The 112,966-nt window shown below is 72.5% G+C and carries 99 protein-coding genes, 3 tRNA genes and 1 pseudogene (2 of these 103 running past the window's edge); 53 read left to right on the plus strand and 50 right to left on the minus strand.

The window, feature by feature from the left end:
* The 9 genes from dnaA to ACZ4VF_RS28230 form a co-directional block, all read left to right on the plus strand.
* Positions 1-1,514 carry the 3' portion of a chromosomal replication initiator protein DnaA gene (gene dnaA, locus ACZ4VF_RS28190; protein WP_467929421.1) on the plus strand. Its footprint begins 436 nt before the window's first position, so 1,514 of the gene's 1,950 nt are visible here — the last part of the coding sequence; its start codon lies beyond the left edge, outside the window; it ends in the stop codon at positions 1,512-1,514.
* A gap of 1,172 nt (positions 1,515-2,686) precedes the next feature.
* Complete coding sequence (gene dnaN / locus ACZ4VF_RS28195; RefSeq protein ID WP_467929422.1) at positions 2,687-3,817, plus strand: DNA polymerase III subunit beta; 1,131 nt, start codon at positions 2,687-2,689, stop codon at positions 3,815-3,817.
* A 256-nt stretch (positions 3,818-4,073) separates the two neighbouring features.
* On the plus strand, positions 4,074-4,949 hold the full coding sequence (gene gnd / locus ACZ4VF_RS28200) for a phosphogluconate dehydrogenase (NAD(+)-dependent, decarboxylating) (RefSeq protein WP_467929424.1): 876 nt from the start codon (positions 4,074-4,076) through the stop codon (positions 4,947-4,949).
* A 53-nt stretch (positions 4,950-5,002) separates the two neighbouring features.
* Positions 5,003-6,127: a DNA replication/repair protein RecF gene (gene recF / locus ACZ4VF_RS28205; RefSeq protein ID WP_467929425.1), complete on the plus strand. Its 1,125-nt coding sequence runs from the start codon at positions 5,003-5,005 to the stop codon at positions 6,125-6,127.
* Positions 6,124-6,657: a DciA family protein gene (locus ACZ4VF_RS28210; protein ID WP_467929426.1), complete on the plus strand. Its 534-nt coding sequence runs from the start codon at positions 6,124-6,126 to the stop codon at positions 6,655-6,657. Before recF ends, ACZ4VF_RS28210 begins: the two co-directional genes overlap by 4 nt.
* 395 nt (positions 6,658-7,052) lie before the next feature.
* A complete protein-coding gene (gyrB, locus tag ACZ4VF_RS28215; RefSeq protein ID WP_467929427.1) occupies positions 7,053-9,134 on the plus strand; it encodes a DNA topoisomerase (ATP-hydrolyzing) subunit B in 2,082 nt (693 codons plus the stop codon).
* Between the two features lie 42 nt (positions 9,135-9,176).
* The gene (gene gyrA, locus ACZ4VF_RS28220; RefSeq protein ID WP_467929429.1) at positions 9,177-11,771 is read left to right on the plus strand and encodes a DNA gyrase subunit A; all 2,595 of its coding nucleotides are present in this window, start codon (positions 9,177-9,179) and stop codon (positions 11,769-11,771) included.
* A gap of 18 nt (positions 11,772-11,789) precedes the next feature.
* Positions 11,790-12,506 (plus strand): DUF3566 domain-containing protein, encoded by a 717-nt coding sequence (locus ACZ4VF_RS28225; RefSeq protein WP_467929430.1) that lies wholly within the window; start codon positions 11,790-11,792, stop codon positions 12,504-12,506.
* Positions 12,507-12,618: 112 nt separating this feature from the next.
* Positions 12,619-12,695: transfer RNA gene (locus ACZ4VF_RS28230), tRNA-Ile, on the plus strand.
* A 155-nt stretch (positions 12,696-12,850) separates the two neighbouring features.
* On the opposite strand, the gene ACZ4VF_RS28235 is transcribed toward ACZ4VF_RS28230, so the two are convergent.
* Positions 12,851-13,207 (minus strand): helix-turn-helix transcriptional regulator, encoded by a 357-nt coding sequence (locus ACZ4VF_RS28235; RefSeq protein ID WP_467929431.1) that lies wholly within the window; start codon positions 13,205-13,207, stop codon positions 12,851-12,853.
* A 107-nt stretch (positions 13,208-13,314) separates the two neighbouring features.
* Here ACZ4VF_RS28235 and ACZ4VF_RS28240 point away from each other — a divergent pair, with 107 nt between their 5' ends.
* A complete protein-coding gene (locus tag ACZ4VF_RS28240) occupies positions 13,315-13,716 on the plus strand; it encodes an STAS domain-containing protein (RefSeq protein WP_467929432.1) in 402 nt (133 codons plus the stop codon).
* Positions 13,717-13,781: 65 nt separating this feature from the next.
* On the plus strand, positions 13,782-14,159 hold the full coding sequence (locus ACZ4VF_RS28245) for a VOC family protein (RefSeq protein ID WP_467929434.1): 378 nt from the start codon (positions 13,782-13,784) through the stop codon (positions 14,157-14,159).
* Positions 14,160-14,275: 116 nt separating this feature from the next.
* Here ACZ4VF_RS28245 and ACZ4VF_RS28250 read toward each other — a convergent pair whose 3' ends face one another.
* Entirely contained in the window at positions 14,276-18,526 is a 4,251-nt protein-coding gene (locus ACZ4VF_RS28250) for an nSTAND1 domain-containing NTPase (protein ID WP_467929435.1), read from the minus strand.
* 516 nt (positions 18,527-19,042) lie between these two features.
* Between ACZ4VF_RS28250 and ACZ4VF_RS28255 the strand changes: the two genes are divergently transcribed.
* Entirely contained in the window at positions 19,043-19,528 is a 486-nt protein-coding gene (locus tag ACZ4VF_RS28255) for a hypothetical protein (RefSeq protein WP_467929436.1), read from the plus strand.
* 104 nt (positions 19,529-19,632) lie between these two features.
* Positions 19,633-19,833, plus strand: a complete 201-nt coding sequence (locus ACZ4VF_RS28260) for a ferredoxin (RefSeq protein ID WP_467929437.1) — start codon at positions 19,633-19,635, stop codon at positions 19,831-19,833.
* A 1-nt stretch (position 19,834) separates the two neighbouring features.
* Here the strand turns inward: ACZ4VF_RS28260 and ACZ4VF_RS28265 are convergent, their stop codons facing one another.
* Positions 19,835-20,623 carry a glycosyltransferase family 2 protein gene (locus ACZ4VF_RS28265; RefSeq protein WP_467929439.1) on the minus strand — a complete coding sequence of 263 codons (789 nt, stop codon included), beginning with the start codon at positions 20,621-20,623 and terminating at the stop codon, positions 19,835-19,837.
* Positions 20,624-20,827: 204 nt separating this feature from the next.
* A complete protein-coding gene (locus ACZ4VF_RS28270; RefSeq protein WP_467929440.1) occupies positions 20,828-21,202 on the minus strand; it encodes a DUF6344 domain-containing protein in 375 nt (124 codons plus the stop codon).
* A 255-nt stretch (positions 21,203-21,457) separates the two neighbouring features.
* Here ACZ4VF_RS28270 and ACZ4VF_RS28275 point away from each other — a divergent pair, with 255 nt between their 5' ends.
* Both ACZ4VF_RS28275 and ACZ4VF_RS28280 read left to right on the plus strand, forming a co-directional pair.
* Positions 21,458-21,586 (plus strand): DLW-39 family protein, encoded by a 129-nt coding sequence (locus ACZ4VF_RS28275; RefSeq protein ID WP_003999697.1) that lies wholly within the window; start codon positions 21,458-21,460, stop codon positions 21,584-21,586.
* 321 nt (positions 21,587-21,907) lie between these two features.
* Positions 21,908-23,227: a hypothetical protein gene (locus tag ACZ4VF_RS28280; protein ID WP_467929441.1), complete on the plus strand. Its 1,320-nt coding sequence runs from the start codon at positions 21,908-21,910 to the stop codon at positions 23,225-23,227.
* Here ACZ4VF_RS28280 and ACZ4VF_RS28285 read toward each other — a convergent pair.
* Both ACZ4VF_RS28285 and ACZ4VF_RS28290 read right to left on the minus strand, forming a co-directional pair.
* The gene (locus ACZ4VF_RS28285) at positions 23,191-24,522 is read right to left on the minus strand and encodes a serine/threonine-protein kinase (protein ID WP_467929443.1); all 1,332 of its coding nucleotides are present in this window, start codon (positions 24,520-24,522) and stop codon (positions 23,191-23,193) included. The genes ACZ4VF_RS28280 and ACZ4VF_RS28285 overlap by 37 nt on opposite strands.
* Positions 24,523-24,671: 149 nt before the next feature.
* Positions 24,672-25,220 (minus strand): helix-turn-helix domain-containing protein, encoded by a 549-nt coding sequence (locus ACZ4VF_RS28290; RefSeq protein WP_467929444.1) that lies wholly within the window; start codon positions 25,218-25,220, stop codon positions 24,672-24,674.
* Between the two features lie 183 nt (positions 25,221-25,403).
* Between ACZ4VF_RS28290 and ACZ4VF_RS28295 the strand changes: the two genes are divergently transcribed.
* Positions 25,404-25,476, plus strand: a tRNA-Ala gene (locus tag ACZ4VF_RS28295).
* Between the two features lie 129 nt (positions 25,477-25,605).
* On the opposite strand, the gene ACZ4VF_RS28300 is transcribed toward ACZ4VF_RS28295, so the two are convergent.
* Entirely contained in the window at positions 25,606-26,514 is a 909-nt protein-coding gene (locus tag ACZ4VF_RS28300) for a helix-turn-helix transcriptional regulator (RefSeq protein WP_467929445.1), read from the minus strand.
* Positions 26,515-26,756: 242 nt separating this feature from the next.
* On the opposite strand from ACZ4VF_RS28300, the gene ACZ4VF_RS28305 reads away from it, so the two are divergent.
* Positions 26,757-28,205, plus strand: a complete 1,449-nt coding sequence (locus tag ACZ4VF_RS28305; RefSeq protein ID WP_467929447.1) for an MFS transporter — start codon at positions 26,757-26,759, stop codon at positions 28,203-28,205.
* Positions 28,206-28,255: 50 nt separating this feature from the next.
* Here ACZ4VF_RS28305 and pqqE read toward each other — a convergent pair whose 3' ends face one another.
* From pqqE to ACZ4VF_RS28340, 7 genes are all read right to left on the minus strand, one after another.
* The gene (gene pqqE / locus ACZ4VF_RS28310; RefSeq protein ID WP_467929448.1) at positions 28,256-29,422 is read right to left on the minus strand and encodes a pyrroloquinoline quinone biosynthesis protein PqqE; all 1,167 of its coding nucleotides are present in this window, start codon (positions 29,420-29,422) and stop codon (positions 28,256-28,258) included.
* Positions 29,419-29,709 (minus strand): pyrroloquinoline quinone biosynthesis peptide chaperone PqqD, encoded by a 291-nt coding sequence (gene pqqD / locus ACZ4VF_RS28315; RefSeq protein ID WP_467929449.1) that lies wholly within the window; start codon positions 29,707-29,709, stop codon positions 29,419-29,421. The genes pqqE and pqqD overlap by 4 nt, the downstream gene beginning before the upstream one ends.
* Positions 29,706-30,440 (minus strand): pyrroloquinoline-quinone synthase PqqC, encoded by a 735-nt coding sequence (gene pqqC, locus ACZ4VF_RS28320; RefSeq protein WP_467929450.1) that lies wholly within the window; start codon positions 30,438-30,440, stop codon positions 29,706-29,708. The genes pqqD and pqqC overlap by 4 nt, the downstream gene beginning before the upstream one ends.
* Complete coding sequence (gene pqqB, locus ACZ4VF_RS28325; RefSeq protein WP_467929452.1) at positions 30,437-31,351, minus strand: pyrroloquinoline quinone biosynthesis protein PqqB; 915 nt, start codon at positions 31,349-31,351, stop codon at positions 30,437-30,439. The genes pqqC and pqqB overlap by 4 nt, the downstream gene beginning before the upstream one ends.
* A gap of 7 nt (positions 31,352-31,358) precedes the next feature.
* On the minus strand, positions 31,359-31,496 hold the full coding sequence (gene pqqA, locus ACZ4VF_RS28330) for a pyrroloquinoline quinone precursor peptide PqqA (protein ID WP_467929453.1): 138 nt from the start codon (positions 31,494-31,496) through the stop codon (positions 31,359-31,361).
* A 70-nt stretch (positions 31,497-31,566) separates the two neighbouring features.
* Positions 31,567-32,679, minus strand: coding sequence for a PQQ-dependent sugar dehydrogenase (locus ACZ4VF_RS28335; RefSeq protein WP_467929454.1), 1,113 nt, complete (start codon positions 32,677-32,679; stop codon positions 31,567-31,569).
* Between the two features lie 178 nt (positions 32,680-32,857).
* Complete coding sequence (locus tag ACZ4VF_RS28340) at positions 32,858-34,432, minus strand: glycosyl hydrolase family 28-related protein (protein WP_467929456.1); 1,575 nt, start codon at positions 34,430-34,432, stop codon at positions 32,858-32,860.
* Between the two features lie 62 nt (positions 34,433-34,494).
* Here ACZ4VF_RS28340 and ACZ4VF_RS28345 point away from each other — a divergent pair, with 62 nt between their 5' ends.
* Complete coding sequence (locus ACZ4VF_RS28345) at positions 34,495-35,238, plus strand: CDP-alcohol phosphatidyltransferase family protein (RefSeq protein ID WP_467929457.1); 744 nt, start codon at positions 34,495-34,497, stop codon at positions 35,236-35,238.
* Positions 35,239-35,253: 15 nt separating this feature from the next.
* Here the strand turns inward: ACZ4VF_RS28345 and ACZ4VF_RS28350 are convergent.
* From ACZ4VF_RS28350 to ACZ4VF_RS28370, 5 genes and pseudogenes are all read right to left on the minus strand, one after another.
* A pseudogene (locus ACZ4VF_RS28350) lies at positions 35,254-35,640 on the minus strand (FAD synthase family protein); the annotation flags it as partial.
* Positions 35,631-37,091 (minus strand): fibronectin type III domain-containing protein, encoded by a 1,461-nt coding sequence (locus ACZ4VF_RS28355; protein ID WP_467929459.1) that lies wholly within the window; start codon positions 37,089-37,091, stop codon positions 35,631-35,633. The gene ACZ4VF_RS28355 and the pseudogene ACZ4VF_RS28350, both read right to left, overlap by 10 nt.
* Positions 37,092-37,271: 180 nt before the next feature.
* Positions 37,272-38,798 carry a lipopolysaccharide biosynthesis protein gene (locus ACZ4VF_RS28360; RefSeq protein ID WP_467929460.1) on the minus strand — a complete coding sequence of 509 codons (1,527 nt, stop codon included), beginning with the start codon at positions 38,796-38,798 and terminating at the stop codon, positions 37,272-37,274.
* A complete protein-coding gene (locus ACZ4VF_RS28365) occupies positions 38,795-40,402 on the minus strand; it encodes a hypothetical protein (protein WP_467929461.1) in 1,608 nt (535 codons plus the stop codon). The genes ACZ4VF_RS28360 and ACZ4VF_RS28365 overlap by 4 nt, the downstream gene beginning before the upstream one ends.
* Positions 40,399-41,925, minus strand: a complete 1,527-nt coding sequence (locus ACZ4VF_RS28370) for a hypothetical protein (RefSeq protein ID WP_467929463.1) — start codon at positions 41,923-41,925, stop codon at positions 40,399-40,401. The genes ACZ4VF_RS28365 and ACZ4VF_RS28370 overlap by 4 nt, the downstream gene beginning before the upstream one ends.
* A 165-nt stretch (positions 41,926-42,090) precedes the next feature.
* On the opposite strand from ACZ4VF_RS28370, the gene ACZ4VF_RS28375 reads away from it, so the two are divergent.
* Both ACZ4VF_RS28375 and ACZ4VF_RS28380 read left to right on the plus strand, forming a co-directional pair.
* Positions 42,091-43,071: an NAD-dependent epimerase/dehydratase family protein gene (locus ACZ4VF_RS28375; protein ID WP_467929464.1), complete on the plus strand. Its 981-nt coding sequence runs from the start codon at positions 42,091-42,093 to the stop codon at positions 43,069-43,071.
* A 5-nt stretch (positions 43,072-43,076) separates the two neighbouring features.
* A complete protein-coding gene (locus ACZ4VF_RS28380; protein ID WP_467929465.1) occupies positions 43,077-44,279 on the plus strand; it encodes a glycosyltransferase family 4 protein in 1,203 nt (400 codons plus the stop codon).
* A gap of 130 nt (positions 44,280-44,409) precedes the next feature.
* Here ACZ4VF_RS28380 and ACZ4VF_RS28385 read toward each other — a convergent pair whose 3' ends face one another.
* The 6 genes from ACZ4VF_RS28385 to ACZ4VF_RS28410 all read right to left on the minus strand — a co-directional run bounded on the left by ACZ4VF_RS28385 (position 44,410) and on the right by ACZ4VF_RS28410 (position 53,255).
* On the minus strand, positions 44,410-45,597 hold the full coding sequence (locus tag ACZ4VF_RS28385) for a glycosyltransferase family 4 protein (RefSeq protein WP_467929467.1): 1,188 nt from the start codon (positions 45,595-45,597) through the stop codon (positions 44,410-44,412).
* Positions 45,594-46,154, minus strand: a complete 561-nt coding sequence (locus ACZ4VF_RS28390; RefSeq protein ID WP_467929468.1) for a DapH/DapD/GlmU-related protein — start codon at positions 46,152-46,154, stop codon at positions 45,594-45,596. Before ACZ4VF_RS28390 ends, ACZ4VF_RS28385 begins: the two co-directional genes overlap by 4 nt.
* 169 nt (positions 46,155-46,323) lie before the next feature.
* Complete coding sequence (locus tag ACZ4VF_RS28395) at positions 46,324-47,685, minus strand: sugar transferase (RefSeq protein WP_467929658.1); 1,362 nt, start codon at positions 47,683-47,685, stop codon at positions 46,324-46,326.
* A gap of 261 nt (positions 47,686-47,946) precedes the next feature.
* Positions 47,947-48,966, minus strand: coding sequence for a hypothetical protein (locus ACZ4VF_RS28400; RefSeq protein ID WP_467929469.1), 1,020 nt, complete (start codon positions 48,964-48,966; stop codon positions 47,947-47,949).
* Positions 48,967-48,970: 4 nt separating this feature from the next.
* Complete coding sequence (locus ACZ4VF_RS28405) at positions 48,971-52,339, minus strand: hypothetical protein (protein WP_467929470.1); 3,369 nt, start codon at positions 52,337-52,339, stop codon at positions 48,971-48,973.
* A 217-nt stretch (positions 52,340-52,556) separates the two neighbouring features.
* The gene (locus tag ACZ4VF_RS28410; protein WP_467929472.1) at positions 52,557-53,255 is read right to left on the minus strand and encodes a DUF5324 family protein; all 699 of its coding nucleotides are present in this window, start codon (positions 53,253-53,255) and stop codon (positions 52,557-52,559) included.
* A 284-nt stretch (positions 53,256-53,539) separates the two neighbouring features.
* Here ACZ4VF_RS28410 and ACZ4VF_RS28415 point away from each other — a divergent pair, with 284 nt between their 5' ends.
* Together ACZ4VF_RS28415 and ACZ4VF_RS28420 are read left to right on the plus strand one after the other, a co-directional pair.
* Positions 53,540-54,097, plus strand: coding sequence for a peptidylprolyl isomerase (locus ACZ4VF_RS28415; RefSeq protein ID WP_467929473.1), 558 nt, complete (start codon positions 53,540-53,542; stop codon positions 54,095-54,097).
* 82 nt (positions 54,098-54,179) lie between these two features.
* On the plus strand, positions 54,180-55,070 hold the full coding sequence (locus ACZ4VF_RS28420) for a rhomboid family intramembrane serine protease (RefSeq protein ID WP_467929475.1): 891 nt from the start codon (positions 54,180-54,182) through the stop codon (positions 55,068-55,070).
* Between the two features lie 302 nt (positions 55,071-55,372).
* Here the strand turns inward: ACZ4VF_RS28420 and crgA are convergent, their stop codons facing one another.
* Positions 55,373-55,627: a cell division protein CrgA gene (gene crgA / locus ACZ4VF_RS28425; RefSeq protein ID WP_467929476.1), complete on the minus strand. Its 255-nt coding sequence runs from the start codon at positions 55,625-55,627 to the stop codon at positions 55,373-55,375.
* A gap of 152 nt (positions 55,628-55,779) precedes the next feature.
* Here crgA and ACZ4VF_RS28430 point away from each other — a divergent pair, with 152 nt between their 5' ends.
* From ACZ4VF_RS28430 to ACZ4VF_RS28455, 6 genes are all read left to right on the plus strand, one after another.
* A complete protein-coding gene (locus ACZ4VF_RS28430) occupies positions 55,780-56,568 on the plus strand; it encodes a DUF881 domain-containing protein (protein WP_467929477.1) in 789 nt (262 codons plus the stop codon).
* A gap of 21 nt (positions 56,569-56,589) precedes the next feature.
* Positions 56,590-57,255, plus strand: a complete 666-nt coding sequence (locus tag ACZ4VF_RS28435; protein WP_467929479.1) for a class E sortase — start codon at positions 56,590-56,592, stop codon at positions 57,253-57,255.
* A 62-nt stretch (positions 57,256-57,317) separates the two neighbouring features.
* Complete coding sequence (locus ACZ4VF_RS28440; RefSeq protein WP_467929480.1) at positions 57,318-57,479, plus strand: hypothetical protein; 162 nt, start codon at positions 57,318-57,320, stop codon at positions 57,477-57,479.
* A complete protein-coding gene (locus ACZ4VF_RS28445; RefSeq protein ID WP_467929481.1) occupies positions 57,476-58,114 on the plus strand; it encodes an aminodeoxychorismate/anthranilate synthase component II in 639 nt (212 codons plus the stop codon). Before ACZ4VF_RS28440 ends, ACZ4VF_RS28445 begins: the two co-directional genes overlap by 4 nt.
* A complete protein-coding gene (locus ACZ4VF_RS28450; protein ID WP_467929482.1) occupies positions 58,111-59,217 on the plus strand; it encodes a class E sortase in 1,107 nt (368 codons plus the stop codon). The genes ACZ4VF_RS28445 and ACZ4VF_RS28450 overlap by 4 nt, the downstream gene beginning before the upstream one ends.
* A 27-nt stretch (positions 59,218-59,244) precedes the next feature.
* Complete coding sequence (locus ACZ4VF_RS28455; protein ID WP_467929484.1) at positions 59,245-60,006, plus strand: class E sortase; 762 nt, start codon at positions 59,245-59,247, stop codon at positions 60,004-60,006.
* A gap of 84 nt (positions 60,007-60,090) precedes the next feature.
* Here ACZ4VF_RS28455 and pknB read toward each other — a convergent pair whose 3' ends face one another.
* The 6 genes from pknB to ACZ4VF_RS28485 all read right to left on the minus strand — a co-directional run bounded on the left by pknB (position 60,091) and on the right by ACZ4VF_RS28485 (position 68,428).
* The gene (gene pknB, locus ACZ4VF_RS28460) at positions 60,091-62,097 is read right to left on the minus strand and encodes a Stk1 family PASTA domain-containing Ser/Thr kinase (protein WP_467929486.1); all 2,007 of its coding nucleotides are present in this window, start codon (positions 62,095-62,097) and stop codon (positions 60,091-60,093) included.
* Between the two features lie 194 nt (positions 62,098-62,291).
* Positions 62,292-63,782, minus strand: a complete 1,491-nt coding sequence (locus tag ACZ4VF_RS28465) for a peptidoglycan D,D-transpeptidase FtsI family protein (protein ID WP_467929487.1) — start codon at positions 63,780-63,782, stop codon at positions 62,292-62,294.
* Positions 63,779-65,230 carry an FtsW/RodA/SpoVE family cell cycle protein gene (locus tag ACZ4VF_RS28470; RefSeq protein WP_467929488.1) on the minus strand — a complete coding sequence of 484 codons (1,452 nt, stop codon included), beginning with the start codon at positions 65,228-65,230 and terminating at the stop codon, positions 63,779-63,781. The genes ACZ4VF_RS28465 and ACZ4VF_RS28470 overlap by 4 nt, the downstream gene beginning before the upstream one ends.
* A gap of 27 nt (positions 65,231-65,257) precedes the next feature.
* Entirely contained in the window at positions 65,258-66,880 is a 1,623-nt protein-coding gene (locus tag ACZ4VF_RS28475) for a Stp1/IreP family PP2C-type Ser/Thr phosphatase (protein WP_467929659.1), read from the minus strand.
* A 140-nt stretch (positions 66,881-67,020) separates the two neighbouring features.
* Positions 67,021-67,554 (minus strand): FHA domain-containing protein FhaB/FipA, encoded by a 534-nt coding sequence (locus ACZ4VF_RS28480; RefSeq protein WP_467929490.1) that lies wholly within the window; start codon positions 67,552-67,554, stop codon positions 67,021-67,023.
* Between the two features lie 10 nt (positions 67,555-67,564).
* Positions 67,565-68,428 carry an FhaA domain-containing protein gene (locus ACZ4VF_RS28485; RefSeq protein ID WP_467929491.1) on the minus strand — a complete coding sequence of 288 codons (864 nt, stop codon included), beginning with the start codon at positions 68,426-68,428 and terminating at the stop codon, positions 67,565-67,567.
* 698 nt (positions 68,429-69,126) lie between these two features.
* On the opposite strand from ACZ4VF_RS28485, the gene ACZ4VF_RS28490 reads away from it, so the two are divergent.
* The 4 genes from ACZ4VF_RS28490 to ACZ4VF_RS28505 all read left to right on the plus strand — a co-directional run bounded on the left by ACZ4VF_RS28490 (position 69,127) and on the right by ACZ4VF_RS28505 (position 72,353).
* Positions 69,127-69,210 (plus strand) — tRNA-Leu (locus ACZ4VF_RS28490).
* Between the two features lie 325 nt (positions 69,211-69,535).
* A complete protein-coding gene (locus ACZ4VF_RS28495) occupies positions 69,536-70,960 on the plus strand; it encodes a DUF2252 domain-containing protein (RefSeq protein WP_467929660.1) in 1,425 nt (474 codons plus the stop codon).
* Between the two features lie 202 nt (positions 70,961-71,162).
* Positions 71,163-71,975, plus strand: a complete 813-nt coding sequence (locus ACZ4VF_RS28500) for a hypothetical protein (RefSeq protein ID WP_467929492.1) — start codon at positions 71,163-71,165, stop codon at positions 71,973-71,975.
* Positions 71,976-72,023: 48 nt separating this feature from the next.
* Entirely contained in the window at positions 72,024-72,353 is a 330-nt protein-coding gene (locus ACZ4VF_RS28505; protein ID WP_467929662.1) for a rhodanese-like domain-containing protein, read from the plus strand.
* Positions 72,354-72,372: 19 nt separating this feature from the next.
* Here the strand turns inward: ACZ4VF_RS28505 and ACZ4VF_RS28510 are convergent, their stop codons facing one another.
* The 6 genes from ACZ4VF_RS28510 to paaA all read right to left on the minus strand — a co-directional run bounded on the left by ACZ4VF_RS28510 (position 72,373) and on the right by paaA (position 77,408).
* On the minus strand, positions 72,373-73,515 hold the full coding sequence (locus ACZ4VF_RS28510; protein ID WP_467929493.1) for an acyl-CoA dehydrogenase family protein: 1,143 nt from the start codon (positions 73,513-73,515) through the stop codon (positions 72,373-72,375).
* A gap of 222 nt (positions 73,516-73,737) precedes the next feature.
* A complete protein-coding gene (locus ACZ4VF_RS28515) occupies positions 73,738-74,802 on the minus strand; it encodes a 2Fe-2S iron-sulfur cluster-binding protein (RefSeq protein ID WP_467929495.1) in 1,065 nt (354 codons plus the stop codon).
* On the minus strand, positions 74,802-75,335 hold the full coding sequence (paaD, locus tag ACZ4VF_RS28520) for a 1,2-phenylacetyl-CoA epoxidase subunit PaaD (RefSeq protein ID WP_467929496.1): 534 nt from the start codon (positions 75,333-75,335) through the stop codon (positions 74,802-74,804). The genes ACZ4VF_RS28515 and paaD overlap by 1 nt, the downstream gene beginning before the upstream one ends.
* A complete protein-coding gene (gene paaC, locus ACZ4VF_RS28525; RefSeq protein WP_467929663.1) occupies positions 75,329-76,030 on the minus strand; it encodes a 1,2-phenylacetyl-CoA epoxidase subunit PaaC in 702 nt (233 codons plus the stop codon). The genes paaD and paaC overlap by 7 nt, the downstream gene beginning before the upstream one ends.
* 77 nt (positions 76,031-76,107) lie before the next feature.
* Entirely contained in the window at positions 76,108-76,395 is a 288-nt protein-coding gene (paaB, locus tag ACZ4VF_RS28530) for a 1,2-phenylacetyl-CoA epoxidase subunit PaaB (protein ID WP_190016117.1), read from the minus strand.
* The gene (paaA, locus tag ACZ4VF_RS28535; protein WP_467929497.1) at positions 76,392-77,408 is read right to left on the minus strand and encodes a 1,2-phenylacetyl-CoA epoxidase subunit PaaA; all 1,017 of its coding nucleotides are present in this window, start codon (positions 77,406-77,408) and stop codon (positions 76,392-76,394) included. The genes paaB and paaA overlap by 4 nt, the downstream gene beginning before the upstream one ends.
* 415 nt (positions 77,409-77,823) lie before the next feature.
* On the opposite strand from paaA, the gene ACZ4VF_RS28540 reads away from it, so the two are divergent.
* The 3 genes from ACZ4VF_RS28540 to ACZ4VF_RS28550 are packed head-to-tail and all read left to right on the plus strand — an operon-like array spanning position 77,824 to position 80,572.
* On the plus strand, positions 77,824-78,615 hold the full coding sequence (locus ACZ4VF_RS28540) for a DUF5819 family protein (protein ID WP_467929664.1): 792 nt from the start codon (positions 77,824-77,826) through the stop codon (positions 78,613-78,615).
* Positions 78,612-79,823 carry an HTTM domain-containing protein gene (locus ACZ4VF_RS28545; RefSeq protein ID WP_467929498.1) on the plus strand — a complete coding sequence of 404 codons (1,212 nt, stop codon included), beginning with the start codon at positions 78,612-78,614 and terminating at the stop codon, positions 79,821-79,823. The genes ACZ4VF_RS28540 and ACZ4VF_RS28545 overlap by 4 nt, the downstream gene beginning before the upstream one ends.
* Positions 79,820-80,572 (plus strand): TrmH family RNA methyltransferase, encoded by a 753-nt coding sequence (locus ACZ4VF_RS28550; RefSeq protein ID WP_467929500.1) that lies wholly within the window; start codon positions 79,820-79,822, stop codon positions 80,570-80,572. The genes ACZ4VF_RS28545 and ACZ4VF_RS28550 overlap by 4 nt, the downstream gene beginning before the upstream one ends.
* 15 nt (positions 80,573-80,587) lie before the next feature.
* Here the strand turns inward: ACZ4VF_RS28550 and paaN are convergent, their stop codons facing one another.
* Entirely contained in the window at positions 80,588-82,282 is a 1,695-nt protein-coding gene (gene paaN / locus ACZ4VF_RS28555; protein WP_467929501.1) for a phenylacetic acid degradation protein PaaN, read from the minus strand.
* A 158-nt stretch (positions 82,283-82,440) separates the two neighbouring features.
* Between paaN and ACZ4VF_RS28560 the strand changes: the two genes are divergently transcribed.
* Positions 82,441-83,955, plus strand: a complete 1,515-nt coding sequence (locus ACZ4VF_RS28560; RefSeq protein WP_467929503.1) for a 3-hydroxyacyl-CoA dehydrogenase — start codon at positions 82,441-82,443, stop codon at positions 83,953-83,955.
* Positions 83,952-84,539 carry a TetR/AcrR family transcriptional regulator gene (locus tag ACZ4VF_RS28565; protein ID WP_467929504.1) on the plus strand — a complete coding sequence of 196 codons (588 nt, stop codon included), beginning with the start codon at positions 83,952-83,954 and terminating at the stop codon, positions 84,537-84,539. The genes ACZ4VF_RS28560 and ACZ4VF_RS28565 overlap by 4 nt, the downstream gene beginning before the upstream one ends.
* 2 nt (positions 84,540-84,541) lie before the next feature.
* Here the strand turns inward: ACZ4VF_RS28565 and ACZ4VF_RS28570 are convergent, their stop codons facing one another.
* Positions 84,542-85,039 carry an Lrp/AsnC family transcriptional regulator gene (locus ACZ4VF_RS28570; RefSeq protein ID WP_467929506.1) on the minus strand — a complete coding sequence of 166 codons (498 nt, stop codon included), beginning with the start codon at positions 85,037-85,039 and terminating at the stop codon, positions 84,542-84,544.
* 175 nt (positions 85,040-85,214) lie between these two features.
* Here ACZ4VF_RS28570 and pdhA (ACZ4VF_RS28575) point away from each other — a divergent pair, with 175 nt between their 5' ends.
* From pdhA (ACZ4VF_RS28575) to ACZ4VF_RS28605, 7 genes are read left to right on the plus strand one after another with little or no spacing between them, the layout of a single operon-like run.
* Positions 85,215-86,378, plus strand: a complete 1,164-nt coding sequence (pdhA, locus tag ACZ4VF_RS28575) for a pyruvate dehydrogenase (acetyl-transferring) E1 component subunit alpha (RefSeq protein WP_467929507.1) — start codon at positions 85,215-85,217, stop codon at positions 86,376-86,378.
* Positions 86,375-87,379, plus strand: coding sequence for an alpha-ketoacid dehydrogenase subunit beta (locus ACZ4VF_RS28580; RefSeq protein WP_467929508.1), 1,005 nt, complete (start codon positions 86,375-86,377; stop codon positions 87,377-87,379). The genes pdhA (ACZ4VF_RS28575) and ACZ4VF_RS28580 overlap by 4 nt, the downstream gene beginning before the upstream one ends.
* Entirely contained in the window at positions 87,379-88,785 is a 1,407-nt protein-coding gene (locus tag ACZ4VF_RS28585) for a dihydrolipoamide acetyltransferase family protein (RefSeq protein WP_467929510.1), read from the plus strand. The genes ACZ4VF_RS28580 and ACZ4VF_RS28585 overlap by 1 nt, the downstream gene beginning before the upstream one ends.
* A 46-nt stretch (positions 88,786-88,831) precedes the next feature.
* Positions 88,832-89,740: an NTP transferase domain-containing protein gene (locus ACZ4VF_RS28590; protein WP_467929512.1), complete on the plus strand. Its 909-nt coding sequence runs from the start codon at positions 88,832-88,834 to the stop codon at positions 89,738-89,740.
* Positions 89,737-91,122, plus strand: a complete 1,386-nt coding sequence (locus tag ACZ4VF_RS28595; RefSeq protein WP_467929513.1) for a molybdopterin molybdotransferase MoeA — start codon at positions 89,737-89,739, stop codon at positions 91,120-91,122. The genes ACZ4VF_RS28590 and ACZ4VF_RS28595 overlap by 4 nt, the downstream gene beginning before the upstream one ends.
* Positions 91,119-92,216, plus strand: a complete 1,098-nt coding sequence (locus tag ACZ4VF_RS28600) for a potassium channel family protein (RefSeq protein ID WP_467929514.1) — start codon at positions 91,119-91,121, stop codon at positions 92,214-92,216. The genes ACZ4VF_RS28595 and ACZ4VF_RS28600 overlap by 4 nt, the downstream gene beginning before the upstream one ends.
* Positions 92,217-92,245: 29 nt before the next feature.
* Positions 92,246-93,226 (plus strand): NAD(P)H-quinone oxidoreductase, encoded by a 981-nt coding sequence (locus tag ACZ4VF_RS28605; protein WP_467929516.1) that lies wholly within the window; start codon positions 92,246-92,248, stop codon positions 93,224-93,226.
* Positions 93,227-93,291: 65 nt separating this feature from the next.
* Here the strand turns inward: ACZ4VF_RS28605 and ACZ4VF_RS28610 are convergent, their stop codons facing one another.
* The gene (locus ACZ4VF_RS28610; RefSeq protein WP_467929517.1) at positions 93,292-94,029 is read right to left on the minus strand and encodes a hypothetical protein; all 738 of its coding nucleotides are present in this window, start codon (positions 94,027-94,029) and stop codon (positions 93,292-93,294) included.
* Positions 94,030-94,203: 174 nt separating this feature from the next.
* Between ACZ4VF_RS28610 and ACZ4VF_RS28615 the strand changes: the two genes are divergently transcribed.
* Positions 94,204-94,746, plus strand: a complete 543-nt coding sequence (locus ACZ4VF_RS28615) for a bacterial proteasome activator family protein (protein ID WP_467929518.1) — start codon at positions 94,204-94,206, stop codon at positions 94,744-94,746.
* Between the two features lie 89 nt (positions 94,747-94,835).
* On the opposite strand, the gene ACZ4VF_RS28620 is transcribed toward ACZ4VF_RS28615, so the two are convergent.
* On the minus strand, positions 94,836-96,482 hold the full coding sequence (locus ACZ4VF_RS28620) for a protein kinase domain-containing protein (RefSeq protein WP_467929520.1): 1,647 nt from the start codon (positions 96,480-96,482) through the stop codon (positions 94,836-94,838).
* A 343-nt stretch (positions 96,483-96,825) separates the two neighbouring features.
* Here ACZ4VF_RS28620 and ACZ4VF_RS28625 point away from each other — a divergent pair, with 343 nt between their 5' ends.
* Complete coding sequence (locus tag ACZ4VF_RS28625; protein ID WP_467929521.1) at positions 96,826-98,475, plus strand: protein kinase domain-containing protein; 1,650 nt, start codon at positions 96,826-96,828, stop codon at positions 98,473-98,475.
* 85 nt (positions 98,476-98,560) lie between these two features.
* Here ACZ4VF_RS28625 and ACZ4VF_RS28630 read toward each other — a convergent pair whose 3' ends face one another.
* A complete protein-coding gene (locus tag ACZ4VF_RS28630) occupies positions 98,561-99,577 on the minus strand; it encodes a phosphotransferase (RefSeq protein ID WP_467929666.1) in 1,017 nt (338 codons plus the stop codon).
* Positions 99,578-100,103: 526 nt separating this feature from the next.
* Here ACZ4VF_RS28630 and pdhA (ACZ4VF_RS28635) point away from each other — a divergent pair.
* The 3 genes from pdhA (ACZ4VF_RS28635) to ACZ4VF_RS28645 are packed head-to-tail and all read left to right on the plus strand — an operon-like array spanning position 100,104 to position 103,735.
* On the plus strand, positions 100,104-101,333 hold the full coding sequence (gene pdhA / locus ACZ4VF_RS28635) for a pyruvate dehydrogenase (acetyl-transferring) E1 component subunit alpha (protein WP_467929522.1): 1,230 nt from the start codon (positions 100,104-100,106) through the stop codon (positions 101,331-101,333).
* A gap of 1 nt (position 101,334) precedes the next feature.
* Positions 101,335-102,312 (plus strand): alpha-ketoacid dehydrogenase subunit beta, encoded by a 978-nt coding sequence (locus ACZ4VF_RS28640; RefSeq protein ID WP_467929524.1) that lies wholly within the window; start codon positions 101,335-101,337, stop codon positions 102,310-102,312.
* Between the two features lie 10 nt (positions 102,313-102,322).
* Positions 102,323-103,735 (plus strand): dihydrolipoamide acetyltransferase family protein, encoded by a 1,413-nt coding sequence (locus ACZ4VF_RS28645; protein ID WP_467929525.1) that lies wholly within the window; start codon positions 102,323-102,325, stop codon positions 103,733-103,735.
* A 90-nt stretch (positions 103,736-103,825) separates the two neighbouring features.
* Here ACZ4VF_RS28645 and ACZ4VF_RS28650 read toward each other — a convergent pair whose 3' ends face one another.
* The gene (locus tag ACZ4VF_RS28650) at positions 103,826-104,761 is read right to left on the minus strand and encodes a BRO-N domain-containing protein (RefSeq protein WP_467929526.1); all 936 of its coding nucleotides are present in this window, start codon (positions 104,759-104,761) and stop codon (positions 103,826-103,828) included.
* A 236-nt stretch (positions 104,762-104,997) separates the two neighbouring features.
* Between ACZ4VF_RS28650 and ACZ4VF_RS28655 the strand changes: the two genes are divergently transcribed.
* Positions 104,998-105,873, plus strand: coding sequence for an alpha/beta fold hydrolase (locus ACZ4VF_RS28655; protein WP_467929528.1), 876 nt, complete (start codon positions 104,998-105,000; stop codon positions 105,871-105,873).
* A 6-nt stretch (positions 105,874-105,879) separates the two neighbouring features.
* Here ACZ4VF_RS28655 and ACZ4VF_RS28660 read toward each other — a convergent pair whose 3' ends face one another.
* From ACZ4VF_RS28660 to ACZ4VF_RS28670, 3 genes are all read right to left on the minus strand, one after another.
* On the minus strand, positions 105,880-106,332 hold the full coding sequence (locus ACZ4VF_RS28660; protein WP_467929529.1) for a hypothetical protein: 453 nt from the start codon (positions 106,330-106,332) through the stop codon (positions 105,880-105,882).
* On the minus strand, positions 106,329-106,871 hold the full coding sequence (locus tag ACZ4VF_RS28665; protein ID WP_467929530.1) for an RNA polymerase sigma factor: 543 nt from the start codon (positions 106,869-106,871) through the stop codon (positions 106,329-106,331). Before ACZ4VF_RS28665 ends, ACZ4VF_RS28660 begins: the two co-directional genes overlap by 4 nt.
* 77 nt (positions 106,872-106,948) lie before the next feature.
* Positions 106,949-107,851: a D-alanyl-D-alanine carboxypeptidase family protein gene (locus tag ACZ4VF_RS28670; RefSeq protein WP_467929532.1), complete on the minus strand. Its 903-nt coding sequence runs from the start codon at positions 107,849-107,851 to the stop codon at positions 106,949-106,951.
* A 190-nt stretch (positions 107,852-108,041) separates the two neighbouring features.
* Here ACZ4VF_RS28670 and ACZ4VF_RS28675 point away from each other — a divergent pair, with 190 nt between their 5' ends.
* Both ACZ4VF_RS28675 and ACZ4VF_RS28680 read left to right on the plus strand, forming a co-directional pair.
* Positions 108,042-108,716, plus strand: coding sequence for a GntR family transcriptional regulator (locus ACZ4VF_RS28675; protein WP_467929534.1), 675 nt, complete (start codon positions 108,042-108,044; stop codon positions 108,714-108,716).
* The gene (locus ACZ4VF_RS28680) at positions 108,713-110,020 is read left to right on the plus strand and encodes an MFS transporter (protein ID WP_467929535.1); all 1,308 of its coding nucleotides are present in this window, start codon (positions 108,713-108,715) and stop codon (positions 110,018-110,020) included. Before ACZ4VF_RS28675 ends, ACZ4VF_RS28680 begins: the two co-directional genes overlap by 4 nt.
* A gap of 127 nt (positions 110,021-110,147) precedes the next feature.
* On the opposite strand, the gene ACZ4VF_RS28685 is transcribed toward ACZ4VF_RS28680, so the two are convergent.
* The gene (locus tag ACZ4VF_RS28685) at positions 110,148-110,972 is read right to left on the minus strand and encodes a maleylpyruvate isomerase family mycothiol-dependent enzyme (protein WP_467929536.1); all 825 of its coding nucleotides are present in this window, start codon (positions 110,970-110,972) and stop codon (positions 110,148-110,150) included.
* 179 nt (positions 110,973-111,151) lie between these two features.
* Here ACZ4VF_RS28685 and ACZ4VF_RS28690 point away from each other — a divergent pair, with 179 nt between their 5' ends.
* On the plus strand, positions 111,152-111,943 hold the full coding sequence (locus ACZ4VF_RS28690; protein ID WP_467929538.1) for a carbon-nitrogen family hydrolase: 792 nt from the start codon (positions 111,152-111,154) through the stop codon (positions 111,941-111,943).
* Positions 111,944-111,946: 3 nt separating this feature from the next.
* On the opposite strand, the gene ACZ4VF_RS28695 is transcribed toward ACZ4VF_RS28690, so the two are convergent.
* Together ACZ4VF_RS28695 and ACZ4VF_RS28700 are read right to left on the minus strand one after the other, a co-directional pair.
* A complete protein-coding gene (locus ACZ4VF_RS28695; RefSeq protein ID WP_467929539.1) occupies positions 111,947-112,441 on the minus strand; it encodes an LURP-one-related/scramblase family protein in 495 nt (164 codons plus the stop codon).
* A 42-nt stretch (positions 112,442-112,483) separates the two neighbouring features.
* On the minus strand, positions 112,484-112,966 hold the final stretch of the coding sequence (locus ACZ4VF_RS28700) for a GlxA family transcriptional regulator (protein ID WP_467929541.1). It continues 486 nt past the right edge of the window; only the last 483 of its 969 coding nucleotides appear in the window; the start codon falls outside the window, past its right edge — the gene reads right to left on this strand; it ends in the stop codon at positions 112,484-112,486.

Genomic DNA, 112,966 nt, shown 5'->3' on the forward strand with positions numbered 1-112,966 from the left:
CGGACCAGCTCCCCACCGTCCGCCCGGCCTACCCCTCCGAGTACCACCGCCCCGAGCCCGGCGCCTGGCCGCGCCCCGGCCAGGACGACTACGGCTGGCAGCAGCCCCGGCTCGGCTTCCCCGAGCGGGACCCGTACGCCTCGCCGTCGTCCCAGGACTCCTACGGCTCCGGCGCGGACGCCTACGGCTCGCCGTCCCAGGACTACCGCCCGAAGGGCATGGACCGGCCATCGTACGAGCAGCAGCGCGGCGACTACGACACCCCGCGCGGCGAGTACGAACCCTCCCGCCAGGACTACGACTCCGCGCGCTCCGACTACGAGCCGGCCCGGGCCGAGTACGACCAGCGTGACCCGGTCCGCCGTGAGCTGTCCGAGCCGCCGGCGCACCGGGGCGGCCCCGGCCGTCCGGACATGCCCGCGACCGGCGCCCCCGGTCCGCTGGCCGCGCAGCCGGCGCCGGCGAGCGGCCCCGGCGAGCCGACCGCGCGCCTGAACCCGAAGTACCTGTTCGACACGTTCGTCATCGGGGCCTCCAACCGCTTCGCGCACGCGGCGGCGGTCGCGGTCGCCGAGGCGCCGGCGAAGGCGTACAACCCCCTGTTCATCTACGGGGAGTCCGGGCTCGGCAAGACGCACCTGCTGCACGCGATCGGCCACTACGCGCGGAGCCTCTACCCGGGCACCCGCGTGCGGTACGTCAGCTCGGAGGAGTTCACCAACGAGTTCATCAACTCCATCCGCGACGGCAAGGGCGACAGCTTCCGCAAGCGGTACCGCGAGATGGACATCCTGCTCGTCGACGACATCCAGTTCCTCGCGGACAAGGAGTCGACGCAGGAGGAGTTCTTCCACACCTTCAACACGCTCCACAACGCCAACAAGCAGATCGTGCTCTCCAGCGACCGGCCGCCCAAGCAGCTGGTCACGCTGGAGGACCGGCTGCGCAACCGTTTCGAGTGGGGTCTGATCACCGACGTCCAGCCGCCGGAGCTGGAGACGCGGATCGCGATCCTCCGCAAGAAGGCGGTGCAGGAGCAGCTCAATGCCCCGCCGGAGGTGCTGGAGTTCATCGCCTCGCGCATCTCGCGCAACATCCGTGAGCTGGAGGGCGCGCTGATCCGGGTGACGGCGTTCGCCTCGCTCAACCGGCAGCCGGTGGACCTGGGCCTGACCGAGATCGTCCTGAAGGACCTGATCCCCGGGGGCGAGGACTCGACGCCGGAGATCACCGCGACGGCCATCATGGCGGCGACCGCGGACTACTTCGGGCTCACGGTCGAGGACCTGTGCGGCAGCTCGCGGGGCCGGCAGCTGGTCACGGCCCGGCAGATCGCCATGTACCTGTGCCGGGAGCTGACGGATCTGTCGCTGCCGAAGATCGGTGCGCAGTTCGGGGGGCGGGACCATACGACGGTCATGCACGCCGACCGGAAGATCCGGGCGCTGATGGCCGAGCGGCGCTCGATCTACAACCAGGTCACGGAGCTGACCAACCGCATCAAGAACGGCTGAGGCGACAGCCGTACGGCGACGCACCAGGCGAGGGCGCCCCGGGACACGCTCCCGGGGCGCCCTTCTGCATCCCCCGGAGGCCCGGTGGGCCGCAGCCCAGCGGCGCTACGAGCAGTCCCACGGCGGTCCCCGGGCGCTCCGGACGGCCCTACGAGAGGCCTTACGAGAGGCCTTACGAGAGAGGCCCTACGAGGCCGGAGGGACTCCGGGCGTCCCGGCGACAACCTCGCCCGGACGGCAGTCAGCGGTGCTCGTCAGCGGGACCCGCGATCACCCCCGGCGGCCCCGCCCCGGCCCCCCACGGTCACTCGCAGCGACCCCGGCAGCGCCCACAGCGGCCTCGAAGGGGCCTCCAGCGCCCCCGGGCAGGGTCCCGGGTGAAGTGGGCGGGGTTGCTCCGTCGTCATCCGGTGTTCGATTACTTGCCGGGTTACGGCCACTCTCCACAGATTCGGTGACTTTCTTCCGTCCACATCCTGGGGACTGCGGAGTTGTCCCGAACTGTGTCCACAGGGAAGCTGGCTCTGTGGCTTCTGCCCAGCTCAGCAGCCTGTGGAATCGTGGACGAACGATCTCCACAGGCTGTGGACAACGCGAAGACCGGCAACCGGGGGAAGGAGTTGTCCACCGGTGCCCCACAGGCTGGGGGCGGTTGTCCCCAGCGATCCGCCCCTTCTCCACAGCGCTGTCCACTGTTCGGCAACCCGGCACCCCCGCTCACGGCTTCGAGTGAAAGGCGTCACAGGAAGTTGCCGGGTTGGGGTGTGGGAAACCGGGGTATTCCTGGGGACACAGCTGGGGAGAACTGCCCTCAGCCTGTGGGCGCCGTGTGCAGAACTTTCCGTTCTCCACAGAAGGCCCCGGTTGTCCACTGCCTCCACCCACAGGGTCGGTGGATAAAAAACCCGCACTGAGCTGGGAAAACGCGGTTATCCACGGTATCCACAGGCCCTACTACTACTCCCGACTAGAGAAGGCTCGGGAATCGCTTTGAAGCGGGGCCTGTGCACAACTCGCTGCTTCGCGCCCGGCTGCCCCTCGGACCGACTTGACCCCGACGGGCACCTACTGTCAGTGCCGTGCGTCAGACTGGTCCCCGGTGTCCTTCCCGTCGCAGTGGGGCGTGACACCGAGTCGGAGGACTCAGTAGCAACAGCAGGAGGCGGCTTACGGTGAAGATCCGGGTGGAACGCGACGTACTCGCGGAGGCAGTGGCCTGGGCGGCACGCAGCCTCCCGGCCCGTCCGCCGGCGCCTGTCCTCGCCGGCCTGCTGCTGAAGGCGGAGGACGGCAAGCTGAGCCTGTCGAGCTTCGACTACGAGGTCTCCGCGCGCGTGAACGTCGAGGCGGAGGTCGAGGAGGAGGGCACCGTCCTCGTCTCCGGCCGGCTGCTCGCCGACATCTCCCGGGCCCTCCCCAACCGCCCGGTGGAGATTTCCACAGACGGTGTACGGGCGACCGTGGTGTGCGGCTCCTCGCGGTTCACCCTCCACACCCTGCCTGTGGAGGAGTACCCGGCGCTGCCGCAGATGCCGAACGCGACCGGCACGGTGCCCGGCGAGGTCTTCGCCGCCGCCGTCTCCCAGGTGGCCATCGCGGCCGGCCGGGACGACACGCTGCCGGTGCTCACCGGTGTGCGCATCGAGATCGAGGGCGACACGGTCACCCTGGCCTCCACCGACCGCTACCGCTTCGCGGTCCGCGAGTTCCTGTGGAAGCCGGAGAACCCGGACGCCTCCGCCGTCGCCCTGGTCCCGGCCAAGACGCTGCTGGACACCGCGAAGTCGCTGGGCGCCGGGGACACCGTCACGCTGGCGCTGTCCGGCTCCGGTGCCGGTGAGGGCCTGATCGGCTTCGAGGGCGCGGGGCGGCGTACGACGACGCGTCTGCTCGAGGGCGACCTGCCGAAGTACCGGACGCTGTTCCCGACCGAGTTCAACTCCGTCGCCGTGATCGAGACCGCGCCGTTCGTGGAGGCCGTGAAGCGTGTGGCGCTGGTGGCCGAGCGGAACACGCCGGTCCGGCTGAGCTTCGAGCAGGGCGTGCTGATCCTGGAGGCCGGGTCGAGCGACGACGCACAGGCTGTGGAAAGGGTCGACGCGCAGCTGGAGGGCGACGACATCTCGATCGCCTTCAACCCCACGTTCCTGCTGGACGGTCTGAGCGCGATCGACTCGCCGGTGGCGCAGCTGTCGTTCACCACGTCCACGAAGCCGGCGCTGCTCAGCGGGAAGCCCGCGGTGGACGCCGAGGCCGACGACGCGTACAAGTACCTGATCATGCCGGTGCGGCTCAGCGGCTGACCTTCTCGGCGGCCGGGGTTCTCCACAGCTGTGGACAGTTCCGGGTGCCCGGTGTGGGTATCCGGGGCTGTGACCGGCCGCCCGGGCCGGCGCCCGCCGACGCCTGTCGGCGCGGTGGGCCGCAGCTACGTCCTCGCAGGTCAGCGGGGCATCGCATGAGCGCGTATGCCCACAGCTGTGCAGGCATGGTCGGGTTTAGGCTCGGCTCGGCACTGCGGTGCCTGTCACGCCACACAGCGACCTAAGGACACAACTGATGGAGCTCGGTCTCGTCGGCCTCGGCAAGATGGGCGGCAACATGCGCGAGCGGATCCGCCGCGCGGGCCACACCGTCGTCGGATACGACCGCAACGCGGACCTCGCGGACGTCCACAGCCTGGAAGAGCTTGTGGGCAAGCTCAGCGGCCCGCGCGTGGTCTGGGTGATGGTCCCGGCCGGCGAGGCCACCCAGTCGACCGTCGACCGGCTCGCCGAGCTGCTGCAGCCCGGCGACGTGGTCGTGGACGGCGGCAACTCCCGCTGGACGGACGACGAGAAGCACGCCGAGCAGCTGGCCGCCAAGGGCATAGGCTTCGTGGACTGCGGCGTCTCCGGCGGCGTCTGGGGCCTGGAGAACGGGTACGCGCTGATGTACGGCGGCGACGCCGAGCACGTCGCCAAGGTGCAGCCGGTCTTCGACGCGCTGAAGCCGGAAGGCGACTTCGGTGCGGTGCACGCGGGCAAGGTCGGCGCCGGCCACTTCGCGAAGATGGTCCACAACGGCATCGAGTACGCCATGATGCAGGCCTACGCCGAGGGCTGGGAGCTGCTGGAGAAGGTCGACTCCGTCACGGACGTCCGCGAGGTGTTCCGCTCGTGGCAGGAGGGCACCGTCATCCGGTCCTGGCTGCTGGACCTGGCGGTGAACGCGCTGGACGAGGACGAGCACCTGGACGGGCTGCGCGGTTATGCACAGGACTCCGGTGAGGGACGCTGGACTGTGGAGGCCGCCATCGACAACGCGGTGCCGCTGCCGGCGATCACCGCGTCGCTGTTCGCGCGGTTCGCCTCCCGTCAGGAGGACTCGCCGCAGATGAAGATGATCGCCGCGCTGCGCAACCAGTTCGGTGGTCACGCCGTAGAGAAGAAGTAGTCCACAGGGTCGCCCCCGCGATCCACAACCCTGGGGGAGGTCGGCGCACGACCATGCACGTCACGCATCTCTCGCTGGCCGACTTCCGCTCGTACGCCCGGGCCGAGGTTCCGCTCGACCCGGGCGTCACCGCCTTCGTCGGCCCCAACGGGCAGGGCAAGACCAACCTCGTGGAGGCGGTCGGGTACCTGGCGACGCTCGGCAGCCACCGGGTCGCCTCCGACGCGCCCCTGGTGCGCATGGGCGCCGAGCGGGCGGTGATCCGGGCACAGGTCCGGCAGGGCGAGCGGCAGCAGCTGATCGAGCTGGAGCTGAACCCGGGGAAGGCCAACCGCGCCCGCGTCAACCGGTCCTCGCAGGTCAGGCCCCGGGACGTGCTGGGGATCGTACGGACCGTGCTGTTCGCGCCCGAGGACCTCGCCCTCGTCAAGGGCGACCCGGGTGAGCGGCGGCGGTTCCTGGACGAGCTGATCACCGCGCGGTCGCCGCGGATGGCGGGGGTCCGCTCCGACTACGAGCGGGTGCTCAAGCAGCGCAACACCCTGCTGAAGACCGCTGCCCTCGCGCGCCGGCACGGCGGGCGGAGGGAGGCGGATCTGTCCACGCTCGACGTGTGGGACCAGCACCTCGCGCGCGCGGGCGCGGAGCTGCTGGCGCAGCGGATGGATCTGATCGCCGCGCTGCAGCCGCTGGCCGACAAGGCGTACGAGCAGCTGGCCCCCGGCGGGGGCCCGGTGGCGCTGGAGTACAAGCCGTCGGCGCCGGGTGAGGCGCACACGCGCGAGGGGCTGTACGCGCAGCTGACGGCGGCGTTGGCGGAGGCGCGCAAGCAGGAGATCGAGCGGGGTGTCACCCTCGTCGGTCCGCACCGGGACGACCTGGTGCTCAAGCTCGGGCAGCTGCCGGCCAAGGGGTACGCCTCGCACGGCGAGTCCTGGTCCTACGCGCTCGCGCTGCGGCTGGCCTCGTACGACCTGCTGCGGGCCGAGGGCAACGAGCCGGTGCTGATCCTGGACGACGTCTTTGCCGAGCTGGACGCCCGCCGCCGCGAGCGGCTGGCGGAGCTGGTCGCGCCCGGCGAGCAGGTGCTGGTCACGGCGGCCGTGGACGACGACGTGCCGCATGTGCTGGCCGGTGCCCGGTACGCGGTGGCGGACGGGGCGGTGGAGCGCGTATGAGCGCCGAGAAGCCCGCCCCGGACAAGAAGGACCCCTCCGGTGTCGACCTCGCGCGCGTGGCGTTGCGCGCGGCGAGGGAGCAGGCACGCGCGCGGGGGGACGCGGCGCGGCAGAAGAAGCAGGCGCGCAGGGGTGGCGGGCTGCGCTCCGGCGCGCGGGCCGACGGCCGTGACCCGATGGCGCTCGGGGCGGCGATCAACCGGCTGATCACGGAGCGGGGCTGGGAGGCGCCGGCCGCGGTGGGCGGGGTGATGGGCCGCTGGCCGCAGATCGTCGGCGAGGACCTGGCCAAGCACTGTGTGCCGCAGCGCTACGACGAGGACGAGCGCGTGCTGGTCGTGCAGTGCGACTCGACGGCCTGGGCGACCCAGCTGCGGCACCTGGCGCCCGCGTTGGTCGCCCGCCTCAACGAGGATCTGGGGCACGGCACCGTTCGGATGATCAAGGTGCTCAACCCCGGCGGTCCGGCCCGCCGCTACGGCCCGCTCCGGGCTCCGGGCAGTACGGGTCCCGGCGATACGTACGGGTGACGTACCTCACGTCCTGACGTCGGCGGTGGTGCCGCCGCGGCTCTGTTCGCCTCTTCGTACGGCCCTCGTACGGGTGTCCCGGCATGCCCGGATCCGGGCGGGGAGCGCCATCTGACCCGGGAGTAGCCAAGGGTTGACGGCTCGAAGCGCTGAGTGCCGCTGTGAGCCCCTCGGAGCCCCCTTCCGCATATCGGGACCCGGCCGAGACCGGTTGAGGGCGGCACATGGGGGCTCAGGTACCGGCAAACCCCCATCGATGTCAGTGCTACCGGTAGACTGGAAGACAATCCCGCCCCAACGTGGGGACCGCCCGGGAAAAGCTGAGCAACGCTGATCAAGGCTTACCAACGCAACATGCCGCAGCCGCTCCGGCAACCTGCCGACGAGCCCGGCTCGTGCTGTGCCAGAAAGGGCGCTTCGTGGCCGATTCCGGCAACCCCAACGAGAACATCCCGTCCACCGACGCCGGCGTGAACGCCGAGGCCCCGGAGTCCGCCGTGGCCTCCGCGTCCTACGACGCCAGCGCCATCACCGTGCTCGAAGGGCTGGACGCGGTCCGCAAGCGGCCCGGCATGTACATCGGCTCCACGGGCGAGCGCGGCCTGCACCACCTGGTGTACGAGGTCGTCGACAACTCGGTCGACGAGGCGCTGGCCGGTTACGCGGACACCATCGACGTGACGATCCTCGCCGACGGCGGCGTGCGCGTCGTCGACAACGGCCGTGGCATCCCGGTGGGCATCGTGCCCTCCGAGGGCAAGCCGGCCCTCGAGGTCGTGCTGACCGTGCTGCACGCGGGCGGCAAGTTCGGCGGCGGCGGGTACGCCGTCTCCGGTGGTCTGCACGGTGTCGGTGTGTCCGTCGTGAACGCGCTGTCGACCAAGGTCGCCGTCGAGGTGAGGACCGACGGCCACCGCTGGACGCAGGACTACAAGATGGGCGTGCCGACGGCGCCCCTCGCCAAGCACGAGGCGATCGAGGAGACCGGCACGTCGGTCACCTTCTGGGCCGACCCGGAGATCTTCGAGACCACCGAGTACTCCTTCGAGACGCTGTCGAGGCGTTTCCAGGAGATGGCGTTCCTCAACAAGGGCCTGACGATCCGGCTCACCGACGAGCGGGAGTCGGCGAAGGCGGTCGCCGGCGCGGACGAGGCGGGGGCCGACGAGAAGGCCGAGGTCAAGACCGTCACGTACCACTACGAGGGCGGCATCGTCGACTTCGTGAAGTACCTCAACTCCCGCAAGGGCGAGGCGGTTCACCCGACGGTCGTCTCGCTGGAGGCGGAGGACAGGGACAAGAGCCTGTCCCTCGAGGTCGCCATGCAGTGGAACAGTGGCTACAGCGAGGGTGTGTACTCCTTCGCGAACATCATCCACACCCACGAGGGCGGTACGCACGAGGAGGGCTTCCGGGCCGCGCTGACGTCGCTGATCAACAAGTACGCGCGCGACAAGAAGCTGCTCCGTGAGAAGGACGACAACCTCACCGGTGACGACATCCGTGAGGGTCTGACGGCGATCATCTCGGTCAAGCTGAGCGAGCCGCAGTTCGAGGGCCAGACGAAGACCAAGCTGGGCAACACGGAGGCCAAGACCTTCGTGCAGAAGGCGGTCTACGAGCACCTCAACGACTGGCTGGACCGCAACCCGGTCGAGGCCGCGGACATCGTCCGCAAGGGCATCCAGGCGGCCACCGCGCGCGTGGCGGCCCGCAAGGCGCGCGACCTGACGCGGCGCAAGGGTCTGCTGGAGACGGCGTCGCTGCCGGGCAAGCTGGCCGACTGCCAGTCCAACGACCCGGCCAAGTGCGAGATCTTCATCGTCGAGGGCGACTCCGCCGGCGGCTCGGCCAAGTCCGGCCGGAACCCGCAGTACCAGGCGATCCTCCCGATCCGCGGCAAGATCCTCAACGTGGAGAAGGCGCGGATCGACAAGATCCTGCAGAACCAGGAGATCCAGGCGCTGATCTCGGCCTTCGGCACGGGTGTGCACGAGGACTTCGACATCGAGAAGCTCCGCTACCACAAGATCATCCTGATGGCGGACGCCGACGTCGACGGCCAGCACATCAGCACCCTGCTGCTGACCTTCCTGTTCCGCTTCATGCGGCCGCTGGTCGAGGCCGGGCACGTGTACCTGTCCCGTCCCCCGCTGTACAAGATCAAGTGGGGCCGGGACGACGTGGAGTACGCCTACTCGGACCGCGAGCGCGACGCGCTGATCGAGATGGGCCGGCAGCGCGGCAAGCGGGTCCGCGAGGACTCGATCCAGCGCTTCAAGGGCCTCGGCGAGATGAACGCCGAGGAGCTGCGCGTGACCACGATGGACCAGGAGCACCGCGTTCTCGGCCAGGTCACCCTGGACGACGCCGCGCAGGCCGACGACCTGTTCTCGGTCCTGATGGGCGAGGACGTCGAGGCCCGGCGCCAGTTCATCCAGCGCAACGCCAAGGACGTCCGCTTCCTCGACATCTGAGTCGGTCTCAGCTGACCGCACCAGGAAGGATCTTCACCAGCAATGGCCGACGAGAACACTCCCGTCACCCCTGAAGAGGGCGGCGAACTCGCGATGCGTGTCGAGCCCGTCGGGCTCGAGACGGAGATGCAGCGCTCGTACCTCGACTACGCGATGTCCGTCATCGTGTCCCGCGCGCTGCCCGACGTCCGGGACGGCCTCAAGCCCGTCCACCGCCGTGTGCTGTACGCGATGTACGACGGCGGCTACCGCCCCGAGCGCGGTTTCTACAAGTGCGCCCGTGTCGTCGGCGACGTCATGGGCAACTACCACCCGCACGGCGACTCCTCGATCTACGACGCGCTGGTGCGCCTCGCCCAGCCGTGGTCGATGCGGATGCCGCTGGTGGACTCCAACGGCAACTTCGGCTCCCCGGGCAACGACCCGGCGGCGGCGATGCGCTACACCGAGTGCAAGATGGCGCCGCTGTCGATGGAGATGGTCCGGGACATCGACGAGGAGACCGTCGACTTCACGGACAACTACGACGGCCGCTCCCAGGAGCCGACCGTCCTGCCGGCCCGCTTCCCGAACCTGCTGATCAACGGCTCGGCCGGTATCGCGGTCGGTATGGCGACCAACATCCCGCCGCACAACCTGCGCGAGGTCGCGGCCGGCGCCCAGTGGTACCTGGAGAACCCCGAGGTCTCCCACGAGGAGCTGCTGGACGCGCTCATGGAGCGCATCAAGGGCCCGGACTTCCCGACCGGCGCGCTGGTCGTGGGCCGCAAGGGCATCGAGGAGGCGTACCGCACCGGGCGCGGCTCCATCACGATGCGCGCGGTGGTCGAGGTCGAGGAGATCCAGGGCCGGCAGTGCCTGGTGGTGACCGAGCTGCCGTACCAGGTGAACCCGGACAACCTGGCGCAGAAGATCGCCGACCTGGTGAAGGACGGCAGGATCGGCGGGATCGCGGACGTCCGCGACGAGACGTCGTCCCGTACGGGCCAGCGCCTGGTGATCGTCCTGAAGCGGGACGCGGTCGCCAAGGTCGTGCTGAACAACCTGTACAAGCACACCGACCTGCAGACGAACTTCGGCGCCAACATGCTGGCGCTGGTCGACGGTGTGCCGCGCACGCTGTCCCTGGACGCGTTCATCCGCCACTGGGTGACGCACCAGATCGAGGTCATCGTCCGCCGGACGAAGTTCCGGCTGCGCAAGGCCGAGGAGCGGGCGCACATCCTGCGCGGTCTGCTGAAGGCCCTGGACGCCATCGACGAGGTCATCGCCCTGATCCGGCGCAGTGACACCGTCGACGTGGCGCGCACGGGCCTGATGGAGCTGCTGGAGATCGACGAGATCCAGGCCAACGCGATCCTGGAGATGCAGCTGCGGCGGCTGGCTGCCCTGGAGCGGCAGAAGATCGTCCAGGAGCACGACGAACTCCAGGCGAAGATCAACGAGTACAACGAGATCCTCGCCTCGCCGGTCCGCCAGCGCGGGATCGTCAGCGAGGAGCTGGCGGCGATCGTCGAGAAGTACGGCGACGACCGCCAGACCAAGCTGATCCCGTACGAGGGCGACATGTCCATCGAGGACCTGATCGCCGAGGAGGACATCGTCGTCACCGTCACGCGCGGCGGCTACGTCAAGCGGACGAAGACGGACGACTACCGGGCGCAGAAGCGCGGCGGCAAGGGCGTGCGCGGTACGAAGCTGAAGGAAGACGACATCGTCGACCACTTCTTCGTCTCCACCACGCACCACTGGCTGCTGTTCTTCACCAACAAGGGCCGGGTGTACCGGGCGAAGGCGTACGAGCTGCCGGAGGCCGGCCGGGACGCGCGCGGCCAGCACGTGGCGAACCTGCTCGCCTTCCAGCCGGACGAGGCGATCGCGGAGATCCTCGCCATCCGTGACTACGAGGCGGCGCCCTACCTGGTGCTGGCCACCAAGTCCGGGCTGGTCAAGAAGACGCCTCTGAAGGATTACGATTCGCCCCGCTCCGGCGGTGTCATCGCCATCAACCTGCGCGAGCGGGAGGACGGCACGGACGACGAACTGATCGGCGCCGAGCTGGTGTCGGCCGACGACGATCTCCTTCTGGTCAGCAAGAAGGCACAGTCGATCCGGTTCACCGCCTCGGACGACTCGCTCCGCCCGATGGGCCGGGCCACCTCCGGCGTCAAGGGGATGAGTTTCCGGGAGGGCGACGAGCTTCTCTCGATGAATGTGGTGCGACCCGGTACGTTCGTGTTCACTGCCACCGACGGTGGGTACGCGAAGCGGACCGCCGTCGACGAGTACCGCGTCCAGGGTCGCGGTGGCCTCGGCATCAAGGCCGCCAAGATCGTGGAGGACCGTGGTTCGCTCGTCGGCGCGCTGATTGTCGAGGAGCACGACGAGATCCTCGCGATCACCCTCTCCGGCGGTGTGATTCGTACGCGAGTCAACGAGGTCAGGGAGACGGGCCGTGACACCATGGGCGTCCAACTGATCAACCTGGGCAAGCGCGATGCCGTGGTCGGTATCGCACGTAACGCCGAGGCGGGGCGCGAGGCGGAGGAGGTCGACGGCGATGTGGCCGTGGACGAGACCGCCGAGGACGCCGCGACCACCGGTACGGACGAGGGTGAGGCACCCTCGGCCGAGTAGCACGAGGAGTGAGTCATCGTGAGCGGAGCCACGGGCGCCGGATCGGCCGGTACCTCGACGGGTACGGAAACGGACGGCGGCGGCCGTGGCTCCGCCGCGCGTGCGGGGAGCGCGAGCGACCCGCACACGACCAACCTGAAGCCGGTGAAGGCTTCCGTGGCGGAGTCCTCCGGCACGCAGGAATCCCAGCAGGAATCCCAGGGGGGAACCGTGGCGGACACCCGAGGCTCGGCGTCGCCGCTTCCCGGCGAGCGGCACGCGGAGGAGCCCGCCGGGCCCTACCACCCGCCGCAGGCCTATCCGGCGCAGGCGCCCGCCGGCGCGGTGCGCAAGCCGCGTACGGGGGTGCGGCCGACGGCCCCGCGGACCCGCAAGGCGCGGCTGCGGGTGGCCAAGGCCGACCCGTGGTCGGTGATGAAGGTCAGCTTCCTGCTGTCGATCGCGTTCGGCATCTGCACGATCGTCGCCTCGGCGGTGCTGTGGATGGTCCTGGACGCGATGGGCGTGTTCTCGACGGTCGGCGGCACGATCTCGGAGGCGACGGGCTCGAACGAGGCGAACGGCTTCGACCTCCAGGCGTTCCTGTCGCTCCCCCACGTCCTGACCTTCACGACGATCATCGCGGTCATCGACGTGGTCCTGGCCACCGCGCTGGCGACGCTCGGCGCGTTCATCTACAACCTCTCGGCGGGCTTCGTGGGCGGCGTCGAGCTGACGCTGGCCGAGGACGAGTGACCCCCGGACCAGCGGCGTTCCGACGGCCCCCCGGCAACCGATTTTGGGACTGAGCCGGTCGTGCGCTAATCTTCAGGAGTCAGCGCGCGGGACACACACCGCAGAGCGCGGCGGGGCTATAGCTCAGTTGGTTAGAGCGCATCCCTGATAAGGATGAGGCCACAGGTTCAAATCCTGTTAGCCCCACCAATACGAAGACCCCCAGTCGGTACCGGCTGGGGGTCTTCGGCGTTCACGGTCGGCATCGGCCGGGGAGCGGACCTCCCGGGTGCCCGGCGATGCGGCGGGACGGGCACGGGGCCGGTGGAGCCTCCTCGCCGAGCCCCGGCCGCGGTGAGCCCGGGTCAGGGGCGGGTCGAGGAGGTACGCGCCGTGATCGCCCCCGGTGCCTTGCCCCGGTCGGTCTCGTCCTGCACGAGCAGGGACAGCAGGGAGGCCACGGACAGGCCGGCTTCCGCGGGATGGCGCAGGACCTTGTCCGGCTCGATGCGGTAGGTGTTCGTCCGCCCGTCGCGCGTGTGGGAGAGGTAACCGTCGTCCTCGAGATCGGAAATGATGCGCTGGACCGCGCGCTCCGTGAGCCTGCAGCGGGCAGCGATGTCGCGGATCCGGGCGTTCGGGTTGTCGGCGATGGCTGCCAGTACACGTGCGTGGCTCGTGATGAACGTCCATCCCCGGTGAGGTTCGGGCACTCCAACCATGACCCGTATTTTAGGGGCCCACCATTGCCGAACACAGATACGTGACATACTTTTCCGGTAACTGTTGACGTGCTCCGCGTCGAAGCGCCACGGAAGGAGCCCCGAAGGTGTCCTGGGACGAAGCCGTCATGCCGACGCTCACAAGTGGCGCCGGCGGGAAGCAGGGGCCGGACGACGCCGGTGAGGCCGGGCCGGTGACCGCGTTGCGTCAGTACGAACGGCACGGCGCCTGGGTCGTCGCCGCCCACGGGAGCTACGACCTGCACTCGGTCCCGTCCCTGGCGGAGTCGCTGGACGCGGCCGTCAGGAACCACCCGAAGGTGATCCTGGACGCCTCCGGCGTCGACTTCGCGGACTCGTCGTTCCTCAATCTGCTGATCCTCGCCCACCACACGGGCACCCTGCGGGTGGCCGCGCCGCAGGCGCAGCTCCGGCGGCTGTTCGCGATCACCGGAACCGACTCCGTGCTGCGGATACACGAGACCGTGGACGCCGCCGCCCTCTCCTGAGCCCCCGCCGACGGCTTCCGGGGAAAAGCCGTTGTGCTTTTCCCCGGGCGCCCTACGATCGGCGGATGACCTTGGAATGGGAACAGGTAATCGTCCACTCGGCGGATCCGGTGGCTCTCGGGCAGTGGTGGGCCGAGGCCCTGGGGTGGGTCGTCGTCTACTCCTCTGACGACGAGTTCGAGATCCGTCCGGCGCCGGACCGCCTGCCCGGGCTGGACTTCGTCCGGCTCGACGAGGCCAGGAAGTCCAAGAGCCGGCTGCATCTCGACTTCCGGCCCGACGACCAGGCCGCCGAGGTGGCCCGCCTGGAGGCTCTGGGCGCCAAGCGGGTCGACATCGGCCAGGGCGAGCAGTCGTGGGTGGTCATGGCGGATCCGGAGGGCAACGAGTTCTGCGTCCTCGGCCAACGGCCCCAGGCCGAGGACGTCGGCGACAAGGCATGAGAAAAGGCCCGACCGCTGGCGACGGGGGATGCACCAGCGATCGGGCTATGGCCAAGGGTAACAAGGTTGACCGTTCCGTGGGGCCAAGTCCGGCGGGAAACAGGGATGTTGGCCGATCATCGACCGCACGGGGGGTCGTAGGAGAGGCGGGGCAGGTACTCGTGCCAGCGGCGCGGGGTCAGGACGCCCCGGGTCACCGCGCAGATGTGCCGGATCGCCGCGTCGTCGTCCAGGCTCCACAGGCGGACCGTGTCGGTGCCGCTGGAGACGCCGAGGACATGGCGGGTGGGGCTGAAGGCGAGGAAGGTGCCCGTCGTGGCGTTCGGGCTCATCGACTGGCCGATCGAGGTGGCGCCGGCGGGGTCGGTGACGTTCCACAGGCGGACCGTGTTGTCGTTGCCTCCGCTGGCCAGCGTGTCGCCCCCGGGGCTGAACGTCAGGGAGGTGACCGCCTCGGTGTGTCCGGTGAGCGGGTCGCCCAGGGCGCTCGCCGCGACGGGGTCGGTGACGTTCCACAGGCGGACCGTGTCGTCGTCGCCGCCGCTGGCCAGGGTGTGCCCGTCCGGGCTGAAGGCGAGCGCGTTGACCGGGCCGGAGTGGGCCGGGAGCGGCCGTCCGAGCGGGACGGCGCGGGCGGGCACGGTGACGTTCCACAGCCGGATGGTGCGGTCCGCGCTGCCGCTGGCCAGGGTGTGCCCGTCCGGGCCGAAGGCGAGGGCGTTGACGTAGCCGCGGTGGCCGGTGAGGGGCTTGCCGAGCGGGGTGGCGCGGTCGGGGTCGGTGACGTTCCACAGCTGGATGGTGCGGTCGTCGTAGGCCGTGGCGAGCACCTTCCCGTCCGGGCTGTACGCCAGCGTGCGGGGGCCGGCGAAGCGGGTGCGCAGGGCCAGGGAGGCGGCGCGGACCGGGTGGGACGGGTCGGTGACGTTCCACAGGTACAGCGTGCTCATGCCGTTCAGTACGGCGAGGGTGCGGCCGTCGGGGGAGAACGCCATCGAACGGTTGCCGCCGTCGGTCCGCATGAACGGCGGGCCCAGCGCCACGGGCCGGCCGGGAGCGGCCACGTCCCACAGCCGGACCCTGCCGTCGCGCGAGGCGGTGGCGAGCACCTTCCCGTCCGGGCGGAACGCACCGCTGCGCCCGATCATGTCCGAGGTCGGCAGCGACCACAGCCGCGCCTTGCCGTCACCGCTGCCGGTGGCGAGGGTACGGCCGTCCGGGCTGAAGCCGAGCGCGTACATCTCGCCGCTGCTGCCGGCCAGCGGCTCGCCGACCTGGGAGGGGGAGGCGGGGTCGCTGACGTTCCACAGGCTGGCCGTGCTGTCCGCGCTGGCGGCGGCGAGTCTGCCGCCGTCGGGGCTGAAGGCCACGGACCAGATGGGGCCGGTGTGCCCGGTCAGCGGTGAGCCGAGTGGGGACGGGTGCGCCGGGTCCCGCAGGTTCCACAGCCGGATGGTGTCGTCCGCGCTGCCGCTGGCGAGGGTGCGTCCGTCGGGGCTGAAGGCCACCGAGTGCACGAGGTCCGTGTGGCCGGTCAGGGCCGCGGGGATGCGCCGGGGGCGGCCGGGGGCGGAGGTGTCCCAGAGCAGGATCCTCTCGTCGTCACCGCCCGCCGCGAGGGTGCGCCCGTCGGGGCTGAACGCCACACAGCGCACCGCGGCGCCGTGTCCGCGCAGCGTCCCGGCGGCCTTCGGCCGGCGCGGGTCGGCCACGTTCCACAGGCGCACGGTGTGGTCCTCGCCGGCGGAGGCCAGGGTGCGGCCGTCCGGGCTGAAGGCGACCAGGTAGATCGTTCCCTTGTGGCCGGTGAGGGGCCGGCCGAGCGGAACCGGGCGCGCGGGGTCGGTGACGTCCCACAGCAGGATCGTGCCGTCGTCCCCGGCGGAGGCCAGGGTGTGTCCGTCCGGGCTGAAGACGGCACTGCTCACCCAGCTGGTGTGCGCGGTGAGCGGCCTCCCGAGCGGGGCCGGGCGGTGCGGGTCCCGGACGTCCCACAGCCGGACCGTGCGGTCGTAGCCGGCCGTGGCCAGGGTGCGGCCGTCCGGGCTGAACGAGGTGAGGTAGACGGCACCGGTGTGGCCGGACAGCGGGGTGGCCAGCGGCGCGTTCACGATCGAGATCAGGCGGCTGTACGTGCCCTCGTCCCCGGGCCGCAGCCGGTGCGCGACCAGATCGAGCTGGGCGGCCAGCGACGGATCCGTGTGCTGCACCCGGTCGGCCTCGGCGAGGACCTGCGCGAACACGGCGTCGTCGCGCTGCTTCCAGGCGATCACCGCGGAGCCGGCGGCGAGCACGGCCAGCGCCACCAGCGCCGCCACCGCGGCCCGGCTCAGCCACACCGTGCGCTTGCGCAGCCGTACCGAGGCGGCCAGGAACTCCACCGCGCTGCGGGTCAGGTAGGTGTCCCCGGCCGACCGGGCCCAGCTGCGGGCCTGTTCCAGCCGGGACCCCCGGTACAGCAGCGAGCTGTCCCGGCCGGAGTCCTCCCAGGCCCGGCCGTCCTCCTCGAGGCGCTGGCGCAGCAGGTGGTCGCCGCGGCCCTCGTCGATCCAGTGCCGCAGCCGGGGCCAGGCGTGCAGCAGGGCCTCGTGGGTGATCTCCACGGTGTCCGCGTCCAGCGTCACCAGCCGGGCCCGGACCAGGGCCTCCAGCGACTCCTCCGTCTTGCCGGGGTCGGCCGACTCCTCCGCCAGCTGACGCCGGGTGCCGCGCCGGCGGGTGGCCTGGGTGTCCTCGCCGAGCCGGACCAGCCGCAGCAGGAGCAGCCGGGCGGCGGTCCGGGCCGCCGGGTCCAGCCCGGACCAGGCCCGCTCGGCGGTCGCGGCGACCGCACCCTGGATCCCGCCGGCCGCGCGGTAGCCGGCCAGTGTCAGCCGCCCGGCCTTCCGGCGCTGCCAGGTGGCCAGCAGCGCGTGCGACAGCAGCGGGAGCACGCCCGCGTCGTGCGCGCCGCGCGGGCCGTCGGCGCTGACCTCGCGCACGATCAGCTCGGCGAGCCCCGGCTCCAGTTCAAGGCCCACCGCCTTGGCCGGCCCGGTCACCGCCTCGCGCAGTTCGGTGCTGGTCAGCGGGCCGAGCACCATGTGCCGGTGCTGGAGCGCGTCGGCCAGTTCCGGGTAGCCGAGGCACTGCTCGTAGAAGTCGGCGCGGATGCCGAGGACGACCTGCACGGGGGCGGGTCCGGGGGAGCCGGCGGGCGGGGTGCAGGCCGCGTGCAGGAGCTGGACGAAGGTACGGCGGTCCGCCTCGTCGGCGCAGAGGGTGAACGCCTCCTCGAACTGGTCCACGATGACGACCGGCCGGATGTCCGGGCCGGCGGCACGGCCCGCCCAGTCCGCGACCGCCTCGCGCACGGCGCGGGCCAGGTGGGGAGCGTCGCCGCCGGGCAGCGCCGGGTTCCGCGAGGCCGCCCGCTCGGCCCTGCGCGCCTCGGCGGCGACGGCGGCCAGCTCCGGGACCCGGCGCACCAGCTCGCCGAGCGGATCGGCACCGGGGACGAGCTGCAGGACGGGGTCGGGCGGGTCGGCGGGGGACGCGGGGCCGGGCGGGAGGCCGGCGGCGGAGTCGGCGGTCGCGCCGGCGGCCGAGTCGAGGGGCGCGGGCGCGGGAACGGTCGCTGGAACCGGCGAGTCCGGGGACTCGGGTGAGGGGGAGGCCTGGAGAGCGTCGGAGGCCTGAGGACGGTGAGAGGCCTGAGAACCGTGGGAGCCGTGGGAGGCCTGGGGGGACGGGGAGTTCCCGGGGGCCTGGGAGGAGAGGGCGCCGCCGCGGATCGCCGGGACCAGGCCGGCGTTGAGCAGGGAGGACTTTCCCGCTCCGGAGGCGCCGACCAGCATCACCAGCCCGCCCGACCGCTCGGCCGCGCGGAGCTGGGAGACGAGGGCGTTCGTGCTGCGTTCACGGCCGAAGAACCAGCGGGCGTCCTCCCGCCGGTACGGGGCCAGGCCCCGGTAGGGGCACACGCCGCCGGCGACCGGCGGGGCCTGGGCCGGTGGCCGCCGGTTCTCCTCCGAGGGCGGCGCGGGCCGGTCGGCGGCCGGCCCGGCCACCGCCAGTTCCCACAGCCGCTGCCAGTGGGCGAGGTCGTACAGGCCGGCGGAGACCGGAGCGGGCCGCAGCCGCCGCGCCTCCGGGATCAGGATCTGCAGGACGGCCGCGAGGGCGGCGAACTGGGCCGGTACGTTCCTGGCCCGGCGCCAGTCGCTGATCCGCTGTGCCGACACCCGCACGGGCCGGCCGCGCTCGTCCGTCCTCTGCAGTCGTACGACCGCCTCGGCAACGCTCTTCAGGGGAGGATTTCCGGCCTCCTTGTACAGCAGCGCGAGGCGCTCGGCGAAGGCTGTGCGTGCCCCTGAGTCGGAACTCAAGGTCCCACCCCTTACTCTCCAGCGCGTGTGGACGTCCGGACCGGAAAACTCACCTTATACGGCTGACCTGCGGTGAAGGACTGGGCGAAAGACCGGAACCTCCTCTGCGGAGGCGACAGATGGCAGGATCCGAACCCCGTAGCGGACCCGTCACCTACCGTCCGGACAGGCCACCGGCACAGCGCTCGGAGAGACAGCCCATGGCGCCGAACGTTCTCGGTCATCGTCGGTCACCTCGTGCCGCGCCCGGCGGATGAGCCGGTGCGCACCGCCGGAAGCTCCGGAAGCCGGGCCTCCGTGTTTCGGCGGCCCCCGTCCTTCGACCCGTGCCGCGCCGACATGGCGCGGGTCGATCGCCCCGCACCGCCCGGCACCGGTCCCCACGAGGGGAGGGACCGGTGCCGGGCGGGCCGGGAACCCGCCCGTGTACCCGCGACCGCTGGATATCTGACGGTCTGTCAGCTACCGTCGCCTCCCCGGTCGTTCCCGCAGGGTCGTCCCGAAGGGGTGAGTGACATGGAGAAGCAGCGTCCCCGGTGCCCGCGGCCACCCGGTGAACCGCGCTGGGTCGCGATGTTCCACGAGGCCGCCCGGGACATCTGGACAGTGGGCGCGGAGTCCCCGTACCAGGGGCCGGTGCGGTACGCCGTCGGGGACATGACCCGCACCGTGCGGGCCCGCGGGGGTGAGGTGACGGTTGCGCTCTGGGGCCCCGAGAACGGCGCCTGGCGCCTGTTCGACCCCCCGTACGCCACGGCCCCCGCCTCCGCACCGCGCCGCCCCGCACCCGGCCCCCCGGACGCCCCGGAGCCGGCCCGGCTGGCGGAGCGCATGACGGACCGCCGGCACCAGGTGCTCATGGCCGGACTGGGCAAGGCGGGCCTGTACGACCTGGGCCCCGAGGACGGCGAGGCGGTCCGCGCCCTGGCCGACCGGCTGGACGAGCCGACGGTCCGCCGGGTGGCCCACTGGCTCGCGGCGGCCGGAAGCCGTCAGGACTAGGCACCGGGGAAGGCCCTGGCCGCCGGCGGGCCGGTTCGGCGGGCGTGCGGCCGGGCAGTGACGTCCTGGAGGTCACCGCCCACGACTGCACGACTGGAGGACGCATGAAGGTCTCCGTCGACCGCTCCCTGTGCTACGGCTCCGCCGAGTGCGCGCACCGGGCTCCGGCCGTGTTCGCGTTCGAGGACGGATACGGCGTCGTCCGGCCCGGCGCGGCGGAGGCGGCCGACGACCCGCGGGTGCGGGAGGAGATGCGGGAGGCGGCCGAGAGGTGCCCCTCGCAGGCGATCGCCCTCGGCGGGTGACTCACGCGGTCCTGGTGGCGGTGGCCGCGGGCGGGTAGCTCCAGCCGAAGGCGGCGAGCGCACGGGCCCGGTCCTCGGCGACCGCCGCGCGGGCCGCGCGCTCGGCGGGATCGACGTGCGCGGCCTGCCCCGTGACCTGCCCCGCCCACTTGCGGTACAGCAGCCCGGTCCGTGCCGAGAACCAGCCGCGGCTCACCGCGTCCAGCGCCAGCAGCAGACCGGTGTCCTCGGAGGCCGGCAGCGCCATCCAGCCGCCCAGGGCGGTGAGGAGCTCCCGGCGCACGCACAGGCTCGCCGGGTGCACCGGGGCGAGGAAGTCGTTCCGCTTCCACTGTGCGAGGACGCTGCCGCGCTCGATCGGGCCCTCGTCGGGGTCCCCGGGGAAACCGGCCGTGGAGCCGTCGGGCAGCAGGTCGAGCACGCGGGACGTGGCCCAGCCGACGGTGGGCTGCGCCTCCAGCACGGCGAGGTCCCGGGCGAGCGCGCCCGGCGTGAGCTGGTCGTCGGCGTCCAGCACCTTGACGTACGTGCCCCCGGCCCGTGCCAGCGCGATGGTCCGGGCGACCCCGGGCCCGCCCGGCCGGCCCTGGCGGAAGGACACCCGGGCGTCGTCCGGGACGTGGGGCCGGACCGCGTCCGTCGTGCCGTCCTCCTGCACGACCCACTCCCACTCCCAGCCGGCGGGCAGCCGCTGCGCGCACAGGGACGCGTACGCGTCCGGCAGGAACCGGGCGGAGGGGGCGTGGACAGCGGTGACTACGGTGACGCGCCGGTTCACGGCAGCGCTCACCACCTTTCCGGGTCGTACGTCTGGTGTTCCGCGCGATGCCCCGCGAGGGTCCGCGTGTGCCGCGAGGCCGTACGAGCATGTCGTACCGGGCGCCGGAACAGCGCGAGACCCCCGGCCTGGCCCGGCCGGGGGTCTGTTCGTGTCGACTGGTGCGTACGCAAGTCGCCGTGGGTCGAGACGTTGCGGTACTGCGGTGGGGGAGGCTCAGCAGTCGAGGCGGCGCGCGGGGTCGGCGGGGTCCGAGGGGTCGGAGGCGTCCTCGTGGGCCGCGGTCTCGGACGGGGACTGGGTCTCGGCGGTCGGGCGGTGGCGGCAGCCCGGCGTCTTCCCGTGGGCCTCGGCCCGGATCCGCTGCTTCATCGTGGGGGGCAGGGCCCTGCCGTGGGACCAGGCCCAGTGGCGTGCCGCCGGGATCGTCGGGGCCGTGCGCTGCGCGGTGTCGGTGCGGGGGCTCTCGGTGCGCGGACCGGCCGCGGCGGCGGGCGCGGTGGCGGCGGTGACGAGTCCGAGCGCCGTGCACAGCGCGAGGAAGGCGGTGACGATGGCGGTCCACAGCTTCATGACCTTGTTCCGGGCCATGGCCCCTCACTTTCGGGTCGGGCGATTTGCGTACTTTCCTCATGATGTGTATGAGGGTCGCGAAGTGGTGGACCGACGCCCGTGGCGCGTCGATGTTCAGATCAACACCACTCGTATGGACGCACAGGGCCGGAGAGGTTCCGCGCCGCGCCCGGGCGGGAGTTGGGGCCCGACGCAGGTCACCGATCGATATCGGTCGGTGTGTATAGTCGGGCGCCAGAGGTCCCCTACGTCAAGGAAAGACGAGGTCGCGCGGTGAAGAAGCTGCTCCTGGTCGCACTGGCCGCCATCGGCGGGCTCCTCGTGTACCGGCAGATCCAGGCGGATCGCGCCGAGCAGGACCTGTGGACGGAGGCGACTGACTCCGTGCCCACGGGTTCGTGAGTCCCCTGTACCCGAGCTGAACCGACCCCGGCCGCCTGAGCGGTCGGGGTTTCGCGTTCTCCCGGGTTGCGGGGCCCGGGCGGCCGCGTTAGGAGGACGCGCGGGGGTGCCGGATCCCGCCGGGCGTTTCGGACAGGCGTCCGCGTTGCCCGGATGGCGGAGCGGCGCCCGGGGCAGGATGGGGCCTGCGGCACGGTGCGGCCGTCCGACGACTGGGGGTGGTGGCGCGTGCGGGCGCGAGGGGGTACGGCGACGTGGGCGGGGCGGCGGGCCGCGCGGGCCCCGGACACCACCCCCCGTGTCCCGGCCGGGCGGTACGCCGTGGCCCTCCGACGCGCCGCGGCCGCGCTGCTGGCGCTGACCGGCGCCCTCGTCCTGCCGCCCCGCGCCCCGGCGGCCGCCGCGGCGGCCGCCGACGCCGACGCGCACCCGGGGTCGTACGCCTTCGCGCCCGGCGCCCGGACCGTCGAGGGTGCGGAGCGCACCGCGGACGCCGCCCTGCTGGACCCCGGCCACGCCTACCGCAGCTCCCTGCCCCCGCGCGGCCGGCTCCTGTACCGCCTGCGGCTCCCCGCCGCGGACACCGCGTACGTCCCCGTCACCGCCGTACCGCCCGCGGACGCCTCGGTCTCCGCCACCGACGGCATCCGGGTCTCGGTCCGGGACGCCGACGGCACCTCCTGCTCCTACGCCTCCGCACGCTTCGGCGCCGGGCTCAGCCCGCGCCCGGTCACCGCGCTGGGACAGCGCGAGGCCGGCAGGGCCCTGTGCCAGGGCGCGGGCACGTACTACCTGCTGGTCGAACGCCTCGACGCCGAGGGTTCCGGTACGGCGGCCGCCTCGGGGCGGTGGGACCTGGAGATCGCGCCCGCCACCGAACCGGGCCTCACCGCGGCCGGCCCCACCACCGCGCCGCGCGGCTGGGACTCCGCCACCCCGGACCCCCTCACCGGCACCCCCCGCGACCGCTCCGGCGGCACCGGGTTCGCCACCGCCCGCGCGCTGGGGCAGGGCGTCTGGCGGACCACCCTCACTCCCGGCGAGACCCGGTTCTACAAGGTGCCGCTGGACTGGGGCCGGCGGCTGCACGCCTCCGCCGAGCTGGCCGGCGCCCCGGGCCACGGCTACGCCGGCGGGGCCCTCGACCTCTCCCTCTACAACCCCGTGCGCGGCTACGTCGAGGGCGCCTCCCTCGGCTACACCGGCGCCCCGAAGTCCGTCGCCCTGGCACCGCTGCCGCCGGTGGAGTACACCAACCGCTACGCCGTGGCCGCCGGCGTCACCTCCGTCCGCTTCGCCGGCGCGTACTACCTGGCCGTGAGCCTCGGCACCCAGCTGACCGGCGCGTTCGGGAAAGGGCCGTTCGAGGTGACCCTGCGGGTCCGGGTGGACGGCCGGGCCCAGGCGGGACCGGCGTACGCCGGCCGGCCCGTGCCGGACGGCGTCTTCACGGTCACCGAGGAGGACCGGGAGGCCGCGCTCACCGGGGACACCGGTCCCGGTGCCGGTCACCGGGTGATGCTGCTGGTCGCCGTCGGCGGGCTCGGCACGGGCACCGCCCTGCTCCTGCTCCTCGGCGGGTGGACGGTGGCGGCCCGCCGGGCTCACACCCGGGCCAGCGCCCAGAAGCCCACCGCGTAGCAGACCAGCGCCAGCAGCAGGATCGGGATCGCGGCCCTGGCCGGGGGTCCCGGCCGACGGGCCGCGCGCCGGGCCCGGCGGCCGCGGGCGCGTGCTGCGGGCGGGGGCGTGGCCGTGGGCGGCGGGGGTGCGGAGGGCGGGGGTGCCTGGGGATCGCGGGCGGTGTACGCGGCGGTGCCGGTGTCGACGCGGGGGTCGGCAGGGGGGTACGACGCGGAGGGCGAGGGCGAGGGCGAGGGCGAGGGCGAGGGCGAGGGGTGCAGGGGCTCCGGGCGCTGCCGGAGCCGTCCGGTCTGCCGGGGAGGGGGCAGCCGGAAGCTGCCGGTGTCGGAGAGGGAGCCGGTGCCGGTCGTCTCGGCGGCCGGGGACGGCGTACCGCCGGGGACCAGCTCCAGGGCCACGCCGGAGGCCTGCCGGAGGGGACCGTCGGGGCCGAAACCGGGGGGCAGCGGGCCGAGCTGGTCGAAGATCTCGATGAGTTCGTCGTCGGGGCCGGGCTCCGGCAGCAGCTCCGCCGCGGCGGCCAGCGCCTTGCGTGCCCCGGTGGCGGTACGGAACCGGTCCACGGGGTCCGGCTGGAGCAGCGACGCGATGACCTGCCAGAGGGGTTCCGGTACACCGTGGGGCGGCCCGGGCGTCCCGTGTTCCAGGAAGTACTGCACGATCGCGTGGGCGTCGGGCTTGGCTCCCTGTAGGAGGTACAGGGCGACCAGGCCGACGGCGAACAGGTCGGCCGGGAAGTCGGGGTCGGCGCCCATGACCTGCTCGGGGGCGAGGTAACCGGGCGTGCCCACCACGAGGTTGGTCTCCGTCAGCCGGGGTTCGCCGAGCCGCATGGCGATGCCGAAGTCGGACAGCCTCAGCCGCGGCCGGCCGGTGCCGGTGGCCTCCAGGAGCAGGTTGGCGGGCTTGATGTCCCGGTGGACCACGTCCTCCGCGTGGACGGCGGCGAGCCCGGACAGCAGCTGGTCGAGCAGGGTGCACACGTACGCCGGCGGGAGGGGGCCGTAGTCGCCGACCAGGTGGACGAGGGAGCCGCCGGCGACCAGGTCCATGGTGAACAGCACCTGGTCGTCGTCGGCGGCCCAGCTGGCCGGGGCCAGGACGTGCGGGTGGTCGATGCGCAGGGCCTGCTCGCGGACGAAGCGGAGGAGGGAGTGGGCGTCGCGCTGCTGGAGGACCTTGGCGGCCACGTACCGCCGACGGCGGTGGTCCCAGGCACGCCAGACGGCGCCCACGCCTCCCCGTCCGATGGGGTCGGCCAGCTCGTACCGACCGGCGAAGACCTCACCCATGGCAGCCGCCGCTCCTCCCCTGGTCCGGTGAACCTCCCGCGCCCCCGTACCGCTCGCTACTGCCTACCCACGAGGCGAGCGCCATGCCTGCCGGCACCGAGTCCCCCGGGAGCCCCGTGTCCGCCGGGCCCCGCGTCCGGCCGGCGGGGTCAGTTCTGGTGGGACTGGTAGTGCGCCACGGCGTCGGAGGTACGGCCGGCGCCGTAGACGCGGAGGAACTCCGCCAGCTCGGGGTGGCTGGGGGTGAGGGCGTCCGCGGCCTCGATGATGTCGCCCGCGGCGGCCACCGAGCGGAGCAGCGACTGGATCTCGCGGACCACGCGCTTGACGGTGGGCACACCCGAACTGTTCGTCGTGTGCGTCGTGTTGCTGAGCACGGAGCCCCCCTGCGACTTCTTGATCTCGTCCATGCGCTCGGTCGCCTCGGCGGCGCTCACGCTTCCGTCGGCCACCTGGGACGCCAGCTCCTGCAGCAGCTGCACCCGCTGGACCACCGCGGGATTGCCGATCTTCGCGCGCTGGCCGCTCATCAGCTGCGAGAGCATCGGAGCGGACAGGCCCAGGACCGCCGCGAGCCGGGCCTGGTTCAGCCCGAGATCGTCGATGAGCTTACGGAAGAGCGCCCCCAGCGGCTCCCCGTACCAGTTCCGCTGCAGCTCCCGCGCTCTGGCGGTGGCTTCCTGCTGTGCGGCGTCCATTGCGTCTCCCCATCGCTTCCCCTGAAAAACCGCGGTTCGCTGTAGCGAACCACGTCGAGCATCTTACGGAGAGTGGTCATCCGCGGGGACCCCCAATCTTTTTGCGGGATATGGGGGGTGACCCGGTACTCTGGTCTGCGGCACTCGCCGGAGCGTGACTCCTCCGGCCGGTCGCTCCTTCCCGGGGCCTTAGCTCAGTTGGTAGAGCGCCGTCTTTGCATGGCGGATGTCAGGGGTTCGACTCCCCTAGGCTCCACAATCAAGAGCCCCCTGACCTGCGGAAACGTGGGTCGGGGGGTTCTTTGTGCGTCGTCTCTTCGTACGTCTCGTACGTCGTCCTCCCCGGCCGGCCCGGCGAGGCGGCCGGAGTCCGTGCCCGCCGGGCTCAGCGGGCCGCCGGAGCGGTGACCGAGTGCCGTACCGCCGCCGTGTCCCGCGCCGCCGGGGCCGTCGCGCTGCCCAGGAGCCGCAGTGCCGCCTCCGACGGGGAGCCGGGCTCGGCCGTGTAGGCGATCAGGCGCTGGCCCGAGGTGCCGGGGATGACGAGGTTCTCGAAGCCGAGTTCCAGCGCACCGACCAGGGGGTGACGCAGCTGCTTCACCCCGGAGGTGCAGGTGCGCACCGGGTGCCGGGCCCAGCGTCGGGCGAACTCGTCGCTCTTCATGGTGAGTTGCCCGACGAGCTCGGCGAGGGCACGGTCGTCGGGGTGGCGGCCGGCGACCAGGCGCAGGCTGGCCACGGCGAGTTGGGCCTGCTCGTCCCAGTTCGCGTACAACTGCCGGTACTGCTCGTCCAGGAACAGCATCCGGGTCAGGTTGGGACGGGTGGCGGGTGTCTCGGGGCTGTCGGGCGCCAGGTGGCCGGCGAGCAGCGCGTGACCCAGCTGGTTCCACGCGAGGACGTCGTTGCGCCGGTCCATGATGACGGCCGGTACGTGGGTCATGGCCGCCAGCAGCCGCCGGGCCGAGGCACTGGCGTGCGCCACCCGGGGCGGTGCGGGGCGGGACGAGGCGGCAGCGGGGCGCGCGAGGTCCTTCAGGTGGGCCGTCTCGTCCTCGGTGAGGCGCAGGGTGCGCGCGATCGCCTCCAGCACGCCCTCGGAGACACCGGTGGAGCGGCCCTGTTCGAGGCGGGTGTAGTGGGTGATGCTGACCCCCGCGAGCGTCGCCAGCTCTTCACGGCGCAGCCCGGTGACGCGGCGGCGGCCCGGGTAGGGGTCGATGCCGGCCTCCTCGGGGCGCAGCGCGGCGCGGCGCGACTTGAGGAAGTCTCCCAGCTCGGACGAGGCGTCCATTCATGCCTCCAGGTCGGCGGAGTGCGGCAGGCTCTGGCCACCGTCGGCCTCTCATGATGCCCGCCGGTCGCGACGGCCGAAAGCCGTGAGGGTGGTCAGGAAATGACCACCCTCGGGCCGGCTGTGCACGCAAGGGTGCTGGCTCCGAACCCGGGCGCCGACGAGCCTCTTCCCCGTAACCGCGCGTGGCGCGACGGAGCGCGGCGCGGGTCGGGAACCAACGAGGAAGAGGGATCGACGTCATGTCTGTCACCGAGACCGAGACGGCCGGTGCCGCACCCGGCACCGCCGTCGACGCGGCACCCGCCGTACTCACTCCCCGGCTCAGGCTGGTGCTGGTACTGCTGCTCGCCACGCAGTTCATGCTGGCCGTGGACTTTGCCATCCTGAACGTGGCGCTGCCGGTGATCGGCGAGGATCTGGGCTTCCCGCTGTCACGCCTGCAGTGGATCGGCACCTCGTTCGCGCTGTGCGCGGCGGGCTTCACCCTGCTCTTCGGCCGGGTCGCCGACCTGTTCGGCCGTCGCCGGCTGTTCCTCGGCGGTCTCGTGGTCCTGGGCGCGGCCTCGCTCCTGGGCGGGCTGGCGCGGAACCCGGAGATGCTGATCGTGGCCCGCGTCCTCCAGGGTCTGGCCACCGCCGCCGTGACTCCCGCCGCGCTGTCGCTGATGACCACCTCCTTCCCGGAGGGCCCGCTGCGCCAGAAGGCGCTCGGCCTCAACGGCGCGCTGATGTCCGGCGGCTTCACCACGGGCGCCGTCCTCGGCGGTGTGCTGACCGATCTGCTGTCGTGGCGGTGGTCGTTCTTCATCAACGTGCCCGTCGCGGCCGTCGTACTGCTCGTCGCCCCCACGGTCGTCAGGGAATCCCGTCCCGACGACCGTCCCCGGCTGGACCTGCCCGGTGCCGTCAGCGTCACCCTCGGCCTGCTGGCCGTCGTCTTCGGCCTCACGCAGGCGGGCGAGAAGGGCTGGGGTTCGGCGGAGGCCCTGCTGTCGCTGGCGGCGGGCGTGGTGCTGCTCGTGGTGTTCTACGCCGTCGAGCGCAAGGTGGCCGCGCCGCTGGTGCCGCTCGGCGTGCTCGGCAGGCGGTCGGTGGCCTGGGGCAACGTCGCCGGTCTGATCGCGTTCCTCACCGAGTGCTCCCTGGTCTTCCCGCTGACCCTCTACCTGCAGGACGTCCTCGGCTTCTCCGCGCTCGCCGCCGGCCTGTCCTTCGGCGTCCTCGGCCTGGGAACGGTCACCGGCGGTGTCATGGCCCCGAAGGCCATCGGGAGGATCGGCAGCAAGCGGACGCTGATCGTGGGCGGCCTCCTGCAGACCGTGTTCACCGCGGCACTGGCCGGCCTCGGCGACGACCGCTCGTGGATGTGGCTGATGCTGGTCGCCAGCTTCCTCGGCGGTGTCGGCAACATGCTGGTCATCGTCGGCTTCATGGTCACCGCCACCACGGGCCTCCCCGACCGCGAGCAGGGTCTGGCCACCGGCCTCGCCACCATGACCCAGCAGGTCGGCATCACCATGGGCACACCGGTCATGAGCGCCGTCGTCACCGCCGCCATGGCGGGCACCGGGGCCTCGGCCGTCCTGGGGGGCCTGAGGGTCGCGATCGCGGTGAACGCCGCCATCGTCCTCCTCGGGGTCGTCACCAGCGCCGTGTTCCTGCGCGGCGACCGGGCCCCGGCGCGGTGACGCGCCGGCCGCCGGGCCCCGGGGCACCGCCTCCGCCTCGCCGACCGGTGTCAGAGGGGGTCGCGGCCCCCGGCGGCGGGGGCCGGTGCCGGTACCGGTGCCGCGCCGGGGCGGCGGTAGACGTAGGGAGGCGGCTCCGGACGGTCCGCACCGGCCGGGTCGTGGACGAGGTCGCGGACGAGGTGGTGGTCGGGGGAGAGGGCGCAGGCCGGGTCGGTGCGGGTGGCGTCGCCGGTGAGGGCGAAGGCCTGGCAGCGGCAGCCGCCGAAGTCCTCCTCCCGGCGGGGGCAGCCGCTGCAGGGGCCGGTCATCCAGTCGGTGCCGCGGTAGCGGCCGAAGGCCGGGGAGTGCTCCCAGATCCAGGCGAGGGGGTGGTCGCGGACGCTGGGCGGGTCGAGGTCCGGGAGGGAGGCGGCCGCGGGGCAGGGCAGGACGGTTCCGTCCGGTGCGACGGTGAGCGAGACCGCGCCCCAGCCGCCCATGCAGGGCTTGGCCACGCCGTCGAAGTAGTCGGGGACCACCCAGACCAGGTCGATCCGGTCGCCCAGTCGCTCCCGGCGGCGCTCCACCGTCTCCCGGGCGCGGGACAGCTGGTCGGGGGTGGGCAGCAGCGCGGACCGGTTGAGCAGGCCCCAGCCGTAGAACTGGGTGTTGGCCAGCTCGACGCGGTCCGCTCCCCAGGCCAGGCCCAGGTCGATGAGGTCGTCGACGGCGTCGAGGTTGTCGCGGTGCAGTACGACGTTCAGGCCGAGCGGGAGCCCGGCCCCGCGGACGAGGGCCGCCGCCCGTTCCTTCGCGGCGAAGGACGAGGGGCGTCCGGCGATCCGGTCGCCGGCCCGCGGGTCGGCGTGCTGCACGGACAGCTGGACGCTGCGCAGCCCGGCCGCGATGAGCGCGGCCAGCCGGTCCTCGTCCAGACCGGTGCCGCTCGTGACCAACTGGCTGTAGATCCCGGCGTTCTCGGCGGCGGCCACGATCTGTTCCAGGTCGGGCCGGAGCAGCGGCTCGCCGCCGGAGAGGTGGGTGTGCACGACGCCCAGCGCACCGGCCTGACGCAGGACGTCCGTCCACTCCTCGGTGCTCAGCTCGGCGGAACGGCGGGCCAGCTCCAGGGGGTTCGAGCAGTACGGGCAGTGCAGCGGGCAGGCGTGGGTGAGTTCGGCGAGCAGGGCCCACGGGGGTGCCACGGCGGCTGCGGGGGTCACGGGAGCGCTCACGTCAGCCAGCCCTCCTGACGCAGGCTGTCCAGGAAGGCGGGGACGGTGCCGGCCACCGGCGCGCCGGGGAAGCGTGCGGACAGCTCGCCGACGATCCCGGACACGGTCCGGGTGCCGTCGCACAGACCGACGACGGCGCCGGCGCGTCCGGTGAGGACGACCACGCGTTCCGGCAGCACCAGCAGGTCCGCACCGCGCACGGGGTCGTGCCGCAGCATCAGCGCGGGGGCGAGCGCGGGGCGCCACCCGTCGGCCGGGGCCGGCGGGTCCGCGAGCCGGGGCGTCACACCGGCTCCGGCAGGCGGTGCTGACCGGTGTGCTGCTGTACGGCGTCGAGCAGCGACCACAGCACGTCGCACTTGAAGGAGAGCGCGGCCACGGCCTTCTCCTGTTCCTCGCGGGTCCGGGCCCACTCCAGGACGAGGTCCAGCGCCTCGGCGCTGTCGCGCCGGCCCTGGTCGACGCGGGCGCGGAAGTAGGCGAGTCCGTCGGGGGCGATCCAGGAGTAGTGGCGCTCGAACGCCTCGATGCGCAGGCGCATCAGATCGGGAGCGGTCAGCTCGGTGAGCGAGGCGGCGACGGCCTCCAGGGGCGAGCGCAGCCGGCAGAAGTTGACGTAGCCCTCCACGGCGAGCCGGACGCCCGGCAGCACGGTCCCGCCCGACAGCAGGGTCGCGCGGTCCAGGCCGGCCGCTTCGCCGAGCCGCAGCCAGCGCTCGATGCCGCCCTCGCCCTCGGCGCGCCCGTCGTGGTCCTCGATCCGGCGCAGCCACATGCGGCGCAGCAGGGACGAGTCCAGCTTCGCGAGGATCAGCGCGTCCTTGACCGGGATGTGGCGCTGGTAGTGGAAGCGGTTGGTGATCCAGCAGCGCACCTCCTGCGGGGTGAGGTCGCCCTGGTGCATGCGGAGGTTGAAGGGGTGGCGGTCGTGGTAGCGGTCCTGGCCCACCGCGCGCAGGCGGGCCTCGAACTCGGGGCGGCTCCAGGGCTTCGCCGGCGGGGCGGGTGTCGTGGTCACAGCTCGATCACCATTCCGTCTTCGGCCACCTCGAGACCCAGCCGGGCGAGCCGCTTGTGCTGCGGCGCCGCGGGGTCGACGAGGGGGTTCGTGTTGTTGAGGTGGGTGTAGAGGCAGCGTGCGGACAGCGTGGCGAGGATGCGGGCGGTGCCGCCCGGCCCGTCGACGGGCAGGTGCCCCATGCCGGTGGCGGTGCGGGGGGAGATGCCGGCGCTGCGGGGTTCCTCCTCGTCCCAGAAGGTGCCGTCGAGGATGACGCAGTCGGCCTCGGCCGCGGCCTGGTGCAGCGCGTCGGACCAGGCGGCCACGGCCGGGGCGTACAGGACGGACCGGCCGGTGGCCGGTTCGTACAGGCGCAGCGCGACGACCCAGGCGGGGTCCGCCGGGGCGTCGACGGCGTAGCGCGGGCGTTTGCCGGAGACGGGTACGGCGCTGATCAGTACGCCGGAGCCGGCCGGGCCGCCGGTGTCGCCGAGGAGCGGCCGGGTGCCCGGGCAGGGCAGGTCCCGCCAGGTCAGCGTGGTGTACGGGGTGAGGACCGGGCCGAGACGCAGGCGGCCTTCGACCGCCTGGCGGACGGGGGCGGTGGCGAGGATCTCCAGGCGGTCCGCCTCGCGCAGCCGCCAGATGCCCAGCGTGTGGTCGAGTTCGGCGTCGGTGAGGACGACCCCGGCGACCGGCGTCTGCCGGGGTCGGGGCCCGGGGTGCAGCACCGGGTGGTCCTCGATCTGGTCGCCGAGGTCGGGAGTGGCGTTGACGAGGTACCAGCGGCCCTCGTCGGCACGGACGGCCAGTGAGGCGTGTCGGCGGCGCCGCCCGGGGTGGGCGCGTGCCCCGGAGCACCCGGGGCACGCGCAGTTCCACTGGGGGATGCCGCCGCCGGCCGCGGTACCGAGCACCTGCAGCAGCATGACGGGGTTAGCGGACGCTGAGGGAGTAGGCGGTGACCTCCAGCGCGGTGTCGACGACCACGTATCCGGGGGTCTGCCAGGCGGTCCGCTCGGTCTCCTCGGGGGTGCGGGCGTTCTGCTCGGCCCGCTCGGCGGTCTCGGTCATGGTGCGTACCTTCCTTTCTGCAAGGGGGTGTCGCCCTCCCGGTCGGGAGGGAGCCTTCGGCCGGCCGTCCCTACCGGATGGTCACCTTGAGGAGGCGGTCCTTGGCGACGCCGCGGTCGCTCGTGCCCATCCAGAGCTGGTCGGCGCCGGGGACCTTGGCCAGTGCCCGCAGCCGGCCGTAGGCGCCCTGGTAGTAGGCGGTCGCGTGGCCGACGTCCTGGCCGGTGGCGTCGATCGGGATGCGCCACAGCCGGTGGCCGCTCAGCGTGGTGGCGTAGATGACGTTGTCGACGATCGCGACCTGGGCGGGCACGCCTCCGTCGTCCGGGTCCCAGACCATCTTCGGGTTCGTCATCCCGGCGCGGGAGCAGGAGCCCTCACAGGTCGGCCAGCCGTAGTTCCGGCCCGGTTTGACGAGGTTGAGTTCGTCCCACTTCTCGGCGCCGATCTCGGTCGACCACAGGCGGCCGGCGCGGTCCCAGGCCAGTCCCTGGGGGTTGCGGTGGCCGTAGCTGTAGACGCGGGTGCCGAAGGGGTTCCCGGGAGCCGCGGCACCGGTCTTGGTGATCCGCAGGATCTTTCCGTTGAGGGACTTCTTGTCCTGGGCCAGTTCGCGCTTCTGGGCGTCGCCGGTGGTGACGTACAGGTATCCGTCGGGCCCGAAGGCGATCTTCCCGCCGTTGTGCTGGGTGTCCCTGACGATTCCCGTCAGGACGGGGGTGTAGCCGCTCAGTTCGTCGCCGTCGAAACGCATCTTGACCACGCGGTTGTCCGTGCGCGTGGTCTCCATGAAGAACACGTCCTTGTCGGACGTCCCGTTCCAGGTCGGGGACACGGCGACACCGAGCAGTCCGCCCTTGTCCTGCGTCTCCTTGCTCCACACCGCGTTCGGCACCGTGCCGGCCTTCTTCTTGGCGCCGTCCAGGGCGATCTTCCAGACCACGGCGGTGTCGCGTTCCGTCACCAGCGCCGCCTTGTGTCCGGGGAGGAAGGAGATTCCCCAGGGCGTCGTCAGGGTGCGGTTCAGCGTGCTGATCGAGGACGGTGCGCCGCCCGCGCGGGGAACGGCGGGCGGTTCCGCGGCCGTCGAGGGCGGTCCGGCCAGGCCTACGGCCAGGACGGCGGCGACGGCGGTGAGCGCGGCGGTTCCCAGCCGGGCCCTGTGCAGCGCCGAATGCGCCAAGCGTGACATCGTGATGCCTTTCCTTCGGTGTTTCCCTGGGGGGCACCCCCTCCGCATAGCAGTGAGCTTGCGTGCCGACCGGTCCGTCACCGGTCCACCGGCGCCGAGAAGTCCCTCCCACGAGTGACCGCCGTTCCGCAGGTGGGCAGGCGGCCTGGGGCGGACGGGGTACGCCGGGTCAGGGGGCCCGCGGCGGCGGGGAGGGGCAGCCCGCACGGCCCGCGTCGGGCAGCGGGGCGTCCGGGGTGCCGGGGGTGGTCGCGGGGCCGGCCGCGGGTGTCGTCGCCGGCTGCGGGGCGGGTGCCGAGGCGGGGCTCGGCCGCGGTGTCGTCCCCGGTGCCGTCTCCGGGCCGGGAGACGGGGTGCCGGGGGCCGGAGTCGGGGTCGGGGTCGGGCTCGGGGTCGGGCTGGGGTCCGGGGACCGGCCCGGCGCGAGGCACGGCGGCGGGGTGGAGGGGGAGGAGGGGGTGGCCGGGCGGGGTGCCTCGCTCGTGCCGCCCTCGTCGACGCAGTCGACGAACTGGACGAAGGGCACCTGGCCCTCGGTGCCGGCGGCGACGGCGAAGTCCCGGGCCGGGTGGCTGCGCAGCAGGCACATGTCGTAGCGGGCGAGCACCGGCAGGCGGGCCGGGGCGGCGGCCGGACGGTACTCGTGGCGGCCCACCAGCTGGCAGGAGTCGTAGCGGACCAGCGGACCGCGCGGGCCCACGGTGTAGCGGTGCGGGCGCACGTCGGCGGAGAAGTCCCGGTAGGCGAAGGCGGTGTCGTCGCAGTCGCTGAAGTGGACCGTGCCGCTGTTCCACACGCAGTCGATGACGACGACGTCCGGGTTGCGCACCTCGAAGCGGATGTCCTGGGCGTGGAACCGCTGCACGGAGTCGTGGTGCCGGGAGACGGGGAAGCGGAAGAACGTGCTGGTGGTGCCGTACTCCGGAGTGCTCTGGGGGCGTCTGTCGGTGATGATGTACGAACCGCCCCGGCAGGCGATGGAGCCCCCGTAGGGGAACTCCAGGAAGTTCCCCCACTCGTACTCGACCTTCATGTCGGTGAACCAGTAGTTGAGGAACTGGTCCTGGTCGTTCGGGTCCTGCCGGCTCTCCCGGGTCAGCCCCGCGTACAGGAACGCCCTGCGGTACCGGCCGCCGACCCGGCACGCCTCCCACCGCATCTCCGAGTTGGTGTCCGTACCGCTCAGGGCGAGCCCGTACTCCCACTCCCCCATCCACTCGCACTCGGAGAACCGGTAGTCCTGCGCCTGCCCGGTGGAGTACGAGTCGAAGAAGGAGGCGCCGGCCGTGGCCGAGCGGAACTGCATGCGTTCGAAGGAGAGGTTGGACCACACGTCCTGGTTCCGGCAGAGGAAGGAGCCCGGGCCGGTCTCGGGGCGGAAGACGAGGCTGGTCATGCGCCGGCCCGCGCCCGAGAAGCGCAGGCCGCTCGCGGGCCGCGGCGGTGCGACGCCGTTCAGCAGCGCGTGCGGCCGGGTGATCAGGTACTCGCCGGCGGGGACCTCGATCACCACGCGGCCGACCCCGCCGGTGACACGCGCGGCGGCCTGCGAGTAGGCGACCTCGAAGGCCCCGCTGTCGTCGGTCCGTCCGTCGCCCACCGCGCCCAGGTCGGCCACGTTGACGACGGTGTCCGGCTTGTCCGCCGAGCGGCCGAGGGCGGCCGCGCCGCGGGTGGACAGGGCCGTTGCGGCCAGCACCGAGGCGCCGCCGCGCAGCAGGTGCCGACGGCTGACACGGGACATCGGTCTGCCCCACTCTGTCATAATCGCCTTCTTTCCCGTGCTTTCTCCATCAAAGGAGGCAAATGACCGGGTTCATCGAGGTCTTCAGGCACATGGCGGCGGCCCAGAAGCCGGCGAGGGGGGTGTCGGCCTACACCCTGTTCGTCAACCGTCCGGCCGGCCGCTTTTTCGCCGCTCTGGCCTACCGGGTCGGTGCGACCCCCAACCAGCTGACCGTGCTCGGCGCCCTGTTCACCTTTCCGGCCCTGGCCGCGGTGGCCTGGGTGCGGCCCGGCCCGGGGATGTCGGCCGGTGTCTGTGCGGCCCTGGCCGTCGGGTTCGCCCTGGACGCGGCGGACGGGCAGCTCGCCCGCATCCAGCGCTCGGGCAGCCTGTCCGGCGAATGGCTGGACCATGTGCTGGACTGCGTCAAGCTGGTCACGGTGCACCTGGTGGTGCTGGTGTCGTTCTACCGGTTCTTCTCGCTGCCCGACCCGGCCTTCCTGCTGGCCCCGCTGCTGTTCGAACTGGCGGCCGTGGTCATCTTCTTCGCCGGGATCCTGACCGAGCAGCTCAAGCGGCACTCGGCCACCCCGGCCCCGGCCCGGCCCGCGCCGGCGCTGCGGGCCGTGCTGCTGCTGCCGGTGGACTACGGCGTCACCTGTGTCGCCTTCCTATTCCTGGGCAGCCAGCACGTCTTCCTTTCCGTCTACTGCGCATTGCTGCTGGCCCACCTCCTGTTCATGGCCGCCTACCTGGTCAAGTGGTTTCGCGAGCTGCGCCGAGACGATCTCCGGCGCCTTCTTCCGGGAGAGCAGCTCCAGTGAGCCGCGCAGCAGGGTGCTGGAGGTGTGCAGGGTGTAGGGGAAGTAGACGACCTCCACACCGACCTGTGCGAAACGCCGTTCCAGCCCCTCCCACTTGGGCGTGCCCCGCCAGTCGTCGCCCTTGAAGATGACGTGGAAGCCGAGCCGCTTCCACGTCTCCATCTTGTCCTCCTCCGACTCCACGACGGCGAGGTCGACGCAGCGCAGGCTGCCGACGATCTCCAGGCGCTCGGTGAGGGGGACGACCGGCGGCCGGCCCTTGAGCCGCTCGACCAGGTCGTCGGAGGTGACCCCGGCGATCAGGCGGTCGCACTGCCGGCGTGCCTGGCGCAGGATGTTGAGGTGGCCGATGTGGAACAGGTCGTAGACACCCGGGGCGAACCCGATGCGGGTCATCTCCATGCGGCACCCGCCGTCCCGCCCGTCGCCCCGCCGGGTACGGCCACGCGCAGCGCGGGAGACTTCGGCGAGGTGTTCGTCCCGTCCGACACCTGGATCCGGTACTGGTGCCGGGTCCCGGGGTCCACGGAGTCGGTGTGGCTCATCCACGGGCGGTCCCAGTAGGTGGAGGACTGCTTCTGCCGCGCGATCAGCCGGCCGTCGCGGTAGAGCCGGTAGGTGAGGGTGGCGTCGTCCCGGTCCCAGGAGGCCTGCCAGCGCAGGGTGACCTGTCCGGCGCGCGCGGCGGAGAGCGAGAGGGCGGGCACCGCCGGGGCACCGGTGTCGGGACCGGAACCGAAGCGGGTGAGGCCCTGCTGGGGCCTGCCGTTGACCCGGGTGAACTCGCCGCCCACCCAGAGGACGCCTTCGGCGACCGTCAGCGCACGGGGTCCCACCTTCTCCCCCGTCCCTTCGTCGGTGTCGGGAAACCAGTGCAGGATCCTGCTGGTCCCGGGCGACTGGGCCAGCAGGTGCTGCCGGTCCTGACGCTCGGGGAAGCCGCCCGGGGTCCCACTGCAGTCGTGGGCGTGGGAGGCGCTGTAGAGGACGCCGCGGTAGGGCAGGACCGCCTGGGTGGCGCCGTGGCAGGAGTCCTTCCACACCATCCGGTCGTCGTCCAGCCGGCCCGCGATACGGCCGTCGAAGATGCCCGCGCCGTGGCCCTCGGCGCCCACGTAGAAGCGGGTGCCGTCCTGCGCGATCGACTTCACCGACGAGCGGGGCGGCAGCCAGTCGGGGAAGGTGTGCCCGGTCGCTCCGGTGGTGGCGTCCAGGGCGACCAGGGCGTGGGCCGGGCGGCCGTTGACCGACTCGAAGTCGCCGCCGGCGTAGAGCTTCCCGCGCGAGGGCACGGCCGACAGCGCGCGGACCGGCGCGTCGACGTCCGCCCGGAACGGGCGCAGCGCGCCCTCGGGGGTGAAGGCGGCGATGTGCCGCCTGGTCCGGTCGCCGACCCGGCCGAAGTCGCCGCCGAGGTAGACCGTCCGGCCGGTGGTGTCGATGGCCCGGACGGTCGCGGAGAGCGCCGGCCGGAAGTGCTTGCGCAGGGTGCAGTCGGTCGTGTCCAGGGCCACGGCACTGGCCACACCGGTGGACCCCACCCGGCTGAAGGAGCCGCCCACGTACAGCACCCGGCCGTCCGGGGAGGCCTTGAGGGCGCGGACGGTTCCCTCGCCTCCGGTGAACGACGGGGCGCACGGCAGCAGGGCGCCGGTCACCGCGTCGAACGCGGCGAAGTTGCGGCGCGGGACCTCCCGTTCACCGGGTTCCGCGCCGGACGGCCGCACCGCGTCGAAGGTGCCCCCGACGTAGACGACACCGTGCGCGGAGGCCAGCGACCAGACGATGCCGTTCGTCTGCCATGTGGTCAGCGGGTCGGCGGTGAAGGACGCCTTGGGTTCGGTGGCGGCCACGGCGGCAGGGGGATGGAGCTGTACGGCGGAGCACAGGAGGGCGACGGCGACAGCCCTGGTCGCCGCCCTCGACGGGAGCTTTCTCAGGCGCAATGGACACCCCGGATGGCAGTGGTGTGGGCGACGCGCGGGGAATGACACGGGACCCGCCGGGCCCCGGCCGTGCGTCCCTGCCTGGGTTCACGCAGCGCGACGGCGCAGAACTCCGACCAGCTCACTCACTCCCAGCGGCCTGCGATACCACCACAAAGTAGTACCAAATACACACATTCCCAAGGTCATCCCGGCGGCGAGTCCCGACGGCGTGTCACCTTCTAGGAGGCGCAGCGCGGCCGGCACCACCGAGACCGCCAGGGCGGTGCCGAGGGCGGTGGTGTAGCCGCGGTCGACGGTCGTGAAGCCGAGGCGCAGCCGGACGAGCAGGGCGGCGGAGAGGTTCTCCACGACGATGGCCGCGCCCCAAGACACGGCGGCCCCCAGGACGCCCCACCGCGGTACGGCGATCAGACCGACCGTCAGCTGCACCGCGAACGCCGCGGCGGTGACGGCGAGGTGCCAGGAGCTCCTGCCGGACATCAGCAGCACGGTCTGGGCGTTGCCGACCGCGACGTTGACCATCGAGGCCGCGCACAGCACGACCAGGGCGGGCGCTCCGTGGACGAACTCCGGGCCGAAGACCGACAGCACCGTTTCGGGGAAGGTCGCGACGAGGACGAACAGCGGCCAGGAGAAGAGCACGATCCAGCAGGTCGAGACGCGGTGCAGCTGGCGTGCCTCGGCGACCTGGTCGACGGCGAGCAGCCGGCTGATCTGGGGGGCCACGGCGAGCCGGACGGCCAGTTGCAGCAGGGTGCCGGCGGTGACGACACGGCCGATCGCGGTGTAGACGCCCGCCTCGGTGCCGGTGGCCAGCGCGGACAGCAGGAGGACACCGACCCAGACCGCGCTGATGTCGAAGAGGGACGAGATCGCGCGGGGCGCCGAGAAGCTCCAGAAGGCCCGCCAGGGAACGTCTCCGCGTACGGCCGGGTGCGTGGTGCCGCGGGCGGCGCGGCAGCGGCGCAGGGCCAGCCAGGCGGCCACCGTGCCGGCCGCCGCGGGCAGCAGCCAGGCCGCGGCCAGGGGGAGCATGCCCGGGGCGCACGCGGCCACCGGGACGGCGATCAGCACGCGCAGCACGGGCTTGCCGATCTGCTCCACGCCGACGAACCCCACGACGGTGCCGTGGCCCTGTGTGGCGCTGAGCAGGAGGAGCCCCACGGTGGCGACGGGCAGGAACAGCCCGAAGAGCCGTACCAGGGTGACCGCGTCGGCGGGCCGCAGGTGGGGCAGGAGCGTGGTGGCCACCGCGGGACTCAGCAGCAGCGTCAGCGCGGCCGCCGTACTGGCCGCGACCGCGGGGACGAGGGCCGCGCGCAGTAGACCGCCCACCGAGCGGCCGCCGTCCACGGCGAGGTCGCGGGAGACGAAGCGGACGAGCCCGGAGTCGGAGCCGAGCTTGCAGGCGTGGCTGAGGATGGTGAACAGCGCGACGCCGGTGAAGACGGAGCCCGCTCCCCGCGCTCCGAGGGCGCGCGTGATCAGCCCCACGAAGACGAAGGCGAAGACGGCGTTGGTCGCGGAGCCCGCCACCCCCCACCACCCGCCCCGCGCGGTGGCGGCGATGCTGCTCGGGGCGGCGGGGGCGGGCGCTTGCGGGGCGGTCATCCGCGGGAGACCGAGAGGCTGTCGTCCTGCGCCGGCAGCTCCACGACCGGTGCGGCGGCCTCGGTTGCGGGGCGGCGCGCGGGGCGGCGGCGCAGGACGGAGCGGAGCAGTCCGTGCCGGGGGCCGCTGTCGAGCACGGCGCCGAGGAGGGTCCCGCCGGAGCAGCCGATCAGCTCCTGCGCCCGCCCGAGGTCGTCCCGCCGGGTGGTGTCGAGTCCCGTGACCAGCAGGACGCCGTCGACGCGGTGGGCGAGGGCCAGGGCGTCGGCGTGCTCCAGCAGCGGCCGGGTGACGACGACCGTGGTGCGGGAGCCGGCGTCGGCCGGCATCCGCTGGACGGCGGAGGTCCCGGCCGACCGGCCGGGCGAGTCCGTGCCGCCGGCGCAGCAGGCGAACCGCCCGGCGCTCCCGGCGTCGACCAGTCGGCCGCCCGCGGGCAGGGGGGAGGCCTCCTCGGGACCGCCGGCGTCGTCCGGCAGCAGCGGCAGCCGCGCGGTGAGGGCGGGCGTACCGGGGTCGGCGTCCACCAGCAGCACCTCGTCGCCGCACTCCGCGAGGGCCGCCGCCAGGTTCACGGCGACCTCCTCGGTCGCGGCACCGTGCCGGGGGGACACGACGAGGACGCGGCCGGGGCCGGCGGGCAGCACGGTCCGGCGCAGCCGGCAGGCGAGGGCGCGCAGGGCCTCCGCGCGGTCACCGCCCTGGCGGCCGACCGTCAGCAGTTCTCCGGCCGCCTCCTCGTCCTCGTCGCGGCCGGGGGGCAGCAGGCCGAGCACCGGGGCGCGCAGGGCGGCCCGGGCCTCGTCGGCCGAGCGGACCCGGGTGTCGAGGACGGAGCGCAGCCAGGCCAGCAGGACGCCGAGGGCGAGCCCGCCCGCCAGGCCGAGCGCGAGCAGGGTCGGCCGGCCGGGGACCGAGGGACCGCGGGGTGCCTCGCCGCGGCGGACGACGTCGCCTCCGTCGGTGTCGCGGGACCTGATGTCGACGATGCGCTTGTGCAGGGTGTCCAGCTCGCTCTGCGCGGCCTTGGCGGTGTCGTCGTCCGCGTCCTTCTCGGCCTCCTTCTTCCTGGCCGCCTGCACCGCGTCGATCTGCTGCTGCACGCTGCGGGTGGCCCGCTGTGCGGCGGCCTCGTTGCGGGCCTTGCGGTCGGCCAGGTAGGCCTCGGCGAAGGCGTTGGCGCCGCGCGCCGCGCGCGCCGGGGTGCGGGCGGTGAACTCGAAGCGGAGCACCTGGGACTTGGCCTGGTTGGTGATCCGCAGGTCGTCCTCCAGCGCGGCCGCCCTGCCGGGGGCCTGGCCCAGGAGGCGTGCCGCGCGGACGGCGACCGCGGTGCTGGCCGCGATCTGCTGCTCGGTGCCCATGCTGACCTGGTTGTCGGCGGCCACGCTGACCGCGCCGAACGGGTCGGCGGTGGAGCGTACGAGGACTTCGCTGGTGGAGGTGTAGGTGTGGGCGCGGGCGAGCGCCAGGGCGGCCCCGCCGAGCAGCCCCAGGACGAGACCCAGGGCGATGAGGGCGCGGTGGCGCAGGAGCCGGCGGAGCTGGTCGCGGAGCTGGTCCGGCTCGTCGTACCGGTCGGGGAGGTGGATGGGGCCGGTCACGGATGGCCTCCTGTTCCGGGGATCTGTGCGGGGCGGGTGGGTGTGGCCGGCGGCGCCGACGGGACGGGCCGCGGGGCGGGGGCCGAGCGGGTGGTGATGAGCAGCGGGACGGCCAGCAGCAGCGTCAGCGGGCCGACGATCCCGAGCAGGCTGCCGCGCAGGAAGACCATCTGGTAGAAGGCGAAGGCCGGGACCAGCAGGGCAGCGAGGGTGCCGGTCCGGCCGCGCAGCCGGTGGCGTACGTCGTCCATGCGCCGCCCGGCCGCGCCGAGCAGGAGGAACACGGCGGCCACGGCGGGCGGGCCGGCCCAAAGGTAACTCTCGATCCACAGCGGTGCCGAGAGGTTGAGGAAGTCGTAGCCGGCGTAGCGGGCCAGGGCGATCCCGGTGTCGTCCGGCTTGTCCGGCCACATCGAGCGCGGGATCCAGAACAGCACGGGACCCAGCGCGTCCAGCGGTGCGAACCCCTCGTCCCGTGCGAGGTCGACACCGGTCTGCACCTGCTGGAAGGCGTCGTAGTCGCCGTTGGCGGTGAACTGCGCGGTGAGGGAGACGACGGTGAACTGCTCCCGGTCGCTGTAGCGGAAGTAGTCGCTGTAGGGGAAGACCAGCAGCACGGCCGCCATGAGGGTGGCCGCGATGGCGCGGAAGGCGCGGGGCCGGCACAGCCGGGGCACGGAGAACAGCAGGGCCATCAGGACCGTGCCGACCCAGAACCTCGGTTTGCTGACGGGGTTGTTGACGACGACGTTCAGTGCGAGGAGGAGCGGCAGCACCAGCCGGCGGACCCCGCGCAGCACCCGGTCGCCGCCGGGGACGCGCGGTACGTGCAGCAGGCCCAGCAGCGCCCAGAACGCGGGTACGGACAGGGACCAGCTGCGCAGGGCCGCCAGGAAGGCGTCGCCGGAACCGTCCGTCAGGCCCGCCTCGTGCAGCGCCTGGCGGCTGGTGAAGTAGGCGCGGAGGCCGCCGGGTTGGCCGGGGACGAGCAGGACGGCCAGGGCCAGGGCGAGTCCGCACAGCGAGAGCAGGCGCCAGGGGGCGAGGCGTCGGCCCAGCAGGCGTTCCGCCGGCCCCGGTGCGGAGGCGGCCGCGCGGGTGCGTTCCCGGCGGGCGGCGAGGGCGGCTCCCGCGGTGTGGGCGAGCAGCCCGAGTTCGACGACGGCCACGGCGGTGAGGGCGGTGCCCTGGCCGGTCCGGTAGGGCCACGGGTAGGTGTCGGTGGCGAGCTGGGCCAGGGGGGCGAGACCGAGCCAGATGTAGGCGAACATCCAGAAGCCCAGGGCGACGAGCCGCACCGTCGTCGCGGTGAGCACCCGGACGAGGGCCGATCCGGTGTGCGCCACCACCACGGTCTGCGCGACGAGCGCGACCGACGGGCGGGTGCCGCCCGTCGACAGGAGCAGCCCCGGCAGCAGGACCAGCAGCGCCAGGGCCCAGAGGGAGACCGCGACCGCGCTGCGGGCGGGTGCCTCCCCTCCCGGCGACTCCTGCACCATCGGGTATTTCATCTGAAAGCTCATCAAAGGGTTTATATCGCCCGTTATTCGCCGAGTCGGACAGGCGCGCGCGGCTCCGTCATCGGGTGACGCGGGCGGAGCGGTCGGCGTGCCATAAGCCTAAAATCAGGACAAATGTGCATTCCTAGTCGCGTCAGGTCATCAGATCTTCGGACAGAGGAGTTGCCCATGGACAAGCAGGTCGACGTCGTCGTTGCCGGGGGCGGGGGGTTCATCGGGGGCCATCTCGTGGGTTCACTGCTGGCCCAGGGGCTCACCGTCCGCTCCATCGACATCAAGCCCCGGCAGGAGTGGTACCAGGTCCACGACGCCGCGGAGAACGTGATCGCCGACCTGTCGCTGCTGGAGAACGCGCGCGCGGGCGTCCGGGGCGCGCGGCAGGTGTACATGCTCGCCGCCGACATGGGCGGCATGGGCTTCATCGAGAACAACAAGGCCGCGTGCATGATGTCCGTGCTGACCAGCACCCACATGCTGCAGGCCGCGCACGAGGCGGGTGTGGAACGGTACTTCTACTCCTCCTCCGCCTGCGTCTACGCCGCCGGGAAGCAGAGCGACCCGGACGTCACCGCGCTCCGCGAGGAGGACGCCTACCCGGCGCAGCCGGAGGACGGCTACGGCTGGGAGAAGCTCTTCTCCGAGCGCATGTGCCGCCACTACACGGAGGACTACGGCTTCACGACCCGCGTCGCCCGCTACCACAACGTGTACGGCCCGCACGGCACCTGGGACGGCGGCCGGGAGAAGGCACCCGCCGCGGTGTGCCGCAAGGTGGCCGAGGCGGTGCTCTCCGGGGACCACCGCATCGAGATCTGGGGCGACGGCCTGCAGACCCGTTCCTTCATGTACATCGACGACTGCCTGCACGGCACGCAGATGATCATGGCCGGGGACAGCGGCGTACCCGTCAACCTCGGCTCCTCGGAGCTGGTGACCATCAACCAGCTGGTCGACATCGTGGAGCGGATCGCGGGCATCCGCTGCGAGCGCAGCTACCGGCTGGACGCCCCCCAGGGAGTGCGCGGCCGCAACTCCGACAACACCCTGATCCGCGAGATCCACGGCTGGGAGCCGTCGGTCTCCCTGGCCGACGGGCTGGAGAAGACCTACGCGTGGGTCTACGACCAGGTCAAGCGCTCCCACCAGTGACGCCGATGAGAATCCTCGTCCACGACTACAGCGGCCACCCCTTCCAGGCGCAACTGAGCCGGGAGCTGGCGCGCCGCGGCCACGAGGTCGTCCACTCGACGTGCACGGCCTACGTCTCCGGCAAGGGCGACCTCGCCTCCGACGTCTCCGGCCTGCGCTTCGCCACCATCGGGGACGGCGTCCGGCTGCGCAAGGAGGCCTACGTCCGCCGGCTCGGCCAGGAGATCCGGCTGGGCCTCGAACTCGCCCGGCAGGTCCGCCGCGAGAAACCCGACGTGGCGCTGCTGTCCAACCTGCCGATCCCGGTGCTGGTGGCGGCCGCGGCCGTGCTGGGCAGGCTGCGCATCCCCTGGGTGCTGTGGCACCAGGACGTGACCGCGGTCGCGCTGAAGAGCTTCGCCGCCGGCGGTGTCGCCCGGTCGATGGGGCTGGCGGCCAAGGTCTTCGGGGCCGGCGAGAAGTGGTCCGCGCGACAGGCCGCGGCCGTCGTGGTGATCGCCGACTCGTTCGTGCGGGTCCACGAGCAGTGGGGCACCGCCGGCAAGGTCACCGTCATCCCCAACTGGGCGCCGCTGGACGAGATCGTGCCGGTGCAGCGGTCCAACGCCTGGTCGGCGGAGCACGGTCTGGACGACGTGCGGACGGTGCTGTACTCGGGCACGCTCGGGCTGAAGCACAACCCCGAGCTGCTGGTGCGGCTGGCCGAGCGGCTGCGCGACCGGGGGAGCCCGGTACGGCTCGTCGTCGTCAACGACGGTCCCGCCGTACCCGTGCTCCGGGATACCGCCGCCGCGCGGGGCGTCGAGCTGACCCTGCTCCCCTTCCAGCCCTACGAGCGGCTGTCCGAGGTCCTCGGCACGGGTGACGTCCTCGTCGTCCTGCTGGACCCGGACGCCGGGCAGTTCTCGGTGCCGTCCAAGACGCTGTCCTACCTGTGCGCCGGGCGGCCGGTGCTCGGCCTGATGCCCGCCGACAACCTCGCCGCGCGGCTGCTCCGGCAGGCCGGCTCGGCGGTCTTCCCACCCGGCGAGCAGGCCCTGGAAGACGCGGCCACCTGGATCCGGGACCTGCTGTCCGACCCGGCCCGGGCCGAGCGGCTGGGCAAGGAGAGCCGCGCCCTGGCCGAGCGCGAGTTCGCCCTGGAGTCCTGTGCCTCCCGCTTCGAGACCATCCTCCAGGACGCGGCCGGACACCGCCGCCGGCCCTGACCGGCCCCCCTTTCCCGTGGCCGGCCGCGACACGCGGTCGGCCACGGGCACGCCGGCCGGTCCGCCCGCCGGAGCAGCCGTGCGGCGGGGCACCGGGCGGTGACCGGGACCGGGGCGCGGCCTCGGCCGGTCAGCCGGCCGGGCCGGCGGCGGCGGTCTCCTGCCGGGGGCGGCCGTCGGCCGGGCGTGCGGCCCGGTCCGTGCCGGTGCCGGTCCGGTAGATCTCCTCCAGACGGTCCGTCACCGCCCCGATGGAGTACACCTCCTCGACGACCCGGCGGCCGGCATCCGCCATCCGGGCCCACAGGGCCGGGTCGGTCAGCAGGCGGTGGACCGCCGCCGCCATGGACCCGGGGGTGCCGTCGGTGACCAGGGCGGCTCCGCGGCGGGCCAGTTCGTCGGCGATGCCGCAGGTGTCGGTGCACACCACCGGCGTGCCGGCGGCCAGCGCCTCGATGACGGTCATCCCGAACGGCTCGTTCACACTGGACAGCACGTGGACGGCCGCCGACCGGTACGCCTCGCGCGCGTCGGCCGGGTCGAGCGCACCGCCGTAGCGGACCACGCCCGCGGGCCCCTCCTCGATGAGCCGGCGCACGGCGGGCAGCGAGCCGTCGTCCGGGCCGTACAGCGTGAAGCGGGCCTCGGGCATCGTCCGGTGGACCAGCGCGGCCATCTCCACGAAGGCCTCGGGCCGCTTCCGGGGATGCAGCCGGGCCAGGAACAGCACGTGCGGCCCGCGCGGCCGGCGTGGCTCCGGCTCGGGCGGCCCCGGCCGGATCCCGTTCGGCAGGATCCGCAGCGGCGGACCGTCCGGCCCCAGCACCCGCGCCACCAGCCCGCGCTCCTGCTCGGTCAGCACGCAGCAGGCGCGCGCCCGGCGCAGCAGCGGCAGGTACAGCAGGTCGAACAGCCGGACGGGGAGCGCGGTGCGCGGCTCGACCATGCCGTGGGTCTGGGCCACGCACGGCACCCGGCGCAGGGCCGCCACCGCGAGGGCGGCCAGGGAGACCAGGTCGCGGCCCGCGTGGACGTGCACGACCTCGGCGTCGCGCGTGGCCCGCCACAGGTCGCGGACGAGAAGGGGGTGCAGCAGGCCGATGAAGCCCCGTCCCGGCAGCAGCGTGCGGGCGGGGCGGGAGCGCAGCCGTACGGTGCCGACGCGGTCGGGTGCCCGGCCGCCGCCCCGCCACAGCGAGACCAGTGTGACGTCGTGGCCGCGTGCGGCCAGCTCCTCGCACTGGGCGACCGCGACGCTCGGCGGACCCCCGAAGGCACCGTCGTCACTGACGAGCGTGACCACGTGGAGCAGTCTCATGCCGTACGTCCCTTCGTGGTCAGGACCGCCCCGGGCGCGAGGTCCCGGTGGGCGACGGCCCCGGCGCCCACCACGGCGCCCCGGCCGACGGTCACCCCGCGCAGGACGACGGCACGGGCCGCGACCCAGCTGCCCGGCTCCAGCCGGACGGGTCCGTTGTCGAACTCGAAGGTGGCGGACCGGGGGCTGTGGCCGCCCGTGCATAGCAGCGCGCCCTGGGAGACACAGCAGTCGTGGCCGATCGTGACCGGTTCGAGGTTGAGGACCCAGGCGTTCTCGCCGATCCACACGTCGTCGCCGATCTCCAGCTTCCACGGCCAGTGCACCCGCACGCCGTGCCGGATCAGCACCCGCTGCCCGACGCGGGCGCCGAAGGCGCGCAGCAGCGCCGGCCGCCAGCGGTCCGGGCACCACCACTTGACGAAGACCAGGTGGAGGACGGCGAACCAGGCGGCCTGGACGAGCAGGGGGCGCCCCTTATCGTAACCGGCGCCGGTGAATCCGCGCAGGGATCTCTCCACGACGGGCCGGTGCGGGGCGGCGGCGGTCTGCGCCATGACGGTGTTCCTCCCGGTTCCTTCCCGGATCCTCCCGGCCCTTCCCGGTTCCTTCCCCAGGTCCGGGGTGTGCGGCTCGGTGGTCCTCCGCGTGATCCTTCATGCCGCGGGAGGGGAAGCCGCCGCCATCGGCGCGTGTTGGCGGCAGGCCTGCCCGGATGGAGGAACTTCAGTAGGCGCCCTGGCCGTTCAGCACCGCGCGCACGGTGCGGGCCATGACGTTGATGTCCATGGAGGGGGACCAGTTGTCGACGTAGCGCAGGTCGAGGGAGACCGTCTCGTGCCAGGACAGGTCCGACCGTCCGCTCACCTGCCACAGCCCGGTCAGGCCCGGTTTGACGTGCAGCCGGCGCAGCTCCACCGGGTTGTACCGGGCGACCTCCTCCGGCACGGGCGGCCGCGGGCCGACCAGGGACATGTGGCCGAGGAGGACGTTGAACAGCTGGGGGAGCTCGTCCAGCGAGTAGCGGCGCAGGACGCGTCCGAGGGGGGTGACGCGGGGGTCGCGGCGCATCTTGAACATGTGGCCGTCGTGCTCGTTCGCCGCCTCCAGCTCGTCCTTGAGGCGGTCCGCGTCGACCACCATCGTGCGGAACTTCCACATCGGGAACGTGGTGTTGTCCTGCCCGACGCGGGTCTGGCGGTAGAAGGCCGGGCCGGGCGAGCCGAGCCGCACCGCCAGCGCCAGCAGGAGCAGCAGCGGCGACAGCAGCACGATCAGCAGCAGCGCGCCCACGCGGTCCACGGCCGACTTCAGCAGGGCCGGCAGGCCACGGCGCAGCGGCGGCGCGATGTGCAGCAGGGTGAGCCCCGACGCCGAGGTCAGCCGGACCCGGCGGCGGGCGACCTCGATGATGCCGGGCAGCACGACGATCGGGCACCCCCGGTCGTGCACCGCCCAGGACAGCCGGCGCAGCCGTTCGCCCGCCAGGTGCGGGCCCGGCACCACGAAGACCAGGTCGGCGCGGAGTTCGTCCACCGCGCCGAGCACCGTCGTGGCGTCCTGGCCGGGCGCCTGGGGCTCCTCGCGGGGCAGCCGTACGTACACCGGGACACCGGAGAGCACCTCGTCCTCCCCGACCGGGCAGCAGCCCACGATCACGTACTCGTGGTCGGTGCGCTGGGCCAGCTGCCCGACCACCGCGTCGATCGTCGGTCCCTCCCCGACCACCACGACGTGCCGCAGGGCGCGTCCGCCGCGGCGGGCGGCCAGGAGGTGGCGGTGGACCACCTTGTGGCAGGCGGCGGTGAGCACCAGGGCGGGGATGAGCGCGGTGAAGGCCTCGGCCGGCACGCTCTGCAGCCCGCACAGCACGCGCAGCGTCGCCAGCGCGCCGACCAGCAGCAGCCAGTCGCGCAGCACGGCCCGCAGGCCCCCGCCGTCCCCCCAGGCGGACGGCGTGTACCGCTTGCCGGCGACTCTGATGAGCGGCCACAGCAGGGCGGCGGCGGCCGCCAGACGCAGCGGGTGGGGCTCGTGGACCTCCACGATCGCCGCCGCGACCGGAAGGGCCGCGCCGGCCAGGTCCACACCGACCGAGAGGGGGCCGTACCAGCGTGCCTGGGTGCCGTCCGGATGGGCGGGCCGGCGGGGCACGGAGAGCGGCGCCTGTCGGGATGCCGCGAGTCTGAAGGGCCGCATGCCTCTCCTTAGGGGGCTCCAATCGCAGACAACGGGCGCGGCCGCACCGCCCGCAGGGGCTGGTCACGCCTTCATGTGATCTTTATATCAAGTGATAGGCGGCTATGTCGGATTTACCTGCTCCCACTCCGTGCCGGGGAGGTGCCGGGATCAGCCGAAGTCCGGCTCGTAGCTGCCGTACCGCCGGCTCTCGGGGTCGAAGGTGAAGCCGAAGTAGTTCTTGTAGAAGGTGAAGTGCCGGGTGAAGGCACTGTTCACGTGCATCAGCGGACGGGCACCGGTGTCGGGCTCGGCGTAGGTGCCGAGCAGGGCGCCGAAGGTCTTCCGCCCGGAGGCGACCGCGAGGGCGTGGCTGTACGAGCCGAGGATCTCCCTGCGGACGAACTGCCTGAACTCCCCGAAGGTCACCTCGATCCTCCGGGGGTCGGGAAAGGCCCGGCCCAGACCGGCCCCCAGCACGGCCGCCGGCCCCGGGGGAAGGTCGCCGAGGACCAGGACCTGGCTGTCGGCGAGGCCGGCGGAGCGGTAGTCGGGGTGGTGCTCCACCTTGGCCAGGACCTGGTTGAAGTCATGGCCGAACGCGCATCCCCAGCTCCAGTTGACACCGTCGGGGTGGTAGGCCGCCCGGAAGGCGGCCAGTGCCGCGGGGTCCATGTTCGCCGGCTGGAAGTCCTTCGTCCGCGGATCCCTGTCGTCGGGGTCCCGTCTCCCGCTGGGTACGACCTCGGCGTACCGGCTGCCGGGCGGCTGCCACTGGCCGTCGTCGAAGCTGTCGACCAGGATCGGGCCCCCGGCGAACCCGTGCGAGAAGAAGCTCAGCTCCATCAGGGTGCCGGGGGCGCGGGCCCCGATGGTGCCTACCGCCGCGTAGACGTCCATGGCCGACATCACGTCGAAGTGGCCGTCCCCGAAGGCGTTGCCGCTGTAGAGGGCACGGGTGACCGGGCGGAAGGAGCGGACCGCGGCGACCGACTCCGTCCGGTCGCCCCCCGGATAGGTGAACGTCCGGACGACGATCTCCCCGCTGCCCACGTCCATGATCTGGAAGACCAGGTCCTCACGCGCCTTGTTGGCCGCGACCAGCCGCCGCACCCGGTTCTCGCAGTACGCCCGGAACGGCAGGCTCTTGGGCGGCTGCGGATACCCGGCCACCAGGACGAAGTGCCTCATCCCCTCAGGCCTCGACCCAGTCGCCGTCCGCGTTCTGCACCCAGCGCGGAAGCCTGTCGTCCGGACGCAGCCGCACCAGGTTCGTGGGGATGCGTACGGTCCACTGCTCGCCCTGCGGGATCTCGTCGCCGGGCCGGTCGAGCCGTTCGGCGATCTCGTCGGCGATGGGCAGGTAGAGCGGACTGGACACGGTCGGCAGGGGCCCGCCGTTCCACAACTCGCCGAAGTGCATGAAGTGGTCGACGGCACCCTCGAAACCGAGGCGGGCGGGGACCGTCACCCGGCAGTAGCCGGCCTTGAGGAACTGGTTGAACAACGGGTCGGGATCGTCATAGGCGAGCCGCTCGTCCCACTCGGACTTGCGGCCCCAGAAATACGGGTACGCCACCCACGTCATGTGCTCCCACTCGAAGGCCTGCTCGAAGAAACGGACGTAGGCCCCCTCCGCCGCGGCCTCCTCGAAGTCCATCTGCGGGACCTTGTCGCTCGTGACGTGCATCGCGTCGAAGAGGTCGAAGTGCTGCTCGGTCATGATGCTGACGCAGCTCTTGCGCAGTTCGTGGGCGATCAGCTCCTCGTTGGCCCGCGGGTTGCGTCCCTCGATCGCGACACCGGCCTCCAGGGTGAGCGCGGCGAGCTTCTCCTCGTACTCCGAGAGGCGGGCGCGGTAGGCGGTGGTCAGCTTGGCGTGGGTCTCCGCGCGCCACTTCTCCATGGCCCGGTCGGTGCGCCGGCACTTGATCTCGACGGCGACGGCCACCTGGGCGAGGCGCAGGGTGTCCACGGCGACCGGGACCGAACCCTGCTCCTCGTCCAGCATGGTGATCCACACCCAGCGGTCCCCCGGTCCGAACCGGTGGGTACGGCGGCCCACCACCACGTCCAGGGAGTACGTCCCCTCCCAGATGTTGCCGATGTAGGCCACGGACGCCTGGAGCGCCTGGTAGCCCTCGTCGATGGTCACCTGGCCGGAGTGGTTGTAGTTGGTCTTGCTGTCCCCGCCGCCCGCCTTGAAGTCGAAGGACTTGGTCACGTACCGCTCGGGCGGCGGGGAGACGTCCGTCGCCTGGTACGCCTGCACCCAGTAGTGGTAGTTGGTCACGTCGATCTGGTGCGGCATCAGGGCGAAGGCCTGCGGCTTGTCCAGCTGGACCGCTCCGGCGTGGGCCGACTGCAGGGTGTGGACGAGGAACGCGGCCGGCTCCGGGACCATGAAGTCGAACATCGTGCGCAGTCCGTAGTTGAACATCTGCGCCCGGTAGACCTTGGTCACCCACTGGTAGACGCCCGAGATGTGGCCGACGCCGGGGCTGTTGTCGAGCGTGTGGGTGTTCTTCTCGGTGACCTCCGTGGTGACCCGCAGGGAGGTGCGCTCCAGCACCCGCTCGGAGATCTTGCTCGCGCTGCGCTGGGTGACGTCCTGCGAGAACGTGGACGCCGACTTCGTCGCCTCCTCCTTGGACCGGGAGACGGAGCCCTCCGCCGACGCCGAGAACTCCACCGTCGGCCCGTACTTCCCGGAGACCGTCAGACCCGCCTTCAGCGCCGCGTCCTCCTTGATGACGGCACTGGCCTCCCGGCTCATCTCGAAGCGGTCGGTCGACTCCAGCTCGCGTTCCTCGGAGGTGATCTTCTCCCTCTCGTGGACGGTGACCTGCTCGGTCTCCTCCCGCCGGGTGTGTTCCCGCAGCTTGGTCTCGCCCTTGAGCACGTTCTCGATGTGGGCGACGTCGGCTCCCTCGTAACCGACCAGCTGCTGGCGGACCACCAGGAGGTCGGCCACACCGGACGGCTTGACGCTGCCCCGGCTGACCGGGACCCGGCCGGTCTCCAGCGGGATCTTCTCGACCGGGTCCAGGTCCCCGATGGTGATCGCGTTCCAGACGGACGGCAACGGGGTGGCGGTGGTGACCAGCGTGTCGCCGATCCGGCGCACACTGCGCCTGACGGGCTTGCCGAACAGTTTCTCCAGCTCCGCGGCCGTCCGGTCGACCTCCCCCTGGAGCAGGGCGACGACCCGGTCCAGCGGATGGGCCGTCACATCGATCCCGCGGGCCGTCAGCAGGGCCCGGGTGGGCTCCGACAGCTGCTGCGGGGCGTTCGGCCCCAGCCGGAAACCGAGGTCCTTCAGGACCGCCGGGACGAACTCCGGGCTGCCGGCGAGCAGGTCCGGTTTGGCGCCGAAGACCTGCCCGGCCAGCTGCGCGGCGCCGGCGACGACACCGGGCTGCGGGGGGTCGGGCGGGGGTTCCCCGGCCGCGGCGGGAACGGGCGGGGGAGCCGGGGACGGAGAGCGCGAGGGGGCACCGGCGCCGGCGCCTTCGCGGGTGTCGCCGTCGGTGCGTGCGGGGGCGTCGCCGTCGCCGCCCGGGCGGACGCGCTCGCCGGTGTCCGCGCCGACGCCCTCGCGGACACCGCCGCCCGTGCCCCCACCGGTTCCTCCACCGGCGCTCGCGGCCAGGGCCCGCAGGTTGGCCTCCGCGAGGCGGTCGTGGAAGCTGATCTGACGGGCCAGTTCGGCGGCCGGAGTGGCGTCGGCGGGCGGCAGCACCTGCGCCCTCCCCGCCTGCGGGCTGATGCTGAAGTGCTCCCCGCCGAGGCCGGTGAGCTCCTCGATCGCCGTGCGTAACTGCCGGTACACCGTGAGCAGTTGCCCGGCCCGCTCGCGTCGCACCCGGGCCGCCTCGTCCTCCTTCTCCCGCTGCCGGCGCTCGGCCTCGACGGTGGACAGCACGGGTTCGAGCCCCGTGGCACCGGGCAGCCGCAGAGGCAGCCGGCGGGCGCGCCTGAGGTCCTGCGCCGCCGCGGGGAAGGAGGGGCGCGCCACGAGCCGGGCGACGATCTCCAAGTGGCGCAGCAGTCGCACGAGTTGGTCCAGCGGCCGGGTGTGCTCGGCGGGCAGGAACTTGACGGCGAGCACGCTGTCCCTCAGCCGGGCCACGGCGTCCTTGTACGGCGCGCTCTGCACGACGTCCGCCGGAGCCGCGCCGAACGCCTCACGGACGGCGGCGATCACGGAGTCCCGCAAGGAGGGCGGGGGCGGGGGAGGCGTGGCGGGGCCGGGACGCGCTTCGGCATCCGCAAGGGTCCCGGCCGCGGCCCGGGACACGGCCTGGCCCGGCAGCCGGTCCAGGGCCGCCGCGAACCTCGCCGTCTCCTTGCCCAGCGGGGCCTGCTCGGGCCCGGCGATGTACAGGGGGCCGGCGACGTACTCGCCCACCACCCGCCTGATTTCGGTGCGGGGGTCCGGGGCGCCGGAGGCGGCGGACAGCGCCCGCTGGAAGTCGGTCTGCTGGGCCAGCTCGACGCTCGGTTGGTCGGGGTCCTGCGCGATCGCGGGCCGCAGCAGGGCGAGACGGAAGAGAGGTTCCACGGGGACCTCCTGTGGGGGCGACGGAGGCACGGCTCACGTCCCGGCCCCCAGCTCCTCCCACTATGGGGTCGTTCCCCGCGGACGGACCCGAAGTTCACTCGTGTGAGTGCCCCGTGGCCGGGGCGGGCGGGAAACAGGAGTGTCCGTACGCACCGCGAGCCCCCTCCGCCCCGGAAACACCGGCGGGAGGGGGCTCGTGAGCGGCGGCCGGTCCGGCCTACGGCTGGTCGTCGCGGTCGGCCTCGTCCTCCTCGGCCTGCTTCGCCTCCACCTCCGGGTCCAGTCCGGCGCCGGTGCCGTCCACCGAGGTGAGGTGGCCCCCGTCGGGGACCTCCGTCGCCGCCGGCGGCTCCACCAGCCAGTCGGGGTTGGCCTGCTTGTCCCACCACTTCCAGGCCGCGAAGGCACCGCCCGCGACGGCGGCCAGCACCGCCAGCGTCTTCACGGCGCGGCCGGTCCGGCACCGGCGGGCGTTGCGCCGGGCCAGCTTCTGGATGTCCTCGGCCGAGACCTGACCGCGCAGTGCGGCGAGGGCGGCGGCGCCGCGAGCGGCGGCCTCGTCACGCACCGGCGCGGCCGCGGCCACGGCCTGTTCGATCTTGGGACGCGAGTACTCGGCGGCCTGCCGGGCGGCCTTGCGGGTACGGGCGGCGGCCTCCTGCGCGGCCAGGTCCATCTTCGGCGGCACATGCGTGCGGGCCTGCTCCAGGCGCGGGGCGAGCCGGGCGTCGTAGTGCACGCGGGCCTGTTCGGCGGCCTGCGACACCACGGGCGCCAGCCGTACGCGTGCCTCTTGCGCGTAGTGCGCGGCACGCTCCTTGGCCGTGTCGGCGTAGGGCGCCACCACTTCCGCGGCGTGCAGCACGCTGTCCTTCGCCGAGCCGGTCGCGGCGCGCACGCTGTCGATGCGGGTCACGGGTTCCTCCTCCTCGGTGGCGTACGGTATTTCGACTTTCCACCCTTTTACGGATCATGCCTGTCCGGGGCCGGTGAGGCATGCGCGGGCGGGCATATGGGTGCCGGTCTCCTCTCCGCCTCTTCTTCCGCATGATCGAGGGCGGTAAGCGGTCTTCGGCCGACACTGCCACGAATCGCCGGGGCGCACCGCCCGCCCGGCGGAAGTCGTGGCCGCCCGGCGACGCGCGGACCGGACCGTGGAAGGATCGAGGTGTCGCGGCGGACGACGACGGAAGGCGGACCGTGGCCGAGCAGCTCTATGCCACCCTCAGGACCACCCTCGGCGACATCGAGGTGCGGCTCTTCCCGCTCCACGCGCCCGTCACGGTCAGAAACTTCGTCGAGCTGGCCCGCGGTGAACGCGAGTGGGTCCACCCGGGCACCGGGGAGCGGAGCAGAAGACCGCTCTACGACGGCACGGTCTTCCACTCCGTGATCAGCGGCTTCATGATCCAGGGCGGCGACCCGCTGGGGAACGGCCTCGGCGGTCCCGGCTACGGGTTCGAGGACGAGTGCCATCCGGACCTCGCCTTCGACACCCCGTACCTGATGGCCATGGCCAACGCCGGCCCGGGCACCAACGGCTCGCAGTTCTTCATCACGGTCACGCCGAGCACCTGGCTGAACGGCAAGCGGACCATCTTCGGCGAGGTCGAGGGCCCCGCCGGCCGCAAGGTGGTCGACGCCATCGCCAACGTGCCGACCGGCCGCAACGACCGGCCGCTCGTGGACGTCGTCATCGAGACGGTCGTCGTGGAGACGCGGGAGAGCCGGGGAACCAATCACCCCGCTCGTCCGTAAGGATGAGCGGGGCAGGACGGAGCCGTCGGGGCCGGCGCGATCCGGCCACGGGGTACAGGGACACGACGACCAAGGGGATCTGATGGACCAGGCCGCAGGGAGCGCGCACGACGCCGCCCGCAGCGTGCCCGGGTGCTACCGGCACCCGGACCGCGAGACCGGCGTGCGCTGCACCCGCTGTGACCGGCCGATCTGCCCCGAGTGCATGGTCAGCGCGTCGGTCGGCTTCCAGTGCCCGGACTGTGTGCGCGGCGGCTCCGGCACGGGCCACGCGCCCGCCGCGTCCCGGCCGCGCACGATCGCCGGCGGCACGGTCACGGCCGACCCGCGCCTGCTCACCAAGATCCTGATCGGGCTCAACCTCGCGCTGTTCGTCGCGATCAAGGCCGACAGCTCCCTGCTGGAGCACGTCTTTCTCTACGGCGCGTGGCCCCCGAAGCCGTACCAGCCGACCTCGGGCGTCGCCGGCGGCGAGTGGTACCGCTTCGTGACGTCGATGTTCGCGCACGAGGAGTACTGGCACATCGGGTTCAACATGCTGAGCCTGTGGTGGATCGGCGGCCCTCTGGAGGCGGCCCTCGGCCGCGCCCGCTACCTGGCGGTCTACCTCGTCTCCGGGCTGGCCGGCGGCGCGCTGACCTACCTGCTCACCTCCCCGACGACCCCCTCGCTCGGTGCCTCGGGCGCCATCTTCGGTCTCTTCGGCGCCACCGCCGTGCTGATGCGCCGGCTCAACTACGACATGCGGCCGGTCATCGCCCTGCTGGTGATCAACCTGATCATCACCTTCAACCCGGCCATGAGCATCTCGTGGCAGGCGCACATCGGCGGCCTGGTCGCCGGCGTCGTGACCGGGTACGGGATGGTCCACGCCCCGCGGGAGAAGCGCGCGCTGGTGCAGTACGGCACCTGTGCCGTGGTGCTCGTCCTGGCGCTGGCCCTGGTGCTGGTCAGAACCGCGCAGCTCACCTGACCGGGCGGGTCCGGCGGGCGGGGAACCCGGGCAGACCCGGGGGAACACCCTGTCACCGAACCGTTGTCCACAGCCTGTGCCGGATCTTGTGCATATGGTGCGAGCACAGCTGTGCCCCCTGTCGCTCGGATGTGTTTCCGCAGGTCGGACAGGGGGCGAACGGGTGTATGAGGAGCGGTTGACCGGTCACACCGGCGTCAACACCCGATGGGTTATCCACAGATCGTCGTTCTTTTCCCCATGTGGAAAACCGCTGTGGATAACTCAGTGGTGAGCCGTGGGCAGAGCTGGTGTCCGCCGCGCTACTTCCACTGCGTGGAGACACCGAACCCGGCGGCGATGAAGCCGAAGCCGACCACGATGTTCCAGTTGTCCAGGCTGTCGATCGGCAGCGTGCCGTCCGTCACGTAGAAGACGACGATCCAGGCCAGCCCGATCAGGAACATGGCCAGCATGACGGGCGCGACCCACGCGCGATTGGTGAGCTTGATGGCCTGCGCCTGCCTCGCCTGCGGCGGCGTGTAGTCGGCCTTCTTGCGGATACGTGACTTCGGCACGAGGGTCTCTCCTGTCGATGCGCTGCGTGGCCGCGCAGGTAACTGGGTCGGGCTCGGGGCAGCGTACAAGGGGCCAACATGACGACTCTGTGTGCTCCCCCGGGCGTCCGTTAGCGTAGTGCTTCCGCGGCGCCGAAGGAGATAAGGGTACGTTGAGCAATTCTGCCGACTCCCCCGGGACGGGATCAACGGGTCCCGGCCCCCGGCGCGGGCCGCGCCTGCGGCCCGTGCGGATACTCACCGCGGCCGTCTTCGCCCTCGCCGGGCTGATCTTCTTCACCAGCTTCGACACGGCCAAGGGCACGGACATCCGCCAGGACGGCTCGCTGCTGAAGCTGTCCGACCTGATCCAGCAGCGCAGCCGCAAGAACAAGGAGCTGGACGAGTCCAACGCCGCCCTGCGCGACGGCGTGGAGTCGCTCGCCGAGAACGACGACGGCAGCACCAGGGCCGAGGACGAGAGACTGGGTGGGCTGGAGAAGAGCGCGGGCACGCAGAGGCTGACGGGCAAGGGGATCACCGTCACGCTGAACGACGCCCCGCCGGGCGCCACCGCCAAGCTCCCCGGTTATCCGGAGCCGCAGCCCGACTACCTGGTCATCCACCAGCAGGACCTCCAGGCCGTGGTGAACGCGCTGTGGCAGGGCGGGGCCAAGGGCATCAAGGTCATGGACCAGCGGCTGATCTCCACCAGCGCGGTGCGCTGTGTCGGCAACACCCTGATCCTCCAGGGCCGCGTCTACTCACCGCCGTACAAGATCACGGCGGTCGGCGACCCGGGCCGGCTGAAGCAGGCCCTCGCGGACAGCAAGGCGATCCAGACCTACATGGTCTACGTCAACGTCTACGGCCTCGGCTGGAAAGTCACCGACGACGGGACGGTGACTCTTCCCGGCTACTCCGGCACAGTGGATCTGCACTACGCGAAGCCAGTGGGGTAGACGTCCGTCCGGGAGCCGCCGGTGCGCGTGATCGTCAGAACCGTCAGCGAGCTGTGCATCACCGTCGGCACCCTGATCGTGCTCTTCGTGGTCTACGTGCTGTTCTGGACCGGGGTGAAGGCCGACCGGGTCATGGGCGACCAGATCGAGACGCTGCGGCACCACTGGGCCCGGCGCGGCGCCCAGCCGGCCGAGCAGCGGGGACCGGCGCCGTACTCGCCCGGCGAGGCCTTCGCCGTCATGTACGTCCCGCGCCTGGGGGCCGGCTGGCACAAGCCCGTCCTGGAGGGCACCGGCACCGGCGTCCTGAAGAAGGGCCTGGGGCACTACGCGCGCACCGCCCGGCTCGGCGGGACCGGCAACTTCGCGGTCGCCGGCCACCGGCGTACCTACGGCGACCCCTTCAAGGACTTCCCGCGGCTGCGCCCGGGCGACGCCGTGGTGCTGACCGACGGGACCGCCTGGTACACGTATCGGATCGACAAAGGGCCGTACAAAACCGTGCCGACGGACGTCGGGGTGATCGATCCTGTGCCCGGGAAGTCGGGGTACGCGCGCCCCGGCCGTTATCTGACCCTGACGACGTGCGATCCGGAGTGGGGCCACAGCCACCGGCTGATCGTGTGGGCGCACCTCGACGCCACCCGGCCCGTGGACACAGGCGAACCGAGGGCGCTGCGCCGTTAATCTGGTGACGTACGGCGTGGGTCTGGTGCCGTAGGGACACGGAAGGGACGGCAAGGGACGGCATGTACGGCTGGATCTGGCGGCATCTGCCGGGGAACGCGTGGGTGAAGGCGTTCCTCTCGCTCGTACTGGTCCTGGCCGTGGTCTACGTCCTCTTCCAGTACGTCTTCCCCTGGGCCGAACCGCTGCTGCCCTTCAACGATGTGACGGTGGACAACCAGTGAGTGCGCGGATTCTCGTCGTCGACAACTACGACAGCTTCGTCTTCAACCTCGTCCAGTACCTGTACCAGCTGGGCGCCGAGTGCGAGGTGCTGCGCAACGACGAGGTGTCGACCGCGCACGCCCAGGACGGCTTCGACGGCGTGCTGCTGTCGCCCGGGCCGGGGACTCCGGAGGAGGCGGGGGTGTGCGTGGACATGGTCCGGCACTGCGCCTCGACCGGGGTGCCGGTCTTCGGGGTGTGCCTCGGCATGCAGTCGATGCAGGTGGCGTACGGCGGTGTCGTCGACCGGGCGCCCGAGCTGCTGCACGGCAAGACCTCGCTGGTCGAGCACGAGGGCAAGGGCGTCTTCGCCGGCCTGCCCTCCCCCTTCACGGCGACCCGCTACCACTCCCTGGCCGCCGAGCCGGCCACGGTCCCGGCCGAGCTGGAAGTGACCGCCCGCACCCACGACGGCATCATCATGGGGCTGCGCCACCGCGAACTCCTCGTGGAGGGCGTGCAGTTCCACCCCGAGTCGGTGCTGACCGAGCACGGGCACCGGATGCTGGCCAACTGGCTGGCGGAGTGCGGCGACCACGGTGCCGTGGCGAGATCGGCGGGGCTCGCCCCGGTGGTGGGCAGGGCCACGGCGTGACCGCGCTGCGCCCCGAGCGCGAGGACTTGTACGGCGGCGAGAGCCCGTACGAGCCCTCCGCCGGTGCGCGGCCGGCCGCGGGCCGCCGGCCGGACCCGCCGACGGCCCCGATGCCCCGGGTGACGCCCGGGCCGGCCGGGGAGGCGCCGACGGCCCCGATGCCCCGGGTGGCTCCCGTCGACGACGAGACGATGGCGCTGCGGATCCCGGCCGCGGGCGCCCCCACAGAGGCCCCTGGAGCCTCATCCGCCCCTCCGGCCACCGGAGTCACACCCGGCGGCCGTGCGGCCCGCAGAAAGGCCGCCAGGCGGCGCGGCGGGCGACGGCGCGGCGGCGGCACCCGGCGGACGGCGGCGCCTCCCGCGGCGCAGCGGGACCCGCAGCGGCCCCTGACGCGGGTGGAGGCCCGGCGGCAGGCCCGGCTCACCAGGCCCGGCCCGGCGACCCTGGTGAGCCGGGCGGTCGGCGAGCTGTTCATCACCACCGGCGTACTGATGCTGCTGTTCGTCACCTACCAGCTGTGGTGGACCAACGTCCGCGCGCACGCGCAGGCCGGCAGCGAGACGCACCAGCTCCAGGACGACTGGGCCAGGGGCAAGCGCAACCCGGGCGTCTTCGAGCCGGGGCAGGGCTTCGCCATCCTGCACATCCCGAAGCTGGACGTGGTGGCGCCCATCGCGGAGGGCGTCAGCAACAAGAGGGTCCTCGACAAGGGCATGGTCGGGCACTACGGCGAGGCCCCGCTGAAGACGGCGATGCCCGACGCGAAGAGCGGCAACTTCGGTCTCGCGGCGCACCGCAACACCCACGGTGAACCGTTCCGGTACATCAACCGGCTGACGCCCGGCGACGCGGTCGTGGTCGAGACGCAGGACACGTACTTCGTGTACAAGGTGACCTCGACGCTGCCGGTGACCCCGCCGAGCAACACCAGCGTGCTCGACCCGGTCCCGCCGGGCTCCGGCTTCACCGGGCCCGGGCGCTACATCACCCTCACCACCTGCACGCCGGAGTTCACCAGCAAGTACCGGCTGATCGTCTGGGGCAAGATGGTCCAGGAACGCCCGCGCAGCAGGGGCAAGCCGGACGCGCTCATCGAGTAGGGCTCATCGAGTAAGGGCAGAGGAACTGTGGCAGCGACCGCCGACGAGACCGAAGAGACCACGGACGGGTCCGGGCCGGCCGCGGATCCCGCTCCGCGCCGCCGGCGCCCCGGCCGCATCGCGCTGGCGGTCAGCGTCTTCGGGGAACTCCTCATCACGGCGGGCGTGCTGCTCGGCCTGTTCGTCGTCTACTCGCTGTGGTGGACGAACGTGATAGCGGACCGCAAGGCGGACCGGCAGGCCGACAAGGTCCGCGAGCACTGGGCCGAGCAGAAGGAGTCCGGTCCCGGCGCGCTCGACACCAGGGACGGCATCGGCTTCCTGCACGTGCCGGCGATGCGCAACGGCGAGGTGCTGGTCGAGAAGGGCACGGGCACGGACGTCCTCGACGACGGCGTGGCGGGCTACTACACCGACCCGGTCAAGGCCACGCTCCCCACGACCGGCAAGGACGGCAACTTCTCCGTCGCCGCCCACCGGGACGGGCACGGCGCCAAGTTCCACAACATCGACAAGATCGAGAAGGGCGACCCGATCGTCTTCGAGACCCGGGACGACTGGTACGTCTACAAGGTCTACTCGGTCCTCCCCGAGACCTCGAAGTACAACGTCAAGGTCCTCTCCCCCGTCCCCAAGGAGTCCGGCAGGAAGAAGCCGGGCCACTACATCACCCTGACGACCTGCACCCCCGTCTACACCTCCCGGTACCGGTACGTGGTGTGGGGGGAACTGGTCCGGGTGCAGAAGGTGGACGCGGCCCGGACCCTGCCGAGGGAACTGCGGGGCTGACCGCGGGGGTGTGACACACCGGACACGCGTGGGCCCCGGCCGGACAGTCCCGGCCGGGGCCCACGCGCATCCGCCCTCCGGGCGTCAGCCGCCGTTGCCGCCGAAGAGGCCGCCGCCGTTGCCGTTGCCGCCGCCGTTGTTCCCCTGGCCGATGCCCACGGTCGTCAGCGTGATCGTGGTGCCGGCCGGGTCGTCGACCTTCTCGTTCTGCTTCGGGTCCTGGGAGGCGACGAACGCAGTGTCGCTGCCGTCGCTGCCCGGGGCGAACTGGATGTTCGTGAAGCCGGCGGCGTTCAGGATCTGCCGGGCCACCGCGACCGTGCGGCCACGGACGTCCGGGACCTGCGTCTTCTGCTGCTCCTGCGCCTTGCCGACGTTGATCACCACGTTGGTGTTCTTCGCGACCGGCTGGCCCGCGGCCGGGTTGGTGCTCTGCACCTTGCCGTCCTGGGCCGGGTCGGTGACCGCGGTGTCGTTGCAGGTCGGCACCAGACCCTTGGCCTGGAGTTCGGCCTTCGCCTCGTCACAGGACTTGCCGGTGACGTCGGGCACGGCCACCTTCTCCTCGGCCTTGGCGACCGTGAGGGTGATCGTGGTGCCCTTCTCCTTGCTGATGCCGCCCGCCGGGTCCTGGGTGATGACGACATCGGGCGTCTGGGTGGACACCTGGGTCTTCTTGTCGACCTGGAAGCCCTTCTCCTTGAGCTGGTCCGCGGCCTGGTCGAACTGGATGCCGCGGACGTCCGGCACGGTGACCTTCGGCGCGCCCGTGGACACCACCAGGGTGACGGTGGTGTTCTTGTCGACCTTCTCCCCCTTGTCGGGGTTCTGGGAGCACACGTTGCCCGTGGGCTGCTTCTCGCACTCCTTCTTGGTGACCGTCACCTCGAGGTCGACGTTGGCGGCCATCTTGCGGGCCGTCTTCTCCGGCTGGCCCACGAACGACGGCACGGTCACCTTGCCGTCGCCCCCGCCGTCGCCGGGAAACGCCCACTTGCCGATCAGGATCGCGCCGACCAGGACCAGCAGGCCCGCGACGACCAGCAGGATCGTCGAGGTGTTGGACTTCTTCTGCTGCTGGCGGCGGCGGTCCGGGCGGTCGTCGTAGCCGTAACCGCCGTCGTCGGCGTTCATCGGCGGGAGCATGGCGGTCGCTCCGGCCGGGGACTCCGAGCGCAGGGCGGTGGTCTGCTGGTCGTCGGGGTAGCCGCCGTAGCCGACCGCGCCCATCGCGGCCGTGGCCGCGACCGGCTGGCCGTCCAGGCACGCCTCGATGTCGGCGCGCATCTCGTCGGCCGACTGGTAGCGGTAGTTCGGGTCCTTGACCAGCGCCTTCAGGACGATCGCGTCCATCTCCGGGGTGATCTCCGGGTCGAAGACGCTCGGCGCCTGGGGCTCCTCGCGGACGTGCTGGTAGGCCACGGCCACCGGGGAGTCGCCCACGAAGGGCGGCCGTACCGTCAGCAGCTCGTAGAGGAGACAACCGGTCGAGTACAGGTCCGAGCGGGCGTCGACCTGCTCGCCCTTGGCCTGCTCCGGGGAGAGGTACTGGGCGGTGCCGATGACGGCCGCGGTCTGGGTCATGGTCATGCCGGCGTCGCCCATGGCGCGGGCGATGCCGAAGTCCATCACCTTGACCTGGCCGTTGCGGGTCAGCATGACGTTGGCCGGCTTGATGTCCCGGTGGACGATGCCGCTGCGGTGCGCGTACTCCAGGCCCTGGAGGATGCCGATGGTCATCTCCATGGCACGCTCGGGCAGCAGCTTGCGGCCGGAGTGCAGCAGCTCACGCAGCGTGGAACCGTCGACGTACTCCATCACGATGTACGGGATGGAGACCCCGTCGATGTAGTCCTCGCCCGTGTCGTAGACCGCGACGATCGCGGGATGGTTGAGCGAGGCGGCCGACTGGGCCTCCCGGCGGAACCGGGCCTGGAAGGACGGGTCGCGCGCGAGGTCCGCACGCAGCGTCTTCACCGCCACGGTGCGGCCGAGGCGGGTGTCATGCGCGAGATAGACCTCCGCCATGCCACCGCGGCCGAGCACCTGGCCCAGCTCGTACCGGCCGCCGAGGCGACGCGGCTCTTCCATAGCTACCTACCAGCCCTCTCCGTCGGTCTCGGCAGCGCATCCCTGTGCGCGGCCGAGGCTGCCGTCCGGGCCTACCGTACCCGGCTCGCTCTGTGTGACCTGGCCAAGCCCGTAACCCGATACAGGACCGGTACCGCAACGTGCGGCGATGTGAAGGTGATGTGAGCGGCGTCACTTCCGGTGATCGGCTGCGGTCACTTCTTGGAGTTGATGACCGCCTCCATGACGTTCTTCGCGATCGGCGCGGCCAGGCCGCCGCCGGAGATGTCGTCGCGGTTGGCGCTCTCGTCCTCGACCACCACGGCCACGGCGACCGGGGAGCTGCCGTCGGGCAGCTTGGCGAAGGAGATGAACCAGGCGTACGGGTTCTCGCTGTTCTCGACGCCGTGCTGGGCGGTGCCGGTCTTGCCGCCGACCGTGACGCCGCTGATCCGCGCGTTGGTACCGGTGCCCTTCTCGACCACCGTCTTCATCATGTCCTGCAGGATCTGCGCGTTCTTCGGCGACAGCGGCCGGCTCAGCTCCTCCGGCTGGGTCGTGGCGACCGGGTCCAGGGTGGAGGACTCCAGCGAGTCGACCATGTACGGCTTCATCAGCTTGCCGTCGTTGGCGACCGCGGAGGCGACCATCGCCATCTGCAGCGGGGTGGCCGCGGTGTTGTACTGACCGATGGAGGACAGCGCGGTCTGCGACTGGTTCATGTCGTCGGAGAAGACCGAGGCGCTGGAGCGGACCGGGACGAACTGCTCGGAGTCAAAGCCGAACTTCTTCGCCTCGGCGAGCATCTTGTCGTTGCCCAGGTCGGAGCCGATCTTGCCGAAGACGGTGTTGCAGGACACCCGCAGCGCCTCCCGCATGGTGGCGTTCTCGCAGGGGATGTCGCCCTCGTTCTTCAGCTGGGTCGTGGTGCCCGGCATGGTCCACGGCAGCGGCGACTCGGTCTTCTCGTCGGCCGAGGTGTACTTGCCGTTCTCCAGCGCCGCGGCGGCCGTGACCACCTTGAAGGTGGAACCCGGCGGGTAGGTCTCGCGCAGCGCCCGGTTCAGCATCGGGTCGTTCGGGTTGTACTTCTTCTGGAGCTTCTTCCAGGCCTTGGCGTCCTCGTCGGTGTTGCCCGCGAAGGACGAGGGGTCGTACGACGGGTAGGAGGCCAGCGCCAGGATCTTGCCGGTGGAGGGCTCCAGGGCGACGACCGCGCCCTTGCCGCCGCGCTTCTTCAGACCCTCGAAGGCGGCTTTCTGCGCGTCGGCGTTGAGCGTGGTGACGACGTTGCCGCCCTGCTGCTCCTTGCCGGTGATCATGTCCAGCGTCTTGCGGAAGAACAGCCGGTCGTCGTTGCCGGTGAGGATGCCGTCCTCGATGGACTCCAGCTGGGTGGCGCCGAAGGCCTGGGAGGCGTAGCCGGTGACCGGGGCCCACATGGGGCCGTTCTTGTAGGTGCGCTTGTACTTGAGGTCGTTCAGACCGGTCTTGCTGCCGTTCTCGGCGGACCCGGTGATCGAGTCGCCGCCGGACACGATGATGTCGCCGCGCGGGGTGGAGTAGCGGGCGATGGTGACGCGGCGGTTCTTTGGGTCGTCCTTGAGGCCGTCGGCCCGGACGTACTGCAGGTAGTTGTCCCGGATCAGCAGGGCCAGCATGAGCAGGCCGCAGAAGATCGCGATCCGGCGCAGGGGCTTGTTCATGACGGGCGGACCACCTGGGTCATCTCGGCGTCGGGGTTGCCGGCGGGGGTGGGGGCCGGGCGACGGGCGGTGTCGCTGATGCGGATCAGGATGGCGATCAACGCCCAGTTGGCCAGCACGGAGGAACCACCGGAGGCCAGGAACGGCATGGTCATACCGGTCAGCGGGATGAGGCCCATGACACCGCCGGCCACCACGAAGACCTGGAGGGCGAAGGCGCCGGAGAGGCCGACGGCGAGCAGCTTGCCGAAGGGGTCGCGGGCGGCGAGGGCGGTGCGCACGCCGCGCTCCACGATCAGGCCGTAGATCAGCAGGATCGCCATGACGCCGGCCAGGCCCAGCTCCTCACCGAACGTGGCGAGGATGAAGTCGGAGTTGGCCGCGAACTTGATCAGGTCGGAGTGACCCTGGCCCCAGCCGCTGCCGAGGGTACCGCCGGAGCCGAATGCCCACAGGGACTGCTGCAGCTGGTCGGAGTGGAGGATGCCGTCGTGCGTGATCTGGCGACTCAGCTCGTACTCGCGCATCGGGTTGAGCCAGGCATTCACACGCGTCTGAATGTGCGGCTCGAAGCTCGCCACGCCGACAGCGCCGGCCGCGGACATCAGCAGACCGAAGACGATCCAGCTGGTCCGCTCGGTGGCGACGTACAGCATGATCACGAACATGCCGAAGAACAGCAGCGAGGTGCCGAGGTCGGTCTCGAAGACGAGGATGAGGATCGAGATCGCCCAGACGACCAGGATCGGGCCGAGGTCACGGCCACGCGGCAGGTAGAGGCCCATGAAGCGGCGGCTGGCGAGGGCCAGGGCGTCGCGCTTCACCATCAGGTAGCCGGCGAAGAAGATCGCGAGAACGATCTTGGCGAACTCGCCGGGCTGGAGGGACCCCAGGCCGGGAATCCTGATCCAGATCTTCGCGCCGTAGATGTTGGCCCCGAGGCCCGGCACCAGCGGCAGGATCAGCAGGACCAATGCGGCGAACATCGAGATGTAGGTGTAGCGCTGCAGGACCCGGTGGTCCTTCAGGAAGATCAGCACCACGGTGAACAAAGCGATGGCGAGCGCGATGTACAGCAGTTGGCGAGGAGCGGCCGGTGAGAAGCCCCTCAACGACTGCAGCAGCTTGGACTGGTCCAGCCGCCAGATGCACACCAGGCCCAGCCCGTTGAGCAGGGTGGCCAGCGGCAGCAGCAGCGGGTCCGCGTACGGCGCGAACTTGCGTACGGCGAGGTGGGCGACGCCGGCCAGCAGGCCGAGGCCGAGGCCGTAGCTCAGCAGGCCCGCGGGGACCTGGTCGTCGATGGCCAGGCCCACGTTGGCATAGGCGAACACCGGGATGACCACGGCGAAGACCAGCAGGGCCAGCTCGGTGTTGCGGCGGCTCGGCGCGCCGATGGCGCCGATCGTGGACGTGTGATGCGTCGGCGAGTTCGTTGTACTGCTCATCGTGTGACAGGGCCTCTCACGGCTTGCCTACTGCTTACCGCACAGCGAGACGACCTTCTGCTCGTCCTCCGAGAGAGTGGGGCCGGGGCTGGGGGTCGCGGACGGGGTCGTGGACGGAGACTTCGAAGGGGACGCCGGGGACGTCGGCGACGTCGGCGACGTCTTCGAGGCCGACGGGTTCGGGGTCGGGGAGGCCTTGACGAAGGCGGTCTGCGTGGTGGTGCCGGAGGTGCTGTTCGCGCCGGTGGTGCCGGTGGTGCCGCCGGTCGTGTTCCGACCCGCCCTGCCGGTCTTGTCCTGGTTCTTCCGGGCGTTGTTCAGCGCGTCCTCGGCGGCCTTGCGCTCGGCCTGCTTGCGGCAGGCGGAGGCCTGCACGGCCAGTTCGTCGACCTTGGTCCGGGCCGCCTCCAGGCCGCCCTCCGGGATCGTGGCCTTCACCTGCTTCTGCTGGTACGGCGGCAGGTACTTGAGTTCGATCTCGGGGTGGTCCTTCTCCACCTTCGACAGCGACACCCAGGCCAGGTCCTGGCTGATCCCGCGGTACAGGGCGATGTGCTCGTCGTTGGCACCGACGTAGTACTGCGTCTGCGTCCAGCGGTAGCCGCCGTAGAGGCCGCCGCCGACGACGGCGAGCGCGAGGGCGCCGTAGAGCGAGGTCTTCAGCCATCTGCGCCGCTTGCGCGGCTTGGTGAGGTCGTCGTCGGCGTAGTCGTCGAAGCTGCCGGCCGGGGCGTACCCGGCGCTGTCGCCGGAACCGGGCGGGCCGAACTCGCCGCCCCCGTGCCCCTGGCCCTGGCGGCCCAGGTGGGAGGCGCGGCCGGCCGGGGTCTGCATGATGCCGTTGTCGTGCAGGTGGTGCTGGTTCTCGGCGACGGCGCCGACCACCACCGGCTGGTCGGAGAGCTGCCCGGCGAGGGTGTCCCCGGTGTCGAGGTCGAGCACGTCGGCGACGATGACCGTGATGTTGTCGGGGCCACCGCCGCGCAGGGCGAGCTGGATCAGCTCCTGCACGGTCTCCTGCGGGCCCTGGTAGCTGGCGAGGGTCTCCTCCATCGTCTGGTGGGAGACCACGCCGGACAGGCCGTCGGAGCAGATCAGGTAGCGGTCGCCGGCCCGGACCTCGCGGATCGACAGGTCGGGCTCGACGTGGTCGCCGCTGCCCAGGGCGCGCATCAGCAGGGAGCGCTGCGGGTGGGTGGTGGCTTCCTCTTCGGTGATCCGGCCCTCGTCCACGAGCCGCTGCACCCAGGTGTGGTCCTGGGTGATCTGGGAGAGCACACCGTCACGGAGCAGGTACGCGCGCGAGTCGCCGACGTGGACGAGACCGAGCCGCTGGCCGGTCCACAGCAGGGCGGTGAGGGTCGTGCCCATGCCCTCCAGCTGCGGGTCCTCCTCGACCATGGAGCGCAGCTGGTCGTTGGCGCGCTGCACGGCGGTGCCGAGCGAGGTGAGGATGTCGGAGCCGGGCACGTCGTCGTCGAGCGTGACCAGGGTGGAGATGACTTCGGAGGAGGCGACCTCGCCCGCGGCCTGGCCGCCCATGCCGTCGGCGATGGCGAGCAGGCGCGGACCGGCGTAACCGGAGTCCTCGTTGCCCTCCCGGATCATGCCCTTGTGCGATCCGGCGGCGAAGCGCAGTGACAGACTCATGCGCACCTCGCCCGTCGGCTCCGGGTACAGCCGGTCGTGTCGAGCCACACTGCCCACCCTCCGGTCGGGAGCGCGCCGGAGACCGGGTGGCGGCCTGCCGCTGCGTGCTCGCTCCGCTCGCGCTTATCCATGACGTAGCACTACTTCCGCAGCTCGATTGCGGTCTTGCCGATGCGGATCGGCGCGCCCAGCGGGATCGGTGTGGGGGTCGTCAGCCGGGACCGGTCCAGGTAGGTGCCGTTGGTGGAGCCGAGATCCTCGACGATCCACTGCCCGCCCTGGTCCGGGTAGATCCTGGCATGGCGGCTGGAGGCGTAGTCGTCGTCCAGCACGATCGTGGAGTCGTGCGCCCGGCCCAGGGTGATGGTCTGGCCCTGGAGCGCGACGGTGGTGCCCGTCAGTGTGCCCTCGGTCACGACCAGCTTGGTGGGGGCGTTGCGGCCGCGGCGGCCGCCACCGCCCTGCTGGGCGCGCTGCGGCGGCGGCGCGGCCTGCTGCCGGGCCTGCTGCCGGCCGCCCGTCTGCTGCGGCCGGGCCGCCTCCCTACGCGATCCGCGCTGGGTGACGCGCGTACCGAACAGGTCGCTCCGGATGACCTGCACGGCCACGATCACGAACAGCCACAGTACGGCCAGGAAACCCAGCCGCATGACCGTGAGGGTCAGCTCTGACATTGCCCCCGCTTCACCCTTCGGCTTGCCTATAGATAACGGTGGTGCTGCCCACGACGATCCGCGAGCCGTCGCGGAGCGTAGCGCGGGTGGTGTGCTGCCCGTCCACCACGATGCCGTTGGTGGAGCCGAGATCCTGGATCGTCGAGGGCGTTCCGGTCCGGATCTCGCAGTGCCGGCGGGAGACGCCGGGGTCGTCGATCCGCACGTCGGCGTCGGTGCTGCGGCCCAGCACGAGCGTCGGGCGGGAGATCTGGTGGCGGGTGCCGTTGATCTCGATCCAGTAGCGGGTGCGCGCGCCGCTCATCGGGGCCGCGGCGGGCCGCTGGGTGGCGGGCTGCGGGTAGCCGTACCCGCCGGGGCGGGAGCCGGGCGGCGGCGCGGACGGCATCGGGGGCGCGCCCGCGGGGGCGGCCGGCGGGTAGCCGTAGCCGCCAGGGGCGCCCGCTGCGGGGCGGCCGGCCGGTGCGCCGGGAGCCTGCGGTGCCGCCTGCTGGCTGCTGGAGGAGGCGAGGGTGCGCGAGCGCACCCGGTACAGGCCGGTGTCCAGGTCGTCGGCCTTCTCCAGATTGACCTTGATCGGACCCATGAAGGTGTAACGCTGCTGCTTGGCGTAGTCGCGCACCATCCCGGCCAGCTCGTCGCCGAGCTGCCCGGAGTAGGGGCTGAGGCGCTCGTAGTCCGGCGCGCTCAGCTCCACGATGAAGTCGTTGGGCACGACGGTGCGGTCGCGGTTCCAGATGGTGGCGTTGTTGTCGCACTCCCGCTGGAGCGCTCCGGCGATCTCCACGGGCTGGACCTCGGACTTGAAGACCTTGGCGAAGGTGCCGTTCACCAGACCTTCGAGACGCTGCTCGAACTTCTTCAGGACTCCCATGGGGCACCTCCTCCGTCCCTGCCGTCGTCTTGCCTGCTCTGTGCCGCTGCCTCGGCCGCCGTGTGGGCGGCCGTCCTGCCGGGTACTGCCGGGTACTGCTCACTGATCGTATCTACGCGCCCGCCAATCAGCCGGTTCCCCCAGCGGCTCCCCTTCGAACTCCCGGGTGCGTGTCCTGCTGCATGGATCGTAGAGGGGGGCGAAGACCAGTGTCCCGCACCCGGCTGTGGACCCGGCCCGCCTCCCGGTGAGATGTCCTGGACCGGTACGAGGTTGATACGAGACGCGCGCCTCCTTGATACGCGCTCCGCCCCCCGCGCACCCGCGCGCCACCCCGGCCCGGTGCGCGCCTCCGCCGGCCGGTACGCACCCACTCCCGGGCCGGGCCGGTATGTGCGCCGCCCCAAGCCGGTACGCGCGCCGTACCGGACCGGTACGGCGGTCGCCCGGAGGCCGGCGGGGCGGGTGCCCGGGGGTCCGGCGCGAGCGTCGCCCGGGGCCGGCGCGCGAGGGCCGACGCGTGCCGGTGCGGGGGCGACGGGGCCGGTGGGGGCCGGTGCGGGCCGGAGAGCCCGGCGCGGACGGGGCGGCGGGGGCCGGGCGGGAAGGGATGTGAATCCACCCCGTACGACGTGCTAATGTTCTGGGTGTCGGAAGGGGCCAGCCCGAAAGGGCCGGAAACGGAAGACACACCCAATGCGCGGGTGGCGGAATAGGCAGACGCGCTGGATTCAGGTTCCAGTGCCCGCAAGGGCGTGGGGGTTCAACTCCCCCCTCGCGCACAGAAGGCCAAGGGCCCATCGTGAAAACGATGGGCCCTTCGTCGTATGTGGCGGCATGTGCCCGCGGGGAGTGCCGGCCCCTGTGTGAGGAAGCTCTCAGGCCGTCAACGGCCGTACCCGGTGAGGACGGTCGGCGCGCCGGTTCCCGCTTCCTCTCCCGGGGCGGCGGAGTTGTCCACAGGGTCTGACGCGTTTCGGCCACCGGTTGTACGGTCTCCCCGAGTTGATGTTCGTACCGGCGCCTGTCCGACGGCGTGCGGGCAGTTCGGGGGAGGCGGTCGTGGTGACCGGAACCGGTGTGGGGGCCACGGACGGAAGGGACGCCATGGGCGGGGCGGACCGAGCGGACGGGGCGGGCGGGGGTGCGCGTCGGCTGCCGCGGGTGCTCGGGTTCGCCGACTGGCCGCCGCAGGGCTCGCCGAAGCACGAGGGCAAGGCGCTGCGCACGAGCGTGCCGCGCTCCGCCCACCGCACGTTCGAGCCGGACGCCGCCCGCCCCGACGCGGTGAGCGCGGTGGCCGGGTCCAACACCGGCCGCATCCCCGAACTGACCCCGCTCCGCGTGGGCCGGATGGCGGCCACCCCCTTCGCCTTCCTGCGCGGCTCGGCCGGCCTCATGGCGTACGACCTCGCCCGCACCCCCGTCACCGGGATCGGCACCCAGATATGCGGTGACGCGCACGCCGCCAACTTCGGTCTGTACGGCGACGCCCGCGGCGGCCTCGTCATCGACCTCAACGACTTCGACGAGACCGTGCACGGCCCCTGGGAATGGGACCTCAAGCGGCTCGCCGCCTCGCTGGTCCTCGCCGGCCGCGAGGCGGGCGCCGACGAGGACACCTGCCGCGCCGCGGCCCGGGACGCGGTCGGCGCGTACCGCCGCACCATGCGGCTGCTGGCCAAGCTGCCCGCGCTCGACGCCTGGAACGCCATCGCGGACGAGGAACTCGTCTCCCACACCGACGCCCACGACCTGCTCGGCACGCTCCAGCGGGTCTCGGAGAAGGCCCGGGCCAACACCAGCGGCCGGTTCGCCGCGAAGTCCACCGAGGCGGCGCCGGACGGCGGACGCCGGTTCGTGCCCGCCCCGCCGGTGCTGCGCCGCATACCCGACGCCGAGGCCGCTGCGGTCGTCGTGTCCCTGGAGTCGTACGTCGACACCCTCGGCGAGGACCGCCACCCCCTGCTCGCCCGGCACGCCGTGCACGACGTCGCCTTCCGCGTGGTCGGCACCGGCAGCGTCGGCACCCGGTCCTACGTCGTGCTGCTCCTCGACCACCGCGGCGAGCCCCTGGTCCTCCAGGTGAAGGAGGCCCGCCCCTCCGCGCTCCTCCCGCACCTGGCCACGGCCGGCTTCCCGGCCCCGCCGGCGGAGCACGAGGGGCGCCGGGTGGTGCTCGGGCAGAAGCGGATGCAGGTCGTCAGCGACGTCCTGCTCGGCTGGACCACCGTCGACGGGCGCCCCTACCAGGTGCGCCAGTTCCGCAACCGCAAGGGCAGCGTCGACCCGGCCGCCCTCGCCGCCGACCAGGTCGACGACTACGCCCGCATGACCGGCGCCCTGCTGGCCCGCGCCCACTCCCACAGTGCCGACCCCCGCCTGATCGCTGGCTACTGCGGCAAGAACGAGGAACTGGACGAGGCCGTCGCCGCCTTCGCCGTCGCCTACGCCGACCGTACGGAGGCGGACCACGCCGACCTGCTCGCGGGCATCAGGGCGGGCCGGATCGAGGCCGAGCTGGGGGCGTGAGGGGCCTCTGTGGCCTGAGGGGCGTGAGAGGCCTGTCGGGCCAAGCTGGGGAGTAAGAGATGCCGCCGCGTGTCGTGGGGGGAACGCCCACCGCGGATCGTGGGGAGCGCCCCCGCGGGTCGTGAGGGGTTTGCCCGAGCCGGGAGCCGGAGCCCGGAGCCGGGTCCCGGTCCGCGCCGGGAGCAGCGGCTACGCTGGGCGGGTGACGACCCCGGAAGCCGACCAGTCCCAGGCCCCCCGCCCCGAGGAACGGCTGGAACAGGCCGTGCGGGCCGCCGAGCAGGCGTTGATCGAGTACGAGATCGCCGTGGAGACCTTCCGCGTCGAGGTGGAGAACTTCTCCCGCCTCCACGAGCAGCGGCTCGGCCCGCTCTACCTCCGTATCGAGGAGCTGGACGCCGAGATCGCCGAGGCGAAGGCCGCCCGCAGCGGCGACCCCGAGGACATCCGCCGTGCCGCGGAGGCCCGCGCCCGCGTGCTGCCGATGCCCGGCGTGGAGGAACTGCTGCACGGCTGGATGGACGGTGACGGCCTGTTCCCGGAGGCCGTCGCCATGCTCACCGACCAGCCGGTACGGCCCCCGCAGCGGGTACGGCCCAGCGAGCAGGCCCGCAAGCTCTACCGCGACCTGGCCCGCAAGGCCCACCCCGACCTCGCCCAGGAGGAGGACGAGCGCAAGCGGCGCGAGGAGTTCCTCAGCCGGGTCAACGCCGCCTACGCCCGCGGCGACGAGACCCTGCTCACAGAGCTGGCCGCGGAATGGGCCGCCGGCCCGGTACCGCCCGAGCGGCGGCCGAGTCCCGCCGAGGAGCTGTACGCCCGCCTCGAATGGCTCGCCCAGCGCAAGGAGCTGCTCACCCTCGTCGCCCGGGAACTGGAGGACGGCGCGATCGCCGGCATGCTCCGCCTCGCCCCGGACGACCCCGACGGGCTGCTCGACGAGATCGCCGAACGGCTGCGCACCGACATCGCCCAGCGGGAGGCGGAGCTGGCCGGCCTGCTGGGACAGGACTGAACCGGCGGGGCTTCGGGTAGCGTCGGAGCCATGAATTTCGGAGCTGGTGTGCCCACGGTCCAGGTCACGGACCTCAAGGACGGCGACTTCCTGCTGGACGTCCGCGAGGACGACGAGTGGCAGGCGGGCCACGCCGAGGGAGCCCTGCACATTCCCGTCAGCGAGTTCGTCGCCCGCTACGGCGAGCTGACCGAGGCCGCCCCGCAGGACGGCCGCGTCCACGTCATCTGCCGCTCGGGCGGCCGCTCCGCCCAGGTGACCATGTATCTGGTCCAGCAGGGCATCGACGCGGTCAACGTCGACGGCGGCATGCAGCACTGGCAGACCGCCGGCCGCCCGGTCGTCACCGACGCGGGCCGGCCGGGCTTCGTCCTCTGACCCGGGGCTCCACGCCCCGTCAGCCGAGGGGGTGGGCGGCCAGCAGGTCGCCCAGCCGCTCCTCGTACGCCGCCGCCGGGCCGAGCGCCAGTTCCAGGTGCTTGGCCCAGGCGTGATAGCGGTGCAGCGGGTAGTCGGTGTCCGCGCCGAACCCGCCGTGCAGATGCTGTGCCGTCTGCACCACCCGCCGGACCCCTTCGGCCGCCCAGATCTTCGCCACGGCGATGTCCCCGGCGACCGGCAGCGCCCCCGACGCCCCGGAGGCGATCCGCCACGCGGCCTGCCACAGGGTGGCCTCCATGGCGCGCAGGTCGATGTACCGGTCCGCGGCCTGCACGGCCACCGCCTGGAACGTCGCGATCGGATGGCCGAACTGCTCCCGCTTGCCGGTGTACTCCCCGGTCATCCGCAGCACCCGCTCACCCAGCCCGAGCGCCAGCGCACAGGTGCCCGTCACCAGCAGTCCGTGCAGCCACTCCCAGGCTCCGTCGGCCTCGACCATCTCGTGCGGCCCGAGCCGCACCGACCGCAGGCGCAGCTCGGCCAGCCGCTCACCGCTGGTGGAGACCTGCTCGGCGAGCGCCAGCCCCTCGGCCTGACGCGGCACCAGCGCCAGCACGGTCCGCTCGGCCCCCGGGCCCTCGACGTGCGCCGGTACGACGACCAGGTCCGCGTCGTACGCCCACGGCACCGCCGTCTGCACCCCGTCCAGCAGCCACACCGGCCCCTCCCGGCGCGCGGTGACGGCCAGCGGGGCCGGGTCGTGGCCGGTACGCCCCTCGGCCGCGACGGTCAGCACCAGCTCGCCCCGCCCGGCCCGGGCCAGCAGCCGGTCCGCCTGCTCCGGGCCGCCGTAGGCCTGCACGGCCGCGGCGGCGGCGCTGTGCTCCAGCAGCGGCACCCGGGCGAGCACCCGGCCGGCCTCGCGCAGCACCAGGCACAGCGCGATCGCGTCCAGGCCCGCCCCGCCGTGCGCCTCGGCCAGCAGCAGGCTCAGCAGGTCCGCGTCGGCCAGCCGGGACCACAGCGCCCGGTCGAAGCCCTCGGCCACGGCGCCGGGCGTGAGCGCCGGGCTGGGCACCGCGTCCGGCGCGACCCCGGCGAACACCCCCCGCGCCGCCTCGGCCGCCGCCCGCTGCTCCTCGGTGAAGGTGAAGTCCACGGCCTGTCCTCCTGGCGGGGTCCGGTCCTCCCGCAGCGCACCGAAATGCGGCTGCCGGTATCTGACGGGCCGTCAAGGTAGAACAGGTTCCAGGAGAAGGGAACGGTCGAGGCGGGTCCCGGTCGAGGCGGGTCCGGTGGAGGGCGGTGCGGTCGAGGCGGGTCCGGTCGAGGACGGGCGGTTGAGCAGGGGACGGTCGAGGCCGGTGCGGCCGGGTGGTTCTCAGCGGTCGAAGTCCAGCTCCACCCTCTCCGTCAGCGGATGTGACTGGCAGGCGAGCACATACCCGGCCTCCGTCTCCTCCTGCTCCAGCGCGAAGTTGCGGTCCATGCGCACCTCGCCCGCGACCAGGAAGGCCCGGCAGGTGCCGCACACCCCGCCCTTGCAGGCGTAGGGCGCGTCGGACCGGTTGCGCAGCACCGTCTCCAGCAGCGACTCCCCCTCCCGCACCGGCCAGGTGCCGCCGCGGCCGTCGAGCCGTGCGGTGACGGTGCTGTGCGCCGGTGCCGAAGCGGTGGCCGCCGGGGCGGAACCCGCGTCCACGTGGAAGATCTCCTGGTGGATCCGCGCCCGGTCCACGCCCAGTTCACGCAGCGCCTGCTCCGCGCCCTGCACCAGCCCGTAGGGCCCGCACAGGAACCAGCCCGCCACCCGCTCCACCGGCAGCAGCGCGGGCAGCAGCCCCGTGAGCCGTTCCCGGTCGAGGCGGCCCGACGGCAGTCCCGCCTGCTGCTCCTCCCGGGAGAGCACGGTCACCAGCTGAAGCCGCTCCGGATAGCGGTCCTTCAGGTCGGCGACCTCCTCCAGGAACATCGTGGAGGCGGCCGTGCGGTCGCTGCGGACCAGACAGAACCGGGCCGACGGCTCACGCGCCAGCAGCGTGGCGACGATGGACAGCACCGGGGTGATGCCGCTGCCGCCGACGACCGCCGCGTACAGCCCCGGAGCCGGCTCCAGCGTGAAGCGGCCCGCCGGGGTCATCACGTCCAGCTCGTCCCCGACGTTGATCTCCTTCAGCGCGTACGCCGAGAAGGCACCGCCCTCGACCAGCCGCACCCCCACCCGCAGGCTCTCCGGTCCTTCGCCGGCCGGGTCGGGGGCGGGGGAGCAGATCGAGTAGGTGCGCCGGACCTCCGTGCCGTCGATCCGGCGGCGCAGCGCGAGGTGCTGACCGGGTGCGTGCCGGTACTCCTCGCGCAGCTGTGGCGGGACGGTGAGGGTGAGGGCGACGGAGTCGTCGGTGAGCCGGTCGACCGCGGCCACCGGGAGCGGGTGGAAGCGGGCCATCACAACTCCTTGAAGTGGTCGAACGGTTCGCGGCAGGCCAGGCAGCGGCGCAGCGCCTTGCACGCGGTGGAGGAGAACCTGCTCAGCAGCTCGGTCTCGGCGGAACCGCAGTGGGGGCACCGGACCGGTTCGGCCGGGGGCCGCGGCTCCCGGGTGCGGGTCGGGCCCAGCGTCAGCGGCACCGGGCCGCTGCCGTGGCCCACACGCGGCGGGGCGATGCCGAACCCGCGCAGTTTCTCCCGGCCTTCGGGCGTGATGTCGTCGGTCGACCAGGCGGGCGTGAGCACCGTGCGCACGGTGACCTCACGCATGCCGTGGGCGCGCAGCACCCGCTCGATGTCCAGGCTCATCGCCTCGATGGCCGGGCAGCCGGTGTAGGTGGGGGTCAGCTCGACCTCCACCGCGTCGCTGCCGCGGACGTGCACCGCGCGGAGCACGCCCAGCTCGCGCAGGGTGAGCACGGGCAGCTCGGGGTCGGGCACCGAGCCGGCCAGCTCCAGCAGTTCCGCCTCCAGGGCGGTGACGGTCACCATGTCGCCCCCGGGTGGCTGCGGTGCAGGTGCTGCATCTCGGCGAGCATCCGGCCGAACGACTCGGTGTGCAGGCCCTGCCGGCCGGCGCCCGCCGACCAGGCGCCGGTCCTCGGGCCCTCCGGGACGGTCAGGGAGGCCCGGCCGAGCACGTCGGTGACGGACTCCAGCCAACGGCCCTCCAGCGCACGCCAGTCGGCCTCCAGACCCTCCACCGGCTGGAACATCTCCCCGGTGAACCGCCACAGCGCGTCGCAGGCCCGCCGCATCCGCTCGTGGCTGGTCTCCGTGCCGTCGCCGAGCCGCAGTGTCCACTGCTCGGCGTGGTCACGGTGGTAGGCGACCTCCTTGACCGCCTTCGCGGCGAGCGGGGCGAACGGGCCGTCCGTCCCGGCGAGTTCGGTGTAGAGGAGCTGCTGGTAGGTGGAGAAGTACAGCTGGCGGGCGATGGTGTGGGCGAAGTCGCCGTTCGGCTGCTCGACCAGCTGGAGGTTGCGGAAGGCGCGTTCCTCGCGCAGGAAGGCCAGTTCGTCCTCGTCGCCGGCCAGGGACAGCAGCACCCGGGCCTGACCGAGCAGGTCCAGTGCGATGTTGGCGAGGGCGACCTCCTCCTCCAGGACGGGGGCGTGTCCGGCCCACTCCCCCAGGCGGTGGGAGAGCACCAGGGCGTCGTCGCCGAGGGCGAGCGCGGCGGTCACCGGGACGGCGGCGGCGGTGCCGGAGGCGGGGTGGGGCGTGGTGGAGGCCGCGGCGCGGGCCGTGGGGCCGGTGGCGGTCACAGGTGCTTCACCCCTTCCGGGATCTCGTAGAAGGTCGGATGGCGGTAGGGCTTGTCGGCGGCGGGCTCGAAGAACGGGTCCTTCTCGTCCGGCGAGGAGGCGGTGATCGCGGTGGCCGGGACGACCCAGATGGAGACGCCCTCGCCGCGCCGGGTGTACAGGTCGCGGGCGTTGCGCAGGGCCAGTTCGGCGTCGGGCGCGTGCAGGCTGCCGGCGTGGGTGTGGGAGAGGCCGCGCCGGGAACGCACGAAGACCTCCCACAGGGGCCAGTCGGTGGTGCTCATGCTCGCGTCGCTCCCGTCTCACCGGTGTCGCCGGCGTGCTTGGCCGCGTAGGCCGCGGCTGCTTCCCGTACCCATGCGCCCTCGTCGTGGGCTCGTACGCGCTGGGTGATCCGCTGTTCGTTGCACGGACCGTTGCCCTTGAGGACGTCCCGGAACTCGGTCCAGTCGATGGGGCCGAAGTCGTGGTGCCCCCGCTCTTCGTTCCACCGCAGCTCCGGGTCGGGGAGGGTGAGGCCCAGGGACTCGGCCTGGGGGACGCAGATGTCCACGAAGCGCTGGCGCAGCTCGTCGTTGGAGTGGCGCTTGATCTTCCACTCCATGGACTGCGCCGAGTGCTGGGACTCGTCGTCGGGCGGACCGAACATCATCAGCGACGGCCACCACCAGCGGTCCACCGCGTCCTGGGCCATGGCGTGCTGCTCCGGGGTGCCCTTGCTGAGGGCCAGCAGCAGTTCGTACCCCTGGCGCTGGTGGAAGGACTCCTCCTTGCAGATCCGCACCATCGCCCGGGCGTACGGGCCGTAGGAGCAGCGGCACAGCGGGACCTGGTTGGTGATCGCGGCGCCGTCCACCAGCCAGCCGATCGCGCCGACGTCGGCCCAGGTCAGGGTGGGGTAGTTGAAGATCGAGGAGTACTTCTGGCGGCCGGTGTGCAGCTTGTCGAGCAGTTCGTCACGGCTGGTGCCGAGGGTCTCGGCCGCGCTGTAGAGGTACAGGCCGTGGCCGGCCTCGTCCTGGACCTTGGCCATCAGGATCGCCTTGCGGCGCAGGGAGGGCGCGCGGGTGATCCAGTTGGCCTCCGGCTGCATGCCGATGATCTCGGAGTGCGCGTGCTGGGCGATCTGCCGGACCAGGGTCGCGCGGTAGGCGTCGGGCATCCAGTCGCGCGGTTCGATGCGTTCGTCGGCGGCCACGGCCGCGTCGAAGGCGCGCTGGTAGGCCGCCGTCCCGGCGGTGTCCGGTGCGCCGTCCGCCACCGTGCGGGCGGTCGGCTGCGCGGCTGCTGTGGCCATGCGGTCCCCCTGACCTCGGGCTCTGCGGTGAACTCTGATCTGTCCGAGCGCGTCCCGACCGATCGTTCGGTCCGTGCGTAGTCCATGGTGTGCGGGGCCGCCGCGGGTGTCAACCGCTGTGGAAAACTCCTCGCGCCACCTGTGGACGACGGGGAGGAGGCGGGCCGCGGCCCCGCTTCGCGTGGCGAGGGCCACCGCTTCCGTCCGCACCCGGGGCTGCGCCCGGGGCCCGGGGCTGAGTACCGTTCCGTGCGAGCGTCGAGACGAGGCGCTCGTGCCGCGTGCGGCGCCCGGCACGGGCACCGCGCCACGGGGTCCGCCCCGCTCGGTCACCCGCCGAGCCGGACGGCGGGCCGGACGACCGAGTCGACGACACCGAGCTGACCGCATGAGCCGAGACGGGGGACGGGACGGAATGGACGCGTACGACGAGGATCCGCGGGGCCCGCAGGGCCCGGACGGGTCGGCCGGGACGCGTCTCCCGGAAGAACCCCCGGCGCCGTCGCCCCCCGGCCCCGGCCCCGAGCCGGAAACGGCACCCGCGCCCGCGCCCGCGCCCCGCACCGGTGTCGCCGCGCTCTCCCCGCGCTACCAGGTCGGCGCGGCGCTCGCGCTCGCGGTGGTCGCCGTGGCCGCCTGTGTGCACCTGCTGATGGTGTTCCTCAGCCTCGCCCCCGCCAACACGGTGACGAAGCAGCACGGCAAGGCGATAGAGGAATGGGTGTACCCGGAGTTCGAGCAGAACTGGAAGCTCTTCGCCCCCAACCCGCTCCAGCAGAACATCGCCGTCCAGGTGCGCGCCGAGGTGCGGACGCGGGACGGCGGGCTGCGCACCACCGGCTGGACCGACCTGTCCGCCCAGGACGGCGCCGCCATCGACGGCAACCTGGCCCCCAGCCACACCCAGCAGAACCTGCTGCGCCGGGCCTGGGACTTCTTCAGCGCCACGCACGGCACCGACAACCGTCCCGTCGGCCTGCGCGGCTCCCTGTCCGAGCAGTACCTGCGCCGGATCGTGGTCATGCGCCTGTACCGGGACGACCCGACGAGCCGGGAAGGCGTGATCCAGCGCGTGCAGATCCGTTCCAGCACCACCAATGTGCAGCCGCCGCCGTGGAGCCGTGAGCGGGTGTCCGACAAACCCGTCTACCGCCTGCTGTCCTGGTGGTCCCTGACGTCCGACGAGGCCGCGGGAGGTGTGCGGTGAACCGTCTCTCCCTCACTCTCTCGCGGGGCGTCGCCCAGGTCACCGAGGCGGCTCTCGGGCCGTACCAGAGCGCCGTGATCCGGATCGGCTTCGCCGGGACGTGGCTGCTGTTCCTGCTGCGCGAGTTCCCGCACCGCCAGGAGCTGTACGGCCCCACCGGGCCGTGGGGCTGGAACCTCGCCAAGGAGCTGACCGCCGACAACCACGCCTTCACGGCGCTGCTGTGGTCCGACGGACAGCTGTGGTTCGAGTGCTGCTACACGCTGGCCATCCTCGCCAGCGCCGCCCTGCTGCTCGGCTGGCGCACCCGGACCTCGTCCGTGCTGTTCATGGTGGGCGTGCTGTCGCTGCAGAACCGCAGTGTCTTCATCGGTGACGGCGGTGACAACGTCCTGCACCTGATGGCCTTCTACCTGGTGTTCACGCGCTGCGGACAGGTGTGGTCGCTGGACGCCCGCCGCGCGGCCCAGGGCGCGGCGGCACGCGCGCGCGGGGAACGGGCGGCCGCCGACCGGACGGGACCGGTGCTGTGGGCGGTGTCCGGCCTGGCGCTCGGCGCGGCGACGCTGACCGGCCGGTTCGACAACGGCTGGCTGATCCCCGCGGTGCTGTGGACGATCTGGGCCGGGCTGGGCCTGTGGTGGGCCGTCGGCCGCCGGGCGGCCTGGGAGCAGCCGCGGATCCTGCTGGACGTCGTCGCGAACATCCTGCACAACGGCGCCCTGGCCGTGATCATGGCGGAGGCCTGCCTGATCTACGCCACGGCAGGCTGGTACAAGGTCCAGGGCTCGCGCTGGCAGGACGGCACCGCCGTCTACTACCCGCTGCACCTGGACTACTTCTCGCCCTGGCCCGCCCTGGCCGACCTGATGTCGTCCAGCGGCACGATCCTGCTGCTCGTGGCCTACGGAACGGTCATGGTGCAGGTCGCCTTCCCGTTCACGCTGTTCAACCGGCGGGTCAAGAACGTCCTGCTGGCGCTGATGATGATCGAGCACGCGGTGATCGCGGTCGTCCTCGGACTGCCGTTCTTCTCGCTGGCGATGATCACCGCGGACGCGGTCTTCCTGCCGACGTCCTTCCTGCGCCGGGTGGGCGGCCTGGCCGCACGCGCGCGCGGACGGCTCGCCCGGCGCGTCGGCCGCACGGTGCCCGCCCCGCGCTCCCCGGAGGAGAGCCCGACGGACCGCGTAGGGTTCACGGCATGACCGATCCGCTGAGCCGTTGGCGTGAGCACGCGGACCGTGCCGTGCTGCTCGACGGCTTCCACGCCCTGAAGCACGCGCTGCGCTTCGGGGCCGAGGTGCCGGTCGCGGTTACCACCGACCGGGAGGCAGCGCTCGCCCTCGCCGGGGAACTGGCCGGGGACGTACGCGACACCCTGGACGCCCTCCTGACGGAGGTTCCCCGGACGGCGTACGCCGCGCTCGTCCCGCGTCCCCATCCGACCGGCGTGGCCGCCCTCGCGGTACGGCCGTCCCGGGAGGCCGGCCTGCGCGCGCTCGGCCGTACACCGCGCACCGCGCCCGTCGTGGTCCTGGACAACCCCCGCAACCTCGGCAACGCGGGCGCGGTGATCCGCCTGGCCGCCGGTTTCGGGGTGACCGGCGTGGTCACCACGGGCACCCTCGACCCCTGGCACCCCACGGTGCTGCGCGGCGGCGCGGGTCTGCACTTCGCGACCGCCGTGGAGCACCTCGGCGTCGACGAACTGCCCCACGGCCCGCTGTTCGCCCTCGACCCGGAGGGTGAGGACATCCGCGGGACCAGGCTGCCCGACGACGCCGTGCTGGCCTTCGGCTCGGAGCGCTCCGGCCTGTCACCGCAGCTGCGGGCCCGGGCCGACCACCTGCTGCGGCTGCCGATGCGCCCCCAGGTCTCCAGCTACAACCTCGCCACCAGCGTGGCGATGACGCTGTACCACTGGAGCGCCGGGAGCGCCCGGGCCGTGTTCTAGACCCGGGCCGTCCGCTCAGGCCTGCCGGCGGACCTCCACCACCCGGAACCGGTTGGCGACGAACGCGCCGTCGGTGAGGGCCGCGTTGGCCGCCGGGTTGCCGCCCGAGCCGTGGAGGTCGGAGAAGGCGGCGGTCTGGTTCACGTACACCCCGCCGGTGAGGTTGAGCGACAGCTGGGCCGACTCCTCCAGGCACACCTCCTCGATCGCCTCCTCGACCCCGGCGTCCGTGGTGTAGGCGCCGACCGTCATGGCGCCCTTCTCCCGGACGGTGCGCCGCAGCAGCTCGGCCGCGTCCGTCACCGAGTCGACCGCGACGGCGAAGGAGACGGGGCCGAAGCACTCGCTCATGTAGGCGGCCTCGTCGTCCGGCTTGGCGCCGTCCAGCTTGACGATGACGGGGGTGCGGACCACCGCGTCCGGGAACTCCGGGTTGGTGACCTCACGGGAGGCGAGGGCGACCTCGCCGAGGCCGGCGGCGGCCTCCAGGCGGGCCTTGACGTCCGGGTTGACGATCGCGCCGAGCAGGGCGTTCGCGCGCGCGTCGTCGCCGAGCAGGCCGTCGACCGCGCGGGCGAGGTCGGCGGTGACCTCGTCGAAGGTCCGGGGGCCCTGGTCGGTGGTGATGCCGTCGCGGGGGATGAGCAGGTTCTGCGGGGTGGTGCACATCTGGCCGCTGTACAGGGACAGCGAGAACGCCAGGTTGGACAGCATGCCCTGGTAGTCGTCCGTGGAGTGCACGATCACGGTGTTGACGCCGGCCTTCTCCGTGTAGACCTGGGCCTGGCGGGCGTTCTCCTCCAGCCAGTCACCGAACGCCGTCGACCCCGTGTAGTCGATGATCTTGATTTCGGGGCGCAGGGCGAGGGTCTTGGCGATGCCCTCCCCGGGCCGCTCGGCGGCCAGCGCGACCAGGTTCGGGTCGAAACCCGACTCGGCGAGCACGTCCCGGGCGATCCGGACGGTGAGCGCGAGCGGCAGCACGGCGCGCGGGTGCGGCTTGACCAGGACCGCGTTGCCCGTGGCCAGGGAGGCGAACAGGCCCGGGTAGCCGTTCCAGGTCGGGAAGGTGTTGCAGCCGATGACCAGGCCGATGCCGCGCGGGACCGCTGTGAAGGTCTTGGCCAGCGCCAGCGGGTCGCGCTTGCCCTGCGGCTTGGTCCACTCCGCCGTGCCGGGCGTGCGGATCTGCTCCGCGTACGCGTACGCCACCGCCTCGAGTCCGCGGTCCTGGGCGTGCGGGCCGCCCGCCTGGAACGCCATCATGAACGCCTGGCCGGACGTGTGCATGACCGCGTGCGCGAACTGGTGCGTGCGGTCGCTGATCCGCTTGAGGATCTCCAGGCACACCATGGCCCGCAGCTCCGGGCCGGCGTCCCGCCAGGCGCGCCGGCCCGCCCCCATCGCGGGCAGCAGCACGTCGAGGTCCGCGTGCGGGTAGGTCACGCCCAGCTCGATGCCGTACGGGGAGACCTCCTCGCCCACCCAGTCGTCGATGCCGGGCTGGTCGGTGAGGTCCAGGCGGTTGCCGAGCAGGGCGTCGAAGGCGGCCTTGCCCGCCGCCGCGTCCAGGCTGCCGCCCTCGCCGTACGCCTTCGGGTGCTCGGGGTGCGGGGACCAGTACGCGCGGGTGCGGATCGCTTCCAGGGCCTGATCGAGAGTGGGCCGGTGCTTCGCGATCAGCTCGGGCGCGGTCAGTTCGGCGGCCATGCGGGACCAACTCCTCGTCTGGAGGACTCTCCCTCGAGTCCGGACCTGGCAGAAAGAGCAGCGGGATGGAACGGTCAGAGCTAGAGTAACCGAACGATCGGTCGGTACAAGGGGGTCCGCCGCATCTGTGGAAAACCCCGTGCGGGAGGATCGCGCACATGACAGCTCTCGACCTCAGCAACCCCGTGGCCGTCGTCGGGACCGGCACCATGGGCCAGGGAATCGCCCAGGTCGCGCTGGTCGCCGGCCACCCCGTACGGCTGTACGACACCGTTCCCGGCCGGGCCCGGGACGCGGTCGAAGCGATCGGCGCCCGCCTCGACCGGCTCGTGGCCAAGGACCGGCTCACCGAAGCCGACCGGGACGCCGCCCGCGCCCGCCTGGAGCCCGTGGACAGCCTCGCCGAGCTGGCCGGCTGCGGGCTCGTCGTGGAGGCCGTCCTGGAGCGGCTGGACGTCAAACAGCAGCTCTTCGGCGAGCTGGAGGACATCGTCGGAGAGGACTGCCTGCTCGCCACCAACACCTCCTCGCTGTCGGTGACGGCCATCGGCGGCGCCCTGCGCCACCCCGGACGCTTCGTCGGCCTGCACTTCTTCAACCCGGCGCCGCTGCTGCCGCTGGTCGAGGTGGTCTCCGGGTTCGCCACCGACGTCACGTCGGCCACGCGCGCGTACGAGACCGCGCGGGCCTGGGGCAAGACCCCGGTGGCCTGTGCGGACACCCCGGGCTTCATCGTCAACCGCATCGCCCGGCCCTTCTACGCGGAGGCGTTCGCGGTCCACGAGGCCCAGGCCGCCGACCCCGCGACCATCGACGCGGTCCTGCGCGAGTCGGGCGGTTTCCGGATGGGCGCCTTCGAGCTGACCGACCTGATCGGCCAGGACGTCAACGAGTCCGTCACCCACTCGGTGTGGCAGTCCTTCTTCCAGGACGTGCGCTTCACCCCCTCGCTGTCCCAGCGGCGGCTGGTGGAGTCCGGCCGGCTCGGCCGCAAGAGCGGGCGCGGCTGGTACGACTACGCCGAGGGCGCCGAGCGGCCCGAGCCGCACACCGCCGACCAGGAGCAGCCGCCCGCCTACGTCGTCGCCGAGGGCGACCTGGGCGCCGCGGCCGAGCTGCTGGCGATGATCCGGGAGGCGGGCATCACGGTCCGCGAGGAGGACGAGGACGGCGGCACCCGCCTGGTGCTGCCCAGCGGCGGCCAGCTGGTCCTCGCCGACGGCCAGACCTCCGTGGAGTTCCGCGACGTCGTCTACTTCGACCTCGCCCTGGACTACCGCAAGGCCACCCGCATCGCCCTGTCCGCCGCCCAGGACACCCTGCCGCAGACCCTCGCCGAGGCCACCGGCCTCTTCCAGGCGCTCGGCAAGAAGGTCAGCGTCATCGGCGACGTCCCCGGGATGATCGTCGCCCGTACGGTCGCCCGGATCATCGACCTCGCCCATGACGCCGTCGCCAAGGGAGTCGCCACCGAGGAGGACATCGACACCGCGATGCGCCTCGGCGTCAACTACCCGCTCGGGCCCTTCGAGTGGAGCCGCGGCCTCCCCCGCGCCTGGGCCCACGAACTGCTGGACGAGCTGCACGAGCGCGACCCCTCCGGCCGCTACGCGCCTTCCCTGGCGCTCTACCGCCACTCGTACGCCCAGGACAAGCGGGAGGGCACCCCATGACCACGGCCAGACGCGACACGTACACCCCCGAGACGCTGCTCTCGGTCGCCGTACGGGTCTTCAACGAGCGCGGCTACGACGGCACTTCCATGGAGCACCTGTCCAAGGCGGCCGGCATCTCCAAGTCGTCCATCTACCACCACGTCAGCGGCAAGGAGGAGCTGCTGCGCCGGGCCGTCAGCCGCGCGCTGGACGGGCTGTTCGCCATCCTGGAGGAGGAGCACGCGCGCGGGGGGCGGTCCGTCGACCGGCTGGAGCACGTGGTGCGCCGCATGGTCGAGGTGCTCATAGCCGAGCTGCCCTACGTGACGCTGCTGCTGCGCGTGCGCGGCAACACCGAGACCGAGCGGTGGGCGCTGGAGCGGCGCCGCGACTTCGACCACCGGGTCGCGGAGCTGCTGAAGGCGGCGGCCGCCGACGGGGACGTACGCGGTGACGTGGAGGTGCGGCTGGCCACCCGGCTGGTCTTCGGAATGATCAACTCCATCGTGGAGTGGTACCGGCCGGAGGCGCGGGGCGCGAGCGACCGGGAGGTGGCCGACGCCGTGGTCAGGCTGGTCTTCGCGGGGCTGCGCCAGGGCTGACCTCAGCTGTCCGGCTCCAGGTCCTCCTCCTCGAACACCAGCAGGGTGCGGGTGCTGAGCACCTCGGGGATGGCCTGGAGCCGGGTCAGCACCAGTTCCCGCAGCGTGCGGTTGTCGGGCGTGTGCACCAGCAGCAGCACGTCGAAGTCGCCGCCCACCAGGGCGATGTGGGAGGCGCCGGGCAGTTGCCTGAGCTGCTCGCGGACCGTGCGCCAGCTGTTCTGGACGATCTTCAGCGTGATGTACGCCGAGGTGCCGTGGCCGGCCCGCTCGTGGTCCACGCGCGCGCTGAAGCCCCGGATCACCCCGTCCTCGACGAGCCGGTTGATGCGCGCGTAGGCGTTGGCGCGCGAGACGTGGACGCGTTCGGCGACGGACCGTATCGAGGCGCGGCCGTCCGCCTGGAGGATGCGCAGGATGTCCTGGTCGATGACGTCCAGCGGACGGGGCGGCGGCGCGGCACCGTCCTGCGACCCGTCGGCCATTTGTTCAGGGCCCATGTCCCCCCGCTTCCTCGCCGTGGACGTCCTGCGTTCATTGCAGGCTGTGGAGAACCGTTTGTCCACAGCCTTGAGGTGCCTGTAGCCAAAATGTGTCGGCGACCGAACAATCGGTTGGTGAGGCGGGTCACAGCCGACACGCCTCCCGTAGCCGCTCCCACGAGGAGGTGCCGTCATGACGGTTCTGGAGCAGCGGGGCGCGTACCGGCCATCGCCGCCGCCCGCCTGGCAGCCCCGTATGGACCCCGCGCCGCTGCTGCCCGACGCCGAGCCCTACCGCGTCCTCGGCACCGAGGCGGCCGGGAAGGCCGACCCCGGTCTGTTGCGCCGGCTGTACGCCCAGCTGGTGCGCGGCCGCCGCTACAACACGCAGGCCACCGCGCTCACCAAACAGGGCCGGCTCGCCGTCTACCCGTCCAGCACCGGCCAGGAGGCCTGCGAGGTCGCCGCGGCCCTGGTCCTGGAGGAGCGCGACTGGCTCTTCCCCAGCTACCGCGACACGCTCGCCGTCGTCGCCCGGGGCGTGGACCCCGCCGACGCGCTCACCCTGCTGCGCGGCGACTGGCACAGCGGCTACGACCCCCACGCCCACCGGGTGGCCCCGCTCAGCACCCCGCTCGCCACCCAGCTGCCGCACGCCGTCGGGCTCGCGCACGCCGCCCGCATCAAGGGCGACGACGTGGTAGCGCTCGCCATGGTCGGCGACGGCGGCACCAGCGAGGGCGACTTCCACGAGGCGCTGAACTTCGCCGCCGTCTGGCAGGCACCGGTCGTCTTCCTCGTGCAGAACAACGGCTTCGCCATCTCCGTGCCGCTCGCCAAGCAGACCGCCGCCCCCTCCCTGGCCCACAAGGCCGTCGGGTACGGCATGCCGGGCCGGCTGGTCGACGGCAACGACGCCGCGGCCGTGCACGAGGTTCTCGGCGACGCCGTGCGCCGCGCCCGCGCGGGTGGCGGCCCCACCCTGGTCGAGGCGGTGACGTACCGCATCGACGCCCACACCAACGCCGACGACGCCACCCGGTACCGCGGTGACTCCGAGGTCGAGGCCTGGCGTGCCCACGACCCGATCGACCTGCTGGAACGCGAACTGACCACCCGCGGCCTGCTCGACCAGGCCGGCATCGAGGCGGCCCGGCAGGACGCCGAGACGATGGCCGCCGCCCTGCGCGACCGCATGAACCAGGACCCCGACCTCGATCCCATGGACCTCTTCGACCACGTCTACGCCGAGAGCACTCCGCAACTGCGCGAGCAGCGGGCCCTGCTGCGCGCCGAGCTGGAGGCCGAGCAGGAGCAGCACGGCGAGCCCGGCACGCCGGAAGGCGGCGCCCGATGACCACCGTCGCCGTCAAGCCCGCCACCATGGCACAGGCCCTCACCCGCGCGATGCGCGACGCGATGGCCGCCGACCCCACCGTGCACGTCATGGGCGAGGACGTCGGCACCCTCGGCGGGGTCTTCCGGGTCACCGACGGCCTCGCCAAGGAGTTCGGCGAGGACCGGTGCACCGACACCCCGCTCGCCGAGGCCGGCATCCTCGGCACCGCCGTCGGCATGGCCATGTACGGCCTCAGGCCGGTGGTGGAGATGCAGTTCGACGCCTTCGCCTACCCGGCGTTCGAGCAGCTGATCAGCCACGTCTCCCGGATGCGCAACCGCACGCGCGGCCGGATGCCCCTGCCGATCACCGTCCGCGTCCCCTACGGCGGCGGCATCGGCGGCGTCGAGCACCACAGCGACTCCTCCGAGGCCTACTACATCGCCACGCCGGGCCTGCACGTCGTCACCCCGGCCACCGTCGCCGACGCCTACGGGCTGCTGCGCCAGGCCATCGCCTCCGACGACCCGGTCGTCTTCCTGGAGCCCAAGCGGCTGTACTGGTCGAAGGACAGCTGGAACCCCGAGCAGCCGACGGACGTCGAGCCCATCGGCCGCGCGGTGGTCCGGCGGCCCGGCACCAGCGCCACGCTCATCACCTACGGCCCCTCGCTGCCGGTCTGCCTGGAGGCCGCCGAGGCCGCCCGGGCCGAGGGCTGGGACCTGGAGGTCGTCGACCTGCGCTCACTGGTGCCGTTCGACGACGAGACGGTCTGCGCGGCCGTCCGGCGCACCGGCCGCGCCGTCGTCGTCCACGAGTCCACCGGCTTCGGCGGGCCGGGCGGCGAGATCGCGGCCCGCGTCACCGAGCGCTGCTTCCACCACCTGGAGGCGCCGGTGCTGCGCGTGGCCGGCTTCGACATCCCGTACCCGCCGCCCATGCTGGAGCGGCACCACCTGCCCGGCGTCGACCGCATCCTGGACGCCGTGGCCCGGCTGCAGTGGGAGGCCCAGGGCTGATGGCTCAGGTGCTGGAGTTCAAGCTGCCCGACCTCGGTGAGGGGCTCACCGAGGCGGAGATCGTCCGCTGGCTGGTCAAGGTCGGTGACGTGGTCGCCATCGACCAGCCGGTGGTCGAGGTCGAGACGGCCAAGGCGATGGTCGAGGTGCCCTGCCCCTACGGCGGTGTCGTCACCGCCCGCTTCGGTGAGGAGGGCACCGAACTTCCGGTGGGCGCCCCGCTCCTGACGGTCGCCGTCGGCGAGCCGGCGGCGGAGCCCGAGGGCTCCGGCAACGTCCTGGTGGGCTACGGCACCCAGGCCCCGGCGGCCCGCCGCAGAAGGGTCCGGGCGGGCACGGCCGGCGTCGACGGGCAGGCACGGCGGCCCGGGACCGCCTCTGCGGCCCCTCACGCGCGCGTGCACGCACCGGCACCCGCACCGGCACCCGCGGCGACACCGGCGGTGCCGCAGGCTCCCGCGTCGGCGGAGGGGCCGGTCCCGGTGATCTCCCCGCTCGTGCGCAAGCTCGCCCGGGACAACGGCGTCGACCTGCGCGGACTGACCGGCTCCGGACCGGACGGGCTCATCCTGCGCGCGGACGTCGAGGACGCGCTGCGGACCGGGGCCGCGACGACCCGCACGGCAGGGGAACCGGTCGTAGGGGCACCCCTGGCGGCGGGGCCGGCGGCCGGGGAGCGGGCCGTACCCACCCCCGCGGCGGCCCCGCGGGGCGAGGGCGGAGTCCGGGTCCCGCTCAAGGGCGTGCGCGGTGCCGTCGCCGACAAGCTCTCCCGCAGCCGCCGGGAGATCCCGGACGCGACCTGCTGGGTCGACGCCGACGCGACCGAACTCATGCGTGCGCGCACCGCCATGAACGCCGCGGGCGGACCGAAGATCTCCCTGCTCGCCCTGCTCGCCCGGATCTGCACGGCCGCCCTGGCCCGGTTCCCCGAACTGAACGCGTCCGTCGACACCGAGGCCCGCGAGATCGTCCGGCTCGACCAGGTCCACCTCGGGTTCGCCGCCCAGACCGAACGCGGCCTGGTCGTGCCCGTCGTCCGGGACGCCCACGCGCGCGCCGCCGAGTCCCTGACCGCCGAGTTCGCCCGGCTCACCGAGTCCGCCCGGGCGGGAACGCTCACCCCGGGGGAGCTCACCGGCGGGACCTTCACGTTGAACAACTACGGGGTCTTCGGCGTCGACGGCTCCACCCCGATCATCAACCACCCGGAGGCGGCCATGCTGGGCGTCGGCCGCATCATCCCCAAACCGTGGGTCCACGAGGGCGAGCTGGCCGTCCGCCAGGTCGTCCAGCTCTCGCTCACCTTCGACCACCGGGTGTGCGACGGCGGCACGGCGGGCGGCTTCCTGCGGTATGTGGCGGACTGCGTGGAACAGCCGGCGGTGCTGCTGCGCACCCTGTGACCCACGCCGGGTCCGGAGGAAGGAAGCCACAGGACATACTCGGAGGGTGACCGAGAGCGCGCCCGCCGCCGCGACACCCGCCCCGTACGACGCCGTCGTACTGGCCGGCGGTGCCGCCCGGCGGCTCGGCGGGGCCGACAAGCCTGGCCTCAGGGTCGGCGGACGCGCGCTGCTCGACCGGGTCCTGGGGGCCTGCGCCGGCGCGGCGACGACCGTCGTCGTGGCCGCGCCCCGGCCCACCGCCCGGCCGGTGCGCTGGGCGCGCGAGGAGCCGCCCGGCGGCGGGCCGGTCGCCGCGCTGCAGGCCGGTCTCCGGCTCACGACGGCCGCGCACACCGTCGTCCTCTCCGCCGACCTGCCCTTCCTCCGGGCGGCCACCCTCCGGCACCTGCTGACCGCCGTTCAGGACACCGGCGCCGACGGCGCGCTGCTCACCGACACCGACGGCCGCGACCAGCCCCTCGTCGCCGTCTACCGCACCGCCGCCCTGCGCCGCGAGCTGGCCGCCCTCGCCGCCGCGCACGACGGCCTCGCCGGGCTCCCCCTGCGCCGGCTCACCGGCGCCCTCACGCTCACCCGCGTCCCGGACCCGCTCGCGTCCTTCGACTGCGACACCTGGGACGACATCGCCGACGCCAGGGCACGGATCAGGGAGCATGGGCACGTGTTGGATGAATGGATCTCCGCAGTCAAGGACGAGCTCGGCATCGACCTGGACGTCGACACCGGCGTCCTGCTCGACCTGGCCCGTGACGCCGCCCACGGCGTGGCCCGCCCCGCGGCCCCGCTGACCACGTTCCTCGTGGGCTACGCCGCGGCGCGGGCCGGAGGCGGTCCGGAGGCCGTCGCCGAGGCCGCCCGCAAGGCCACCGCGCTGGCCCTGCGCTGGGAGGAAGAGGACGCCGCGGACAGGGATGCGAGCAGCGGGGGCCCGAGCGCCCCGGACGCCGGATGACCGCCCCCGGCACCCGGGCCGAGGCGCCCGCCGAAGACACCGACGACCTCGACGTCGAGGAGGCCCTGGCCCTGGTGAGGGAACCCCGCGGGGAGGCCCGGGACGACGGCGCGGGCGACGGTTCCGGCCGGGCGTCCGCGCCCGCCCCGCAGACGTCCGCCGAGCAGCCCGCCGAGCGGCACCGGGCCACCCCCTGGCCCCAGGCCCGGGAGACCGCCGCCCGCGCCGCCCGCTCCCGCGTGCGCCGCGCCCCCGCCTCCGTACCGCTCGCCGACGCCCTGGGCCGGGCCCTGGCCGCCCCGCTCGACGCGCTCACCGACCTGCCCTCCTTCGACACCTCCGCGATGGACGGCTGGGCGGTCGCCGGTCCCGGCCCCTGGCAGGTACGGGAGGAGGGCGTGCTGGCCGGGCACGCGCAGCCGGAGCCGCTCACCGACGGCGAGGCGGTCCGTATCGCCACCGGCGCCCGCATCCCCGCCGACACCACCGCCGTCCTGCGCACCGAGCACGGCCGGATCGACGCCCAGGGCCGCCTGCACACCACCCGCGAGATGCTCCACGGCCAGGACATCCGCCCCCGCGGCCAGGAGTGCCGCAGCGGGGACCAGCTGCTGCCCGTCGGCACCCTGGTCACCCCCGCCGTCCTGGGCCTCGCCGCGGCGGCCGGCTACGACGCGGTCACCGTCGTCCCCCGGCCCCGCGCCGAAGTCCTCGTGCTCGGCGACGAGCTGCTGACCGAGGGGCTGCCGCACGACGGGCTGATCAGGGACGCCCTCGGTCCCATGCTGCCGCCGTGGCTGCGCGCGCTCGGCGCCGACGTCCTCGCCGTGCGCCGGATCGGCGACGACGCCCGGGCGCTGCACAAGGCGGTCACCCGCTCCGACGCCGACCTGATCGTCACCACGGGCGGCACCGCCTCCGGACCCGTCGACCACGTCCACCCGGTCCTGGAGCGCATCGGTGCCGAACTCCTCGTCGACGGCGTCAAGGTCCGCCCCGGCCACCCCATGCTGCTGGCCCGCACCACGGACCACCAGCACCTCGTCGGCCTGCCGGGCAATCCCCTCGCGGCCGTCTCCGGGCTGCTGACCCTCGCCGAACCGCTGCTGCGGACGCTCGCGGCCCACCCCGCCCCCGAGCCGTACACGCTGCCGCTCCGCGAGGCGGTGCACGGGCATCCGTACGACACCCGGCTCGTCCCCGTGGTGCTGCGCGGTGACCACGCCGTCCCGCTGCACTACAACGGCCCGGCCATGCTCCGGGGTGTCGCCGCCGCCGACGCGCTGGCCGTCGTACCGCCGGGCGGGGCCCGGCAGGGCGAGGAGACGGAGCTACTGGACCTGCCCTGGGCGACCGGCGGGATCGGGGTGTGTTTCACGTGAAACTTCCGGGCCACGACGCCATAGCCCGCCAAGCGGGGGACCACCTGGTGACCCATCGGGTGGTCCTGCCGAGAAAAGTGGTGGAGCGCCCGATCCGCCAGGTCCTCAAGCGGCTGATCATGGCCCTGGTGGTGCTGGTCGCCACCGCGATGGTCGTCTACGCGGACCGCGACGGCTACCACGACAACGCCGACGGTGCCGTCGACCTGCTCGACGCGTTCTACTACGCGACCGTCACCCTCTCCACCACCGGCTACGGCGACATCACCCCGGTCAGCGACGGCGCCCGGTTCGCCAACATCTTCGTCATCACGCCCCTGCGCGTGCTGTTCCTGATCATCCTGGTCGGCACCACGCTGGAGGTCCTCACCGAACGGACGCGTGAGGAGTGGCGCCTGAACCGCTGGAGGTCCACGTTGCGCGACCACACCGTCGTCATCGGTTTCGGCACGAAGGGGCGGTCGGCCATCCAGACCGTCTGCGCGACCGGCCTGAAGAGGGAGCAGGTGGTCGTGGTCGACCCCAGCTCGAAGGCGATCGACGCGGCGAACGCGGAGGGCTACGCCGGGGTCGTAGGCGACGCCACCCGCAGTGACGTGCTCAAACGGGCCGAGGTGCACCGGGCCCGGCAGATCATCGTCGCCCCGCAGCGCGACGACACCTCCGTCCTCGTCACGCTGACCGCCCGCCAGCTCAACCGCAGCGCCAAGATCGTGGCCGCGGTGCGCGAGGAGGAGAACGCCCCGCTGCTCAAGCAGTCCGGGGCCGACGCCGTCATCACCAGTTCCGGCGCGGCCGGCCGACTGCTCGGCCTCTCCGTGCTCAGCCCCGCCGCCGGCATGGTGATGGAGGACCTCATCCAGCAGGGCAGCGGGCTGGACCTCGTCGAACGGCCGGTGGTCCGCGCCGAGGTGGGCAGGAAGCCGCGCGAGACGGACGACCTGGTCGTGAGCGTCATACGCGGTCACCGGGTGCTCGGTTACGACGATCCGTCCGTCGGCACCCTCCAGCTGACGGACCGGCTCATCACCATCGTCCGCGCCACCCCCGGAATCCAGGTCACTCCGGACACCCGCCCCCTGCCGGACGAGTGACCGGGCTCCCGGGGAGTAGCGTCACGGGCATGCATGCGATCACGATTCCCGAACCTGGTGGTCCCGAGGCGCTGGTGTGGGCCGAGGTCCCCGATCCGGTGCCCGGCGAGGGCGAGGTACTGGTCGAGGTGGTGGCCAGCGCCGTGAACCGCGCCGACGTCCTGCAGCGCCAGGGTTTCTACGACCCGCCGCCCGGCGCCTCCCCCTACCCCGGCCTGGAGTGCTCCGGCCGGATCGCCGCGCTCGGCACCGGCGTCTCCGGCTGGGCCGTGGGCGACCCGGTCTGCGCGCTGCTCGCGGGCGGCGGTTACGCCGAGAAGGTCGCCGTACCGGCCGGGCAGCTGCTGCCCGTGCCCGAGGGCGTCGACCTCACCCGGGCGGCGGCACTGCCCGAGGTGGTCTCCACCGTCTGGTCCAACGTCTTCATGGTCGCCCACCTGCGCCCGGGCGAGACGCTGCTGGTCCACGGCGGCTCCAGCGGCATCGGGACCATGGCGATCCAGCTGGCCAAGGCCGTCGGCGCCAAGGTGGCGGTGACCGCCGGCACGAAGGAGAAGCTCGACCGCTGCGCCGAGCTGGGCGCCGACGTGCTGATCAACTACCGCGAGCAGGACTTCGTCGAGGAGATCAGGCAGGCCACCGGCGGCGCGGGTGCCGACGTCATCCTCGACAACATGGGCGCCAAGTACCTGGACCGCAACGTCCAGGCCCTCGCCGTCAACGGGCGCCTCGCGATCATCGGCATGCAGGGCGGGTCGAAGGGCGAGCTGAACATCGGCGCGCTGCTCGGCAAGCGGGCCGCGATCAGCGCGACCTCGCTGCGCGCCCGTCCGCTGGACGAGAAGGCCGCCATCGTCGCCGCCGTGCGCGAGCATGTGTGGCCCCTGCTGGCCGCGGGGCACGTCCGTCCGGTCGTGGACCGCGAGGTGCCGATGCCGCAGGCGGCCGAGGCACACCGGCTGGTGGAGGAGAGCGGGCACGTCGGCAAGGTGCTGCTGGTCGCGCCGTAGCGGCGGGACCGGTGGAGCGGCGGGACCGGTGGAGCGGCGGGCCCGGTGGAGCGGCGTGCGGGCGGTCAGCTCCGGCGCAGTCTCAGGCCCAGCAGGGCGAGGCCGAGGCCGAGGCCGATGAGGACCAGACCGCTGCCCAGCGGGAGTATGCGCAGGACCGGCTCCGTCTCGCCCTGCGGGGCCGCCTGCTGGGCGGCGGGTTCCGCCGAACGCCCGTCCGGGTCGAGTCCGGCCTCCTCGGAGGGCGAGGAGGCGCCCGGTATCTCGGCGGTCTCCGGTTCCTCCGGCTCCCTCGGCCGGGCGACGGGGGTGGCGCGAGGCGGGTCGTCGTCGCCCTCCACCTCCACCGCGGGCCCGTCGGGCCGGCCCGGGCGCATCCGTCCCTCGCCGGCCCGGCTGCCCGCCCGGGACGGTTCGACCGAGGCGAGCGGACGGTAGGGGCGGATCGACGCCGAGGCGGAGTCGGACGGCATCGGTACGGCGGCCGGCGAGGCCTGGTGTGCGAGGGCCGCCGCGGTGGCAGGCGCCTGGCCGGGGCCGTCCCGGTCCGGCGGGCTCTGCTGCGGCTGTCCGCGGCTCGGAGCGGTGTCCCGCGGGGCCGCTTCCGCGCGGACCGTGCCCTCGTCGGGCCGCCGGCCCCGGTGGCCCGCACCCGTGGCGGACGGGCGGGCGGAACCCGGCTCCGTGACGCGTGCGGGCGGGCCGCCGTACGCGACGGCGGTGCCGTACGCCGGCAGGGCCGCCGTCGTGAGGACGACCAGCAGCGGGACGCAGTGGAGTCTGTGTCGCAGGCGTGGAGTCACGTCGGTGACCTCCCGGAGCCCAGGTGTCGTGACCGATGGAAAACCAACGGGAATAAGCCTCACATCCGATGACGAAGAGGGCATTCCGGATTGGGCCGTCGGGTCTAAACGGTGGATCAGCCCCACGAGGGGGCACCACGGTGATGAGGTGGTGGCGTGCGAGAGAATGGCGGCATGGAGATGCCGAGGAACGAACGGTCGCCGGAGAATCCCCAGATCCTCGTCGTGGGTCAGGACGGGATGGCGCTCGGCGGTGGCGGGGACGTGGAATCCCGTGAGACCCCGGTGACGGAACAGGTGGAGCAGCCGGCCAAGGTCATGCGCATCGGCAGCATGATCAAGCAGCTGCTGGAGGAGGTGCGTGCGGCTCCTCTCGACGAGGCCAGCCGGGTGCGGCTGAAGGAGATTCACGCCAGCTCGGTGAAGGAGCTGGAGGACGGCCTGGCGCCCGAGCTGGTCGAGGAACTGGAGCGGCTCTCCCTGCCGTTCACCGACGAGGCCACGCCGAGCGACGCGGAACTGCGGATCGCGCAGGCGCAGTTGGTGGGCTGGCTGGAGGGCCTCTTCCACGGGATCCAGACGACGCTGTTCGCCCAGCAGATGGCCGCGCGGGCCCAGTTGGAGCAGATGCGCCGCGCCCTGCCGCCGGGCGTGTCCGGCCAGGAGGGCGGCGACGACCACCATGCGGGCGGCCGTTCGGGCGGCCCGTACCTGTAACCGCCCAACCGATCCGGTCACGGCACACGAAGGGCCCGGCGGACGACCGCCGGGCCCGACCTATGCCCCGGACCGCCGGTCCGGGCCGCTCACTGCGGCGGGTTGCCCGTGGAGACGCTCAACTCGATCTCGACGTTGTCCGGGTCGACGTCGGTGCCCTGTTCGGGGAACTGCTGCAGGACGGCACCGTCGGGCCAGGTGTTGTCGTCCTTGTCGTCGCGGTCCCACTTCCAGCCCGCTGCCTGCAGGCACTGCTTCACGGAGTTGATGTCCTTGTAGCGGAAGTCGGGCAGTTCGATCTTTTTCGGGTCCTTCCAGGACTCCTGCGGGTCGGTGCACTTGGACTTGTCGATCGTCCGGCTGCGGTCCGGCTCGCGGTAGCCCGCGCGGTGGGACGCGGACGCGGAGGCACTCGATCCGCCGGTGCCCTTGATGTCCTCGCCGGCCTTCTTCAGCGTCAGCGCGACGACCAGGCCGGCGACCACGACGACCGCCATCCCGACCGCGGCGACGACGACCGGCCGCTTCCTGCGGCCACCGGGCCGGCCGGCCGGCTGCGCGGCGGTCTGCGGCGCGATCGTGTACGGCGGCGGGGTGGGGACGGCGGTCTGCGGGCCGTACCCCGCGGCGGGCGTCTGGTAGCCGCCCTGCTGCGGATAGCCGTAGGAGGGGGCGGGCGTCGGGTGGCCGTACGGGTTCGGGACCGGGGTGGGGGCCGGGGCCGGCTGGTACGGCGTGTGGACCTGCCCGTGCGGTGCCGGGGGCGCCTGGCCGACCGGCGGGAACACCGCGGAACTCACGCCCGCGCCGCTCTGCGTCGGACCGGCGCCCGGCACGATGTTCGGCGGGGCCGCCTGGAAGGAGGCCGCGATCCGCAGGCACTCGTCGCGCATGGACTCGGCGGTCGGGAAGCGCTCGTTCGGGTTCTTCTTCAGCGCGCGGGCGACCAGCGCGTCCACGGCGGGCGGCAGCGCGCGGTTGACCGAGGAGGGCGCCACCGGCTCCTCCTGCACGTGCGCGTACGCGATCGCCAGCGGTGAGTCCGCGTCGAACGGCAGCCGCCCGGTGACCAGCTGGAACAGCATGATGCCGACCGAGTACAGGTCGGAGCGGGCGTCCACACCGCGGCCGAGGGCCTGCTCGGGCGAGAGGTACTGGGGGGTGCCGACGACCATGCCGGTCTGGGTCATCGAGGTGACACCGGACTGCATGGCGCGGGCGATGCCGAAGTCCATCACCTTGACCACGCCGCGCTTGGTCACCATCACGTTGCCCGGCTTGATGTCCCGGTGGACCAGTCCCTTCTCGTGACTGATCTCCAGGGCGGCGAGCACGTCGGCGGTGACCTTCAGCGCCTTGTCGGCGGGCATCGCGCCGTACTGCCGGATGTCCTCCTCCAGCACGGAGCCCAGCGGGCGGCCCTCGACGTACTCCATGACGATGTACGGCGTCGCCATGCCGTTCAGTTCGTCCTCGCCGGTGTCGAAGACGGAGACGATGTTGGTGTGCGTGAGCTTGGCCACGGCCTGCGCCTCGCGGCGGAAGCGCTCGCGGAAGGCCTGTTCCCGGCCGAGCTCGGTGTGGAGCGTCTTGATCGCGACCTGGCGGTCCAGCACGGCGTCGTAGGCGAGGTGCACCGAGGCCATACCGCCCTCGCCCAGCACGTCGCGCAGCTGGTAGCGGCCTCCGGCCAGCGCCTGCCCCGCATACCGGCCGTGTGCGCCGTCCTGGCTCATCTCTCCGCGTCCCCCACTGGCCGTCCGGCGCCGTCGTCCATCGAACAGGCCTTGATCGAATGTGTCATTCCCGGCCAAGTCTGCCCCAGGGCACCGACACGTCAAGCTCGGTGCCCGTTCCGTGACCGTACGCGCAAGAAGCGTCGCGCAAGCGTTACGAGGGGTGTACGAGCGGCACACAGAATTTGCACGACAGCGCGTGCTACGGGTTTCATGACCGGTCCGTCCCGGGTCGGTCCCGGTTGCCGTTCCGAACCGGTGGCGCCCGCGGAGGCTGTAGCGTGGCCGACGGAGACCGTGACAACACCGCGCGCACCGCGGGCAGAAACGACGGCGAGGACTGATGGCACAGACGCAGCGCTCTCAGGGCCCGTCCGACCCCGAGGCGACTGGCGGCGGCATGTCGGACGCGCCGGAGCTGTGGGGCAACGGCGGGCTCGTCGGCGACGGCCGGTACCGGCTCACGCACCGTCTGGGCCGGGGCGGCATGGCCGAGGTGTTCGCGGCCGAGGACGTCCGTCTGGGCCGTACGGTCGCTGTCAAGCTGCTCCGCGCCGACCTGGCCGAGGACCCCGTCTCCAAGGCCCGGTTCACCCGTGAGGCGCAGTCCGTCGCCGGCCTCAACCACCACGCGATCGTCGCCGTGTACGACTCCGGCGAGGACATGGCGGGCGGCCAGTCCGTGCCGTACATCGTCATGGAGCTGGTCGAGGGCCGCACCATCCGCGACCTGCTGATGAACGCCGAGGCGCCGGGTCCCGAGCAAGCCCTGATCATCGTCTCCGGCGTGCTGGAGGCGCTCGCCTACTCGCACCAGCACGGCATCGTCCACCGTGACATCAAGCCGGCGAACGTCATCATCACCGACAGCGGCGCCGTCAAGGTGATGGACTTCGGCATCGCCCGCGCCCTGCACGGCGCCTCGACAACGATGACGCAGACCGGCATGGTCATGGGCACCCCGCAGTACCTCTCCCCGGAGCAGGCGCTCGGCAAGGCCGTCGACCACCGCTCCGACCTGTACGCCACGGGCTGCCTGCTGTACGAACTCCTGGCGCTCCGGCCCCCGTTCACCGGCGAGACCCCGCTGTCGGTGGTCTACCAGCACGTCCAGGACATGCCGGTGCCGCCGTCGCAGGTCGCCGACGGCACCTGCCCGCCGGAGCTGGACGGCCTGGTCATGCGCTCCCTCGCCAAGGACCCCGACGACCGGTTCCAGACGGCGGAGGAGATGCGCGGCCTGGTCCAGTACGGCCTGCAGATGCTGTACGACCAGGGCGGCCACACCGGCACCTGGAACACCGGCCCGGTGCAGGCGCACGACGGCCGGAACACCCCGGCGGGCGGCTTCGCCGGGACGACCGTCATGCCGCACCCCGTGGACGGGGGCGGTACCACGCAGATCCCGCAGCCGATCCTGCCCGCGGGTTACGGCAACGGCGACGACGGCGGCTTCGAGGGGCACGGAAACAAGGGCAGCGGACGCGGCAAGCTGTGGATCCTCGCCGTGCTCGCGGTGATCGCGATCGCGGCGGGCGTCGCGCTGGCGCTGAAGAACACGGGCGGCACCGGCGGCAACGGCACGGACACCAAGCCGACGTCGACGCACTCCAAGGACACGAAGGAGAAGTCGCCCTCCGCGACCCCGACCGACGAGGACACCGGCGAGCCCTCGGACCCCTCCACGGAGAACGGCAGCTCGGGCACGGGCACCGGATCCGGCTTGCCGCCGGCGTCCACGCCGTCGCGCTCGGCCCCCTCGTCCCCGAGCAGCGAGCCGTCGACCCCGCAGACCACGCCGTCGCAGTCCACGGGCACGACGGCCGGCGGGACCGACACCGGCACCGACACCGGGGGTACGGACGCGGGCACGGACCCCGGGGGCACGACCGCGGGCACGGACACCGGGGGTGCGGACGCCGGGGGCGCGGACGCGGGCGGTACGGACACGGGCACCACGACCGAGGGCACGGCCGGCGACACCACCGGTTGAAGGACGCCCACGGCGACCGGGCCGGCCTCTCCCTGAGCGATGCGGGCGGTCCGGCCCCCGAGGTGACGGCGGCCGCTCACGCGGCTCACTCCACGAACGCGTCGCACACCGCGTCGTACTCGCGCGTCCACCACACGGCGAGCGCCGACGCGGCCGGGAACTGGCAGTCCGCGCGCGTGTCACCGCGCTCGTAGTGCCAGCGCAGCATCCAGAAGTCGTTCAGCCGCTCCCACCACACCCGGTGCACGGCCGCCGCCAGCTCCGAGGGCGTGGCGCGGGCCGCACGCCGGTACGCGCGCGCGTAGGCACGCACTTTCGGCAGGTCCAGCGTTCCGCCGGGCCGGACGAAGAAGATCACGGCGGCGCGTACGGCCTCCTCCGCGCGCGGCTGCACACCGAGCCGGTCCCAGTCCACGATGGCGGCGGGGGCGTCGTCCCGGTAGAGCAGGTTGAACGGGTGGAAGTCGCCGTGCACCCAGCCCACCGAGCCGCCGCGCGGCGGGCGCCGGTCCGCGTGCTGTTCCAGGAGGGCGCGGCGCTCCAGCAGCCGGTGCCGGGCGAGTTCGTCGAAGGCGTCGGCGGGCCGGTGCCGGCGCACGTGGGCGAGCAGGTCGTCGATGAGGGCGAAGGTGTCGGCCGGGTCGGCGCTCTCCACCGGGTGCGGGCTCGTCGCCGGGCGTGTGCGCCCCTTGGGCGGCATCACCCGCTCCAGACAGGCGTGCACGGCGCCCAGGAGCGCCCCCAGGCGTGCGCTCTCCCCGCGGGTGAGCTGGCCGCCGTGGCGGTGCCTGCCGTCGATCCAGGGGTGCAGGGCGTAGGCGTGGCCGCCGATGACGGCGACCGTGCGGCCCTCCCGGTGCGCCAAGGGCAGCGGGACCGGGACGCCGAGGTCGGCGAGGCGCTGGGTGGCCCGGTGCCGGCGTTCGATGGCGGCCGGGTCGGCGGTGTCCGGATCGAAGTGGTGCTTGAGGAAGTAGCGGCCGCTGGTGGTGCACAGCCGGTAGCCGCGGTTCAGGAGGCCCTGGTCGACCGGCTCACAGGTGAGGGCGGTTCCTGCGGCGTACAGGCGGAGCAGGGCGCCCAGAGGGGGCGCGTGGGGGATCAGGGGTGGTACACATGAGCGCGGCACGCGCCAGATGGTAGGGCAAGCGCGGCCCCTGTGAGCTGGGCGTTGTCACACGCAGTCGTCGATGGTCGCTTTCGGTCACGCGACGGGCTTTTCCGCTTTCCGTGGAAAGCGCACGCGGCCATGCGGGTTATCGAGCGGGCCGTCGAACGGAAATACCCGGAATTTCCGCTTACGTGTGCGAGGTCAGTCTCACATGAAAGTCTTCCCGTGACCTGGGTGCGCGGGATAACGTGCGGTTGCTCCGGACACGCGCGAGGCTGTGACCAGCGTGCTTTCACACCACCTCGATTTACTTGGAAATCCAAGCAAAATCGCAGGTCAAACGGGGTTTCACAGAAATGTGAGGCACTGGGTAACGTGATGGTTGCAGGGCGCTCGCCGGGGCACCTGTCACGCCTGTTCCCGGCCGAGTGGCACCCACCCCGTGCCCGGTGGTCGAACAGGTGAGCCGCACTGGCCTACCGGCAACCCCGGGGGCCGGAACGACGGAGGAGCACACGTGACCGTGGAGAGCAGTGCCGCGCGCAAGCCGCGACGCACCGCCGCAGGCAAGGCCGGCACCACCGGCAGCAAGGCCGGCACCACCGCCGGCAGGACCGGAGCCACCGGCGCCCAGCGCACCACCCGCAGCACCGCCAAGAAGAGCACCGACACGGAACTCGTGCAGCTCCTGACCCCGGAGGGCAAGCGGGTCAAGAACGCCGAGTACGACGCCTACGTCGCCGGCATCACGCCCGAGGAACTCCGCGGCCTGTACCGCGACATGGTGCTCACCCGCCGCTTCGACGCCGAGGCCACCTCCCTGCAGCGCCAGGGCGAGCTGGGCCTGTGGGCCTCTCTGCTCGGCCAGGAGGCCGCCCAGATCGGCTCCGGCCGGGCCACCCGCGAGGACGACTACGTCTTCCCGACCTACCGTGAGCACGGCGTCGCGTGGTGCCGCGGGGTCGACCCGACCAACCTGCTCGGCATGTTCCGCGGCGTGAACAACGGCGGCTGGGACCCCAACAGCAACAACTTCCAGCTGTACACGATCGTCATCGGCTCCCAGACGCTGCACGCCACCGGCTACGCGATGGGCGTGGCCAAGGACGGCGCGGACTCGGCGGTCATCGCCTACTTCGGCGACGGCGCCTCCAGCCAGGGCGACGTCGCCGAATCGTTCACCTTCGCCGCGGTCTACAACGCCCCGGTGGTGTTCTTCTGCCAGAACAACCAGTGGGCGATCTCCGAGCCGACCGAGCGCCAGACCCGCGTCCCGCTCTACCAGCGCGCGCAGGGCTACGGCTTCCCCGGTGTCCGGGTCGACGGCAACGACGTGCTCGCCTGCCTCGCGGTCACCAAGCAGGCGCTGGAGCGCGCGCGCAACGGCGAGGGCCCGACCCTCGTCGAGGCGTTCACCTACCGCATGGGCGCGCACACCACCTCCGACGACCCCACCCGCTACCGGGGCGACGAGGAGCGGCAGGCCTGGGAGGCGAAGGACCCGATCCTGCGCCTGCGCCGGTACCTGGAGGCCTCGAAGTACGCGGACGAGGCGTTCTTCGCGGAACTGGAGACCGAGTCCGAGGCGTTGGGCAGACGAGTGCGCGAAGCGGTCCGCGCCATGCCCGACCCGGACCACTTCGCCATCTTCGAGAACGTGTACGCGGACGGGCACGCGCTCGTCGACGAGGAGCGCGCCCAGTTCGCCGCCTACCAGGCGTCGTTCGCCGATGAAGGGGGTCACTGAGATGGCCGAGAAGATGGCGATGGCCAAGGCCATCAACGAGTCGCTTCGCCGTGCCCTGGACGCGGACCCCAAGGTCCTGGTCATGGGCGAGGACGTCGGCAAGCTCGGCGGTGTCTTCCGCGTGACGGACGGCCTGCAGAAGGACTTCGGCGAGAACCGGGTCATCGACACCCCGCTCGCCGAGTCCGGCATCGTCGGCACCGCGATCGGCCTGGCCCTGCGGGGCTACCGCCCGGTGGTGGAGATCCAGTTCGACGGCTTCGTCTTCCCGGCCTACGACCAGATCGTCACCCAGCTCGCCAAGATGCACGCCCGCTCGCTGGGCAAGGTCAAGCTGCCGGTCGTCGTCCGCATCCCCTACGGCGGCGGCATCGGCGCGGTCGAGCACCACTCGGAGTCGCCGGAGGCGCTGTTCGCCCACGTGGCGGGCCTGAAGATCGTCTCGCCGTCGAACGCGTCGGACGCGTACTGGATGATGCAGCAGGCCATCCAGAGCGACGACCCGGTGATCTACTTCGAGCCCAAGCGCCGCTACTGGGACAAGGCCGAGGTCGACCCCGAGGCGATCCCCGCCCCGCTGCACAAGGCGCGCGTGGTCCGCGAGGGCACGGACCTCACCCTGGCCGCCTACGGACCGATGGTGAAGCTGTGCCAGGAGGCCGCGGACGCGGCGGCCGAGGAGGGCAAGTCCCTGGAGGTCCTGGACCTGCGCTCGGTCAGCCCACTCGACTTCGACGCCGTCCAGGCCTCGGTGGAGAAGACCCGCCGCCTGGTCGTGGTGCACGAGGCGCCGGTGTTCTTCGGCTCCGGCGCGGAGATCGCCGCCCGGATCACCGAGCGCTGCTTCTACCACCTGGAGGCACCGGTCCTGCGCGTCGGCGGCTACCACGCCCCGTACCCGCCGGCGCGCCTGGAGGAGTCGTACCTGCCGGACCTGGACCGCGTGCTCGACGCCGTCGACCGCTCGCTGGCGTACTGAGGAGAGGGCCGTGACGACGATGACGGAAGCGTCCGTACGCGAGTTCAAGATGCCCGACGTGGGCGAGGGGCTCACCGAGGCCGAGATCCTCAAGTGGTACGTCCAGCCGGGCGACACGGTGACGGACGGCCAGGTGGTCTGCGAGGTGGAGACGGCGAAGGCGGCCGTCGAGCTGCCCATCCCCTACGACGGTGTGGTCCGCGAGCTGCACTTCCCCGAGGGCACCACGGTGGACGTGGGCACGTCCATCATCGCGGTGGCCGTGGCCGGTGCCGGGGGTGCGGCGCCGGAGGCCCCCGCCGAGCAGCCCGCGGCGGCACCCGCCCCGGCGAAGGAGGAGCCCAAGCCGGAGGGCCGCCAGCCGGTCCTCGTCGGCTACGGCGTGGCGACGTCCGCCACCCGGCGCCGTCCCCGCAAGGGTGCCGCGGCCGGTGTGCCGGCGCCGGCGCAGGCGATCCAGGCGGAGCTGAACGGACACGCCGGCGCCGGCGCGGTCGCCGAGAAGCGCCCGCTGGCCAAGCCGCCCGTGCGCAAGCTGGCCAAGGACCTGGGCGTCGACCTGGCCGCGATCACCCCGTCCGGCCCGGACGGCATCATCACCCGCGAGGACGTCCACGCGGCGGCCACGCCCCGGACGGCCGAGCAGGCGGCCCCGGTCACGGCGGCCCCCGCGGCGCCGGCCACCGCCGCCGCCCCGGCGCCCGTGGCGTCGTACGACACCGCGCGCGAGACCCGCATCCCGGTCAAGGGGGTCCGCAAGGCCACCGCGCAGGCGATGGTCGGCTCGGCGTTCACCGCGCCGCACGTCACCGAGTTCGTGACGGTGGACGTGACCCGCACGATGAAGCTGGTCGAGGAGCTGAAGCAGGACAAGGAGATGCAGGGGCTGCGGGTCAACCCGCTGCTGCTGATCGCCAAGGCCCTGCTGGTCGCCATCAAGCGCAACCCGGAGATCAACGCGTCCTGGGACGAGGCCAACCAGGAGATCGTGCTCAAGCACTACGTCAACCTGGGCATCGCGGCGGCCACCCCGCGCGGCCTGATCGTCCCCAACGTCAAGGACGCGCACGACAAGACGCTCCCGCAGCTCGCGGAGGCGCTGGGCGAACTGGTGGCGACGGCCCGCGAGGGCAAGACCTCCCCGGCGGCCATGCAGGGCGGCACGGTGACCATCACCAACGTCGGCGTCTTCGGCGTCGACACGGGCACCCCCATCCTCAACCCCGGCGAGTCGGCGATCCTCGCGGTCGGCGCGATCAAGCTCCAGCCCTGGGTGCACAAGGGCAAGGTGAAGCCGCGCCAGGTCACCACCCTCGCCCTGAGCTTCGACCACCGCCTGGTCGACGGCGAGCTGGGGTCCAAGGTCCTCGCGGACGTCGCGGCGGTCCTGGAGCAGCCGAAGAGGCTGATCACCTGGGCGTAAAAGCCCGCGTCGACGGGTAATGCCTGAGACTGAAGGGGGCGGCCGCAACTTCGTCTTGCGACCGCCCCCTCTCTTGTCGGTGTTTCCCGGTCAGCTCCGGTGGAGCACGTACACCGGCGCCCCGTCCTCCGTGCCGCCCTGCGAGCGGATGCAGGCGTGCTTGCGCAGCAGACGCAGGCATTCGTTGACGCGGTGCACCGAGAGGCCGGTGCGGGCCGCGATGGCCTCCAGCGGGTCGCGCAGCTCACCCTTCTCGACGAGGATCGGGGCGACGACCACGGCCACGGTCCACACGTCCTCGGTCACGGACAACCGCTGCCGCCAGTCGGCGAGAAGGGACTCCGTGGTGGGCGGCGCCACGGCTGGCCGTCCGGGCACCGGGGGCGTGAGGGCGAGGGCGTCCAACCGGTCCGCGATGCGTTCCACGGCCCGGACCAGGGCCTGGTGCACGGCGAGGGTGGCCCTGTGCAGCTCGATCAGGTCTCGCTGCCCGCCAACCAGTTGCTCGTCCATCTGAAGGTTGTGCGACTCGAGCCGGACGATGGCGTCCGCGACCTGTTCGGGCATGGCGTACGCGATGGGTGCGCCCGGCCCGGTCGGCTGCACCTCGGCCTCTTCGAGCGTGTACGAACCCTCCCGCTGCACGGTCTCGATGACTTCGGCGACCCACAGTTTGAACGGGGCGCAGGCGGCCTTCGTGCAGGCGTTGACGAGCAGGACGAGACCCTGCAGAGAGATGATGTTCAGGTCTCGGCGCCACTCTCTACCTGCGGGAATGCTGAGACCGTAAGCTCCGGTTACGGTCTCGAGAATCTCTCGGTGCTCTTCGGGGACGTGATCGGCGAGAGCCTGACGAGAGTTGGTGTGCCCGAGCTCCTTGCACACGTCCACCGCCGGGAACCAATGGCTCCCGTCCGGCATGGTCAGCCGGCGGACACGGGCGCCGGTCGCCGCGTACACGAAGTCGCTGACGTCGATCGCGTCGGGCTGTCCGACGGGTCCGGGCTGTTTCCTGGGTTCGTTCATGTGAACCACCTCCGCCGCGGAACGTAGAGCGGAAGAAAGGGAATATGCCAGCGGAAAGGTTGCATATTCACGATTGCGGGGGAAGTGCTCCGATTTCCCTGCATGGCAAGCCGGTTGTGTGGTGCGTGGGCTCGGTGGTGTCGACCGGAATCCGGTGGAACCTTTCGTGCCGGCGCCGACTCCTGACCCGGCGACGCGGCCCCGACGGGGGGCCGCGACGAACCAGGGGGTCAGGGATGGACGGACGTGCGCTTCCGGAGGACCGACAGGCCGTGCACCGGTACGTCACCGTGCGCGGCACCCGGCTGCACCTCGCCGAGTACGGCGGCACCGGCACCCCGCTGCTCATGCTGCACGGCTTTCCGCAGCACTGGTACGCCTGGCACAAGGTCGCCGCACGGCTGGGCGGTGAGTACCGGCTGCTCTGCCCGGACCTGCGGGGCTTCGGCTGGTCGCAGGCCACCCGGCGCGGGTACGACATGGACGGCCTGGCCGACGACGCCCTCGCGCTGCTCGACGCGCTCGGGCTCGACCTCCCGGTCGGGCTCGTCGGGCACGACTGGGGGGCGCACCTGGGCTTCCGGCTGTGCCTGCGGGCACCGGAGCGGTTCACCGGGTACCTCGCGCTGAACATGTCCCACCCGTGGCCGCGGCACCGGGCGGTGCTGCCGAACCTGTGGCGGCTGTGGTACACGGCATTCCTGGAGTACCCGGTGCTCGGGCGGGCCGTGCTGCGCCACTGGCCCGGCTTCACCCGCTTCCTGCTGCGGCACCAGGTGGCCGACCGGTCCGTGTGGACGGAGGCCGAGCTGGCCGAGTACACCGCCGCGACCTCGGCCGGCGCGGCCGCGGCGCAGTCCCTGTTCTGGCAGTACGTGCTGCACGACATCCCCGCGCTGGTCCGTGGCACCTGGCGGCGGCACCGGCTCACCGTGCCGACGCTGCTGCTCGGCGGGGAGCGGGACACCGTCGTCGCGCCCTCGCTGCTGGCGGGCGCGGAGCCGTACGCCGACGAGCTGCGCGTGCGGCTGGTGCCCGGGGCCGGTCACTATCTGCCGCAGGAGCGGCCGGGGGAGGTGGCCGAGGCCGTCCGCGCGCACTTCCCGCGCTGAGGCCGTCTAGCGCAGCGCCGCCCGCTCCGCCACCCGCCGTACGAACGCCCGCCCGCGCCGCCGGCCGAGCAGGCGGCCGTAGAGCCACTGGGCGGGGCGCAGGGCGGCCGGCCGGGTGGCGCCCAGGACGGCGAAGCGGGTGCCGCCGGCCTCCGGTACGGCGGCCATGCCGCCCACCACCAGACGGGACTGCATGAGGCACCAGCCGGGTGCGAGCCGCACCTCGAAGGCCTCCGTCAGGCCGGAACGGCCGACCGCCAGGGCCTCCTTGCGGTCGGCGTCGCCCGGCGCCACCCGGAACTCCCGCAGGAACGGCAGGAGGTGCGGCAGTTCGGTCCCCAGGTCGGCGGCGACCTGCCACACCCGGTCGTAGGGCAGGGCGAGGTGCTCCTCGGCGTACAGGCCGGCGTGCAGGCCCCCGGCCAGGACCCGGAGCCGCCGTACCGGATCGGAACTCATCGTGACCACGCTTTCCGGAAGGAGGAACGCGCCCGGTGCAACCGGGACTTGACGGTGCCCCGGGGCACCCCGAGGAGGTCGGCGACGGCGGCCTCGTCCAGGCCCTCCAGTTCGCGCAGCACCAGGACCGCACGGTGGCGGACGGGCAGCCGGGCGAGGGCGTCGCGGACGTCGGCCGGAAGCTCGCCGTCGGTGTCCGACCGCAGTCCGCCGAGGCGGGCGAGGGCGGCGGGGTCGGCCGGTTCCTCGGTGGCTCGGCGGCGGGCGACGCGTACCGCCTCGCGCACGGTGGCGGTGCGCACCCAGCCGTAGAAGGCGCGCGGGTCGCGCAGTCCGCGCAGGCCCCTGAAGACGGCCAGCAGGGATTCCTGGACGGCGTCGGCGACGTCGTACGGGGCGATCGGACGGCACAGCCGGGTGACGTACGGCGTCACCAGCGCGAGCAGGTCGTCCATGGCGAGGGCGTCGCCGCCCTGCGCGGCACCGACCAGCGCGGCGGCCGTGTCCCACGGCTGGGCGTCGTCCCCGGGTACGTCCATGTCGGGGCCACCCTACGGGGAAGGGCCCGTCGCGGGTGTGCGAGGGGCCCTTCGCGGGATCGTGCGGTGCCGGTGCGTCAGCCGAGCCTGGCGAAGCCGTAGTTCAGCAGCTTCTTCGCGTCCGTCTCACGCTGGGTGATGGAGGTGGAGGCGAGGACGGTGCCGATGACCGTCCTGCCGTTCCGGGTCGCGGCGAAGACCAGGCAGTACTTGGCCTCCGGACCGGAGCCGGTCTTCACGCCGATGGTGCCGCTGTAGCTGCTGAGGAGCCCGTTGGTGTTCTTCCACGGGTTCATCGTGCGGGTGCTGCCCGTCTTGGTGATCGTCTTCGCGGTGTACGACTTCGTCTTGACGATCGTGCGGAACGTGGAGTTCTTCATCGCGCTGGCGGCGATTTTCGTCAGGTCGCGCGGCGTCGAGTAGTTGTCGCCGTTGCCGATGCCGTCGAAGGAGTCGAAGTGGGTGTTCTTCAGGTTCAGGCTCTTGGCGGCGGAGTTCATCTTGCCGATGAAGGACTTCACGCGTGCCGAGGTGGTGGAGCCGGAGCCGTACTTGTCGGCGAGCGCGTAGGCGGCGTCGCAGCCCGACGGCAGCATCAGGCCGTACAGCAGCTGGCGGACGGTCACCTTGTCGCCGACGATCAGGTGCGCCTGGGAGGCGTTGTTCTTGACGACGTAGTCGCTGTACGCCTTCTTGATCGTGACCTTGGCGTCGAGGTTCAGGTTCGACTGGGCGAGCACGACCTTGGCGGTCATGATCTTGGTGGTGGAGCCGGTGGAGCGCTTGGTGTCCGCCGCCTTCGTGAACAGCGTGGAGCCGTTCCCGTTGTTCATCACGTAGCCGCCCTTGGCCACGATCGAGGGCGCGGTGACGGCCTGGGCGGGCGCTGCGGTGAGGGCGCCGGTGGTGAGCAGCGCGCCGGAGGTGACGGCGACCGCGGCGACTTTGCGAAGGCGGGTGCCCTTAATGCCGGTAATCAAAGCGATGTACCTCTAATGTCTTGAATGCCCCTGAAGCGCGGCCGAGTTGAGGTGGCATGGGGGAGGGGGGCCGCGCATGTGTGACACGTAAGTAGCACAGAAGGTTGTGCGGTCGCTGCGGAAGGGGGTCGTCTCGTCCGCATCATGGACGCCGCTGCCCTTGCGTACGTGTTGTATCTATGCTGTAGGCATGAACACGGCCGTCGAGCAGCCCGCACCGCAGTCCCTCAAACAGCCCCCCGCCGCCGACCGCGTGTACACCCACGTCAAGCAGGGCGTACTCGACCGCCGCTACGAGGGCGGCACCCTGCTCACCGAGGGTGAGCTGGCCGAGGCCGTCGGCGTCTCGCGCACCCCCGTGCGGGAGGCCCTGCTGCGGCTGGAGGTCGAGGGGCTCATCCGGCTCTACCCGAAGAAGGGCGCCCTGGTCCTGCCGGTCTCCGCGCAGGAGATCGCCGACGTGGTGGAGACCCGGCTGCTGGTGGAGGAGCACGCGGCCCGCAAGGCCGTGCCCGCCCCGCCCGGCCTGCTGGAGCGGCTGACCGAGCTGCTGGAGCGGCAGAAGGCGCAGGCCGCCGCCGGTGACCTGGCCGCCGCCGCCGTCACCGACCGCTGTTTCCACGCCGAGATCGTGCGCAGCGGGGGCAACGAGATCCTCTCCCGGCTCTACGACCAGCTGCGCGACCGCCAGCTGCGGATGGGCGTCGCCGTCATGCACTCCCACCCCGACCGGATCGCCAAGACGCTCGCCGAGCACGAGGAGATCCTGAACGCGCTGCGCGCCGGGAACGCGGAGGCGGCCGTCACCGTCGTACACCGGCACGTGAGCTGGTTCTCGCACCTCGCCCGGGGTGAGGTCCGATGAGCGGTGCCGTGCGCAACGCCACCCTTCCGGGTGACCCGCCCGGCGGCCGCCGGGCCGTCGCCGTGTGGTCCACGGGCGTGGCCGTCTACTTCGTCGCCGTCATCTTCCGCACGTCCCTGGGCGTGGCCGGCCTCGACGCGGCCGACCGCTTCCACGTGGGCGCCTCCGCCCTGTCCACCTTCTCCATACTCCAGCTGCTGGTCTACGCGGGCATGCAGATACCCGTCGGCCTGCTGGTCGACCGCCTCGGCACCAAGAGGGTGCTGAGCATCGGAGCGGTCCTGTTCACCGCCGGACAGCTGGGCTTCGCCTTCTCCCCCTCGTACGGCACCGCGCTCGCCTCCCGCGCCCTGCTGGGCTGCGGCGACGCGATGACCTTCATCAGCGTGCTGCGGCTCGGCACCCGCTGGTTCCCGGCCCGGCGCGGTCCGATGGTCGCGCAGCTCGCGGGGCTGGTCGGCATGGCGGGCAACCTGGTCTCCACCCTCGTCCTGTCCCGGCTGCTGCACGGCATCGGCTGGACCCCGGCGTTCGCGGGCAGCGCGCTGGCCGGCGCGGTCGTCCTGGTCCTGACCCTGCTGTTCCTGAAGGACCACCCCGAGAGCCAGGAACCGGAGCCGTCCCCGCACCGGGGCGCCGCCTACGTCCGCCGGCAGATCGCCGCCGCCTGGCGGGAGCCGGGCACCCGGCTGGGCCTGTGGGTGCACTTCACCACCCAGTTCCCGGCGATGGTGTTCCTGCTGCTGTGGGGCCTGCCGTTCCTCGTCGAGGCACAGGGCCTCAGCCGCGGCACGGCCGGTGAACTGCTCACCCTCGTCGTGCTGTCCAACATGGTGGTCGGCCTGGTCTACGGCCAGATCGTCGCCCGGCACCACGCGGCACGGCTGCCGCTGGCGCTCGGCACCGTGAGCGCCACCGCGCTGCTGTGGGCGGCCACTCTCGCCTGGCCCGGCGACCACGCGCCGATGTGGCTCCTGCTGGTGCTGTCCACGGTGCTCGGCGCGTGCGGGCCGGCGTCGATGATCGGCTTCGACTTCGCCCGGCCGGCCAACCCGCCGGAGCGGCAGGGGACCGCGTCCGGCATCACCAACATGGGCGGCTTCATCGCCTCCATGACGACGCTGTTCGCGATCGGTGTGCTGCTGGACGCGACCGGGGACGACTACACCGTGGCGTTCAGCGCCGTGTTCGTGTTGCAGGCGCTCGGGGTCGGTCAGATCCTGCGGCTGCGGGGGCGGGCGGCCCGGCGCGAGCGGGAGCGGCTGGTGGCCAGCCGGGTGGAGACGGTGCACGTCCCCGCGTAGGTGCCCCGGGGTGCGGCGGGCGGGGCTCACCGGCGCCGGCGGAGCGCCGTCGCGCCCACCCGTGCCGCCCGGGGGGCACCCCCTGCTCGAAGAGCCCGGGGGAGGCACGACCGCCCGAAGCCGTGCCTTACGGCGTCACCGCGAAGTGGCGCAGGATCTCCGCCGCCAGGTCCTGGTCGCCCTCCGTCTTCACCCGGTCCGTCACCGCCTCCGGCGTGACGCGGCCGCAGGCCAGACGGACGTAGGTCTCCCAGTCCAGGGTGAGGGTGGCGGCGGGGCCGAGGGCGGGGGCGGTCTCCACGGTGCCGCGGCCCTGGATGTCGACGCGGACCGTGCGCAGGAACTCCACGGGGCCGTGCACGTCGAACACGATCGCCGAGCTGCGCGGGGCGTTCGCGTCGTGCGCCACGACCTTGGGCAGCGCCTCCAGCAGCACGTCCCGGGTGACGTACGCGCCCGGCGAGTCCAGGTTGCCGGGGCGGCCCAGGGCCGTGCGCAGGTCCTGCTCGTGCACCCACACGTCGAACGCCCTGGCGCGGTAGGCCTGTTCCAGGGTGATCTCGGTGCCCAGCGGGCCGCGCACCACGGTGCCCGGGTCACGGGACTCGCCGCGCAGCTGGCGGTTGCGGCGGATGACGGTGTACTCCAGCTCGGCCGTCATCTCCGGCGCCGTGTGGTGGCGGCGGACGTCGACCTGCATCTCCATGTAGCGCTGGTGCTCGGTGGTGACGTGGAAGAGGTCGCGGGGCAGGGAGTGGATGGGGCGCGGGTCGCCGAGCATCTCGCAGTCCAGGCCGATGACGTGGGACACGATGTCCCGCACCGACCAGCCGGGGCAGGGGGTCCGCCGGTTCCACTCGCCCTCGACGAGCGACTGCACCATCTCGGATATCGCTTCGATGGAGTGCGTCCAGGCGTCGGCGTAGGGCTGGAGGGTGGGATGCAGACTCACGGAACGGGACCCCTCGGCGGTCGGTACACGGGCAGGTTGCGGCGGCGGTGCCAGCGGGCGGTTGCACTTCGCGGGTGTCTTGGGGAGCTAAGTTACGCTGCTGAAAGGCACCCCGGCAGTGCTTTCGTGTGACGATCGTAGGCCTGTGTGGACGACTCGAATGCCAGGACGGTGGTAGTGTGCGCGCCTCGCTGATCCAGATCGCCGTGGACGAGGGCGAACCGGTCGACTCCCGGCGGCGGCGCGTGGCCGCGCTGGTGCGGGAGCAGAGCGGGACCGACCTCGTCGTCCTGCCCGAACTGTGGACCACCGGCGCCTTCGCCTACGAGGAGTTCGGCCGGGAGGCCGAGCCGCTCGAAGGGCCGACGTACGAGGCCATGGCCGAGGCGGCGAGCGACGCGGGCGTGTGGCTGCACGCCGGCTCCATCCCGGAACGCGACCCGGACGGCCCCCTCTACAACACGTCCCTCGTCTTCTCCCCCTCCGGCGAACTGGTTGCCGCCTACCGCAAGATCCACCGCTTCGGCTTCGACAAGGGCGAGGCCGTGCTGATGGGCGCGGGCCGCGACCTGGTGACGGTCCGGCTGCCCGGAACCACGCTCGGCGTGGCCACCTGCTACGACCTCCGTTTCCCCGAACTCTTCCGCGGACTGGTCGACGCCGGCGCCGAGACCCTGGTGATCCCGGCGGGCTGGCCCGAGCGGCGACGCGCGCACTGGACGCTGCTGGCTCAGGCGCGGGCGGTGGAGAACCAGGCGTTCGTGCTCGCCTGTGGAACGGCCGGGACCCACGCCGGAGTTCCGCAGGCGGGTCACTCGATCGTGGTGGATCCGTGGGGCGAGGTGCTCGCCGAGGCCGGCCCCGGCGAAGAGGTCCTCACGGTCGACCTCGATCCGGCGAAGGTGGCCGCGACCCGTGAGCAGTTCCCGGCGCTGAAGGACCGGGTCCTCGGCCTCGACCGGCCGCGGTAGCGGTCAGTCCTCCTCCCCCTCCTTCTCGGCGAGGTGGATCACGCACACCGCCACGGCGATCAGCAGCGCCGGGTCGGTGTCCTCCCGTACGACGTCGACGCCGTAGGTGTCGCGGACGCTCAGCCAGCGGCGGGAGATCACCGCGAGGAGTTCGCCGTCGTACTCGACGGCGAACTCCCGGTCCAGGATCTTCCCGCTGACGTCCAGTTCGGTGCCGTCCACCAGCGAGACCCGGTAGTGGTTGCGCAGCAGGGACAGCCGTTTGCGGCGGATCCGGGCCAGGGCCTCGCCGTCCCGTTCGATCACCATGGTGTCGCGCAGGGCGAACATCTTCTGGTGGATGTCGATCAGGACCCGACCCTGGGCGTCCTTCAGCTCGAAGGTGTCGCGCAGCCGCATCGCCTTGCCGTCGACGAGGAACACCTTCCGGCCGTGTTCGTCCTCGATCCACCAGTCGTCACCGATGCCGAGGATCCGGTCGCGTACGAGGAATCTCATACGGTGACGCTTCCCCGGCGCAGGATGATCCTCACAGAGCCGTCAGAGGAGTCCCGCTCCGAACCGGCGGCGGTACGCCGACGGGCTCAGCCCCGTCTCGCGCCGCAGCCGGGCCCGCAGGTTGGCCGCCGTCCCCAGGCCGCTGCGCGCCGCCACGACGTCCAGCCGCTCCTCGCCCCGCTCGATCAGCCGGCATGCCAGCGCCACCCGTTCCCCGGTGAGCCAGGCCAGCGGGGTCGTCCCCAGCTGGCTGCGGAAGCGGCGGTGCAGGGTGGCGGGGGAGACGGCCGCGCGCGCGGCGAGGTCCGCGACGGTCAGCGGTTCGCCCAGCCGTTCCTGCGCCCAGGCCAGCAGCGGTCCGAGCGACTCGTCGGGCACCGCGGGCACCGGCCGCTCCACGAACTGCCGTTGCCCGCCGTCCCGGTGCGCGGCGAAGACGAGCCGCCGGGAGACATGGTTGGCGATCTCCACGCCGTGGTCGCGGCGGACGAGGTGCAGGCCGAGGTCGAGCGCGGAGGCGCTGCC

The organism is Streptomyces sp. NPDC029151 (assembly GCF_055564315.1).

Excerpts from the sequence above, each read along its gene's own strand:
- ACZ4VF_RS28260 (WP_467929437.1), top strand. The coding sequence starts at position 19,633 with ATGAAGGTCTCCGTCGACCGCTCCCTGTGCTACGGCTCCGCCGAGTGC.
- ACZ4VF_RS28565 (WP_467929504.1), top strand. The coding sequence starts at position 83,952 with ATGACCACGGCCAGACGCGACACGTACACCCCCGAGACGCTGCTCTCG.
- ACZ4VF_RS28420 (WP_467929475.1), top strand. The coding sequence starts at position 54,180 with ATGGACCAGGCCGCAGGGAGCGCGCACGACGCCGCCCGCAGCGTGCCC.
- ACZ4VF_RS28570 (WP_467929506.1), bottom strand. The coding sequence starts at position 85,039 with ATGGGCCCTGAACAAATGGCCGACGGGTCGCAGGACGGTGCCGCGCCG.
- ACZ4VF_RS28615 (WP_467929518.1), top strand. The coding sequence starts at position 94,204 with ATGGAGATGCCGAGGAACGAACGGTCGCCGGAGAATCCCCAGATCCTC.
- ACZ4VF_RS28480 (WP_467929490.1), bottom strand. The coding sequence starts at position 67,554 with ATGTCAGAGCTGACCCTCACGGTCATGCGGCTGGGTTTCCTGGCCGTA.
- ACZ4VF_RS28465 (WP_467929487.1), bottom strand. The coding sequence starts at position 63,782 with ATGAACAAGCCCCTGCGCCGGATCGCGATCTTCTGCGGCCTGCTCATG.
- ACZ4VF_RS28360 (WP_467929460.1), bottom strand. The coding sequence starts at position 38,798 with ATGACCGCCCCGCAAGCGCCCGCCCCCGCCGCCCCGAGCAGCATCGCC.
- ACZ4VF_RS28495 (WP_467929660.1), top strand. The coding sequence starts at position 69,536 with ATGGGCGGGGCGGACCGAGCGGACGGGGCGGGCGGGGGTGCGCGTCGG.
- ACZ4VF_RS28375 (WP_467929464.1), top strand. The coding sequence starts at position 42,091 with ATGGACAAGCAGGTCGACGTCGTCGTTGCCGGGGGCGGGGGGTTCATC.
- ACZ4VF_RS28550 (WP_467929500.1), top strand. The coding sequence starts at position 79,820 with ATGACCGATCCGCTGAGCCGTTGGCGTGAGCACGCGGACCGTGCCGTG.
- ACZ4VF_RS28285 (WP_467929443.1), bottom strand. The coding sequence starts at position 24,522 with ATGGGTGAGGTCTTCGCCGGTCGGTACGAGCTGGCCGACCCCATCGGA.
- ACZ4VF_RS28515 (WP_467929495.1), bottom strand. The coding sequence starts at position 74,802 with ATGGCCCGCTTCCACCCGCTCCCGGTGGCCGCGGTCGACCGGCTCACC.
- ACZ4VF_RS28485 (WP_467929491.1), bottom strand. The coding sequence starts at position 68,428 with ATGGGAGTCCTGAAGAAGTTCGAGCAGCGTCTCGAAGGTCTGGTGAAC.
- ACZ4VF_RS28595 (WP_467929513.1), top strand. The coding sequence starts at position 89,737 with ATGACCGCCCCCGGCACCCGGGCCGAGGCGCCCGCCGAAGACACCGAC.
- ACZ4VF_RS28665 (WP_467929530.1), bottom strand. The coding sequence starts at position 106,871 with ATGGACGTACCCGGGGACGACGCCCAGCCGTGGGACACGGCCGCCGCG.
- pqqB (WP_467929452.1), bottom strand. The coding sequence starts at position 31,351 with ATGCTGCTGCAGGTGCTCGGTACCGCGGCCGGCGGCGGCATCCCCCAG.
- ACZ4VF_RS28620 (WP_467929520.1), bottom strand. The coding sequence starts at position 96,482 with ATGAGCCAGGACGGCGCACACGGCCGGTATGCGGGGCAGGCGCTGGCC.
- ACZ4VF_RS28605 (WP_467929516.1), top strand. The coding sequence starts at position 92,246 with ATGCATGCGATCACGATTCCCGAACCTGGTGGTCCCGAGGCGCTGGTG.
- ACZ4VF_RS28640 (WP_467929524.1), top strand. The coding sequence starts at position 101,335 with ATGGCCGAGAAGATGGCGATGGCCAAGGCCATCAACGAGTCGCTTCGC.
- ACZ4VF_RS28560 (WP_467929503.1), top strand. The coding sequence starts at position 82,441 with ATGACAGCTCTCGACCTCAGCAACCCCGTGGCCGTCGTCGGGACCGGC.
- pdhA (WP_467929507.1), top strand. The coding sequence starts at position 85,215 with ATGACGGTTCTGGAGCAGCGGGGCGCGTACCGGCCATCGCCGCCGCCC.
- paaN (WP_467929501.1), bottom strand. The coding sequence starts at position 82,282 with ATGGCCGCCGAACTGACCGCGCCCGAGCTGATCGCGAAGCACCGGCCC.
- ACZ4VF_RS28255 (WP_467929436.1), top strand. The coding sequence starts at position 19,043 with ATGGAGAAGCAGCGTCCCCGGTGCCCGCGGCCACCCGGTGAACCGCGC.
- ACZ4VF_RS28470 (WP_467929488.1), bottom strand. The coding sequence starts at position 65,230 with ATGAGCAGTACAACGAACTCGCCGACGCATCACACGTCCACGATCGGC.
- gyrA (WP_467929429.1), top strand. The coding sequence starts at position 9,177 with ATGGCCGACGAGAACACTCCCGTCACCCCTGAAGAGGGCGGCGAACTC.
- gnd (WP_467929424.1), top strand. The coding sequence starts at position 4,074 with ATGGAGCTCGGTCTCGTCGGCCTCGGCAAGATGGGCGGCAACATGCGC.
- ACZ4VF_RS28675 (WP_467929534.1), top strand. The coding sequence starts at position 108,042 with ATGAACACGGCCGTCGAGCAGCCCGCACCGCAGTCCCTCAAACAGCCC.
- ACZ4VF_RS28300 (WP_467929445.1), bottom strand. The coding sequence starts at position 26,514 with ATGGACGCCTCGTCCGAGCTGGGAGACTTCCTCAAGTCGCGCCGCGCC.
- ACZ4VF_RS28655 (WP_467929528.1), top strand. The coding sequence starts at position 104,998 with ATGGACGGACGTGCGCTTCCGGAGGACCGACAGGCCGTGCACCGGTAC.
- ACZ4VF_RS28245 (WP_467929434.1), top strand. The coding sequence starts at position 13,782 with ATGACCTTGGAATGGGAACAGGTAATCGTCCACTCGGCGGATCCGGTG.
- ACZ4VF_RS28580 (WP_467929508.1), top strand. The coding sequence starts at position 86,375 with ATGACCACCGTCGCCGTCAAGCCCGCCACCATGGCACAGGCCCTCACC.
- ACZ4VF_RS28660 (WP_467929529.1), bottom strand. The coding sequence starts at position 106,332 with ATGAGTTCCGATCCGGTACGGCGGCTCCGGGTCCTGGCCGGGGGCCTG.
- ACZ4VF_RS28340 (WP_467929456.1), bottom strand. The coding sequence starts at position 34,432 with ATGTCCCGTGTCAGCCGTCGGCACCTGCTGCGCGGCGGCGCCTCGGTG.
- ACZ4VF_RS28440 (WP_467929480.1), top strand. The coding sequence starts at position 57,318 with ATGTACGGCTGGATCTGGCGGCATCTGCCGGGGAACGCGTGGGTGAAG.
- ACZ4VF_RS28210 (WP_467929426.1), top strand. The coding sequence starts at position 6,124 with ATGAGCGCCGAGAAGCCCGCCCCGGACAAGAAGGACCCCTCCGGTGTC.
- recF (WP_467929425.1), top strand. The coding sequence starts at position 5,003 with ATGCACGTCACGCATCTCTCGCTGGCCGACTTCCGCTCGTACGCCCGG.
- ACZ4VF_RS28290 (WP_467929444.1), bottom strand. The coding sequence starts at position 25,220 with ATGGACGCCGCACAGCAGGAAGCCACCGCCAGAGCGCGGGAGCTGCAG.
- ACZ4VF_RS28390 (WP_467929468.1), bottom strand. The coding sequence starts at position 46,154 with ATGGCGCAGACCGCCGCCGCCCCGCACCGGCCCGTCGTGGAGAGATCC.
- ACZ4VF_RS28400 (WP_467929469.1), bottom strand. The coding sequence starts at position 48,966 with ATGAGGCACTTCGTCCTGGTGGCCGGGTATCCGCAGCCGCCCAAGAGC.
- ACZ4VF_RS28680 (WP_467929535.1), top strand. The coding sequence starts at position 108,713 with ATGAGCGGTGCCGTGCGCAACGCCACCCTTCCGGGTGACCCGCCCGGC.
- ACZ4VF_RS28650 (WP_467929526.1), bottom strand. The coding sequence starts at position 104,761 with ATGAACGAACCCAGGAAACAGCCCGGACCCGTCGGACAGCCCGACGCG.
- ACZ4VF_RS28345 (WP_467929457.1), top strand. The coding sequence starts at position 34,495 with ATGACCGGGTTCATCGAGGTCTTCAGGCACATGGCGGCGGCCCAGAAG.
- ACZ4VF_RS28585 (WP_467929510.1), top strand. The coding sequence starts at position 87,379 with ATGGCTCAGGTGCTGGAGTTCAAGCTGCCCGACCTCGGTGAGGGGCTC.
- ACZ4VF_RS28235 (WP_467929431.1), bottom strand. The coding sequence starts at position 13,207 with ATGGTTGGAGTGCCCGAACCTCACCGGGGATGGACGTTCATCACGAGC.
- paaB (WP_190016117.1), bottom strand. The coding sequence starts at position 76,395 with ATGAGCACCACCGACTGGCCCCTGTGGGAGGTCTTCGTGCGTTCCCGG.
- ACZ4VF_RS28380 (WP_467929465.1), top strand. The coding sequence starts at position 43,077 with ATGAGAATCCTCGTCCACGACTACAGCGGCCACCCCTTCCAGGCGCAA.
- paaD (WP_467929496.1), bottom strand. The coding sequence starts at position 75,335 with ATGGTGACCGTCACCGCCCTGGAGGCGGAACTGCTGGAGCTGGCCGGC.
- ACZ4VF_RS28370 (WP_467929463.1), bottom strand. The coding sequence starts at position 41,925 with ATGAGCTTTCAGATGAAATACCCGATGGTGCAGGAGTCGCCGGGAGGG.
- pknB (WP_467929486.1), bottom strand. The coding sequence starts at position 62,097 with ATGGAAGAGCCGCGTCGCCTCGGCGGCCGGTACGAGCTGGGCCAGGTG.
- ACZ4VF_RS28270 (WP_467929440.1), bottom strand. The coding sequence starts at position 21,202 with ATGGCCCGGAACAAGGTCATGAAGCTGTGGACCGCCATCGTCACCGCC.
- ACZ4VF_RS28475 (WP_467929659.1), bottom strand. The coding sequence starts at position 66,880 with ATGAGTCTGTCACTGCGCTTCGCCGCCGGATCGCACAAGGGCATGATC.
- ACZ4VF_RS28385 (WP_467929467.1), bottom strand. The coding sequence starts at position 45,597 with ATGAGACTGCTCCACGTGGTCACGCTCGTCAGTGACGACGGTGCCTTC.
- ACZ4VF_RS28540 (WP_467929664.1), top strand. The coding sequence starts at position 77,824 with ATGGACGCGTACGACGAGGATCCGCGGGGCCCGCAGGGCCCGGACGGG.
- ACZ4VF_RS28625 (WP_467929521.1), top strand. The coding sequence starts at position 96,826 with ATGGCACAGACGCAGCGCTCTCAGGGCCCGTCCGACCCCGAGGCGACT.
- ACZ4VF_RS28695 (WP_467929539.1), bottom strand. The coding sequence starts at position 112,441 with ATGAGATTCCTCGTACGCGACCGGATCCTCGGCATCGGTGACGACTGG.
- paaA (WP_467929497.1), bottom strand. The coding sequence starts at position 77,408 with ATGGCCACAGCAGCCGCGCAGCCGACCGCCCGCACGGTGGCGGACGGC.
- pqqA (WP_467929453.1), bottom strand. The coding sequence starts at position 31,496 with ATGACCGAGACCGCCGAGCGGGCCGAGCAGAACGCCCGCACCCCCGAG.
- ACZ4VF_RS28305 (WP_467929447.1), top strand. The coding sequence starts at position 26,757 with ATGTCTGTCACCGAGACCGAGACGGCCGGTGCCGCACCCGGCACCGCC.